The sequence below is a fragment of the Vibrio anguillarum genome (assembly GCF_003390515.1).
Classification (GTDB): domain Bacteria; phylum Pseudomonadota; class Gammaproteobacteria; order Enterobacterales; family Vibrionaceae; genus Vibrio; species Vibrio anguillarum.
Genome location: NZ_CP031479.1, coordinates 1,623,668 through 1,706,768 on the forward strand (window position 1 = coordinate 1,623,668; position 83,101 = coordinate 1,706,768).

Annotated in this window: 69 protein-coding genes (1 of these 69 only partly in view); 23 read left to right on the plus strand and 46 right to left on the minus strand. The window is 42.9% G+C overall.

Annotated elements, in window-relative coordinates; genetic code table 11:
• From fbpC to DD616_RS11495, 6 genes are all read right to left on the minus strand, one after another.
• Positions 1–696, minus strand: the 5' portion of a protein-coding gene (gene fbpC, locus DD616_RS11470; RefSeq protein WP_017044718.1) for a ferric ABC transporter ATP-binding protein. 360 nt of this gene lie to the left of the window's left edge; only the first 696 of its 1,056 coding nucleotides appear in the window; the start codon lies at positions 694–696; the stop codon falls past the left edge of the window.
• 17 nt (positions 697–713) lie between these two features.
• Positions 714–2,810, minus strand: coding sequence for an ABC transporter permease (locus tag DD616_RS11475; RefSeq protein WP_026027999.1), 2,097 nt, complete (start codon positions 2,808–2,810; stop codon positions 714–716).
• Positions 2,811–2,919: 109 nt separating this feature from the next.
• Entirely contained in the window at positions 2,920–3,954 is a 1,035-nt protein-coding gene (locus tag DD616_RS11480; RefSeq protein ID WP_013856874.1) for an ABC transporter substrate-binding protein, read from the minus strand.
• 126 nt (positions 3,955–4,080) lie between these two features.
• Complete coding sequence (uhpC, locus tag DD616_RS11485; RefSeq protein ID WP_208871700.1) at positions 4,081–5,412, minus strand: MFS transporter family glucose-6-phosphate receptor UhpC; 1,332 nt, start codon at positions 5,410–5,412, stop codon at positions 4,081–4,083.
• Positions 5,413–5,499: 87 nt separating this feature from the next.
• Positions 5,500–7,119 (minus strand): MASE1 domain-containing sensor histidine kinase, encoded by a 1,620-nt coding sequence (locus tag DD616_RS11490; RefSeq protein WP_017050507.1) that lies wholly within the window; start codon positions 7,117–7,119, stop codon positions 5,500–5,502.
• A gap of 8 nt (positions 7,120–7,127) precedes the next feature.
• On the minus strand, positions 7,128–7,763 hold the full coding sequence (locus DD616_RS11495; protein WP_013856877.1) for a response regulator: 636 nt from the start codon (positions 7,761–7,763) through the stop codon (positions 7,128–7,130).
• A 236-nt stretch (positions 7,764–7,999) separates the two neighbouring features.
• On the opposite strand from DD616_RS11495, the gene DD616_RS11500 reads away from it, so the two are divergent.
• The 3 genes from DD616_RS11500 (at position 8,000) to cobB (ending at position 12,063) form a co-directional block, all read left to right on the plus strand.
• Positions 8,000–9,589 (plus strand): ABC-F family ATPase, encoded by a 1,590-nt coding sequence (locus DD616_RS11500; RefSeq protein ID WP_017042874.1) that lies wholly within the window; start codon positions 8,000–8,002, stop codon positions 9,587–9,589.
• A gap of 346 nt (positions 9,590–9,935) precedes the next feature.
• A complete protein-coding gene (locus DD616_RS11505) occupies positions 9,936–11,156 on the plus strand; it encodes an ammonium transporter (protein WP_019281009.1) in 1,221 nt (406 codons plus the stop codon).
• 169 nt (positions 11,157–11,325) lie between these two features.
• On the plus strand, positions 11,326–12,063 hold the full coding sequence (cobB, locus tag DD616_RS11510; protein WP_013856880.1) for a Sir2 family NAD+-dependent deacetylase: 738 nt from the start codon (positions 11,326–11,328) through the stop codon (positions 12,061–12,063).
• 31 nt (positions 12,064–12,094) lie between these two features.
• On the opposite strand, the gene DD616_RS11515 is transcribed toward cobB, so the two are convergent.
• From DD616_RS11515 to potA, 5 genes are all read right to left on the minus strand, one after another.
• Positions 12,095–13,132 carry an extracellular solute-binding protein gene (locus DD616_RS11515; RefSeq protein ID WP_013856881.1) on the minus strand — a complete coding sequence of 346 codons (1,038 nt, stop codon included), beginning with the start codon at positions 13,130–13,132 and terminating at the stop codon, positions 12,095–12,097.
• A 125-nt stretch (positions 13,133–13,257) separates the two neighbouring features.
• Positions 13,258–14,292, minus strand: a complete 1,035-nt coding sequence (locus DD616_RS11520; RefSeq protein WP_029388221.1) for an extracellular solute-binding protein — start codon at positions 14,290–14,292, stop codon at positions 13,258–13,260.
• 106 nt (positions 14,293–14,398) lie between these two features.
• Positions 14,399–15,169 carry a spermidine/putrescine ABC transporter permease PotC gene (gene potC, locus DD616_RS11525; protein WP_013856883.1) on the minus strand — a complete coding sequence of 257 codons (771 nt, stop codon included), beginning with the start codon at positions 15,167–15,169 and terminating at the stop codon, positions 14,399–14,401.
• On the minus strand, positions 15,169–16,026 hold the full coding sequence (gene potB / locus DD616_RS11530; protein WP_026027331.1) for a spermidine/putrescine ABC transporter permease PotB: 858 nt from the start codon (positions 16,024–16,026) through the stop codon (positions 15,169–15,171). Before potB ends, potC begins: the two co-directional genes overlap by 1 nt.
• Entirely contained in the window at positions 16,010–17,146 is a 1,137-nt protein-coding gene (gene potA / locus DD616_RS11535) for a spermidine/putrescine ABC transporter ATP-binding protein PotA (protein ID WP_010320264.1), read from the minus strand. The genes potB and potA overlap by 17 nt, the downstream gene beginning before the upstream one ends.
• A gap of 319 nt (positions 17,147–17,465) precedes the next feature.
• On the opposite strand from potA, the gene DD616_RS11540 reads away from it, so the two are divergent.
• From DD616_RS11540 to DD616_RS11550, 3 genes are read left to right on the plus strand one after another with little or no spacing between them, the layout of a single operon-like run.
• Complete coding sequence (locus DD616_RS11540; RefSeq protein ID WP_026028002.1) at positions 17,466–18,257, plus strand: DUF2189 domain-containing protein; 792 nt, start codon at positions 17,466–17,468, stop codon at positions 18,255–18,257.
• Entirely contained in the window at positions 18,250–19,056 is an 807-nt protein-coding gene (locus DD616_RS11545) for a glucosaminidase domain-containing protein (protein ID WP_208871701.1), read from the plus strand. Before DD616_RS11540 ends, DD616_RS11545 begins: the two co-directional genes overlap by 8 nt.
• Before the next feature lie 2 nt (positions 19,057–19,058).
• The gene (locus DD616_RS11550) at positions 19,059–19,721 is read left to right on the plus strand and encodes a DUF2987 domain-containing protein (protein WP_208871702.1); all 663 of its coding nucleotides are present in this window, start codon (positions 19,059–19,061) and stop codon (positions 19,719–19,721) included.
• A 66-nt stretch (positions 19,722–19,787) separates the two neighbouring features.
• On the opposite strand, the gene ttcA is transcribed toward DD616_RS11550, so the two are convergent.
• The 11 genes from ttcA to ccoN all read right to left on the minus strand — a co-directional run bounded on the left by ttcA (position 19,788) and on the right by ccoN (position 29,783).
• Positions 19,788–20,720 (minus strand): tRNA 2-thiocytidine(32) synthetase TtcA, encoded by a 933-nt coding sequence (gene ttcA, locus DD616_RS11555; protein WP_013856889.1) that lies wholly within the window; start codon positions 20,718–20,720, stop codon positions 19,788–19,790.
• Positions 20,721–20,862: 142 nt separating this feature from the next.
• Positions 20,863–21,810 carry a universal stress protein UspE gene (gene uspE / locus DD616_RS11560; protein WP_094164298.1) on the minus strand — a complete coding sequence of 316 codons (948 nt, stop codon included), beginning with the start codon at positions 21,808–21,810 and terminating at the stop codon, positions 20,863–20,865.
• Between the two features lie 127 nt (positions 21,811–21,937).
• Positions 21,938–22,690, minus strand: a complete 753-nt coding sequence (fnr, locus tag DD616_RS11565; protein WP_010320258.1) for a fumarate/nitrate reduction transcriptional regulator Fnr — start codon at positions 22,688–22,690, stop codon at positions 21,938–21,940.
• 88 nt (positions 22,691–22,778) lie between these two features.
• Entirely contained in the window at positions 22,779–23,459 is a 681-nt protein-coding gene (locus tag DD616_RS11570) for a sulfite exporter TauE/SafE family protein (protein WP_208871703.1), read from the minus strand.
• Positions 23,456–23,626, minus strand: a complete 171-nt coding sequence (ccoS, locus tag DD616_RS11575) for a cbb3-type cytochrome oxidase assembly protein CcoS (protein WP_013856892.1) — start codon at positions 23,624–23,626, stop codon at positions 23,456–23,458. Before ccoS ends, DD616_RS11570 begins: the two co-directional genes overlap by 4 nt.
• Positions 23,627–25,999 carry a heavy metal translocating P-type ATPase gene (locus tag DD616_RS11580; protein WP_064625187.1) on the minus strand — a complete coding sequence of 791 codons (2,373 nt, stop codon included), beginning with the start codon at positions 25,997–25,999 and terminating at the stop codon, positions 23,627–23,629.
• Positions 26,000–26,002: 3 nt separating this feature from the next.
• Positions 26,003–26,482, minus strand: coding sequence for a FixH family protein (locus DD616_RS11585; protein WP_017042885.1), 480 nt, complete (start codon positions 26,480–26,482; stop codon positions 26,003–26,005).
• A gap of 86 nt (positions 26,483–26,568) precedes the next feature.
• A complete protein-coding gene (gene ccoP / locus DD616_RS11590; RefSeq protein ID WP_013856895.1) occupies positions 26,569–27,546 on the minus strand; it encodes a cytochrome-c oxidase, cbb3-type subunit III in 978 nt (325 codons plus the stop codon).
• A complete protein-coding gene (locus tag DD616_RS11595; protein WP_010320252.1) occupies positions 27,543–27,719 on the minus strand; it encodes a CcoQ/FixQ family Cbb3-type cytochrome c oxidase assembly chaperone in 177 nt (58 codons plus the stop codon). Before DD616_RS11595 ends, ccoP begins: the two co-directional genes overlap by 4 nt.
• A gap of 9 nt (positions 27,720–27,728) precedes the next feature.
• Positions 27,729–28,343 (minus strand): cytochrome-c oxidase, cbb3-type subunit II, encoded by a 615-nt coding sequence (gene ccoO / locus DD616_RS11600; protein WP_013856896.1) that lies wholly within the window; start codon positions 28,341–28,343, stop codon positions 27,729–27,731.
• A 12-nt stretch (positions 28,344–28,355) separates the two neighbouring features.
• Positions 28,356–29,783, minus strand: coding sequence for a cytochrome-c oxidase, cbb3-type subunit I (gene ccoN, locus DD616_RS11605; protein ID WP_026027333.1), 1,428 nt, complete (start codon positions 29,781–29,783; stop codon positions 28,356–28,358).
• A gap of 258 nt (positions 29,784–30,041) precedes the next feature.
• Between ccoN and DD616_RS11610 the strand changes: the two genes are divergently transcribed.
• Positions 30,042–30,404 (plus strand): hypothetical protein, encoded by a 363-nt coding sequence (locus DD616_RS11610; protein WP_208871704.1) that lies wholly within the window; start codon positions 30,042–30,044, stop codon positions 30,402–30,404.
• Positions 30,405–30,632: 228 nt separating this feature from the next.
• Here DD616_RS11610 and DD616_RS11615 read toward each other — a convergent pair whose 3' ends face one another.
• From DD616_RS11615 to matP, 3 genes are all read right to left on the minus strand, one after another.
• Positions 30,633–30,968 carry a hypothetical protein gene (locus DD616_RS11615; RefSeq protein WP_013856900.1) on the minus strand — a complete coding sequence of 112 codons (336 nt, stop codon included), beginning with the start codon at positions 30,966–30,968 and terminating at the stop codon, positions 30,633–30,635.
• A 128-nt stretch (positions 30,969–31,096) separates the two neighbouring features.
• Positions 31,097–31,411 (minus strand): DUF3634 family protein, encoded by a 315-nt coding sequence (locus tag DD616_RS11620; protein ID WP_208871705.1) that lies wholly within the window; start codon positions 31,409–31,411, stop codon positions 31,097–31,099.
• Positions 31,412–31,425: 14 nt separating this feature from the next.
• Complete coding sequence (gene matP / locus DD616_RS11625) at positions 31,426–31,875, minus strand: macrodomain Ter protein MatP (protein ID WP_026027109.1); 450 nt, start codon at positions 31,873–31,875, stop codon at positions 31,426–31,428.
• 164 nt (positions 31,876–32,039) lie between these two features.
• Here matP and DD616_RS11630 point away from each other — a divergent pair, with 164 nt between their 5' ends.
• Positions 32,040–33,683 carry a S16 family serine protease gene (locus DD616_RS11630; RefSeq protein WP_017044702.1) on the plus strand — a complete coding sequence of 548 codons (1,644 nt, stop codon included), beginning with the start codon at positions 32,040–32,042 and terminating at the stop codon, positions 33,681–33,683.
• Positions 33,684–33,754: 71 nt separating this feature from the next.
• Positions 33,755–34,273: a bifunctional 3-hydroxydecanoyl-ACP dehydratase/trans-2-decenoyl-ACP isomerase gene (gene fabA / locus DD616_RS11635; protein WP_013856904.1), complete on the plus strand. Its 519-nt coding sequence runs from the start codon at positions 33,755–33,757 to the stop codon at positions 34,271–34,273.
• A gap of 136 nt (positions 34,274–34,409) precedes the next feature.
• On the opposite strand, the gene rmf is transcribed toward fabA, so the two are convergent.
• The 14 genes from rmf to msrC all read right to left on the minus strand — a co-directional run bounded on the left by rmf (position 34,410) and on the right by msrC (position 55,356).
• Positions 34,410–34,583, minus strand: a complete 174-nt coding sequence (gene rmf / locus DD616_RS11640; protein WP_010320553.1) for a ribosome modulation factor — start codon at positions 34,581–34,583, stop codon at positions 34,410–34,412.
• Positions 34,584–34,752: 169 nt separating this feature from the next.
• Positions 34,753–36,642: a DUF3466 family protein gene (locus tag DD616_RS11645; RefSeq protein WP_208871706.1), complete on the minus strand. Its 1,890-nt coding sequence runs from the start codon at positions 36,640–36,642 to the stop codon at positions 34,753–34,755.
• Between the two features lie 9 nt (positions 36,643–36,651).
• Positions 36,652–38,568: an ABC transporter ATP-binding protein gene (locus tag DD616_RS11650; protein WP_208871707.1), complete on the minus strand. Its 1,917-nt coding sequence runs from the start codon at positions 38,566–38,568 to the stop codon at positions 36,652–36,654.
• Positions 38,546–38,794 (minus strand): glutaredoxin family protein, encoded by a 249-nt coding sequence (locus DD616_RS11655; protein WP_013856908.1) that lies wholly within the window; start codon positions 38,792–38,794, stop codon positions 38,546–38,548. Before DD616_RS11655 ends, DD616_RS11650 begins: the two co-directional genes overlap by 23 nt.
• 3 nt (positions 38,795–38,797) lie before the next feature.
• The gene (gene rlmKL / locus DD616_RS11660; protein ID WP_208871708.1) at positions 38,798–40,927 is read right to left on the minus strand and encodes a bifunctional 23S rRNA (guanine(2069)-N(7))-methyltransferase RlmK/23S rRNA (guanine(2445)-N(2))-methyltransferase RlmL; all 2,130 of its coding nucleotides are present in this window, start codon (positions 40,925–40,927) and stop codon (positions 38,798–38,800) included.
• Between the two features lie 476 nt (positions 40,928–41,403).
• Positions 41,404–41,946, minus strand: a complete 543-nt coding sequence (locus DD616_RS11665) for a cell division protein ZapC (RefSeq protein WP_010320557.1) — start codon at positions 41,944–41,946, stop codon at positions 41,404–41,406.
• 189 nt (positions 41,947–42,135) lie between these two features.
• Positions 42,136–43,146 (minus strand): quinone-dependent dihydroorotate dehydrogenase, encoded by a 1,011-nt coding sequence (gene pyrD / locus DD616_RS11670; RefSeq protein WP_013856910.1) that lies wholly within the window; start codon positions 43,144–43,146, stop codon positions 42,136–42,138.
• 45 nt (positions 43,147–43,191) lie between these two features.
• Positions 43,192–48,033 (minus strand): NAD-glutamate dehydrogenase, encoded by a 4,842-nt coding sequence (locus DD616_RS11675; RefSeq protein ID WP_208871709.1) that lies wholly within the window; start codon positions 48,031–48,033, stop codon positions 43,192–43,194.
• A 182-nt stretch (positions 48,034–48,215) separates the two neighbouring features.
• A complete protein-coding gene (locus DD616_RS11680) occupies positions 48,216–48,434 on the minus strand; it encodes a DUF2835 domain-containing protein (RefSeq protein ID WP_208871710.1) in 219 nt (72 codons plus the stop codon).
• A 65-nt stretch (positions 48,435–48,499) separates the two neighbouring features.
• Positions 48,500–51,106: an aminopeptidase N gene (gene pepN / locus DD616_RS11685; protein WP_208871711.1), complete on the minus strand. Its 2,607-nt coding sequence runs from the start codon at positions 51,104–51,106 to the stop codon at positions 48,500–48,502.
• A gap of 210 nt (positions 51,107–51,316) precedes the next feature.
• Complete coding sequence (locus tag DD616_RS11690) at positions 51,317–52,000, minus strand: hypothetical protein (RefSeq protein ID WP_208871712.1); 684 nt, start codon at positions 51,998–52,000, stop codon at positions 51,317–51,319.
• A 141-nt stretch (positions 52,001–52,141) separates the two neighbouring features.
• On the minus strand, positions 52,142–54,136 hold the full coding sequence (gene prc / locus DD616_RS11695) for a carboxy terminal-processing peptidase (RefSeq protein ID WP_017044693.1): 1,995 nt from the start codon (positions 54,134–54,136) through the stop codon (positions 52,142–52,144).
• A gap of 17 nt (positions 54,137–54,153) precedes the next feature.
• The gene (proQ, locus tag DD616_RS11700) at positions 54,154–54,783 is read right to left on the minus strand and encodes an RNA chaperone ProQ (RefSeq protein WP_017047653.1); all 630 of its coding nucleotides are present in this window, start codon (positions 54,781–54,783) and stop codon (positions 54,154–54,156) included.
• Between the two features lie 99 nt (positions 54,784–54,882).
• Entirely contained in the window at positions 54,883–55,356 is a 474-nt protein-coding gene (gene msrC / locus DD616_RS11705) for a free L-methionine (R)-S-oxide reductase MsrC (RefSeq protein WP_013856917.1), read from the minus strand.
• A gap of 91 nt (positions 55,357–55,447) precedes the next feature.
• Between msrC and DD616_RS11710 the strand changes: the two genes are divergently transcribed.
• The 4 genes from DD616_RS11710 (at position 55,448) to rsmF (ending at position 62,701) form a co-directional block, all read left to right on the plus strand.
• Positions 55,448–57,244, plus strand: a complete 1,797-nt coding sequence (locus tag DD616_RS11710; RefSeq protein WP_013856918.1) for an ABC transporter ATP-binding protein — start codon at positions 55,448–55,450, stop codon at positions 57,242–57,244.
• 31 nt (positions 57,245–57,275) lie between these two features.
• Positions 57,276–58,535: a paraquat-inducible protein A gene (locus tag DD616_RS11715; RefSeq protein ID WP_013856919.1), complete on the plus strand. Its 1,260-nt coding sequence runs from the start codon at positions 57,276–57,278 to the stop codon at positions 58,533–58,535.
• Positions 58,528–61,167 carry an MlaD family protein gene (locus DD616_RS11720; RefSeq protein ID WP_094164289.1) on the plus strand — a complete coding sequence of 880 codons (2,640 nt, stop codon included), beginning with the start codon at positions 58,528–58,530 and terminating at the stop codon, positions 61,165–61,167. The genes DD616_RS11715 and DD616_RS11720 overlap by 8 nt, the downstream gene beginning before the upstream one ends.
• A 112-nt stretch (positions 61,168–61,279) precedes the next feature.
• Positions 61,280–62,701 carry a 16S rRNA (cytosine(1407)-C(5))-methyltransferase RsmF gene (gene rsmF, locus DD616_RS11725; protein ID WP_208871713.1) on the plus strand — a complete coding sequence of 474 codons (1,422 nt, stop codon included), beginning with the start codon at positions 61,280–61,282 and terminating at the stop codon, positions 62,699–62,701.
• Between the two features lie 204 nt (positions 62,702–62,905).
• Here the strand turns inward: rsmF and DD616_RS11730 are convergent, their stop codons facing one another.
• Positions 62,906–63,739 (minus strand): CvfB family protein, encoded by an 834-nt coding sequence (locus tag DD616_RS11730; RefSeq protein ID WP_013856923.1) that lies wholly within the window; start codon positions 63,737–63,739, stop codon positions 62,906–62,908.
• 98 nt (positions 63,740–63,837) lie between these two features.
• On the opposite strand from DD616_RS11730, the gene DD616_RS11735 reads away from it, so the two are divergent.
• Positions 63,838–65,190, plus strand: a complete 1,353-nt coding sequence (locus tag DD616_RS11735; RefSeq protein ID WP_017044687.1) for a hypothetical protein — start codon at positions 63,838–63,840, stop codon at positions 65,188–65,190.
• A gap of 14 nt (positions 65,191–65,204) precedes the next feature.
• On the opposite strand, the gene DD616_RS11740 is transcribed toward DD616_RS11735, so the two are convergent.
• Together DD616_RS11740 and DD616_RS11745 are read right to left on the minus strand one after the other, a co-directional pair.
• Positions 65,205–65,684: a PaaI family thioesterase gene (locus DD616_RS11740; protein ID WP_017047658.1), complete on the minus strand. Its 480-nt coding sequence runs from the start codon at positions 65,682–65,684 to the stop codon at positions 65,205–65,207.
• Positions 65,685–65,803: 119 nt separating this feature from the next.
• Positions 65,804–66,694 (minus strand): putative PEP-binding protein, encoded by an 891-nt coding sequence (locus DD616_RS11745; RefSeq protein WP_208871714.1) that lies wholly within the window; start codon positions 66,692–66,694, stop codon positions 65,804–65,806.
• Between the two features lie 206 nt (positions 66,695–66,900).
• On the opposite strand from DD616_RS11745, the gene DD616_RS11750 reads away from it, so the two are divergent.
• Positions 66,901–67,962, plus strand: coding sequence for a 3-deoxy-7-phosphoheptulonate synthase (locus DD616_RS11750; protein WP_199871223.1), 1,062 nt, complete (start codon positions 66,901–66,903; stop codon positions 67,960–67,962).
• Positions 67,963–67,989: 27 nt separating this feature from the next.
• The gene (locus DD616_RS11755) at positions 67,990–68,472 is read left to right on the plus strand and encodes a YajQ family cyclic di-GMP-binding protein (RefSeq protein WP_010319065.1); all 483 of its coding nucleotides are present in this window, start codon (positions 67,990–67,992) and stop codon (positions 68,470–68,472) included.
• A gap of 56 nt (positions 68,473–68,528) precedes the next feature.
• Here DD616_RS11755 and DD616_RS11760 read toward each other — a convergent pair whose 3' ends face one another.
• Both DD616_RS11760 and DD616_RS11765 read right to left on the minus strand, forming a co-directional pair.
• Positions 68,529–70,484 carry a tetratricopeptide repeat-containing diguanylate cyclase gene (locus DD616_RS11760; protein ID WP_208871715.1) on the minus strand — a complete coding sequence of 652 codons (1,956 nt, stop codon included), beginning with the start codon at positions 70,482–70,484 and terminating at the stop codon, positions 68,529–68,531.
• 92 nt (positions 70,485–70,576) lie between these two features.
• Positions 70,577–71,497, minus strand: coding sequence for a precorrin-2 dehydrogenase/sirohydrochlorin ferrochelatase family protein (locus DD616_RS11765; RefSeq protein ID WP_208871716.1), 921 nt, complete (start codon positions 71,495–71,497; stop codon positions 70,577–70,579).
• A gap of 457 nt (positions 71,498–71,954) precedes the next feature.
• Here DD616_RS11765 and DD616_RS11770 point away from each other — a divergent pair, with 457 nt between their 5' ends.
• The 6 genes from DD616_RS11770 (at position 71,955) to DD616_RS11795 (ending at position 77,474) form a co-directional block, all read left to right on the plus strand.
• Positions 71,955–72,983, plus strand: coding sequence for an amino acid ABC transporter substrate-binding protein (locus tag DD616_RS11770; protein WP_026027113.1), 1,029 nt, complete (start codon positions 71,955–71,957; stop codon positions 72,981–72,983).
• A 69-nt stretch (positions 72,984–73,052) separates the two neighbouring features.
• Positions 73,053–74,258, plus strand: coding sequence for an amino acid ABC transporter permease (locus tag DD616_RS11775; RefSeq protein WP_017044681.1), 1,206 nt, complete (start codon positions 73,053–73,055; stop codon positions 74,256–74,258).
• Between the two features lies 1 nt (position 74,259).
• Positions 74,260–75,357 (plus strand): amino acid ABC transporter permease, encoded by a 1,098-nt coding sequence (locus DD616_RS11780; RefSeq protein WP_026028006.1) that lies wholly within the window; start codon positions 74,260–74,262, stop codon positions 75,355–75,357.
• 20 nt (positions 75,358–75,377) lie between these two features.
• Positions 75,378–76,145: an amino acid ABC transporter ATP-binding protein gene (locus DD616_RS11785; RefSeq protein ID WP_013856933.1), complete on the plus strand. Its 768-nt coding sequence runs from the start codon at positions 75,378–75,380 to the stop codon at positions 76,143–76,145.
• Positions 76,146–76,349: 204 nt separating this feature from the next.
• Positions 76,350–77,018 (plus strand): Bax inhibitor-1 family protein, encoded by a 669-nt coding sequence (locus DD616_RS11790; RefSeq protein WP_010318447.1) that lies wholly within the window; start codon positions 76,350–76,352, stop codon positions 77,016–77,018.
• Positions 77,019–77,144: 126 nt separating this feature from the next.
• Positions 77,145–77,474 (plus strand): TusE/DsrC/DsvC family sulfur relay protein, encoded by a 330-nt coding sequence (locus DD616_RS11795; protein WP_013856934.1) that lies wholly within the window; start codon positions 77,145–77,147, stop codon positions 77,472–77,474.
• A gap of 56 nt (positions 77,475–77,530) precedes the next feature.
• Here DD616_RS11795 and yccX read toward each other — a convergent pair whose 3' ends face one another.
• Positions 77,531–77,809 carry an acylphosphatase gene (yccX, locus tag DD616_RS11800; protein WP_026028007.1) on the minus strand — a complete coding sequence of 93 codons (279 nt, stop codon included), beginning with the start codon at positions 77,807–77,809 and terminating at the stop codon, positions 77,531–77,533.
• Between the two features lie 221 nt (positions 77,810–78,030).
• Between yccX and DD616_RS11805 the strand changes: the two genes are divergently transcribed.
• On the plus strand, positions 78,031–79,224 hold the full coding sequence (locus tag DD616_RS11805) for a class I SAM-dependent methyltransferase (protein ID WP_094150313.1): 1,194 nt from the start codon (positions 78,031–78,033) through the stop codon (positions 79,222–79,224).
• Positions 79,225–79,285: 61 nt separating this feature from the next.
• Here the strand turns inward: DD616_RS11805 and DD616_RS11810 are convergent.
• Positions 79,286–83,101: choice-of-anchor K domain-containing protein (locus DD616_RS11810; protein WP_234827700.1), on the minus strand; the 3,816-nt coding region annotated here is incomplete at its 5' end.

The following is an 83,101-nucleotide window of genomic DNA, read 5'->3' on the forward strand; positions in this document are numbered from 1 at the left end:
GAACATCGAGGTTGGGTGCTTATACAGTTGAGTTGGTGACCCTTGCTGCATGATGTCGCCATCTTTCATCACAATCACAGTATCAGAAACGGCAAAGGCCTCCGCCTGATCGTGCGTCACATACAAAGAGGTGATATTAAAACGCTGTTGCAGCTCTCGAATAGTTTCACGCATGCTGCGTCTTAAATTGGCGTCCAAGTTACTGAGCGGCTCATCGAATAGCAATACCTTAGGCTTAAGCACCAACGCGCGAGCGAGCGCTACTCGCTGTTGCTGACCTCCTGAAATTTGGTCAACGTAACGTTCTCCAAAGCCTTCTAAATCTACTAATTTCAAGGCTTCATCCACTCGCTGTTTTACTTCATCTTTACTCAAGCCAATCATTCTTAGGCCGTAACCTACGTTGTCATGTAAGGAAAGGTGAGGAAACAGAGCGTAAGATTGAAACACCATGCAGATGTCACGTTGCTGGATGGAGGTACTCGTGACGTCTTCACCATCAATAAAAATTTGGCCGCTGGTTGGTTTTTCGAGCCCTGCGACCAAACGCAGCACGGTCGTTTTTCCACATCCTGAAGGGCCGAGCAGTGTTACAAGGCTGCCTTTTTTGATTTCTAAATCCAAATTACCAATGACGGTTTTATCGCCAAAACGCTTGCAGACATTCTTTAAAACAACAAAGTTTTCATTTTCCATGGTGATATCTCCAATGGTTATTCTTGGTTATTGGCTTTAGAACGAGAAACACGTGCCTCGCCAACGATAAAATCAAAAATTAAAATAATAGCCAACATCACAACAATCAAAATCGAGCCATATGCGATCGCAACGCCATACTCACCATCTTCTACACGATTCAGGATGTAAGACGTTGCCACCCGTGTTTCTGGTGTCACCAAGAAAATAATGGCGCTGACGGTCGTCATTGCTCGAACAAAGCTGTAAATCAGTGTTGAGAGAATTGCTGGTCGTAATAACGGCAACAGAATATGAGTAATGGTTTTAAAGGAGTTAGCCCGCAAACTAAGTGACGCTTCATCGAGCGATTTATCAAGTTGGCCTAGCCCTGCAATACCTGCGCGAATACCTACTGGCACGTTACGCATCACCATGGAAATCACAACAATGGCCGCGGTACCGGTGAGGTAAATAGGCGCATCATTAAATGCAAGAATGTAAGATACCCCCGCCACGGTACCCGGAACGGCGAAGCAAAGCATGGTTGCAAACTCAATCACTTTCTTACCGTAAAATTGCTGACGGACAACGATATACGCAATCAACAGACCAAAGAAGGCGGTTAATGGAGCTGCAACGCCGGCATAAATCATCGTCGTGATAAGTGATGGCCAAGCACCTTCACTCATTCCCATGCCAAACAGATGAATATAGTTTTTAAGCGTTAAACTGTAATCTACACCCCAGTTCACGGTGAAGCTGCCGAAGATGATGCTGCCATAAAGCAAGATGTTAAATGCCATCCAAAAATAGAGCAGTGCCGAAACCGTATGTTTAAGTAAGGTAGGCAGCGCTTGCACATCGCCACGATATGATTTGCCGGAAATGGTGACGTATGAACGCTTTCCTATCCACAGATATTGGACAACAAAGATCGCCAACGAAAATAGCAGCAAGACGGCCCCAAGTGTGCTGGCGGAAGCGTAATCTAATTGAGCTCCTGCGATGTAGAAGTAAATCTGAGTGGCTAACACATCGAAACTGCCCCCAAGTACAAGCGGGTTACTGAAGTCGGCCAGTGATTGGACAAAGATGATTAAGAAACTGTTGGCCAAAGCAGGTTTGAGCAATGGCATGACAATTTTAAAAAAAGTTTGATAACGATTGGCTCGAAGTGTGTAGGACGCCTCTTCCAGTGATGGATGTAGGGATTTCATCGCGCCATCTAAAATCATGAATGACATAGGAGCAAAGGCGAGCACTTGTGCCATCCAAATGCCTGTAAAACCATACAGCCAGTTTGTCTGTTGTAACCCAAACCAATCCACCATGAGTTCGGTGATATAACCGGAGCGCCCAAGCATTAAAGTCACCCCAAGCCCAACGACAAAAGGGGGAGTCACAATGGGAAGAATAGAAAAAATTCGCGCAATGAAAGCGGAGCGAGTGGCAATGCGTGTGGTATAGATAGCAAAGATCAAACCAAAGAAAGTGGCACCTATACCCACAGATACGCCAAGCAGTACGGAGTTCCAAACAATTTGTATGATCTGCGCTCGGCTCAAAATTTCAATGAATTGCCACGCAACAAAGTTCCCCATTTCATCTTGGAACATCGGTACAAAGATGGCGATACTCGGAAAGATAATAAAAATCGTGATCAAGAGAATAATCGAGATCAGAGCACCAATCACGAAGCTGTCACCGCCCAAAAACTCAAGACGAGCCAATGCCAATGTCATGACAGCACTTAAGGCAATAAATAGTGCAATGGTTGAATAACCTAAACCTTGCTGGGTATACCAAGAGCTGACCAACACGAAAAACATGCATGCCGCTGAATAACCGATATCAAAATAGTGACGGTGTTTGGCGTACTTATTACCTGCATAGCAAGGGCGAATGAGAAGTACACCCGGAAGCGCAAACCATAACCAAGAAATATTGGCACGGCTCCAACCCATAGCGGCATAAAACTCTTGCGATGTTGAATCAAACACTCCGTAATCAAGTGCAAAAGAGGGCAACAGCACAAACGCACACAATAACGTCAGGATCCAATAAAAAATTGGGTCCCTATGCGAGGTTTTTAGCGGCCGATGTGGTGCAGTGCCTGCTGTAAATTCATTCATTTTTCTGTACCAAAGTTGTTTGTAGCCACACGGTGATAAGCCTGGTATTGGCTTTATAAAAAGGGCAGTAGGCACTGCCCATCGAGGCTAAGATAAGGGAATGCGTTGGCTATTCACCCATTTTTACGACATTAACCCACTTATTAATCAATCGCTTACGTTCATCAGAGGATCCATAGGTATCCATGTCATAGTCGATCAAGGTTAACTTTTTAGGGTCGAGGGCGTTGGGGGATTGTTCCGCTTGAGTGTTAGTTAAAATTTGGAAAGATTGACCTTCTTTCCATGCCAGCTCTTGTCCTTCTTTTGACATGACCCAGTCAACAAACCGTTTCGCGTTATCAAGGTTACGCGACCCTTTGATAATGCTCACACCACCAATTTCATAACCTGTACCTTCACAAGGAGAAATCAGCTCCAGCGGTGCTCCTTTCGATTGTTCGAGTGAGTAGTCATGCAAAAAACCAATACCAATCGCAATTTCACCACGCGCTGAGTTACGTGAAGGGGTAACACCTGATTTGGTGTATTGAGAGACGTTTTTGTCGAGTGCTTTGAAATAATCAAAGGCTTTATCTTCATCCCAAAGTTGAATGAAGGTGGCTAATGCGGTGTAGGCAGTCCCCGAACTTTGTGGGTCAGAGATTTGAATCTCTCCTTTGTATTCAGGTTTGGTTAAATCATTCCAGCAGCGCGGGATCGGTAATCCTTTTTCAGCCAAACGTTGAGTGTTCACCCCAAAACCTAAAATACCCATATAAACGGCCGAAGAGTAGTTCCCTTTGCGTTTCGCTGGATCTTTAAATCCATCCATAATGAATTCAAGCTGCGGAGATTGGTAAGCGTGTAAGAGATCCATTTCACCCGCCTGTGATTGAGGATCCAACGTGCCGCCATACCAAACATCCGCGCGTGGGTTCTTCTTCTCTGCTTCGATTTTGGCCAGCGTGCTGCCAGAGCCATTGCGAACAAAAGAGGTTTTTACGTCATATTTATCAGAAAAGGCTTTAGTCGCTGTCTCGCACATGGCGTTAGTGGCACTGCAATAAACCACGAGTCGGCCTTCAGCAAATGCTTGAGGCGCGGCAAGCGAAGCACCGAGAATGCAGGTAGCAAGTACACTGCGAGGTAATCTATCTTTCATGTCTGTTTCCTCTTGTTATTTTCATTACTTAACGTAGACGTAGGGCAGCGTTAAGTTTCATCACATTCCTGTGATTTCGTTTTTGCTGCATGACACAGCGAAATCAGAAAACAACGTGAGGAAAGGTTATGACATAGTGACGGCATTCCCTGCACGCTGCTGCGCTTTTAAAAAGGGCAAAATCAGTAATCCAATCAGTGCGGCTGAGAGGGTAATGACACTGAAAAATCCTTCCCAACTAAATTGTTCAATAATGACAGCCAATGGGTAACTGGCTAACGCTGCACCAAGATAGCCAAATAAGCCGACAAAACCGGTCGCGGTTCCAGCCGCATCCTTGTGCGAACATTCAGCGGCGGCCATTCCTATCATCATTTGCGGACCAAAAATAAAAAATCCGATGGAAAAGAAGCAGCCCGACAACACCACAAAGTTGTCAATCGGTGTTAGCCATAACGCGGCCACTGAAATGAAAATGCCTAGCGCAAAAATCAAGTTCATCGGCGCTCGATTGCCTTTAAAAAATTTGTCCGAGCCCCAACCACCAAATAGCGATCCTAAAAATCCTCCGACTTCAAACATCGATACGGCAGCGTTGGCCGAAAAAAGCTCATAACCATGCCGTTCAGTGAGGTATAAATTACCCCAATCATTTAGCGCGATACGCACCACATACACCAGTAGATAGGAGCTACATAACAGCCAAATGTACTTATTCCCTAGCACGTAACGACTTAAAATTTGGCGAAATGGCAGCCCTTTACCTTCAGACTCATGGCGCTTTTCTAATTCATCGTTACGCCACTCACCCACTGGGGGCAACCCTAACGTTGTGGGCTTATCTTGCATGCGAAAGCAGAGCACTAAACCAACGATGATCGCCAAGCAACCCGGTGCAATAAATCCGTACCGCCAACCAAAAGTCACAGCGATAAAACCAATGCTGATCGGAATGAGTGCGCCACTTAAATTGTGGCAAGTGTTCCAGATAGACCACCAAAACCCACGTTCAGATCGGGAATACCAAGTGGTGAGCAATTTAGCGCACGGCGGCCATCCCCAACCTTGGAAAAAAGCGTTCAATGTCCAAAGCACGGTAAATGCGGCTAGGGAAGAGCTCAAACCAAACAGCACATTGATCACGCCCGTTACAACCAGCCCCAAACCCATGAAGTAACTCGGTTTTGATTGGTCGCTGACCATGCCAGAAACAAACTTTGACAAACCGTAGGTCATGTAAAAGAGCGTACCAAGCAGACCAACATCGGAGTGTTCAAGCCCGAGATCAGTGAGCATCGCAGGCATGGCAAAATTGAGACTTTTGCGTGTGAAATAAAACACCCCATAGCCGACGTACATCGATAACATTAAATGCAAGCGCCAGTAACGATAGGTTGCATCAATGTCCTGTGGTTCTATAGGTGCTGATGTCGGTTTTGAAATCAGAAAACCCAGCATGCTTTGTTTCTCCCTAGTGCTAAGAGATGGTATCGGAGTGATTCACCAAATGAATGAGACAAAGTTATAAGTGCCTAGGAAATTTTCCTAGTTTGTTGATATTGTGAGCGGTTTTGTGGGCAAGTTAACAGTTATGCGCGTCCCAAGCGGTATTTGGCTACGCTGCGATTCAATTAAAAATGTGCCACCCAGTGCGCTGACGCGTTCTTCGATGCCGAGTAAGCCTTGGCCTTTGCTGCGCCAATCGGAAGCTAAACCAATGCCATTATCACGTAGCTCGACACTGAACATGTCACCGGGAACAAGGCTTAATTGCACGGCTGATGCTTGTGCATGTTTGCACACGTTATTAAGCAGCTCTTGAATAATTCGATACAGTGTAACGGCCGTAATGTCATCTAAACGCTCTGCAAAAATTCCGAAATTCAGACGAAAATCGACGTGTCGTTCCGCAAATTTCATTTCACTTGCAAGCTGCCGAATTGCACTCTCGAGCCCCAATTCATCAAGCGCATGAGGGCGAAGCTCGGTTAATAATTGACGTGTCGATGAGTGAATTCGTAGCGCGAGCGTGTTGATCGTCTCAGCGATGTTGGTTTGTTTTTCATTTTGTGCCAAGCGACTAGCGAGCATGGATTGGATCTGTATCGCGGTGATATTTTGGCCAATTTCATCATGCAGTTCGCGTGCAACTGATTTTCGGATTTGCTCTTCAACCTTGACTAATTGCCGAGCCAGTTGCTGTTTGTTCGCGAGTTCGATTGCCAGCTTTTGGTTAATTTTAGCTAAGCGTTGCGCCAAGAAATATTGACGGCTAATCGCAATACCAAGCCCTAAACCAACAAAAGCCTGCGTCGCTATAAAACTTTGTAGTTCAATATCGGATTCAAATGAACCTGTCATTTGCCGTGCCGTAGCAAGTAAAATACTGTTCATTAGACTAGCCAATACGCCGCCTTGCCAACCGTATTTATAAGCCATAAAAATATTGGGAAGCAGGAAAATGAGCAGGGCGATCGGTTTGAGCTGCTCTAGCAAGGTTAACTCCGCGATCAATCCGCCACTAAAAAAAAGCAAACACCACAGCAACGCAGAGGGGCGAAGTGTTACGTCCTGATGGATGAGATCGGGTGACAGTGGTCTCCAGATCTGCTGATGTAGATAATCGTACAGGAGAAATAAGAACGGAGTGAGCAGTATACCGCCGGTCAGAGCTGAAACGGTCGCTTGTGCCACGTAATGCAGTTCGAGGTTGAGCGGTTTGACCAACAGCAAAACCGAGCTTCCACATAAGATGCCGTAAACGACCGTCAACCCGGTAAGCGCCAACAGTTTTTTCCAATAAACGTGCAGTGATGTCCAGAGAGATTGAAAGGCAATCGCCAGCCAATAAGCGATCAATGCAAACAGCAGTAATAGATATTCATGAGCAGCGATAGCCAACACATGCCCGAGCAACGCCACTATAGCCATTTCGCATAAAGTGATCCCAAGCCAAAAACGACGCGGTGCAAGAGCGAGTGTGGCCAGCTTTAAGCCTGTGGGCAAAAACAGACCAGCCAGCAATAAATCAGGAGTTAAGTAGCGGCTGATGTTCCATAAACAAAACCAACCAATTGAATACAAAACGCATGCAAATGCATAGCTAAAGCCAGAGGAAAGAGACAACCGAGGTAAAGCTTCAGAAAATCGATGATGAAAATGCATAGTCGCTTCTATAACGTCTCGTTAACCAACAGTTGGTGAGTAATAGCAAAGCGGATGAGATCCACATTGTTGGTAAGCCCCAGTTTGCTTAAAATATTTGCCCGATGCACGTGAATCGTTTTGTGGCTAATTGATAAATCGTAACCAATCTCTTTGACGTCTTTGCCTAAAATCAGGTGATCAAACACCTCTCTTTCGCGTTTAGTTAACCCTTCAAGGACAGATGGCGTACCTGAAGCATTGCTTAGGTTAATTAAGGCATCGGCACACAAATAGCGATCACCATTAGCCACGGTACGAATGGCGCTCACTAACTCTCCAGGCCCACAACGTTTTGATAAATAACCACAAGCGCCAGCTTCTAACGCTTTACTGACAAAGGACGCTGAATCATAAATAGAGAGAATGATGGCTTTAAAGTCCGGCTGAGCGCGGCGCAGTTTCTCTAACAACACAAGCCCACTTTCGTCGGGCATTGAAATGTCGATAACTGCCACATCGATAGAAGCGTTCACCAGCGCACGAAATGCTTCGCGCGCGCTACCATACTCACTGTGGACATGAATGTCTGGTTCAACCGATAACAGTTGTGCAAAACCAGAGCGAACCATGAGGTGGTCATCCACCAAAGCAACTGAAATCATACGAGTATCCTATAGGTTTGCAGTGATAGTCGCAGATGTATCAATAAGTATCAAAAACCAGCGCAGGGGATGTGATTGCTCTCTCGAAACTTATGATCAGTGGCAGGTAGGCATTAAATGAGCGAGTTACTCGCACTACGAGGGCAGTGAAACAAAAACATCGCTTGCAGTTCGAGCCTTGAACAAGTAACGTTGCGCAGTTTTTTATACAATTCACATTTATTAAGGTACTGGTTTTGATCTCCACCGCGAATATCACTCAACAATTTGGCGCAAAGCCTCTGTTTGAAAACATTTCCGTTAAGTTTGGCGAAGGTAATCGCTATGGCCTGATTGGCGCTAACGGTTGTGGTAAGTCAACATTTATGAAGATTCTAAGCGGAGAGCTTGAACCTTCGAGTGGTAACGTTAGCTATGATCCTAACGAACGCGTGGCGAAACTGAATCAGGATCAATTCGCTTACGAAGAGTTCACGGTTATCGACACGGTAATCATGGGCCACAAAGAGTTGTGGAAAGTTAAACAAGAACGTGACCGTATCTATTCTCTGCCTGAAATGACCGAAGAAGATGGCATGAAGGTTGCGGATCTCGAAACTGAATTCGCGGAAATGGACGGCTACATGGCCGAGTCTAAAGCCGGTGAATTGTTGCTTGCAGTGGGCATTCCTCTTGAACAGCACTTTGGTTTGATGAGCGAAGTGGCACCAGGTTGGAAACTGCGTGTGCTATTGGCGCAAGTTTTGTTTGCTGAACCACACATCATGCTGCTTGACGAACCAACCAACAACTTGGATATGGATACCATTCGCTGGCTAGAAGATACGCTAAACCAACGTAACTGCACCATGATCATCATCTCGCACGACCGTCACTTCTTAAACAGCGTATGTACACATATGGCTGACTTGGATTATGGTGAACTACGTCTTTACGCGGGTAACTATGACGAGTACATGACAGCGGCATCGCAAGCGCGTGCTCGTCTGCTCTCTGATAATGCCAAGAAGAAAGCACAGATTGCTGAACTGCAAACTTTCGTTGCACGCTTTTCTGCGAACGCATCTAAAGCGAAGCAAGCGACGTCACGAGCTAAGCAGATTGACAAGATCCAATTGGACGAAGTTAAAGCGTCTAGCCGCCAAAACCCTTTCATTCGTTTTGAACAATCGAAAGAGTTGTTCCGTAACGCGTTAGAAGTTGAAAACCTTAGCCAAGGTTTTGAAAACGATCTGTTCAGTAACTTCAACGCCATTTTTGAAGTGGGCGAACGCGTAGCGATCATTGGTGAAAACGGCGTCGGTAAAACGACACTGCTTAACACCTTAGCGGGTGTACTTGAGCCTCGTAGCGGCAGCTATAAATGGTCTGAAAACGCGAACATTGGTTACTACGCTCAAGATCACGCGCACGATTTTGCCGAAGATATGAACCTGTTTGACTGGATGAGCCAATGGCGTCAAGAAGGGGATGACGAGCAAGTGATCCGCAGCTTCTTAGGGCGCATGTTGTTTGGCCAAGATGACATCAAGAAATCCGTTAAGGTCATCTCTGGTGGTGAACAAGGTCGTATGTTGCTTGGTAAGCTAATGATGCATAAGCCAAACATGCTGCTGATGGATGAGCCAACTAACCACATGGACATGGAATCGATCGAATCACTCAACACGGCGTTGGAGAACTACAAAGGGACTCTGTTCTTCGTATCTCACGACCGCGTATTTGTGGACTCACTGGCAACGCGCATCATTGAAATCCGTGATAACAAACTGACCGATTTCAAAGGCACTTATGCTGAATTCTTGAAATCTCGTGGCGTAAACTAATCCACGGTTTACTCTTAAGAAAAGGCTTCCTGCGGGAGGCCTTTTTAATGCCTGCAATCTGGAACGAGCCAAAAAATAGAGTGCATTAAAATGGAGCGCACGTTCCAATTTGGTGCGCTTCTTATGAATGCGTTTATTCTTCCATCATGCAACAACTCCCTTGATATTTATATAATTCACTCTATTTCAATAAGTTATTTGATATTGAAAAGTTATTGATTCATTTGTTTATTTTGGAATGTATTTTGCTTTAAGGCTGTTCAATACCAATAACTCACTATATTGGTGAGAAAATAATCAAGTAGCACAGGATTGGTGCACAACATTTCAATGGAGAATCACTAAGATGACTCAAACCGTAAGTCAGGTTCAAGGTGCCGTACAAGCCCTGACTCAAAGTTCTGATACGCTATTTTTGCTGCTCGGTGCAATCATGGTGTTTTTAATGCACGCCGGATTTGCCTTTCTTGAGGTGGGGACTGTGCGTAAAAAGAACCAAGTGAACGCGCTGGTAAAAATTCTCGCCGATTTCGGTATTTCTACAATCGCCTATTTTTTTATCGGTTACTGGATAGCCTACGGCGCTCATTTCTTTGCTGATGCACAAACCCTTGCCCAAGGGAACGGCTATCATCTAGTTAAGTTCTTTTTTCTATTGACGTTTGCCGCCGCTATTCCTGCTATCGTTTCTGGAGGCATTGCCGAGCGCGCTCGGTTTTACCCCATTCTCATTGCTACTTTTTTCACCGTTGGGTTTGTTTATCCGCTGTTTGAGGGAATGATTTGGAATGGCAATTATGGCGTGCAAAGCTGGTTTGAAGCTCAATTCGGTGCTGCTTTTCACGATTTCGCTGGTTCGGTGGTCGTGCATGCGGTCGGCGGATGGATTGCACTCATCGCTGTCATGTTTCTAGGAATGCGTAAGGGAAGAGTACGTGCAGGAAAGCACACCAACTTTGCTCCATCCAACATTCCGTTCCTAGCATTGGGCGCGTGGATTCTTTGTGTGGGCTGGTTTGGTTTTAACGTCATGTCAGCGCAAACATTAAATGGAATTAGTGGATTAGTCGCGATGAACTCTTTAATGGCCATGACTGGTGGTATTTTAGCAGCGTTAATTGTCGGAAAAAATGACCCTGGCTTTATCCACAATGGTCCTCTAGCGGGATTAGTCGCGGTGTGTGCAGGATCGGACTTGATGCACCCACTGGGTGCCTTAGTGACGGGAGTGGTAGCGGGTGCTTTATTTGTTTGGTTGTTCACTCAACTACAAAACCGAACGAGAATAGACGATGTATTAGGTGTATGGCCATTACATGGTGTTTGTGGTGCATGGGGTGGGATTGCCGCTGGTATTTTTGGCCAATCATCACTCGGCGGCCTAGGTGGTGTCAGCCTCGCCGTTCAACTACTAGGAACCTTATTGGGTATTTCAGTGGCAGTATTAGGTGCTGCAATCGTTTATGGCTCTCTCAATGTATTGACTGGATTGCGTTTATCTGAAGAAGACGAATTTAACGGCGCAGATTTGGCTATCCATAAAATCTCCGCCATTAACGAAGATTGATTACATATAGACCGAAGTCGCGGGGTATTTCGGTCTATTTCATAGCTCGGTTTATGTCACAGAAAATAAGCAATCAATGGCCATTTTATACTATGGTCTAACCCTCAAAACTACTGTTGTTATTGCATCGGTGCTAAGCTAGCAAAAAAGCGTGCAATAAGGACATAGTATGAATTTCCCTTACAAGAATATCGTGATCCTCACGGGGGCAGGCATTTCAGCGGAATCAGGCATCAAAACATTTCGTGCTCAAGATGGGTTATGGGAAAACCATAAAATAGAGGATGTCGCGACCCCTGAAGGTTTCGCACGTGATCCCGATCTCGTACAGGATTTCTATAATCAGCGTCGTCGAAAACTCCAATCTGAATCAATACAACCTAATGCCGCCCACATCGCGCTTGGTAAATTAGAGCAAGAGCTAGAGGGAAACGTAACGATTATTACGCAGAATATTGATAACCTTCATGAGCGGGGTGGTAGCAAACAGGTGATTCATATGCACGGTGAGCTGCTTAAAGCACGCTGCAGCGTTTCTAACCAAGTAATAGAGCATAAAGACGACATTCTGAGCGGAGAGCTTTGTCATTGCTGTCAAATACCAGCTCAAATGCGACCTCATATTGTTTGGTTTGGCGAAATGCCACTGCGCATGGGCGATATTTATTCAGCACTCGAGACGGCTGATCTTTTTATCTCTATCGGTACATCGGGCGTTGTTTATCCTGCTGCAGGCTTTGTTCATGATGCCAGAATGCATGGCGCACACACCATTGAGATCAACTTAGAACCGAGTGCCGTTGAAAGTGAGTTTGAGGAAAAACGTTACGGTAAAGCCAGTATTGAAGTTCCGCGGTTAGTGGAAGAGATATTAGGGTTAGAAATGCCAAAAAAGAAACACGCCTAGAGTAGGCGTGTTATCTAAACATTGAATATGATCAATTATTTACTTTGAGCTTCTGGAAGTATTCGTCGTACAACACATTCGCTTCTCCCACCTCATCTTGCCAAAACCCGCTGTCCATCACAGATTGTGGAGGGAAGATATTAGGATCATTGGCGAAAGATTTGGGTAACAGTGAATAGGCTGTTTTAACGGGAGTTGGGTAACCAATTTCTAATGCGATTTTTGCTGCATTCTCAGGACGCAATAAGAAATCAATCATCTTATGAGCCGCATCAACGTTTTTGGCCCCAGCCGGAATGGATATGCTATCCATCCAGAAAATCGCGCCTTTTTCTGGCCAAATAATGTCAATTGAAGCGCCTTCTTGGCGGGCCATATACGCCGAGCCATTCCATAACATACCTAAAGAAACTTCACCCGCTAAAAAAGGGTTTGCCGGAAAGTCGGAGTTGAACACTAACACGTTTGGAATCAGTTTTTTAAGCTCTTCATAGGCCGCTTTAATTTCGTCAGGATCCGTCGTATTAGGTGAGTAACCAAGCTTACTCAGTGCAATATGGAACACCTCACGAGCATCGTCCATCATCATCAACTGACCTTCCCATTTGGCATCCCATAAGTCGCCCCAGTTTTTGATCAGTGATTTATCAAGCATATCGGTATTAATACCAATCCCCGTTGCGCCCCAGATATAAGGGATAGAAAATTTGTTGTTTGGGTCGAACGATTTATTGAGATAGTTAGAATCAAGATCAGCAAAATGAGAAAGCTTAGCGTGGTCAATCTCCTGCAACATGCCTTCTTTACGCATTTTAGAAACAAAGTAGGTGGATGGCACGACAAGATCGTAGCCGGAACCTTGAGTTTTTAACTTGGCATACATGCTTTCATTAGACTCATAGGTTGAGTAAATGACTTTAATTCCTGTCTCTTTGGTGAAATCTTCGAGAACGTCGTGGGGGATATATTCAGACCAGTTGTAAAAATAAAGCTCTTGATCTGCAGCCATTGCAGGCGTAGTGAATAGAGTTGCTGCGCAAATAGCGCCAGCATACAGTGTGCTTTTCATTACGTTTCCATTTTAGTCGGTGCCAAAGCTTAACTAGGCAAGGGTGCGTGATACGAAAGTGCAAAGTATACCAGTTTTAACGAAAATAGGCAGCTAGTGCTGCCTATTTCATACTTTTTGCGGAATTATTGACCCGCTTTTAACTTCATAAAGTAATCTTCATACTGCACAGTTTTTTCACCAACGGCAGATTGCCATTCAACACGATCTAAATCATCTTGAGATGGGAAAAGAGCAGGGCTGTCTTTAAATTTCTCATTAGACGCTTTCACGCCGGTTAAATAACCCGTGTCGCGAGAAATTTGTTCTGCAATTTCTGGACGTAGCAAGAAGTCGATCATCTTATGTGCGGCTTCTACGTTTTTGGCACCAGAACTGATAGCAAAGTTGTCAACCCAACCGATACCGCCTTCTTTAGGGAAAACAAGCTTAATTGGCAAGCCTTCTTTTTGCGCCGCTGCAGCAGAGCCATTCCACAGCATACCTAAGCCAACTTCACCAGAGAGGTAAGGAGCGGCAGGGTTATCTGAGTTAAATACCAATACATTAGGCATTAGTTTTTGCAGCTCAGCGTAGGCCTCATCAATTTGCTTTTCATCCGTAGTGTTACCTGAGTAACCTAACTTACGAAGGGCAATGTGGAATACCTCACGAGTATCATCCATCAACATTAGTTGGCCTTTCAACTCTGGGTTCCATAGGTCACCCCAGCTTTGGAAATCATTGGGATCATACATATCGGTATTAACCGCAAGCCCAGTGATAGCAACCACGTGTGGAATTGAATAATCATTATTTGGATCGTAAGGTTTATTCAAATAGTTGTTATCAAGGTTTTTAAAGTTGCTTAATTTAGACTTATCAATCTTTTGTAACATACCTTCATCGCGCATTTTAGAAACGAAGTAGGTGGATGGAACAACAAGATCATAACCTTGGTTGTGAGTTTTTAGCTTTGCATACAGGGTTTCATTCGATTCATAAGTTGAATAAATGACCTTGATGCCGGTCTCTTTCGTAAACTGCTCTAGAAGACCACTGTTAATGTACGGCCCCCAGTTCATGAATACTAGTTCCTTGTTTTCATCCGCTGTTACTGCTCCAGAGAACAAAGAAAGCGCACATGCACTACCAGCTAATAGAGTAGCCCATTTTTTCATTGACGTTAGCTCCAAACCAAACGTTGCCTATTTTTAGGCGTTAGATAGAAAAACAGAATGACGATTTGTCATTCTGTTTCGCGTAATGTATTACAAGATGTCGATTCTACTTCACTTTTTCCCTTGCTAACAACTGTGATGTGATTACTAGAGCCAATGAGACAACTAACATCACGGTCGCCAGAGCGTTAACTTCTGGGGAAATCCCAACTTTAACCATAGAATAAATCTTCAATGGTAAAATTTCGTAAGTAGGGCCGGTTACAAACGAGCTAATGATCACATCATCTAATGACAGTGTGAAACTCAGCAACCAACCAGCCGCAACTGCCGGTTTCGCTAATGGCAAAATGATTTTGGTCAAAATCACCCATTCGCCAGCACCGAGATCTTTGGCAGCTTCGAGCATCTTTACATCAAATCCGTTGAGGCGACTGTAAACAGTCACAACAACGAAAGGTAAGCAGAATGTAATGTGTGCAATCAACAAAGTAAGAAAACCTAGCTGAGCACCTAACACTAAGAATAGCGCAAGTAGCGAAATTGCCATGACAATATCTGGGGACATCATCACAACAAACAACATACCATTAACTGCACGTTTACCTTTAAATTGATAACGAAAAAGGGCTACAGCAGTTAAACTGCCAATCAGCGTCGCTGCTGTGGCTGAAAAAACCGCTACATTCAGCGAGTGCCATGCGGCCTGAACTAAGCTGTCGTTTGCAACTAAAGCGTGGTACCACTTGGTAGTGAAACCGCCCCATTTAATACCAAATTTGTTGTCATTAAATGAGTTTACAATCAGCACTATGATCGGTAGGTATAGAAATACATACACTAAACTCATAAAGCTAAATCTAACTGTTTTGCCCATTAGTCTAGCTCCACTTTCTTATTCAATAACTTACCAGCACGATAGTATGCATAAAGCATTACAGCCATCGCCAGAGTCAAGGCAATGCTGGTCGCGGCGCCAAATGGCCAATCACGAGCATTCAATACTTGGCTCTTAATCACGTTACCAATCAGTAGGTTTTTCGCGCCACCGAGTAAGTCAGCAATATAGAACATACCTAATGCTGGCAGTAACACCAATAAGCAGCCCCCGATGATACCCGGCATGGTCAATGGCAACACTACCTTCAGCAAAGTTTGAAGCTTATTTGCCCCTAGATCTCTCGCGGCTTCAATGTAAGTATCGTCCAATTTTTCAATAGCAGAATAGAGCGGAAGAATCATAAAAGGCAGCAAGATGTAAACCAAGCCAATCATTACCGCTGTCTCGGTGTACATAATACGCAGTGGTTTGTCTATGATGTCTAAAGCCATTAAAGCTTGGTTTAGGATGCCTTGCGTACCCAGCACTATTTTTAATCCGTAGGTACGGATAAGAGAGTTCGTCCAAAAAGGAACAATCACCAAAAACAGCATAATTGGACGCCATTTTTGTGGCATTTTTGCGACAATGTAGGCAAATGGATAACCAATAACCAAGCAGAGAAGGGTAGCCACAATTGCCATATAGAAAGAGTGCATGAGCACTTTGGCGTAAAGTGGATCCAATAAGCGTGTATAGTTATCAAGCGTGAAGGTCATTTCAATTAAGTTGGCTTCATCGCGAGTCAAAAAGCTAGTACCAATGATCATAACGTTAGGGATTAGCACAAACAGCACTAACCACCCAACAATCAATGTGATAATAGCATTTTGAAGATTAAGCTTCTTGCTCATCATCGAGTACTACCTCCCAGCTTTCAACCCAAGTGATAGCGACTTTCTGGCCGAGAGAATGGTCCACATCAGGATCATCTTCGTTAAAGAATTCGCTAACCGTCACGCGCATGCCTGATTCTTCCAATTCGACTACAGATTCTAGAGTCATGCCTTTGTAGGTACGTTCTGTCACGTGCCCAACAATGCCTTTTTCTTCTGACTCTTTAATCTCTTCGATGCGAAGATCTTCAGGACGCAGCAAAACTTGTAGTTTGTGTCCGGGTTGTACATTTTGATCGTGGTAAACCACCGCTTCAACACCTTCGATATGTGCACGAATACGCTTATCATCAATTCGTTCAATCGTTTCAGCATTAAATACGTTGATCTCACCGATGAAGCGAGCAACAAATAGGTTTTTAGGGTCTTCGTAAATTTCACGTGGAGAGCCATCTTGCTCAATTTTCCCTTCACGCATAACAATAATGCGATCCGACATTGATAAGGCTTCTTCTTGATCGTGCGTAACGAAGATAAAGGTGATCCCAAGCTGACGTTGAAGCTGCTTAAGCTCCATTTGCATCTGCTTACGCAGTTTATAGTCAAGCGCGGATAAAGATTCGTCAAGCAACAGAACCTTAGGTTTATTAACAACGGCACGCGCGATAGCGATACGTTGTTGTTGACCACCAGAAAGTTGACTTGGTTTACGCTGGGCCATCGCGTCGAGGCGTACCATCCGCAGTGCTTCCATCACACGGGGTTCAATGTCCGCCGTTGGCACTTTTTGCATACGCAAACCAAACGCGACATTTTCAAATACGGTCATATGTGGGAAAAGTGCATAGCTTTGAAAGACGGTGTTAACGTGTCTCTGTTCAGCAGGAACTTTTGTAACATCTTGATTATCAAGAGTAATTGAACCTTGATCTGCGGTTTCAAAACCTGCAATCATTCTTAGTACTGTTGTTTTACCACAGCCAGAAGGACCAAGTATCGTTAAGAATTCGCCATGATTAACATCAAGGTTTAGGTTGCCAATGATTTCCTTACCATCGAAACTTTTACTGATACCAGAAAGACGAACTACTGGTTTTCCTACTGATTTTTTTACGTTCAACGTCTGTTTTTCTCCCACCTTGGTCTATAGGGATGCCTATCTTACGACCTGTCGCTATACACAATTGAGGCGCGCATCATAATCACCAAAAGAGTGAATTCAAAGCGTTTTCTTATATTGATACAGAAAAAGTTTTGTAGGTAGCAGTAAAGATTGATTACCATACAGAACTAACTAACTGTTCAATGCTTTCAAGTGGTTAATTATCAACCAAACACATAATAATGCAAGATCAGTTTAGGCTTCTGATTTTGGACTAGAGTGTATTGCAGTATAATGACAATAACTTTGTGACCCAAATACAGGCAACTTGCTTTTCCGTTGCCTAGGACATTTTATGAATAATGATATTGAAAAAGATTTCAATTTAGGCGGTAGTGTAGAGCATGCGCTCAAGGGAGATTACGAGCTAAAAGTCAACGCCGTGCTCAAAGAGGCATGGGATTGTACGATCAAGCAATTTATCTCCTTTTCTCCTTCCATCGTGATTCTTTTATTTGTGCAGCTTGCGATCTTCTATATTGCTTTAAAATTGCAACTGGGTGATCCATCACTAATCTTGGATGCGTTAGAAACACCAGAAGCTTTCACAGGCAATATTGTACAAGCTATTTTTGTGGCTAATTTTAGCTATGAGGTCGTTAGTGCACCTATTTATGCTGGCGTGAGCTTAATGGCGATGAGTCATGTCGCTGGGTTAAGAACACAGCCAAGACATATAGGTAAGGGATTACAGTTCACCATCCCAGTGATTTTAGCAACGCTATTCAGCTTATTACTGCAAGGTGTAGCAGGAATGATTTTCCCATTGCTATCAATGTATTTGAGTATTGCGTTTAGCCAATCCATCTTATTGATCTGCGAAAAACGGGTTCCACCTATGCAATCACTGCTATTATCCTTACGCGCAGTCAATAAAAAAATCGTTCCTATTGCCGTGATTTATTCCGTGATCATGCTGATGTTCGTTGCCGCCGCGCTCTTTTATGGGATAGGTTTCATTTTTGTATTACCTTTCTTCTTCCATGCTAAAGGGATTATTTATCGCAATATGTTCGGCATCAAACTAAAGATCATAGCGACTAATCAATCCGACAATAATCCAAATTCTCAGGTGTTCAATGCGTAAAATAATCTTACTTACCGCCATCTCGCTCGTGGTTGTGAGCTGCAGCGTTTATTACGTCAAGCAAACCTCAACCGAGACGACTTACAAAAGCGACATTCCATCTTTGCAAGGTGCAAGAGCTATTGGCAAAGCGCCTGACTTCTCAACCATAGATGATGTGAATGAGAAAAAGCATGCTTTTTTTTCTTTCTTAAAACCAGGGATAGCTTGGGAAAATTTACGTGTTTTGCGAGAGCGTGAAATATTAGAGAGGATTGCACAACATCATCTAAGCAATCAGATAGCCAAAAGTGACTATAGTGAGGCGCAAAAACTCTCTAAGCGATATGAAGTACCGATTCCTGCGGAAGGCATCACTAGCGCCTGGTTAGAAAACATGCTGCATCGAGTTGACGTTTTACCCGAAGCGTTAGTCTTGACCCAGGCAGCGAATGAATCGGCTTGGGGAACCTCTCGCTTTGCAACTGAAGGAAACAACTATTTCGGTCAATGGTGTTACAGTGTAGGGTGTGGGTTGGTACCTTTGCAACGAGTGGAAGGTATGACTCACGAAGTGGCGAGTTTTGGTTCTGTTCAAGAGTCAATCCACGGTTACTTCATGAATGTTAACCGCAACTCCGCTTATCATGATTTACGAGAGATTCGTTTTCGATTAAGAAAAAATAATGCCGATTTATTGAGTGCTGACAGTGCCATGGAGATGACCAATGGCTTACTGAAATACTCAGAGCGCGGAGAAGCTTATGTGCAAGATCTTCAATCTATGATGCGTCACAATCAGCCTTTCTGGACAGAATAATAATGAAAAAAAGAACGCTTACCTTATTACTGACAACGTTATGCTTTGCTAACGCATTTCCCGTTAACGCTCAAGAGTATATGTTTACATACTCCAAGTTGTTTTCAGCAATGAAAAATAACGTGAAAGAAGAGTACCCCAATGTCAAAGTCGCTTATTATTTCCTTAATGCCAATACCAAGCAGCTCTGCTCAATAGAGAAGGCTTGGATGGAAAAAGAAAAGCACTATGAAGCGTTGAAAGTCAGTAGCAACCACGAACTACTACTTCCTTTAGACGATCATTTACGGCAAGCGAATCCGTTAGTGTTTGTCGATACTCCTCAAGATATGCGTTGTGACTTTTCGACTGTTGTTATGGCAAAAGAACAGTTCAAAGGAGAAATATCTTACCAACAGGTCGCCATCTTATTACCTCAGATGCAAAAATTACTGGAAGAGCTCGGCGGGATGTTTGCGAGTTGGTTCACACCCGATGTTTCTGGTGTCACACTCGAATTTGCCAATAATTTGAATTCGGCCATTCAGTTGAGTAACGGCGAAACCATTAACATAGAAAATGGCAAAGCCCAAGTGGATCTCAGTCAACTGGGTGAAGGTGGATCGATGCAGTTACCACAAGAAACGGTTCGCGTGTTACCTTATCTTCCCAAAGCGAAACATTAGACATGTTGGGCTAATATCAATAGGGCTGCATTCGCAGCCCTTACTCGTTTTATCTTTGTAGGAATATCAAAGATTGGTGACATCCAACTTCAAACTAGGATCAAACTCCATCACGCTATCCTCATCTTCGAGCGCTAGGATTGGCATCTCTTCTTTATCAAAACCAATGTCGCCGCCATTAATAACGCCTGAATCACGGTTAATCGACTTAAAGTCAAACAACTTGAAATCAGCCAAATGGCTAGGCACTACATTTTGCATTGCACTAAACATGGTCTCGATGCGCCCAGGGAACTGTTTATCCCAGCCATTTAGCATTTGCTTAATGTTTTGACGTTGCATGTTTGGCTGAGAGCCACATAGATTACATGGAATAATCGGATACTCTCGCATGTTCGCATATTTGATAATGTCTTTTTCACGACAGTAGGCTAGAGGGCGAATTACCACATGTTCACCATTATCAGACACAAGTTTAGGTGGCATTCCTTTGATCTTTCCACCATAAAACATGTTCAAAAATAGCGTTTCTAGAATGTCGTCACGGTGATGGCCTAACGCAATTTTCGTCGCACCGAGTTCTTTGGCTGTACGGTACAAAATACCGCGGCGTAAGCGTGAACAAAGTGAGCAGGTGGTTTTCCCTTCAGGGATCTTATCTTGAACAATAGAATACGTGTCTTCTTCGACAATTTTATATTCAACGCCTAGCTGCTCTAAGTACTGCGGCAGAATGTGTTCAGGAAATCCGGGCTGTTTTTGATCAAGATTCACGGCAATAAGCTCAAAGCTAACAGGGGCACTTTTCTGAAGGCTCATTAGAATATCCAGCATGGTAAAGCTATCTTTACCGCCAGAAAGACATACCATAATACGGTCGCCATCTTCAATCATATTAAAGTCAGCAATGGCTTGACCCGTATTACGACGGATACGCTTCTGAAGTTTATTGAAATTATATTGTTGAGCTTTGGTGCGCTCTTGAATTTGCTCAGTCATCAGTGTCTGGTCTTTAATCTTTAAAACAAAATAGAGTGCGTATGATACGGATAAATAGCGCAGATGCCAGATCTAACAAGTAAGGAAGATAAAAAATCCCCCTCGTCTATGACAAGGAGGATCGATGATAGATCGGGCCATTTTAAATAGAGGTTTTAGGATCTAAAGGGCTCACGTAGCCATGCGGCTTTAATGCTAAAACATCACAGTTAATTTTATCAATGACTTGTTCTGCCGTGTTGCCAATAAATACCGCAGATAACCCTGTACGCCCCGTCGTACCAAGAATAACCATCGCCGCATTGAGCTTTTCAGCTGCTTGAGGAATGACGTCTTCAGGCAAGCCTTGCTCTACAAGTGTTTGCGATTCATCTATACCATGCTTTTGTCGCAATGCTTTCATTGCCATCAAGTGGTGACCACGAACAGCATCAGTGTAGGTCATTGGATCAAACTCGGGCAACTCAATGGTAATATTCGCAGGCGTAATAGGGTATGAATTGACCAGATAAGGCGTCGCACCTAAACGAGTGGTGAGGCTTTTTAGTTGTTCAACTATGCAATCATTTAAATCAATATGAGCCGGATTTTCTGACCCCACATGTACCGAAGCGATTATATTCGCATTCTGTGGCCAATCTGAATTTTTAACCAATAGCACTGGAGTTGGGCATTTACGCAATAAGTGCCAATCTGTCGGTGTAAAAATAACGGATTCAAGGACATCATGCTTGCGCGTCCCTTTGATCAGAATGTCATGTTCTCCGTAAAATATCTCAGCAATAATCGCTTCATAAGGGCGGTTATGCCACACCACTTTTACTTCAAATTGGATCGAACTATCAATATACGGTTCAGCTACTTTCCTCATCCATTGCTCGCGCTGATGGATAACACCACGTCGCATAGCATCACGTTCATCAACAGAGAGCATCGACGTCATGTCATAAGAGAAATCATAAATAGATAGGAAAAATGTAATGTGGCTAGAAGACGTGCTTTGCTGTGCTAACTGTATGGCTCTGGCAAGGGCGGGTTGTTCATCGTGGTTGATGTCAGCAACCACCAGAATCTTGCTATAAATACTCATATCGACTCCTTAATTATGGAGGAGGGCGTTAGAGTTACTTTAGCTCATAACCAGCGAGAATTTTAGAAAAAAAGAGAGTTTTTAACAGAAGTATGACGTAGCTCATTTAAGAGCTACCTCATTGAAGTTACTTAGTTTCTTTAGATACGCCTGCCAGTTCCATCAGTTGGTCATGGTCAAGGATTGTGATGTATTTGCCTTTAACGCTAAGGATTTCGGACTTCTGAAAACGGCCGAGTAGACGACTGATCGTTTCAACAGTAAGACCAAGGTAGTTACCGATATCACCACGAGTCATTGTCAGACGAAACTCTCTAGGGCTAAAGCCGCGCTGAGAGAAACGAGTCGACAAGTTATAAAGAAAAGCCGCCAATCTTTCTTCTGCATTCTTTTTAGATAGCAGAAGAATCATCTCTTGGTCGCCCTTAATTTCATTACTCATCAAGCGCATAATTTGCTGACGTAACTTAGGCATTTTACCCGAAAGATCATCAAGAATTTCGTAGGGTATTTCGCATACCATTGATGTTTCTAGAGCCTGAGCAAAGCTAGGATGAGAATCATCAGTGATCGCGTCAAAACCAACTAAATCACCCGCTAAATGAAACGCAGTGATTTGTTCATCACCTTGCTCAGTAATGGTATAACTTTTAATTGTACCTGAGCGAATAGCGTAGAGAGACTTAAGGTCGTCACCAGCTTTAAATAGCTCTTGGCCCTTTTGGATAGGTTTTTTACGCTCAATAATTTGATCAAGTTGATCAAGTTCAGATTCATTGAGAGTAAAAGGAATACAAAGCTGGCTAATGCTGCAATCTTGACAGTGAATTGCACAACCACCAGATTGAATGCGCTTTGCCGCTGGCTTATCAGAAATCATAACAACCTTTCACTTTTTGATGTACATCAATATTTTAGCACCCATTACCCCTAAAGGATAGCGAAAAAAGATGCCATAAATCAGACAGCTACCACGTAGATGATAAAATACTCACTGCTCCATAACCCGTGTATAGACCATAGAGTATGATAAAAATCGCAGCAAAATGACGAAATATGAATGATTGTTGAATGTTCTTCAAACGGGTCGCGCCATAACCAACAAGAAGCATCGCAGGTAAGGTTCCCAAACCAAAAGAGGCCATAACCAATGCCCCTGACAGCGCACTACCGGACACCACAGACCAAGTCAGTACCGAGTAAACTAGCCCACAAGGTAACCACCCCCAGATAAACCCAAAAGGGAGAGCGAACCACGTTTTCCTCAGCGGGAGCAATGATTGCCCAAAAGGCGAAATAAAACTCCAGATTTTTTGCCCAACCTTCTCCAGCTTCAACAGCCCAAACCACCAACGCCCAACATACAATCCAAGTACAATCATTAGGCCTGCCGCAATGAGCCGCAACCAAATCAACGCATGATTAAGTGTAGAAAATTCGGATAGCGAGGCGGCGAGGCCTCCTAATAAACCGCCAAACAGCATATAGCTGGCAATACGCCCAAGGTTGTAAAAAACAAGCAGTATTGGGAGTCGATCACTGCGTTTTTCACCGAAGGTCAAAAGAGAAGCAATTCCGCCACACATTCCCATACAGTGGCCAGCTCCAAGTAAACCGATAAAGAAAGCACCAATCCAATCTGCGGTCATTTTTTCTCTTCTTTTGATGAGGTAAGTTCATCTTCATCAAACAAAATATTGTGTCCTTGGCGTTCTAAATCTTCAAACTGTTCGCTCTTTACTGCCCATAAAAAGATGATGACGGCGATCGTAACCAAAACGATCGCTATGGGGATCAATATATAAAGACTTTCCATCTACTTATCCCTCTTTTTGAGTAGTCGAAGAGAATTAGATACCACAATAATCGAACTCGCCGACATGCCCACAACGGCAATGTAAGGAGCAACCAGCCCCGCAACGGCGAGTGGCAAAACAATAATATTGTATCCAAGTGACCACGCTAAATTTTCCCGAATGATTTTGCGAGCTTTTAACGCTAAGCTTCTGGCTTCCAATAATCTGTCGAGTTTATCACCAAGTAAAACCATATCAGCGGATGCTTTTGCGACATCGGTTCCACCACCCATAGCGACTGATAAGTGCGCACCAGCAAGCGTTGGCGCATCATTAATGCCATCGCCAATCATCATGGTGATATCATCATCTGGTAACGACTTTAAGTAACTCAGTTTATCTTCTGGTTTGGCATTCGATACGACAATATCGATGTCCATTTCGGCGGCCACACTTTGGGCATTAAGTTGAGAGTCACCCGTTAATAGCGTGATCTTAATTCCTTCCTGATGGAAACGATCGATAAATTGTTTCGCTTCACTACGGATAGGATCGCGGTACGTGAAGGTCGCAATGTGTTGCCCGTTGAGCGACAGATAAATACGATTTGCTCGATCATCACTGATGTCGTTCAAAACAAATTCGGCGCTGCCGATACGAACATCGCCGCCTAAATATTTACCTTGAATACCAGACCCAATCATATTCTGCACATGCTCAACACGAAACTCGTCATTACGATATTGCGCAAACGCTCTGGCAATGGGGTGATTGGCATGATGCTCCAAAGCAGCGGCTAGCGCCAAACAATGGTTTTCGTCTATATCACCATGCAACTCAACGTCACTAATTTCGATATCACCACGGGTCAACGTTCCCGTTTTATCAATAATCAAATGGTTAACTTTACAAAGTGTTTCAAAGACATGGTTTTTTCTCAATAAAATACCAAAGTCACCCATTCGTGATGTAGCGCAAGTGATAGCTGTAGGGGTGGCAAGAGAAAGCGCGCACGGGCAGGTTGCCACTAAGACCGCTAACATGATCCAAAATGCATCTTCAGGTTTTGTCTGGTGCCAATAAAACCAAGTGGCTGCTGCAATAATCAAAATTACAGCCACAAAATATCTCGCGACAATATCAGCAATTTCTGCAATCTTAGGCTTAGACATTTGAGCTTCATCTTGCAGTCTAACAATATTGGAAATAACGGAATCCGCTTTAGATGCAGTGACTTCCAACTCGAAAGACTCATCGCCATTTAATGTACCAGCAAAAACAGCATCACCGACTGTTTTGACAACGGGTACTGATTCACCGGTCAACATTGATTCATTAATATGAATACGCCCATTCAACACTCGACCATCAGCAGGGACGTGTTCTCCAGGCAACACGCGAATTCGATCACCAAGAGCTAGAGTTTTTACAGGCACTTGACGGCCATCCAACGTAGTTGCAACCGCAGGGATCAATTTCAGTAAATTGCCGCTAGCCGCCGCGGCTTTTCTACGCGCACGCATCTCTAAAAATCGTCCAACCAGTAAGAAAAAGGTAAACATTGAAATGGATTCAAAAAAGACTTCGCCTTGTTCAGTCACTGTCGCTATCAGACTAGCAACATACGCAAAAATAAGAGCGATAGAAACAGGGACATCCATACCTAATGTTCTGCCTCTAATGCTTCGCCAAGCATTGAGGTAAAAGGGAAGGGCAGAGTATAAAAGTACGGGGGTTGCAAAGATCAAGCTAACCCAACGAAAATAATTGCGAAACTCAGAATCTAGATCACCGAAGACCTCAAGATAGAGCGCCACAGCAAGCATCATCACTTGCATGGTGGCTAGACCTGCAATACCCAAGCGATAAAGATATTGCTTCATTGATTGATGGTAGGCTGCCTCATGTGCGTCTGCTTCAAAAGGGGCAGCCTTATAACCTAATTTATGAATAGTGGAGAGTAATTCACTGAGTCGTGTTTGTGTCTTATCCCAACTGAGTAAAGCACGGTTGGTAGTGGTATTGACCCTTATCGAAATTACCCCATTTTTATGAGAGAGTTGTTTTTCAATTAACCAAGCACAAGCCGCACAGGAAACACCTTCTAACGATAACGTTACTTCGGACGTTTCGTTGTCGTTACGAACGAACTCTGCTTGTACATCGTCATTATCATAATGAATGAGTGCTTTGAGCTGCTCTGGCACAAGCTCCACTTTATCTGCAGTGGTCGTTCGGTATTGGTAATAAGATACTAGGCCACTCTCTACAATGGTTTTAGCCACGGTTTCACAACCGGGACAACACATATCTCTGCTTTCACCTAGAATATCAACTTTATAGTCCGTGTTGGCTGGTACATCTTCACCACAGTGGTAACACGCTTTGCACATAGTTTAATTCATTAATTGAGTAGAAGTTGGCATTGGAAACGTTACTCGACCTTGGATTAACCACTCCTCATTGTGAGGAGTGAGTTCGATGAACCAAGGGCCTTGTAACGGGGCAGGCAGGGTAATGCGATATATACCTTGTGCATCCGATGCGACAAGTTGTGTGAAATCACGGTCTGGCAGTGTCCGATGAGCAAACATCATTTTAATCGCGGGGTAGTGTTCAAGCTCACCTTTATTAAATTTGAAGATAATATCATTACCCTCAGAGTAGACTTCCGAGCTGAGCTTTAATGCTTTCGCTTCGTTAATTTTTGATAGGTCAATATTAATGCCTTTGCCTTTTTTGTAGTAATCCTCTGTCACCAATGACACTGAATTCTGAGAAAAGACGATAACCGTTGCAATCGTCCATATCACCACAGTTAACGGTAAGATGATCAGAAACCACGGCCAGAATTGTTTATACCAAGGAGTTACCATAAAAAAGTTCTCAACAACAAAATAAAGAAGGCTTATTAAAAAGAGAAGAAAGACAGCCCTAATAAAGAGCTGCCTTTGTTGTGCAATTAGTTCTCTGTATTGCTTAAACTCCACACGTAAGCAGCAACCAGTTGAACTTTATCTTCACCGAGAATGTCATTCCAAGCAGGCATAACACCTGATCGGCCATGCATGACCGTTTGAGTAACATCGGCTCTTGAGTCACCAAATAACCAATCGTTATCAGTAAGATCAGGTGCTCCAAACGCAGGGTTACCTTTACCATCCGTACCATGACAAGCGGCGCAAACGACGAAGCGAGCTTTACCTGCTTCCGCTTCTCGAACGTTCACAGAACGCCCAGAAAGGCTTAGGGTATAACTCACCACTTCCTTCACACCTTGCTCACCGAGGACATCTTTCCAAGCTGGCATTTGTCCAATACGACCATGGCGGATAGTGGTCACAATCGCTTCTGGTTCACCACCATATAACCAAGCATTATCAGTTAGATTCGGAAAGCCTTTTTGACCACGAGCGTCAGAACCATGACACTGAGAGCAGTTTTGTAAGAATAAACGCTGACCAACCTTCAATGCATCAGAATCTGCTGCAATTTCAGGAATAGGGCGTAAATCCGAACCGCCGCCAGTATAAGCTAAGCGTTTAAATGCTTCACCAAAGTAGGTATTTGCGTCATCTAACTCTTTTGCATACTGTACTAACACTTTATTGTTTTGCGCATTTGCAATCGAGGCTTTGGACTCATCAAGAGAGCGAATGGTTTGATCTGAACTTTGCCAACCAAGTACACCTTTAAAACTACCTAACCCGGGATAAAGGGTCAGATAGATAGCGGCAAAAATAAACGTACTAATAAAAAGATAGGTCCACCATTTAGGCAGAGGGTTGTTGAGCTCACGAATACCATCGTATTCATGGCCCATATCCGAGCCTTCTTCCACTCCCATTTTGTCTTTTAAACACCAAACGAGCAGAATCGCACAGCCCAGCAAAGTTCCCACCGTAATGATGATGACCCATAGACTCCAAAATGTCGTCATTGTTTAGTCACTCCTTGTTCCTTAGAGGATTTGGGCTGTTCATCGGCAAAAATGAGGTTAGCCGCTTCATCGAAACGAGCTTTACGGTTTTTGCCATAGGCCCACCACACTACGCCTATAAAACAGACGAACAGCACTATGGTCCAAATACTGTGAATAGTACCGATATCCATAACTACCCCTTACTTCATTGCGTGACCAAGAGATTGAAGATAAGAAATGATTGCATCCATTTCTGATTTCCCTTCGACATCTTTTGCTGCATTCGCGATTTGTTCATCGGTATACGGCACACCAAACTGATTACGGAATAATTCAAGTTTGCTTTGCGTAAGCTTGCCGTCCAACACATTTTTTGCTAGCCAAGGAAAACCGGGCATGTTTGATTCAGGAACCAGTTCGCGAGGATTAGTCAAGTGAACTCGATGCCATTCATCAGAATAACGACCACCAACACGAGCCAAATCAGGCCCAGTCCGCTTCGAACCCCACACAAATGGATGCTCCCAAACACTTTCACCAGCCACCGAATAATGACCATAACGCTCCGTTTCGGAACGGAATGGGCGAATCATTTGGCTATGGCAAACGTTACAACCTTCGCGAATATAGATATCACGGCCTTCAAGTTGCAGCGCAGTGTAGGGCTTAAGATTTTCAACAGGCTCAGTAGTTTGCTTTTGGAAAATCAATGGCGTGATTTCAACCAAGGCTCCCCAACTGATGGCAAAAATAATGAAAATAGCCAGTAAACCGACATTACGTTCGATGATTTCATGGCGATTATTAGAACTCATTCTTTCATCTCCTTATGCCGGTTGAGGAATAGCTTTTAAGCTATTATCTGGTGCAAAAACCGTTTTATACGTGTTGTAAGCCATCAGGAACATACCTGCTAAGAAGATAAATCCACCAATGAATCGAACGGTATAGAATGGGTAAGAGGCTTGGACAGACTCAACAAAACTGTACGTTAACGTACCGTCAGAGTTAACAGCACGCCACATCAGGCCCTGCATAACACCTGAAATCCACATCGCAACGATGTAGAGCACCGTACCAATAGTCGCTAACCAGAAGTGAGCATTGATTAGACCAACAGAGTACATACGCTCTTGGTTAAATAGGCGAGGGATTAAATGGTATACCGAACCAATCGACACCATTGCAACCCAGCCTAGAGCTCCAGAATGCACGTGACCAATGGTCCAGTCGGTGTAGTGTGACAATGCGTTAACTGTCTTAATCGACATCATTGGTCCTTCAAACGTAGACATTCCGTAGAATGACAATGAAACGATGAGGAATCGTAAGATTGGGTCATAGCGCAGTTTATGCCAAGCACCAGATAACGTCATAATCCCGTTAATCATCCCGCCCCATGAAGGAGCAAACAACACCAACGACATCACCATGCCAAGTGACTGAGTCCAGTCAGGCAGAGCAGTGTAGTGTAAATGGTGCGGACCAGCCCAAATGTAAAGAGAGATCAAAGCCCAAAAGTGAACAATCGATAAACGGTATGAATAAACAGGGCGTTCAGCTTGTTTTGGTACAAAGTAATACATCATACCAAGGAAGCCGGCAGTAAGCAGGAAACCCACCGCATTATGACCGTACCACCACTGAACCATAGCATCCACCGCCCCAGCGTAAACTGAATACGATTTACCCATAGAAACAGGGATTGCCATGCTATTTACAATATGTAATACAGCAACAGTAAGGATAAAAGCTCCGAAGAACCAGTTTGCCACATAGATATGTGCCGTCTTACGTTTGACGAGTGTTCCAAAAAACACTATCGCATAAGATACCCATACAAGAGCAATGGCGATATCAATTGGCCATTCTAATTCCGCATATTCTTTACCGGAGGTATAACCCAAAGGTAAAGTTATTGCTGCAGATAAAATAATGGCTTGCCATCCCCAAAAGGTGAAGGGCACAAGAGGACCACCAAATAGACGAGTTTGACAAGTACGCTGAACAACATAATAAGATGTTGCAAAGAGGGCACTTGTACCAAACGCAAAAATAACCGCATTAGTATGCAGAGGACGTAAGCGACTGTACGTCAACCACGGCGTATCAAAGTTTAGCTGTGGCCAAACTAATTGAGCGGCAATCAAAACACCTACAGCCATACCAACAATACCCCAGAGAATAGTCACTAAGGTAAATTGCCGAACAACTGTATAGTTGTAGTTTTGTTCAAGCTGCTTTTCTTGGCTCATTTGCATGCTTCCAATTTCTAATTAACTACACTTTACTTCCAACACGACACATGTCGTAATGCCCCCCAAATCCACAATAGAAATACTGCTTTATCATAACGTTACTATCTATTGCTGACTTTAAAAAAAAGTGGCATTTTCAACCGTCAACTATACTGCAATTAACAATTCAATGACAGAGTAGTAACCTTACAGTTGTTCAGGATTTGGCCTTTTATTTCAAAACTTTGAAGTTTGTTACACGAGGAAGGAAGCATCATGGCTTCAGAAAAGCTTACAAAACACAGGGTTGCTCAAATACTAATCACATTACTCATTCTTTTGGTCGCTTTTTTCTGGAGGACTTTTTCTTATCAAAACGTCGACATGACGAGCTGCACTCCAACGCCAAATTGTTCTGTATTTGTAAATGAACAGGAAATTATAGTGATTAAAGATGATAAAAACCCAAATCAATACATAATTGGGCCACGAATTCCTGAACTAGAAATACATACAAATGGAACACTTATTCAACATTCCGACCACTGGATAATCCAACCAAACTCACCCAATAAACCTATAACTTTCAAGATAATTGGAAAAGATCCTCGATATAAACTCTTACTAAATAATAACTAGAATGAAATCTTCGATTATCAGACTAGTTATTAGGTATTTTATGGTAAATACTGATTATGTTTAATGTCATGAGGATAGATAGAAAAGAGGAAGGAAATATTCGTACACTAAAATATGATCATTTGCAATTTAACATAATATACATAATGCGCACTCTGATTTATTAACCCTCATAGCAATTGAAACCATACATCCAAATTTTCATTTCACAGTGAAATCACACCTTACTCATAACTCTGCTGCATTGATTTGTATCCGTATGTATTTCTCTGGAACTTTATATTTAAATTTTTTGCCTATCTTAATTTTAGATTTTGCTTTCGCGCAGATTTGGTAATCACCGTTTGTCCCAACGCCTACAATTTCTGCATAACTTTGAACATGCTTCATTTCGATCATCACGTCACAATATCCATCAAGCTTAGATCTATATTTTTTAAGAGCTTTCAGCGTTTGCTGTTTTATTGATTTCGCGACAGGATTACTTTCTGAATCGTCGGCATAACCCTTTGAACAGAAAACTACTATCACTAACGAAATGATAACTACACAGATTTTTTTCATCGTCGAGAACCTTTACAGAGACTTCCATCATGATATCAGCGAGTTATAAATGGACGATGTGTAAAGTTAATCGTTTCGACGATGTTCGTTTTTTAATGAAAACAATCTGTAACTTAAGAATGGCAGACTCAATGTGACTTCTTGGTTCGTTGCTCTTTTGTATGAAATCCCTGATGAGGAAAAACATTGCGAATACGCTGTTGAATTTTTTTAGGTACGTCTTTAGAAAAAACCAACTTAACACCCGTTCTCTGCTGGTAAACTTTCAGTTCGCCGCTCAAATCTGTCTTTTCAGCAATCTCAGTCACATTATGTTTAAAACTTGGAGGGAAATGACCTTTAACTTGTGCTACGACACCATCTTTGAATTTAACTCTCAATATAGGCCGATCAACAGCGACTAACCAAAAGATAACTGCAGCAGCCAGAATGACATACAACATTTTTATCTCCTTTCTTATTCAGACAGTAATTTACTTAAATCTTCTTTTAAACTTGAGACGGTTCTACTCGCTTTTTCGCTACGAGATGCTTCACTTAACAGGTATTCAATCGCGTCAGACAAAGTGCAACCAAGCTCATTGGCTCGATATGATAGTTTTTCCCACACTCGATAATCGAGATCGATAGATTTCTTTCTGGTGTGTAGTTGCTCGGCATTAAAGTGGCGTTTGCGTTTGGCTCTAATTGCTTGCTTGAGTTTATTACTCAGTTCAAGTGACATGTGCTGATCAATCCACCCAAGAACCAGATTGGGTTCATGCTCTATTTTTTTTAACTGTTCAATTGCAGCTAGAGCTTCACTTTTGTCTACATAACGAGTGATTGTTTCGCCATCCTTCCACTTATTAATTAAGTATTGCCACTTCCAACCCGATTCCAAATTTTCAAGCTGTTGATATTTCATAACGTAAAATCCATGCCAAGTTAGGGTGACAGCGTAACCCACCATCGTTCAGAGTTCAATTTTTGGATTCAAAAAAGCGAACAAGATCAAGCATAATAATGGAGCTGTTAGACATTGCTATTTTTCTATATAATCTGGCTTCTTTTAATAAACACTAGATTTCAATGACTCAAAATATTTGGCGTTCAGTCACACCTCAGTATGATCAATTCCACTCGCAACTAGCTCAGTACCCTAGTCTATCTCCGGTAACATTACTCGACACACAGCCCAGACTAGCAACCGCTATTCAGCAGTTTGTTCAATTGAAAGGTTTTACACGAGTGATGTTGATCAACGCGCCAGATAACTCAATCTATCGTCAATTAGTCAGTCAAAAACTTCAAGTAATAAAGCCAAACTCGCACGTTATTTGTACGGAGTCCCTCGATATGGGGACTATCTTTGGCCAATACCGCGCTGAAAATGGGCTTATCACCAGCGAAATTCCTGGTTTATTGGATAAAGCCAATGGTGGTTATCTTCTGATCTCCGCTAATATGCTGTTGGCTAATCCTAAAATGTGGCCATTATTAAAAGCGGCAGTATTAGGCGAAGATGTAAGCCCCATTAATTGTGATGCTAAATCACCACACCCCTCACCAATCTCTAAAAGATATGAGGTCAAACTGATCATTTTAGGTGATAGGAACCAGTTAGCCGATGTCGACTATTTGGATGCAGACGTCCGCTCAAGCTTTTGTTTCTACACCGAATTAGAGTTGGACCTGAAAATTGATGAACAGTCGATATTGACCTATCTCGCTTATTTACGTTGGATATCTGAAGAATACCAACTCCCTACACTGACTGAAGATGCCATTCCTGCTCTTATGACCGCAGGTGCCCGTTTCACGGAAGATCAACATTACACACCGTTATGTGTAATATGGCACAGAACACTCATAGAAGAAGCGGCCTTAGAGTCAAATCAGTATCCGATTACTAAATCTCATATCGAAAGTGCCTTAGACAAACGCTATTATCGAGAGTCTTATCTGCAGCAACGAGCACTCGACGACATACTTGATGGACAAGTCATTATTGAAACTCAAGGCGAACAAGTCGGCCAAGTCAATGGATTAACGGTGATCGATGTTGCTGGCCATCCTCTTTCCTATGGTGAACCAGCTCGTATCTCATGCGTTGTGCACTTTGGTGATGGTGATATTACCGATGTCGAACGCAAAGCCGAGCTCGGTGGTAATTTGCATGCAAAAGGCATGATGATAATGCAAGCCTTTGTAAGCAGTTCAATGAACCTTGACGCACCGCTTCCCTATTCTGCTTCGGTTGTCTTCGAACAATCATACAGCGAAGTGGATGGCGACAGTGCATCACTAGCCGAGTTATGTTCTTTAGTAAGCGCTTTATCTGAACATCCCATTAACCAACAAATCGCTGTGACAGGTGCGGTTGATCAATTCGGGCGAGTCCAAGCTGTTGGCGGGCTAAACGAAAAAATTGAAGGCTTCTACCATGTGTGTAAGCATCAGGGATTCACGGGTGGACAAGGCGTCATTCTACCAAGAACAAATCTAAAACATCTTGCGCTTCATAAAGATGTAGTCAATAGCATTAAAAATGATGAATTTCATATTTGGCCAGTCGCTACAGTTGATGAAGCCGTACCGATCCTTATGGGTGCGTCATTCAGAGGCGATGACGAAGAAAGCATCATTAATAAAATTGCTCAACGTATTGAAAACTTTGAAAGGCATGACCAATCACACAGTATTGCAGAGCGCATTAAAAACTGGTTTGTGTAGCACTGATCGGAGTTGTTTAGCGTACACGTGTTCCCTAATATGCACCCTATCAAAAATTGGAGTAACTGATAATGCAGAATAAACGAGATTCATATAATCGTGAAGACTTACTAGCCTCTAGCCAAGGTGAGCTTTTTGGGCCTGGCTACCCTCAATTGCCAGCGCCAAATATGTTGATGATGGACCGCATCACCAAAATGTCAGAAACCGAGGGCGAGTATGGTAAAGGCCTTATTCTTGCTGAGTTAGATATTACTCCTGATCTATGGTTCTTCGATTGCCATTTCCCTGGCGATCCTGTAATGCCTGGCTGTTTAGGTTTAGATGCGATGTGGCAATTGGTTGGTTTCTTCCTTGGCTGGGTTGGTGGCAAAGGAAAAGGCCGGGCATTAGGTGTTGGTGAAGTTAAGTTCACAGGTCAGATCCTACCAACAGCAAAAAAAGTAACTTACGAAATCACGATGAAACGGGTTGTTAACCGTAAACTTGTAATGGGCCTAGCTGATGGTCGCGTTCTTGTCGATGGCAAAGAGATTTACGTTGCAAAGGATTTAAAAGTAGGTCTTTTCCAAGATACTTCTGCTTTTTAATGACGTTAAACTATTCATAAGCGACTCATAGAGTCGCTTTTTTCTCATCAAAATACTTAGTTATAGTGCTTTAGTGTGGCTTGAATACTAAAAAGCCCCTTCCGGGGCTTAAATCCTTTTGCATGTATGTGGGAGTTTATTTGTAGAGACCAGCTTGTTTGTCATCTCTGGCATCACGCCAACCACCTAGCCAATATGAACGAGCGTCCGTTTGTTGATAAGGGCAAGCCTCTACGGAACGTCCGTTTAAGCCAGCTTTATACCCATGAGACTGTGCTCTTTCAAGGCGATCACGCTTTTGTCTCTTCATCATAGTGTAGTCCTCATACAGTAACTTGTGTCTTACATACAACTATTAAATCTACATGGCATATCTGTTACACCACAATTAAGAATTGCTCAAAAATTCGACTTTCTCAAGTTACAAAAAAGGCGCAGATTCTAAATTGTGAACTTGCGCCATTCTTTACACTATTTAATTATTTTCTGCGGAACCTAAAGAGAGCAAGTAGTGTCAGAGTAATCCACCCCATACTACCGCCTTTACGTTCAACGGGTGGAAGTGCCGTGCTACGGATTTCAATATCGCTAGCCGCCGCGGCAGCAATCGGGATCAGTTTAATCGCGACAACGCTTTCACCTCCAGAAGTACAGTATGAGTTATGGGAGAAATCGTCATAGCCACCAGTACATTTAAATGCACTTGCTGCAATCACACCATCATCGTTGATATCTGAGGCTTCAAAAATACGGAACTGGTTATTATGTTGTGAGTAAGCCCCACCGTTGGTTAGATCATCTAGCCACCAACCTTGGTTCTGGAATAATGCCATTCTTGCTGCATTACTCCCTGTACCGTTGAAAGGATAGATAAAGCCACGATGACGACGTTGTTTGCCTCCATCTTCACGACCTTTTTCTGCATCGATTTGACCGACAATTTCATTGAAATTGTTGATCGCTTTCGCTTCACCGCCAGCACCAGTAAAGAAAATTCCACCTGATAGATAGTTAGCTACAGGTGTTCCGCTATTAGCATCTGCCACGAAAATACGGTTTGCTGCTGCGCCGCTTTCAGGTTTATCGCCTTTGCGTTTTGTTTCACCGATCACGATTAAATGGTTATTAATATCTGTCGCTAATGAGTTGGAGTAAATCACATCTCCATCCACTTTCAGTTCTGTGCCAGTAATAACCTTACTACTCCACATATCATGCTTAGGGGTTGTTACGTCGTAACTTGCATTAGGATAGAATACTGTTGCTTGCATTCTAAACACATTATCATCGCGATAGGTATTAAAACCAGCCATAACCGGCTTGTTAGCGTAACTGCCAGATGTAGGAACAGCAGCGCCTCTTACACTTGCTTGTGCAGAGTATCCGCTACGGTTTGCTTCAACATCACCGACCCACCCTGTTACGCGGTAACCCGTCGATGTAGATGCTGTATCCCACATATAAGCTTGCGTTGCAAATGCAAAATTTTGACACTGACGAGTTAACTGTGGATCGAGACCATCACTCACACAAGTGTTAACATCGCCATTGTAGTCTTTGTTATCATCATCACCGTTACCTGTTAAATAAGGGCTAACTGATGCACTACCAACCACGAAATTATGGGTACCATCATTGAATACATCATAAGCGAACGTCCGACCCATTTTTTCAACAATTTTATTATTTGTGTCTTTGACAATTGTGGTGTCTGTTGGTGGATTTAAAATATTGCCATTATAAAAACCACGTTGACGGTAGCCTAGAGCGTAATTACTCCCAGACTGTGTGTAACCGCTGCTCGTAATACCAAAAGCATAAGTACCGTCTAACCCAGTTAAAACGGTATTCTGAGTATTTGCAATAGAGCCAAAAGTCAAAACAACTTGCGATGAATTAACAAAGGCCGCTGCATTTTGTAGATAACTACCATTATCCCAAGCATCACGCTCACGTTTCAAACCGCCAGTTTCAACATTGTTGTACTCAAAACCATGCCATTGCTTATCAGCCCATGCCTCACAAGTAGAATAACCGAGTTCGTTAGAGCAATAGTTTTTGAGATCATCAATATCCTGATAAACAAAACGATTATCCATTTTGAATGGCACTTCATTATGATAGGAAATGCCATCAGAGCCATTGAGCGTATCGCCACCAAACGCAAAAGTATTACAGCTATTTCCGGCCGTAAAACATCCAAGAGGATTTGCTGAAAGGTTATCTTTTTGTATTGCCCTTCCATAATATTCATTAGCGACTAAGTTACCGGGTGTCACTTCTACAATTTGGTAAAGTGCAGCATGAGCTTGAGTGGCAGCCAAAATACTGGCTGCTATTACGGTGATTTTAAATGTTTTACTACTCATTAATAATCTCTAACTTTCCTGTTGCATTGCTTCGAGCTCTTCCCAGCGCTCGAAAGCAATTTCAAGCTCCTGCTCTTTCGCAGTTAACTTATCTAAAACGGGCTGTGTTTTGTCTGCTGATTGCATGAAAAACTCAGGATCGTTCACTTGCTGTTGAAGCATTTCAATATCATTCTCAAGTTGCTCTAACATTGCGGGCAACTCATCCATTTCTCGCTGCAGTTTATAAGATAACTTTTTAGGTTTTGTCTTAATTGGCGCTGTTTTGAGAGTTTCCTCAACCACTTTTTCTTTATTGCTGACATTTTCAGCAACTCGTGACTGCAAAACTTGAGCTCTTTGTTGCTGAGCATCGTGATAGCCTCCAACAAATTCTTCAATTTTGCCATCACCTTCAAAAATCCAACTCGTTGTTACAGTATTATCAACAAATTGACGATCGTGGCTGACAAGCAGCAACGTGCCTTGGTAGTTGGCAAGCAAATCTTCTAAAAGTTCCAAAGTTTCGATATCTAAATCGTTGGTTGGTTCATCTAAAATCAATAAATTATTCGGTTTGAGGAAAATACGAGCAAGCAACAGTCTGTTTTTCTCACCACCAGATAGCGCTTTTACTGGCGTTCTCGCACGTTTAGGGGCAAACAAAAAATCTTGTAAGTAGCTTAATGCGTGCCGTGGGCGCCCAGCCACCATCACTTCTTGTTTTCCGTCAGCTAAGTTGTCAATTACCGACTTCTCAGGATCGAGGATCTCACGGTACTGATCAAAATAAGCAACTTCAAGTTTGGTACCGCAATGTAATTTGCCACTCTGAGGTTGTAAATCACCCAACAGCAGTTTCAGCAGCGTACTTTTACCGCATCCGTTAGGGCCAATAAGTGCAATGCGATCACCACGCATGATATTGAAACTGAAGTTCGAGACAATGTTTTTGCCATCAATGCTATAGCTAATATCCTTCGCTTCGAAGACAATTTTTCCTGAACGCGCAGCGTCATCGATTTGCAAGTTTGCTTTGCCCTGTACCTCACGGCGATCATTACGCTCTTCTCTTAGCTTCTTGAGTGCTCTTACACGCCCTTCGTTACGAGTACGACGCGCTTTGATGCCTTGGCGAATCCAAACTTCTTCTTGGGCCAATTTCTTATCAAACTCGGCATTTTGCATCTCTTCTACGCGCAAGGCTTCTTCCTTGGCGACAAGGTACTGATCATAATCACCAGGAAACGAGCTGAGTTTACCGCGGTCAAGATCAACAATGCGCGTCGCCATTGAGTGGATGAACGTCCGGTCATGCGATACAAAGATGATCGAGCCTGTAAAATCTTTCAAAAAGCCTTCGAGCCATTCGATGGTGGTTACATCAAGGTGGTTAGTCGGTTCATCAAGCAGAAGGACATCAGGATCACACACTAGTGCTCTTGCAAGAGCCGCTTTACGCTGCCATCCACCGGATAAATCCGTTAGTTTGGTGTGGCCATCCAGTTTCAACGCCGCCAGAACATTTTGGATACGTTCTTCAAAACGCCATGCCCCTGTATGCTCTAGCTGCTCTTGAATACGAGATAACTTATTGATATTACTTTCACTTGGATCGATAACGATGAGATCTAAAAGATCTTGATAGATCTTTAGATACTCACCAACTTCCGCTAATCCACCAGCAACATAATCAAAAACGGTGCCAGCTTCATCTCTAGGCGGATCTTGTTCTAATCGAGAAACAACAACATCTTGTTCTATCTGCATTTTTCCGTCGTCCATGATGATTTCTCTCGCAAGAACTTTCATCATAGTCGACTTGCCTGCACCGTTTCGGCCGACGAGACAAACTCGTTCATTTTCTTGTAATGCGAAATCTGCATGATCGAGTAATGGGTGGTCACCAAATGCTAATTGACCGTTATGGATGGTAATTAATGCCATTATTTTCTAACCAATGAAGTAATGTTTGTTGGTCAAAGGGCCAGCTCAGTTCGGATTCTTGGTATTTAAGAACCGGAATAGTGACCCCGTAACGAGAGAAGAGCGCATCATCAAATGCAATATCAACAAGTTGTACTTGTTCAGCAATGTTTGCCTGCTGAACAAGCTGAAATGCCATCTCACAGAGATGGCATCCTTCAGTACTGTAAAGCGTGAACAACTTCATTCCCTATTCACTGCATGCATGGGAAATCGTCCAGCAGTTATGGATCTGCTTATTGCGTTCAAAATCCAGTGGTAATGTTTGTGCTGAAATGTTTTGAGCAGCTAAACCAAGCTCAGCTAGCGCTTCTAAATCCATTTTAAAATGTCGTTTATTGTTTGAAAACACAATCGTACCTTCTGGACGTAGGATACGTTTTAAATTTTCCATCAACTTAATATGATCGCGTTGCACATCAAATGTGTGTTCCATACGTTTGGAATTTGAGAATGTCGGCGGATCGATAAATATCAAATCAAATTGTTCTTTTGCAGTCTCTAGCCATTGCACACAGTCGGCTTGTTCAAAGCGATGCTGGTGTCCAACTTGACCGTTGAGCTTTAAGTTGTCTTTAGCCCATTCTAAATAGGTTTTAGACATATCAACCGTCATGGTTGATTTTGCTCCACCGCAAGCGGCATGAACGGTTGCAGAGCCGGTGTAAGCAAATAGATTGAGGAAATCTTTACCCTTTGCCATTTGCCCTAAGCGACGACGCGTCAATTTATGATCAAGGAATAAACCCGTATCGAGATAATCATGTAAATTGACAATCAGTTTAACGCCATACTCGTTCACTTCCATTGTCTCAGAAATTTGCCCTAATTTTTGATATTGAGAGCGCCCTTTCTGTTTTTCACGAACTTTGAGTACCACTTTATTTGCTTCTGTTCCGGTGACTTGAATCGCGGCACGAATGATATCTGTTAAACGGCGTTTCGCCTTTTCTTCTGGGATATCTTTAGGTGCGGCGTATTCTTGGATCACTAGGTGGTCGAGATAAACATCGATCGCAACATTGTATTCAGGCAAATCAGCATCATAAATACGATAGCAATCGAGTGATTCACGTTTCGCCCACTTACCAATTTTCGCAATATTTTTCTTTAAACGATTCGAAAAATCAGGAGCGATCACCGATTCTTGAGAAATAGACGCTCCCGGTTCTACCGTGCGCAATGAAATTGAGTAGTTCTTTTGGTGACAAGGTAACGCACCGTTATTTAACTTAAACTGCTTTTCAGCGCGCATACGCAAACAACTGAGTAATTCGTCAGAGCTTGAGAAAATCGACGCTTGGCAACCGCCAAATTCCGCCTTTAATTGCCCACCAAATGCCGTGTATAAAGCAATCAAACCAGGATGTGTACCTAAACGTTCACCATAGGGTGGGTTACAGATAACCACACCATCCTCAAACCCTTCAGGACGTTTGATCAGTGCCGCATCACCTAGTTGGAAGGTAATCAGTTCTTCAACCCCTGCGCGGCGAGCGTTATCTTTCGCGGTCTGCAGCACTCGTGCATCGTTATCAAAACCAAAGAACTTACAGTCAACTTTCTTGACACCACGTCTTGCTTGAACATTGGCCTCTGATTTTATTTGCGCCCACAGTTCTGCATCAAAATCCTCTAAAGCTTCGAAACTCCACTTTGGACGCTTGAGACTAGGGGCCATACCAGCAGCCATCATGGCCGCCTCAATGAGCAAAGTACCAGAACCACACATTGGGTCGAGCAATGGCTTTGCTTCACTCCATCCACTACGCAAAATAATAGCCGCTGCTAATGTTTCACGAAGTGGTGCTCGCCCCGCTTCGGTACGGTAACCGCGCTGATGTAAACCACCGCCCACCATATCAATCCCTAAAATGGCTTTATCTTTATGCAAGCGTACATGGACACGAAGATCTGCATGATCTTTATCGATCGAAGGGCGCGGTAAGTTCTTTTTGGTGAAACAGTCGACAACCGCATCCTTTACTTTCATCGCGCCGTACTGACTGTTGCGGATTTCGTTATTTGTACCGTTGAAGTCGACAACAAACTTTTTCGAACTATGAAAATGATTAACCCAGTTCACTGAACTTGCTGACAAGTAAAGATCCATATCATTTTGGCAGGTAAATTCAGAGAGGACGCGAACAAATCTTGATGCTAGACGGCTCCACAAACAACAGCGATAAATCTGCTCTTTCGACGCTTTAAATTTTACCCCGGCCTGCACGGGTTTTGCGTCCGTAATCCCTAATTTGGTTAGTTCTTCAACTAATAGGTTCTCAAGACCGTTTGAGGTAACCGCTAGATATTGATTCATACTGCTCTTTTACTGATAAAAATGACCACGCATTATACCTGACAATCCCACGCTTGAGTAAAACAAAGTGTCTCTTTCACCTTCTCAACCATTCAATTGCTTAACTACTCGCCAATTTTACAAATAGACAAGCTTCGAGCATTGCAAAAACATCTTACTAGATATAGCAAGGCCTACGGGATAAGTGAGTATTTATTCACTATTAAATTGGACTATACCAGATTGCTTTTTGCAGTGTAAATAAATTACAAACGAGCCAAAAATGGGAATATGTCGGCCATTTCTAGTGATGTAGACACTGTTTATAACGTCACTTTTGAAGAAAAAAACATCAGAATCCTGAACAAATCTCACATTTAAGATCGAATTCAGACGGATAGGATTGAGTTGGGGAAAAGCTCTAGGCAAAAAAAATCGGCTATTAAGCCGATGGGAAATGAAACAAAGGAACGAAACGTTGTGCTATTAGGGAAAAGTTAACTCACAAGAGCAACGTGCTCTTCGAGCAAAATATGATTGGCGCAAGCCATACGGTCATGCATAACCTTAATGACCTGTCCGAATTCCAACTGTTTGGAACCATTCAGTATGAACGCATCCAAATCGACTAAGGCGCAAAGACTAGCGCAGTCCCCTACCTCAAGTACGATGAAATAACCTTGGCTGTAGCCGTTGACCAACCGAACAATGTCACCTTCACTCGGTTCAAAACCGTAGCCTTGATGATCAAAAAACCAACTTTTAGGTTGGACAGGTTTATGAAAACGCTTAGCGGCAACACAATAGAGTGCTAATTCGGCTTGTCTTGGCTCACTTAAACCTAAATAGGCAATTTGCTCTTTGTAGGTTTGGAAAGCACTCGCATCATCGACTGAAAAATGATTCTCAGCAAAAGCACAATCGACGAGCAGATTACGGTAAAGATTGGTCTTAAAAACCATCTCATCACCAAGGTATAACATCAGGCAGCTTTCGCTATCTGAATAATACCAACTCCATTTGTCACTTGGTTTAAGCATCGTTCCACTCTCTAATTTTAATGAATTATCAAACTATTAGGTAAAACGCTTAATTACCTTTGCCAGCTAGTGAATGTAATTTTAAGAACAGAAATATAAAAAAAAAGAGGAAATGAATAACTCATTCCCTCTTACTTTGACCCAGTCACTTTTTATTTTTCTGAGTAAATACCTTCAAATCGCACTTAATTACAGGTTCTTGACAATATCTCTCACTAAACCTGGGCCGTGGTAAATGAATCCTGAATAGACTTGTACTAGTTTCGCGCCCGCCAACATTTTTTCTTTTGCAGCGATACAAGAATCAATACCACCCACTCCAATAATGGGCAGCTTATCACCCAACTCTTGGTACAAGCACTTAATCACTTCAGTACTTCTTGATTGAACAGGACGGCCACTTAACCCACCCGCTTCATTCGCGAATTTCATACCTTCCACCAGCGACCGATCCAATGTGGTATTAGTCGCGATAACGCCATCAATATTATGCTTGAGTAACGATTGGCAAATTTGTTTAAGTTCGTCATCAGAAAGATCGGGAGCGATCTTTAATGTTAACGGAACGTATTTATTATGCAGCTTAGCCAATTCAGATTGCTTCGCTTTCAGTACGGCAAGCAAATCATCCAATGCCTCACCATATTGTAACGTTCGTAACCCAGGAGTGTTGGGGGATGAAATGTTCACTGCTATGTAACCAGCATATGGGTAGACTTTCTCCATACAAATAAGATAGTCATCTGCCCCATTTTCAATCGGTGTATCTTTATTCTTTCCAATGTTGATACCGATAATGCCGTCATATTTAGCTTTCTTAACGTTCTCAACTAGGTTGTCGACACCTAAGTTGTTAAAGCCCATTCGATTGATAATACCTTCCGCTTGGATCAAACGAAATAAACGCGGTTTATCGTTACCAGATTGAGGACGTGGAGTCACGGTACCAACTTCGACAAAACCAAACCCCATTGCACCAAAAGCTTCTATGCATTCCCCATTTTTATCTAGGCCAGCGGCCAAACCTACAGGGTTTTTAAAAGTTAAACCCATGCATTCGACTGGGCGATTGGGTAAGTGTTGACGATAGAAGAGATCAAGAGGAGTGCCTGTGAAACGTTTAAAGTTTTCAATGGCGAGATCATGTGCCTTTTCGGCATCAAGTTGAAAAAAGCCAGTCCTGGCTAAGCGGTAGAGCATTGTGCCTCCGAAATAAAAAGCCCCGTATAAACGGGGCGTTATTATTTACTCATTTGCCGCACAATTCAAATTTAAAAGTACTAATTCTCTTAATGCTACTGAGAATTTTGCAAATTCATGTACTGCACCAACTTTAAATTCGTTGAGGATACTCTCCCAGCGCATTAAGGACACTTCATTACTAGCAATCCATTCATCCAGTGCTTTCATTACATCGAGTTCTTCTGGCGCACAAGTACAATTCAATACTTGCGCAGTGAGTTGACGCTGCTGCCAGTCTAAATCTTCACGGAATGCAGCGCGAGCTAGTGCTTGCCAGTTGTTATCCACCGCTTGACCGTTAATCTGTTTTAAGAACCAGTGCAGTGATAAACGATCACCTAAGTTAAAGTAAAGCTTAGCTGTCTGAGCAACGGTCTTACCTTTATCACGTGCCACTGTGGATATATCCAGTGCTGAGTACAGGCTTGATAAACGAGCAACGTAATTCGCCAGTTCTGAGTTAATGCCTTTATCAATCCAGACTTGAGCCATGGCATTATGCTCTGCAACCTCTTCAGCAACGAGCATATTGTCTAGTTCAGCGGAAACGGCATTGACGTCAGTTTGATAAAGCGCAATCAAATCTTTGACCGATTGTTTGCCTGAACGATTACGCAGCAACCAACGAGATAAGCGGCGTAAGGTTCGGCGTACTAAGAAAATCACATCGTACTGTGCATCGGCTTCTGCTTTATTGTCGAGTAAACGAACCTGCTCAAGAACACGGCCTAAACCATAGATTTCTCTTGCCGCAGTGTAAGCATTGGCAATATCGACAACATTCGCACCAGTCTCTTCTTGCAGACGGGTCACGAAATTACATCCCATTTCGTTCACCATCTGGTTGGCCAGAGCCGTAGCAATGATCTCTGCACGAAGTGGATGCTGTTGCATGTGCTGAGAATAGTTACGACGTAACTCAGTAGGGAAATAGTTGATCAACTGCTGTGAATGGAATTCATCGTGAGAAATCTCTTCACAAGCCAATTCCTCTTTCAACACCATTTTGCCGTATGCCACTAATACCGATAGCTCCGGACGGGTTAATGCAAATCCCTGCTTCTCACGCTCAAGCAAAGTTTCATCATCTGGAATGTATTCCAATGCTCGGTCAAGGTGCCCTGCTTTTTCCATAGCATGGATGAAACGAATCTGCTCTTTAACTAACGATACACCCTGTTGCTCAGTGACAGAAATAGCTTCAGATTGAGCGTAAGCATCTTCAATAACGATGCCTCCTACTTCGTCTTCCATCGACTCTAAGATCTGATTACGTTGTTTGACGGTAAGATCACCATTCGCCACCAAGCCATTCAAGAAGATCTTAATATTAACTTCATTATCCGAGCAATCGACGCCGCCAACGTTATCAACAAAGTCGGTATTAACACGACCACCAGTTAATGCATACTCAACACGTCCAAGTTGAGTCATACCTAAGTTACCACCTTCACCGATCACTTTTGTACGAAGATCGCGTCCATCAATTCTTAGAGCATCGTTAGCACGGTCACCTACATCAGAATGGCTCTCTTTCGATGATTTAACATAGGTGCCGATGCCGCCGTTCCACAAAAGATCCACTTCCATTTTCAAGATCATTTTAATCAGCTCATTAGGCGCAACAGAAGCCTTCTTAGTGCCGATCATTTTTTGAATTTCAGGCGTTAAGGTGATCGATTTCGCTTTGCGAGAGAAGATGCCACCACCTTTTGAGATCAACTTTGCGTTGTAATCTTCCCAGCTAGATCGTGGCGTGTTGAATAAGCGATTGCGCTCTTCCCAACTTTTTGCTGAATTTGGTGTTGGATCGATGAAAATATGCAAATGGTTAAACGCTGCTTGCAAACAGATGTGTTTAGACAGCAGCATACCATTACCGAACACATCTCCAGCCATATCGCCGATGCCAATCGCTGTGAAATCTGTGGTTTGGCAGTTAATGCCCATCTCACGGAAGTGGCGCTTGACTGACTCCCATCCCCCTTTTGCTGTAATCCCCATGGCTTTATGGTCGTAACCATTTGAACCACCAGAAGCAAAAGCGTCACCTAGCCAGAAATTGTATTCTGCTGACACTGAGTTAGCCAAATCGGAAAATGTTGCTGTCCCTTTATCCGCGGCTACAACTAAGTAAGGGTCATCTTCATCATGACGAACGACATTCTTAGGTGGAACGACTTCACCTTCAATAATATTGTCGGAAACATCGAGTAATGCACGAATAAAACGTTTATAGCAGCGTTGTCCCTCGGCAAAGATCTCATCACGCGTGGTAAACATGTGCTGTTTCTTACACACAAAACCACCTTTTGCTCCCACAGGAACAATAACGGTATTTTTTACCTGTTGCGCTTTCACTAACCCTAGAATCTCGGTACGGAAATCTTCTTGGCGATCAGACCAACGTAATCCGCCACGTGCTACTTTACCACCACGTAAATGAACACCTTCAATATCAGGCGCATAAACGAAGATTTCGAAAGCCGGCACAGGAGCTGGAATTTCAGAAATCTCTTTCGGTTTCATTTTTAAAGAAAGCCAGGGTTTGATCTGATTGTTTTCATCCAGCTGGAAGTAGTTAGTACGGATCGTTGCACTGATCATCTCCATATAACGACGAATAATACGATCATCATCCAAGCTATCAACACGATCTAACTCTTCAGTAATAGCGTTAATAAGATCCGTTTGCCCTTTTTGAGCCCCTTTGTGTTTAGGATCAAACCGCTTTAAGAATAGTTCCACCAGCCCTTTTGCTACATCTGGATAATGGCTGAGTGTATCTTCAATATATTGTTGACTGAATGGGAAACCCACTTGGCGCATGTAACGCGCATAAGCACGAAGAATCGAGACTTCGCGCCCAGTTAATGAAGCACCGAGTACTAGTCGGTTGAAGCCATCACTCTCTAATTCACCAGCCCAAATAGCCGCAAATGCTTGTTGAAAACGATCTCTCGCTTCTCGAAGATCGACACTCTTATCGCTCTTATGCAGCATTGAGAAATCTAAGATCCAATACGTTTGTCCATTTAACTTGCGTACTTCATAAGGTGACTCTCCGATCACCCTCAGCCCTAAGTTTTCCAACATCGGCATCACATCAGAAAGATGGATTGGCTCGTCACGGTGATAGAGTTTTAACCGCACCGCTTTTGAATCGGCCGCTTCTTCTTGTGGGCGATAGAACAACATGCCGAGTTTGTGCTCTTCATCTAAGGCTTCCAATCGCTGGATATCATCCACCGCTGAACCCGGCATCATGTCTTCTTTGTAAGAGCGAGGGAATGCACGCATGTATTCTTTCGATAATGGCAGCCCTTTACTCTCTCCAAAGTTTGCTACGATCGCATCTGATAAACGATCATCCCAAGTTGATGATGCTTCCATTAAATTTTGCTCTACCGTTTTTACATCGACATCCATGTTGTTATTATCAACACGTACGATGTAGTGTGTTCTTGCCAATGGGCTTTCTGAAAAATAAGTGGTGAACTCAACATCTTGCTCACAACCAAAGTACTGTTTGAAAATTCGTTGCGTTTGGCGGCGAAGCTCGGTGTTATAGCGCTCTTTGGTCACATAGACCATGCAGCTGAAGAAACGACCAAACGGGTCTTTACGAACAAACAGACGCAGCAAATCCCTATCTTGCATTTGCACTACGCCCATCCCAACTTCTAACATCTCTTCTTCACGTGCTTGCAGTAACTCATCACGAGGATAGTTTTCTAGAATATTGTGCAGCGCTTTATAGGAATACGAGCCTGCACGATAACCGCTGGCTTTTAGGATACGTTCTACTTTTTCGCGGATCAGCGGAATAGTTTCGACACTTTGGTTATACACCGCCGAGGTATATAGACCAGTGAAACGATGTTCACCGATCACTTTACCTGCCTTGTCGAACTTTTTAACGCCGATATAATCGGTATAAGCTGGGCGGTGGATACGTGATTGGGTATTGCCTTTAGTGACAATCAATAAAAAAGGCTTTTTGGCTTCAAGGCGCGCAGAATCAGGAAAGTCAGATAATTTTACGCTGCGCACACGTTTTGAATCAGAAAATAAACCTAACCCTTTTTCTGCTGTTGGTCTCAGTTCAGTATCGCCTTCGACCGTCACGAGGTCGTATTCTTTGTACCCCATGAAAGTGAAATTATGATTTCCCATCCACTTTAAGAATTTGATGGTTTCTTCGTAACGATCACTTTCTACAGGAATGAACTCTTTTTGTGTCTCCAATTGCGCAATCACTTGCACCAGTTTTTCTGACATTGGTTGCCAGTCTTGCACCACTAAAGCTGTATCGCTCAGAATACTAAGCAACTCATTTTTCAACTGTGTCATCGCTTCTTTGCTGCTAAGGCGGTCGACTTCAATATGAAAAAGAGATTGCAGAACACCCTCACCTTGGTTTACCGAAGTAATAACACCGTTATCGGTGCGCGAGATTTGCGTTGGACCATTGAGCATGAGGTGTGACGATAAATCCAAACGGCTGAGTGCCATTTTAATGGAGTCCACAAGAAACGGACTATCAGGGATTACTATTTCAACAATCGTGTGCGTTGACTGCCAACCTTGGCGGCTTACTGTAGGGTTAAATACCCGTACTGAACGCTCCTCTGGGTTTTTCTCGTTAATATGGTGCCATAGGCTAACTATCGCACCATATAAGTCAGATTCATTACGTTCAGTCAGATCATCTTTCGAAATGTTACTAAATAGATGTTGAGCAAGTTGGGTCACGAGCGGTTGATGAGTAAGATCGAGTTTGTCTTGAATCAGTTTGTACACTTTTTCAAGCAGAACTGGCACTAAAGTTTCACGCGCAGTCATAGTAGACTCCAAGATTATTATTTTTGTAGGGTATGCGGTAAGCATAGCGCTTACCATTGGTAATGCTTGCTTTATTGTAAAAGCTTTATTGACAAATAGTTAACAGTTTTAGGGCAGGTCTGAGGTGAAATGTTTGAGAATGTGATTAAGATTCCTATTTAAATATCTAGAAAATCAGCGGCTCACAGAGTTTCTAACTTTACAAACTTGTTATTTTGGTCAGTTGTCAGCCGAAATCGACCTTTTATTCCAATTTGGCTAAGAAATGGACGAAATCGAGACGCGGGTAGCTGAAGGCGTAGACCTTGATCTGTGTAGACTTGTACAGAGCTTGCTACGCCAGAATAGTGCGCTAAGTAAACTTGATAAGAAATATTAAGAGTAAAATAGTATTGCTTCATAGCCGTTAACCAAAATAGAGCGAGGAGACGTATCTATCACCTCGCTCTTAGTAGAGTTAAGCTCCTTAAGATTCGAGCGCTTTTGTTACTTTTTCAAAGAGATCCCGAGCTAAATTATCCATTGACTTCAAAGTCTCCAACTCCAATTTCATCATTGCTTGACGAGTTTCATCGTAGAGCCTGAATTTAAGTAAAGGATCAATTAAACGCGACGCAACTTGGGGGTTACTATCATTGAGTTCACGCAGTATCTGCCCTACAAAACGGTATCCCTCACCCGATTTTGCATGGAAATTAACTGGGTTTGCGCTGAGGAATGAACCAATTAAACTGCGAGTACGATTTGGATTTTTTAAGCTAAATGCTTCATGTTTCATGGTTTGTTGAATGGTATCCAAAACACTTGGCGCGGGGTTAGTCCCTTGCAGTGCAAACCATTTATCCATCACCAATCCATCGTGTTTCCATTTATTGCTGTAATCATCCATCAGTGCTTGACGGCACATAAGCTGCGCACTATTCGCAGCGCTCATAGCGGCGATGGTGTCAGTCATGTTGTTGGCACTGTGATACTGAGCCAGCACCAAGTCATTGCCTTGGTCGGTATAAGCTAAATAAGCAAGGCAAGTATTGCGCAATGCTCGTTCACCAATTGCACTGTGTTCAATGCTGTATTCTGTCTGTTTTAAACTGTGGTAAACCGCATTGAGCTCGTCTTGCAATGCGTTAGCAAGCTGTACTTTCATCGCTTTAAGTACGGTCGCTATTGCATCAACATCCACACGTTTATACCAACCTGAAACCTCATTATGGCTAGGTAATGAGAGCATTTCCGCAATAAAAGCAGGCTCTAGAGCCTCACTCAGTAACACACCACGGAATGCATCAACTACCGATTCAGGCAAATCCGCCGCCTTACCCGACTGCACTCCAAACACATTGCTACGGATATATTTGGCTAACAACATTTGGCCTGCATCCCAGCGAGCAAATTCGTTACGAGCATTGACCATCAAGAAGATCAGCTCATCATCACTGTAGTCATACTCCAGTTTCACTGGTGCTGAAAATTCGCGCAACAAGGAAGGGATCGGTTTCTCTGGCACATTTTCAAACACGAAGGTCTGCTTAGCCTGTGTTACGTTCAGTACATTAGAGATTCGCTTTCCGTTACATTGTAACTCAATTACATCGCCATGAGCGGTGTATAACTCAACATCAAAAGGAATATGCAGCGCTGCTTTCTCTTTTTGCTCGTGCGTTGGTTCGGTTGTTTGCTCTACGGTTAAGGCATAGGTTTTCTGTTGTGCGTCATATTCAGTGCTCACTGAAACAATCGGTGTACCAGATTGGCTATACCATAAACGGAATTGGGTAAGATCGACGCCAGAAGCATCTTCCATCGCTGCTACGAAATCTTCGCAGGTAGCGGCAGTGCCGTCATGACGCTCAAAATAGAGCTTCATCCCTTTTTGGAAATTCGTTTCACCCAATAACGTATGTATCATACGAATCACTTCACTGCCTTTTTCATAGACAGTTAATGTATAGAAGTTATTCATTTCTATCACTTTATCGGGACGAATTGGGTGTGACATTGGGCTGGCATCTTCCGCAAATTGTGGCCCGCGAATAATGCGCACATTATTAATGCGATTCACGGCTCTCGACCCTAAATCAGACGAAAATTCTTGGTCACGGAATACCGTTAGGCCTTCTTTTAAGCTTAATTGGAACCAATCACGACAAGTGACGCGGTTACCAGTCCAGTTATGGAAATATTCGTGGCCAATCACCGCTTCAATACCTAAATAATCAGTATCGGTAGCGGTTTTTTCATTGGCTAGCACAAACTTAGAGTTAAAAATGTTGAGCCCTTTATTCTCCATCGCACCCATGTTGAAAAAGTCAACGGCAACGATCATGTAGATGTCGAGATCATACTCTAAGCCGAAGCGTTCTTCGTCCCACTTCATTGCGTTGATAAGTGATGTCATCGCATGAGAAGCTCGGTCGAGGTTACCTTTATCAACAAAAATCTCGAGGGCAACATCACGGCCGGACTTGGTTTTATATTGATCACGTAATACGTCAAAATCACCCGCAACGAGAGCAAATAAGTAAGCAGGTTTCGGATGTGGATCTTGCCACTTCACCCAATGACGCCCTTCTGTAAGATCGCCATGTTCGATACGGTTACCGTTACTTAATAAAAATGGGTAATCTTTTTTGTCAGCAATCACGGTCGTTGTGTATTTTGCAAGAACGTCTGGACGATCGAGGAAATAAGTGATGCGACGGAAACCTTCTGCTTCACACTGAGTACAGAACGCACCACCCGATTTGTATAACCCTTCTAGTGCGGTATTCGCTTCAGGGTTAATCAGTGTCACGATCTCCAATTCAAACTCTTGAGGTAATGATGAGATCGAGAGCCCGCTTTCAAGCAGCTGAAAATCTTGCCATTCGGTGCCATTCACTTTGAGCGATTTCAGCTCAAGGTTTTCACCATCCAGCACCAATTGGTTATTCTCTTTTTGCTGCTTAACGTGAGAAACGGCAGTCACTGTGGTGTTGGTATCAAAGAGATCGAATGTTAATTCTAGATCCGTAATGGTATGTGATGGAGATTGATAATCTTTGCGATACTTGGCTTGGGGTGTATGAGCCATGTCGTAATCCTTGTTGACGGAGTGAAATGTGACGTTTTTGATAAACATTCAGTAAGATGGCTATAGATCTAAGGCTTGTTATCATTAATAACAACCCCTCAAACCGAAAAACGAGGCATTTAAGACAAATACCCCGTTATTTCGCTGACAATTTACCCATATATCAACAGATTTCACTCATTGCCTTTCTTATGATAGAAGATTGCAAGACTACGGATTTACTCGCGCTAAAACAGCCGACATGGAACCATTCTCCACTTCTAAAGTTAACATATCACTAACAAGCGTATAGCGGGTATCATGTTCTCCGTCTTCATAAAGGAGCACCAAATGATCACCTTCTGTGTAGTACACCCCCTTATGGATCGATTCGTTACCATTGGCACCACTCACTCTGAACATAAAGACAAAATCCGGCTGTAAAACGAGATCAAGTTGGCTAATGTCGGTTGCTATCGCATCTTCACCAAATATTCGTTTGCTAGACCACACCCCTGCCAACGCATTTGGTAAAGCTTTAGTGAACATAATGCCGTTTAAGTTGAGCATGTTGTGGTTCACTTGGTATTGATAAACTTGAGGTTGCGATGAATTAAGCCCCAAAATCAAGCTGTTATCGCTAGCGTCAAATTCACCTTCCCAGTGATCCACATTGTAATTTTTCTTTTGAATATCGATCTTAAAACGATAATTCGATTCTAAGGTCAGTTTAATAGAACGAAAATCATCGGAAGAAGTGTCAGGATTGGGGTTAAGTAGGTACCAATCACCAAGTAAAAAAGGGAGATCAAACTGAGTTAAGTCTTGATGAGTCTGCGTACCACTACTTTGACTTTGTGCCGCACTGGTGCTGATAAGAACAATGCAGGTAAAAATGATGCTTATCCATTTCATAACACGCTCCTCGCTTTTTTCTTAAGCTTAGAACCGGTTGTACGATAAAGCGAAATGTTTGATCTGTATCACGTTATTTATTTGGTTTAAATAAGATCAAAAAAGCGAGCACTAAGGCTCGCTTTTCATTGATACTGGTTGCTAATTTAGCATATCAACAGTGATCGCCACTGCTTCTTCTAAATAAACATCTGGAGCTTCATAATCTTTAGGCACATCTTGCAAGGTTTTATAGGGCTTCAAACCATTGGCGGCTTGTCGCATGTTAATCCGCGCCAAACGCAATTCATCTGCCTTGTCACTTTCTTGCTTACGCACAGATTCATTGAGAGAAATTGTGTTGTCATCTTTCTCCGCTTTATACTTTGCAATATCCTCGTTAATGAAGCCGAACTCCATATCGTTGGCAATACGAGCTTGATGCTGCGCAGATAACTTAGCAATCAGTTTTTCATTAGCTTGTAACTTGTCGTATTTAGCTCGCTCAATTTGATCCCAAGGAAGCGCATTAGGTTCAACGCTCTCACCGGTATCTTTTGCTTCAATCGCAGTGGGTAACGCAATATCAGGCACCACACCTTTATTCTGCGTACTACCACCATCAATACGATAAAATTTCTGAATCGTATATTGAACGTAGCCTAATTCTTTATCAAACAAGTCGTAGATATGATTCAACGAGCGATGCTGTTGAACCGTTCCCTTACCGAATGAGTTTTCGCCAACAATGATCGCTCGTCCATAATCTTGCATTGCCGCTGCAAAAATTTCTGAGGCTGATGCGCTGTAGCGATTCACCAATACCGTCATAGGACCCTGATAACTGATTTTTCCATCCGTGTCACTATTAACGTTTACTCGTCCATAGCTATCGCGAACTTGCACAACCGGACCGCTTTCAATAAATAAGCCGGATAATGCCGTCGCTTCCGTTAATGCACCCCCACCGTTATTACGCAAATCGACGATCACGCCATCCACTTTTTTCTGCTTCAGTTCAGTCAGCAATTTGTCCGTGTCTTGCGCTAAACCGACATAGAAGCTAGGGACTTCAAGCACGCCGATTTTCTTGCCATTTTTCTCGATGATTTTTGATTTAACCGCTCGATCTTCTAAACGAATTTTGTCTCGAACAATAGTGACAACGTGACTTTTAGCGTCTTTACCTTCCGGCAAAACTTGCAACTTCACCTTAGTGCCTTTCGGGCCTTTGATCAGTTGTACGACATCATCTAAACGCCAGCCGATAACATCAACCATCTCTTTGCCATCTTGGCCCACACCAATAATACGATCGCCTTCACCCAACTGCTTGCTATTTGAGGCAGGACCACCCGCAACTAACGAACGAATGATGGTGTAGTCGTCGGTCATTTGCAGTACAGCACCAATCCCTTCCAATGAAAGATTCATTTCTGATTGGAACTGCTCGGCATTACGTGGAGAGAGATAACTAGTATGCGGATCAACTTCACGCGCAAAAGCATTCATATAAAGCTGAAATACATCTTCGCTGTGGGTCTGAGACAGACGTTTGATCGCGTTATTATAACGCTTGCCTAGCGTTTCTTTAATTTCCGGCCACTCTTTACCCGTAAGCTTTAAGTTCAGTGCATCATATTTGACACGTTGCTGCCATAACTTATCGAGCTCGGTTTTATCTTTCGGCCAAGCTGCTTTTGAGCGATCAAGTTCCATCGATTCATCGGCTTCAAATGTAATTTCTTTGTCGAGCAGAGAAAGCGCATATTGAAAACGCTCAAAGCGCTTTTGCATTGATAAGTTATAAACATCAAATGCAATTTGGTTATTGCCAGCCTTGAGTTGATCATCAAGTTGTGTCGACCACGTATGAAAGGAATCAATATCGCTCTGAGTAAAGATATTGCGGTTGTAATCGAGCAGTTCGAGATAACGATTGAAGATAGCTTGCGAGAAATCGTCATTCAAGTTGAAGTGTTTGTAATGAGAACGAGTAAAACGGGAAGTCACACGCTTACTCGCCGTTTCATGCTGCATTTCTGGGGCAAGAAGAGGTAAATCTTCTTTGCTAAGAGTGGCTTCTAAGGCCTGAACGGATGACGCTGCTAGCCATAGGCCAGCAGCGATCAACGTTAATTTTGAACGGCATTTCATGCGTAGGAATTTCTCCTTTATGCGCGCAAGTGCTCCGCTTTCACAACCATTTGTAGGCCGTTGACAAGTTGAACGCGCACATCTTCCTTATTAACTTCAACAATGGTCGCAGCCATGTTTCCTTTACCCATGTTTACGTTCACTTGTTTGCCAGTGATCATTTCATCAGCATTTAAAGCGCGCGTCTCGACAGGTTTTTCAGATTTTGGCGCTTTCGCTTGAGGACGACGAGCTTGTGCTTGAGGCTTTTTCGCTTTTGGCTGCTTCGCTTTTGCCTCTTCGCGTGCTTTTTGTCCTTGCTCTTTACGACGAGCCTGTACTCGAGCTTTACTTTCTGCCAATGCGGCTTGTGCGTGCTCTACATGTTCTTCTTCTAACTCTCCACATGGGTTGCCATCAAGGTCAACACGAGTTGCACCTAGTTTAACACCATGTAGATAACGCCATGACGACGTGTATTGTCTTAACGCAGCACGCAGCTGTGTTTTACTTACTTTTGAGTCTTCGTTTAGGCGTTCAGCAAGATCTTGAAAAATACCAATTTTCAAAGGCTTTGCTTCACCTTCTAAAGTAAAGCACTTAGGGAAACATTCAGCAATGTACGCAATAACTTCTTTGCTGTTTTTTAACTTTTCAGTGTTTTCCATGAGGATTCCTGGTTTATGCGGTCTTTCCGCGAGGCATTAAGATAAATATGTTCGGTATTATAGTGACCTAAATGCGAAAAACCACAGGCAATGACCAATTTATGCCTTGTTAGCGTGTGAATTGAGCAGCTTTTCTATCTCAATCATTAATTCTGCCATCCCTTTCTCATCAATTTCAGAAAAACGGCCAATTGTTGGGCTATCGATATCCAATACTCCCACCACTTGACCATTGATAGAAAATGGCACCACCAACTCAGAATTGCTCGCAGCATCGCAAGCAATGTGACCAGCAAACTCATGGACATCATAAACACGTTGTATACGGTTAGTCGCCGCCGCAGTACCACACACACCTTTTCCTAAGGGGATGCGTACACAAGCTGGTTTTCCTTGAAAGGGACCGAGAACCAGTTGCTCTTCTTTTATTAGGTAAAAACCCACCCAGTTAAGATTTTCAAGCTCCATGTTAAATAAGGCGCTCAAATTGGCAAGATTAGCGATTAAATCCGTTTCAGATTCAACCAGTGCCACCGCCTGCTTGGTAAGACGGCGGTATTCTTCTATGTTCATATAAACTCAACGACCTTTTGAAAACGGAAGACATCTATTTTTGAACAGCGTACAATTTCTCACACGATAAATAGGATGCATTCTCATCATAATGACTAATTCCAATGACACTATTAGCCGCTCTTGGGTAATAAAACAAGTAAAAAAACATCGACCTACACTTCTATTTGCCAATGCGATCGCGGTTATTGCAACGCTGGTTAGTGTCCCTATTCCACTATTAATGCCATTAATGGTCGACGAAGTTCTGCTGAATAAACCCGCTTCTGGTTTGGCGATGATGAATACTATTCTACCGACGTCGATGCAAAACCCAACAGGCTATATTGCGCTCACGTTATTGCTAGTGGTCTTGATGCGTAGCGTCAGCCAAGCGCTCAACATACTTCAAAGCCGTCAATTTACTTTGGTGTCCAAAACCATCACCTACCAAATGCGCTGCAAAATGATTGATAAATTAGGACGGATAAGCATCAGGCAGTACGAAACCAAAGGCAGTGGTGGTATTAATGCTCACTTAATCACCGACATCGAAACCATTGATCAATTCATAGGTAGCACACTCAGTAAATTTATCATCAGCCTACTGACCGTGTTAGGCACAGCGGGTGTTCTACTCTGGCTTGAGTGGCGTTTAGGGCTGTTTATTTTATTGGTCAACCCGATTGTGATTTACTTTTCACGTAAACTCGGAAGCAAAGTCAAACATCTGAAAAAGCGAGAAAACCAAGCGTATGAACGCTTTCAAAATCGGCTAGTCGAAACATTAGATGGCATTTATCAATTGCGTGCCGCTAATAAAGAGCGAGAGTTTCTCAATGAACTCAAACAGCAAGCCAACCAAGTCCGAGAGAATGCAGACAAATATGCATGGCAATCAGAGGCTGCAGGGCGCGTCTCATTTCTCCTGTTTTTACTTGGTTTTGAGCTATTTAGAGCGGTCGCGATGCTGATGGTGGTCTTTAGCGACTTGACCATAGGGCAAATTTTCGCCGTTTTCGGTTATTTGTGGTTTATGTTAGGCCCAGTGCAAGAACTGCTGAGTATTCAATTTTCTTGGTACAGTGCAAAGGCGGCCTTCCATCGCATTAATGATCTGCTTGCACTGGAGGAAGAGCCTCGCCCTATTTGCAAAATTAACCCATTCACAGATAACCGCCAGGTCGATGTTGAGGTTTCTCACGTTAATTTTGCCTACGATAGTGAAAAGAGTGTGCTCAACGATCTCTCGCTCACGATTCCGGCGGGTAAAAAAGTTGCGTTGGTTGGCGCAAGTGGTGGTGGGAAATCCACGTTGATCCAACTGTTAATTGGTGTGTATCAACCCAATTCCGGGCAGATCCGTTTTAATGGTGCGACCACTGAAGAGATAAGTTTTGATATTATTCGCGATAACATTGCCGTGGTATTACAACAACCTATACTATTCAACGACACCTTAAGGCATAATTTGACCCTCGGCGGTCAATATGCAGAAGAGGAATTATGGCAAGCGCTGCATATTGCACAACTGGATGATGTGACTGCGAATCTCAGTGACGGTTTAGAAACGCTAGTTGGCCGAAATGGTATTCGCTTGTCGGGCGGACAACGTCAACGTTTAGCCATCGCTCGGATGGTACTGAGCAATCCTAAATTTGTTATTTTGGATGAAGCAACATCCGCGTTAGATACGGTAACTGAAGCGGCATTGCACAATGCTCTGACTGGATTTTTGAAAGGTCGAACTACTTTAATTGTTGCGCACCGCCTTTCGGCAGTGAAACAAGCCGATATAATTTACGTGCTGGAAGATGGTCAAGTTAGCCAAATGGGTACGCATCGAGAATTAGTCGAGCAAGATGGGTTATATCAGACCCTTTATGGAAATCTCCAATCGTACGTTTAGTGATTGGGTAACAATAAATTAGGATGATTGTTTGTCTCAACATTCAGCGCTTATTCAACATCCACAATCACCTAACGGCGTGAGGTTGTGTCACGGCTGTGAATTGGCCGTTGATCTCGTCGAGGTTGAGCATGGAAAAAGTGCCTATTGTCCACGCTGCGGTACCCAACTGTACCGCGGTGGATCTCCCTCTTTATCTGGGGATTTAGCCGTCGCCATCACTTGCTTGTTACTGTTTATCCCCTCTCATTTTTTTGAATTCATCAGTATTCGCTTGGTTGGGGTGATGATCCCCGCCACCTTGCCATCCGGTGTCTTTGCGCTGGCTGAAGAGGGCTTTGGAGCGCTCGCTTTATTGGTGCTATTTTGCAGCTCTATTGCGCCACTTTTAGTGTGTGGTTCCGTAGTGACCGCTCATATCGCCTTGCGTTATCGATGGTTTCATCTACTGCGTGGCTCACTGATCATTATTCAGCGATTAAAAGCGTGGGTAATGCTCGATGTTTTTTTAGTCAGCGTGGCGGTATCTTGTTTTAAACTTCAAGATTATTCGGACATTTTTATCGGTGTGGGGTTGTATGGTTTAGTCTTGCTGCAACTGGCAACCGTATTGTTAGCGACTCGAGTTAGCGTAAGGCGCTATTGGCAAGCGTGGCAGCCAGAGAATCAATATGCCTTCGAGCGTAAAGAGGTGCATTGCCACCATTGCCATCTTTCACAACCAGAAAATACGCACTGCGTGCGTTGCGCGCAAAAATTATATCACCGGAAACCCAACTCGATACAACGAACTTGGGCCTATTTAATTGCAGCAAGTGTCGCTATTTTCCCCGCGAACCTGATTCCAATATCGATTTTAATTACCAACGGACAGCGATTAGAAGACACCATCTTCTCTGGTGTTGCGTCACTGATTAATAGTGGTATGGTCGGAATTGCAATCATCATTTTTGTGGCCAGTATAATCGTGCCTATTGTAAAAATATTCGGCCTGACCTATCTATTACTGGCGATTAAATTTAAGCGAACGGTTTACCACCGTCAGAGAATGAACATTTATTTCGCGATTAAATGGATCGGCAAATGGTCGGTAATGGATCTGTTTGTCATCTCAATTATGTTGACACTGGTTGATCGCGGTCAAATTCTCGACTTCACTCCCGGTTATGGAGCCGTTGCCTTTGGCTTGGTGGTTGTACTCACCATGCTCGCCACGGAAAGTATGGACCCAAGACTCATCTGGGATAATTACCCAGAAATCGCAGACCAAAACGAGCCTTCACATGAGTAAACAAATTTCAAGCCAGCCCTCATACACTCCCGATGTTAAGCGAAACAGGGGCATCTCACCTTTGTGGATACTGCCCATACTCACCATGGCGCTCGCAGGTTGGTTAGTCGTTAAAGCCATTCACGATGCTGGCGAACGAATCCAGATCTATTTTTCGGACGCACAAGGCTTAGTCGCAGGGCGAACAACAATTCGCTACCAAGGGCTCGAAGTCGGCATGGTAAGAGATATTAAACTGTCCGAAGGATTAGAAAACATCTATGTGGAAGCCGATATTTATCCAGAAGCTACTCAGTTACTCAATGACAATACCCGCTTTTGGTTAGTGAAGCCAACGGCCAGTTTATCTGGCGTTTCAGGTTTAGATGCGTTGGTTTCAGGAAACTATATTGCGATTCAACCGGGTAACGAAAATAGTTCAGCTGAACACGATAAAGTGTTTAGTGCTTTAGATGGTGCACCTTCTGATCTACTGCCTAATCAAGGGCTTATCATTTCGCTAAAGGCTCGCGATCTCGGAGGTATTTCTGTTGGCTCACAAATCGTCTATAAAAAAATTCCGATTGGTGAAGTGTTTAACTACAAACTCGATGACGATGCAAAGTCGGTACTCATTCAAGCCTCGATAAAAGACGAGTATCGCCACATTATTACCAATGAAAGCCGTTTTTGGAATGTCAGCGGTGTTGGTGCAAGCATTGGCTTTGAAGGTGTTGACGTCCGCTTAGAAAGTTTAAGTGCATTAATCGGTGGTTCAATTGCCGTCGATTCACCGGACGGTGGGGAGCCTGTTGAACAAAATACTCAATTTAGTCTCTATCGCGATTTAAAAACCGCAGGGCGTGGTATCCCTGTGAAAATCACCCTACCCGATCAGCATAATATTAACCAAACCGGTGCCCCCATCATTTACCGAGGAATAGAAGTCGGCCAAATCACGGAATTGCAGCTCAGTAAAAGTCACCAACAGATCATCGCCTCTGCCGCTATCCAACCGGCTTTTAGTGATATGCTCAATTCGGGAAGCCGTTTTGTGTTGGAAGAAGCCAAAGTCTCACTCTCTGGAGTTGAGAACATCGGTAATTTGATCAAAGGGAATTACTTGACACTCATTCCTGGCAAGGGCGAAAAGGCCAGAAGTTTCACTGCAATTCGCCAATTTGAATTTAATCAGTCACAAGCAAAATCGATTGCTATCAAACTTACAGCTGAAAGCTCATATGGCTTAGATGTGGGCAGCCAGATTTTGTATCGAGGTATCGCGGTAGGTTCAGTAATTGACGTAAAGTTGCAGCAAGACAGTGTTGTGCTCAATACGCTGATTGATGAAGAGTACTCATCACTCATACGCTCACAGAATCGTTTTTACATTACAGGCTCTGCCACCGCAGAGCTCACCGAATCAGGCCTTAATGTTTCGATCCCTCCTGCCAAACAACTGCTCGCCGGCTCAATCAGTTTCATCAGCGAAGGCGCTGAAAATGCGAGTAATGAGTACCCGCTATATCAAAGTAAATCCTTAGCTGAGCTTGCAAAATATAATCAAAGCGGCTCACAGACACTGACTCTTTTTGCCGACGAGCTTCCTCCCATCAATCCGGGCAGCCCGCTCCTATACCGTAATCTTCAAGTAGGCAGTGTTTTTGGCTTTAAGCTCACGAAAGAAGGTGTGAAAATCGAGGTCAAAATAGAGAATCAATATCGCCATCTGATTACGAATCAAACTGTTTTTTGGAACCGTTCTGGCGTCGAAATTAATGCAACACTTGCAGGCGTAAAAGTCAAAGCCGCTCCTTTAAAAACTTTAATTCAAGGAGGCATTGCATTTGATTCGTTGCAAGGCATTGATAACAAAGATCAGAATTTGTGGAAGCTCTATGACAGCTACGATCAAGCACGTAAGGCGGGCCAAGAAATCATCTTAACGGCCGATTCATCCTTTGGCATTACGCTAGGAACATCCATCAAATATAACAATATCACTGTGGGAGAGGTTGTTTCTGTAACACCCGATTTCAAGACAAACCAAGTTACACTCCAAGCGAGAATTGAGCCTAGCTACGCATTAGGCATTGCCAGAAATGGCTCTCACTTTTGGGTAGCGAAAACTAAGATTGGCTTCAATGGTGTTGAAAATCTGCAAAACTTACTCAGTTCCAGCATTGAGGTCCAACCTGGGTTTGGCGATGTGCAGTATCAATTTGAACTAGAAAAACAGCCACAACAAGCACTCGGTATTGAATTCACCTTACAAAGTGAAACACGAGGATCAGTGACTGAAGATAGCCCGGTTCTCTACCGTGAAATGGAAGTGGGCAAAGTAACCCATGTTGCTCTAGGAGACTTTGCAGACCGCGTCATGTTTACCATTGAAATCCAAAAAGAGTTCGCTTATCTGGTTCGCAGCAATAGCGTATTTTGGAACACTTCTGGCGTCGATGTATCCATCGGTTTATCTGGTGCAAATATAAAAGCAGGCACGTTAGATAGCATCATGAAAGGCGGAATTACATTTGCCACTCCAGAGCAAAAACAGCTACAGCCTATCGCTAAACAAGGCCAAGCATTTTACTTATATCCTGAAGCCAAACCAGAATGGCACCAATGGCGAACAGCCATACCAAAACCTTAAAGGGTTAACCTTGATTCTTATAAAATGCAGCTGATCGGCTGCATTTTTTATTATTTTGATCTCATCACGATTCTTATATAATCCGGCCTCAACTCCCAGACGAGATACTGCTTTGCACGCCAATATAACCCTACCTGAACCTTTTCTTGCGACAATTGAAGCGATACTGCCCACACATCTAACGATGAGTGATTTTATTGCAGCTTGCCAGCGTCCTTTGCGTAAAAGTATCCGAGTCAACACGCTAAAAATCTCTGTCGATAGTTTTTGTCAACGCGCCGTAGAAAAAGGGTGGGCTTTATCACCAGTGCCTTGGTGTAATACGGGTTTTTGGATTGAAGCCGATGAGTCTGTCGTACCTTTGGGTAACACAGCCGAACATATGGCAGGGCTTTTTTACATTCAAGAAGCCAGTTCTATGATGCCGGTGTCCGCTCTTTTCACTGGCGATGAATCGTTCAATTCAGTACTCGACATGGCGGCGGCTCCGGGTTCAAAAACAACGCAAATTGCGGCGTGTATGGAAAATGAAGGCGTATTAGTCGCCAACGAATTTTCAGCCAGCCGTGTTAAAGTGCTGCATGCTAATATCGAACGCTGCGGTGTACGTAACAGTGCACTGAGCAATTTTGATGGTCGAGTCTTTGGCGGTTGGTTACCGGAACAATTTGATGCTGTGTTAATAGATGCGCCATGCTCAGGAGAAGGTACCATCCGTAAAGATCCTGATGCGATGAAAAACTGGAGCAAAGAATCTGTATTGTCGATTTCCACAACACAAAAAGATTTGATTGAAAGTGCGTTTCAAGCTTTAAAGCCCGGCGGTGTGATGGTCTACTCAACCTGTACATTGAGTACAGAAGAGAACCAACAAGTGTGCTTGCATCTACAAGAAAAATATCCACAATCAGTTGAATTTGTTTCCCTTATTTCATTGTTTGAGGATGCAAAAGCAGCTATTACAGACGAAGGGTTCTTGCATATATTCCCTCAAGCTTATGATTGTGAAGGTTTTTTTGTTGCAAAAATCCGTAAACTTAGCTCTGTACCCCACCCTGAAGTCAACAAACGCTTAGGTCAATTTCCTTTTGCGAAAGCCAACCTTAAACTCACACAAGAGATCACGGATCAACTCATGAAAACGTTTGAAGTTGCGATCCCCGATGATACCAGTGTCTGGCTACGTGATAATGATGTATGGTTATTTCCAAACGCACTGGAACCTATGCTCGGCAAATTCCGCTTCTCTCGCATGGGGATAAAAATCGCTGAAACACATAAAAAAGGTTATCGCTGGCAACATCAAGTTGCTACATCATTAGCGACTGGTAACGAATCAAACTGCATCACACTATCGATTGAAGAAGCGCGAGATTGGTACATGGGCAGAGATGTCAGACCAGCACTACAAACTGGCACTGGCGAAGTGCTGGTTAAACTCGGTAACGATGTGATTGGCCTAGGGAAATGGGTCGGAAACCGCATAAAAAATGGTTTACCAAGAGAACTCGTTAAAGATAAAAATTTGTTTTAACACGCCCCAAAATAGGACAAAAATCTAGAAAACACGCGCACTTCTAGCGATAACAACTATACTTACAGGGAAGCATAAGTACGACTATTTTAATGATTAGCGTAGGCTCAAATGAGCCATTCCCCTAGGCCCAAAAACGGAAAAATTTTGGGCCTTTTTTTATCGTCAAGGAAAATAAATTGCAACAGGAGGTGGACGCCTCAGCTATACAAGATGAATTCCATCTTCCCCAATGGTAATTTTTCCCTGCTTGTACAAACCACCAATGCTCTTCTTAAAGGTTCCCTTACTGGTACGGAACATCGAAAAAATAGCTTCTGGTGTCGATTTATCACTTAATGGAAGAAAACCACCCTTTTTCTCAAGTAACTCTATGATCTTAGTGCTTAGCTCATCCATTTTTGCTACGCCAATTTTTTGCAGAGCTAGGTCAATTTTTCCATCTTCACGGATATTTTTGATGTAGCCTTTTAAGGTCTTACCAATAAACAACTTACCAAACACATCTGATGGGAAAATCATCCCCCAGTGCTCGCCATTGATGATAGCCTTGTATCCAAGTTCTGAGTGTTCTGCAATTAATAGATCAACTTGCTGATTCTGCGTATAGTTTGCAGGGGTTTTGTCCAGCCACTTGTTGAATTTAGTTGTGCCTACGATGCGGCCGGAAGCCTTATCAGTGTAGACATACACTAAAATCATTTGTCCTTCTTTAAAACGAGCACGCTGTTCGCTGTAAGGCACCAATAAATCTTTACCCTTCAGACCCCAATCAACAAAAACACCAGTGCTATTCACACCCTGAACTTTCATCAATCCCCACTCGCCTACTTTTGCAATCGGTTTTTCAGTCGTCGCGGCAAGTTGATTGTCTGAATCGAAATACAAAAATACGTCTATTTTCTGCCCCAATTCAACCCCATCTGGGGTAAATCGTTTAGGCAGTAAAGTGGTTCCAAAATCTTCAGCATCCAAAAATACGCCGAAATCAGCAATCTTTACGACTTCTAAACTGTTTATTTGACCAACGTTAATCATTTACTATGTCTCACCTCAATTTTGCAGAGATTATACGTGATCTCTGTTATCCTTTCCTGCATTCAAGGGAAAAATAAGCATTTTTTCAGGAGCTTTCTTTGGTTAATGTCGATAAGCAAGATACCATCACGCTTAAAATTTCACATGCCATGTCTCAGAGCAAAGAACTTGATCTAGACATTTACCTATTCATTCCCGGTGATTTAGGTCTAACACCCGAAATACTTCCTGAATCTGACTTTTACTATAGCTTCATCCACCAAGAGCGTGCGTATTACAGTGATAAAACGTTACTGCCCTTAGTGCACAGCCGGCTTGCACAACGAGGCCATCTCTCTTCTACTCAGTATCGAGTCAGTTTGAGTTTATTTGCTTATCAGTATGTTATCGCTCTAGATAAAGCTGTAGTACAACTCAATACAACGAGTGACACCGTCACATCAGATGAAGTTGATAGTGTCATTGAACTCTCTTTAGATATTTTGAAAAGATTGCGCCGCAGCATTCCTTATGAAGAGAGCTTAAAACGCTATTACGCCAATATTGATAACTATTTATCTTGGTATACTGAGCAAAAGTTTCTTTCCCTAGTCGCACACATGAACCGCGATGGTGAATATAAAACCATCAAAGAGCGTCTAATTACACTGGTTGAAAAAGAACAGGCACATCGTAAACTTAACAATTACAACTCGGCAAAGGCAGGGGAAGACATCACTCGGCTGAGTAACAAGATGCGCCTACTACGCCGTTTAATCGAGCATCCCATTGTGCTTAATGAACACGTCACCTCTTTAGGTAATAACATGAAGCGTGCCGTAAAAGGTATCGCGACTGGGCTTGTGATGCTGTTTGTCACCGTCATCGCCATTACAGCTCGCGACTATTGGGGGGAAATCACCGCCTCTTTTATCATCGCTATGTCGTTTGTTTATGCATTACGCGAGATCTTTAAAGATGACTTACGCGATATGCTGTGGCGCTGGATCCGTAAAGGAAAACCTAAATGGAAGCGTCGTTACATAGACCCAACGACCGGAAAATCTGTGGGTTACAAAATTGAATGGCTTGATTATACCAACCTGAGTAAATTACCAGACCGAATCAAAACAATTCGAAAGAAACGCATTGTTCAAAGGGAGGAACAGGTACTTCACTATCGCTCAGAAACGGCCATGTCAACTTCACGCTTCATGAGTGGCTATGAGGAAACACGCGAAACTTTACACATTGATCTACGCCCTATTACCCGTTTGATGGACAAAGGCTCTAATCGCATTTATCAGTTAAGTGGCGGTCAAGTGAGTCGAGAAACCGTAGAAAAACGGCACTTGCTCAACTTGATTATCAAAGAAGATAACCATAAAGAAGAGCCCCGCTACTACCGTTGGAAAATTGTTTTAAATAGAAATAAGATTGTCGACATTGAACCGATAGAATTAAGCGAGTAGTCTCTAATTCGGCCTTATTTACCAATACGCTTTAACGATAAAGTAAGATGAAACTCCGCCATAGGCTCGTCACCATGCAGCGAAGGACAGGTTGCAATGATCTTTACTGTCTGATTGACTCGCTCTCCGGTCGCGATAGTTTCATCAAGCATACTGTCTATTAGCTGGCCATCATGGCAATGAAAATGGACATCCGCCTCCGGCCTTTTTAAAAACTCCGCACTAACCGCTTTAAACGCCAACGATACTTTGGAGCCACGCTGTTGTGCTTTATGCATTGCCATAAAACCGCCCGCTACGTCTGCACCAACGGCTAACACACCAAAATACATACTATTTAAATGATTTTTATTGCGACGTTTCAGTGGAATTCGAATTTCTACAGAGCGTTCGTTTAGCACTAAAATCTTTGGCCTGCAGGACCAAATCAATGGTACTTTTAAAAAACCAAATAGATTTAAGTAAAGATTCGCTTTTGTTAATGGGGAGAGCATGAGGCTTGACCTTTTCAATATGGTTGTCGGACCAGTTCAAGGTATACGCCGCGAAATGTCAATAAGTTGTTACAAAAAGTTAGGGTTGAGCGCAGCTATTCTGCGCCCAAATCAGATCATTACATTTTTACCACAACATCAGCCTGAACACTTTCAGCTAAGTGCTCCTGCAGCTTTGGATAACTTGCGAGTGCTTGGGTGACGACCAAAATCGGCTTATTCGCATAACGTGCCGCTTTTGATGCTAAATCGAGCAGCGTGATGACCGCCTCACTCTCTGGATTAAACAAATGGGAAAGTTCAGGATTCTCTTTATCAATGCCTAAGGTGTATTGTGTTAAGTTATCGATGTTGATGACCACACCATCAAAATAGTGCATCAAACGCTCTGCCAACAATGCCGCTGATGGAACATCGCAAGAATAAAGCACTTTCAAACCATCTAAACTCCGAGGTAAAGACTGCTCTGCCAGTCGGTCAATGATCGTAGCCGCATCACTTAATGTTCGAACAAATGGCACCACAATTTCGATGTTCAATCCTTGCTTGCGCAATGCCTTGATCACAGCGCATTCATAACTAAACGCTTTTGCATACTGGTTGGAAGAAAAACGCGATACGCCGCGCACTCCCATCGCTGGGTTAATTTCATCCGTTTCAACACTTCCACCGATCAACGCCTTATAAGTGTAACTATCTGCATCACTCAAACAGACACGAATCGTAGTGTGATTTTTTTGAACCGCTGCCACGACTCTATCAACAATGGTTGACGTAAAATGCTCCGCCACCGCTTTGTCATCAAGAATGGATTGCAAAGAGCCTTGCTCAAGTTCAGTTAGATTCGCAAAATGTTGCTCAATCGAAGGATGATAAAACAACGAATCTAAAATAATGTCGGACAGCGATACATACAAATGCTGGGCATTTCCACTTGATTCAATTGCCGCTGGAAGGGCATCACCTAAGATCAACTGAGGGTGGATCGTATCATGTTGTGCCAAACTCATTCATTACTCCCTACATTTTTAATTATCTTGCTCAGGAAAATACCCATAGCCGAGTATTAATTCAAGTAAAAGTAAATATTTATGATAAATTTATGAATAAAATTTCATCTTACAGATGATAAGCAATAAGTTTTCCGTTTTGGAGTTTATTCCTATTGCCAATTCCGTTATCTTTACCGCTTCGCAATAAGAGTACAGGCTTTACCATGCCATTAAAAACAGATGAATTAAGAACTCAAGCCTTGGGCCCAATGCCGACTCCGGCAGAGCTTGGAAATGCGCATCCGATCACAGACGACGTAGCAGAGCGCATCGCAAACTCACGCCGTCAAATTGAAAATATTCTGACTGGTCAAGATGATCGCCTGTTAGTCATTGTCGGTCCGTGTTCAGTACACGACACTGAAGCCGCAATGGATTACGCTCAACGTTTGAGTGCGATCCAAGACCAATATAAAAATGAACTGTTTATCGTCATGCGTACCTATTTCGAGAAACCACGCACCGTTGTGGGCTGGAAAGGTTTGATTACGGATCCCAATCTGGATGGTTCATATGCACTGGAAACAGGGCTCAATAAAGCACGGAAATTATTATTAGATATCAACAAGCTAGGCCTTGCTACTGCGACTGAATTTTTAGACATGATTACCGGGCAATACATCGCAGATCTCATCACGTGGGGAGCTATTGGTGCGCGTACTACGGAATCTCAGATACACCGAGAAATGGCGTCTGCGCTGTCATGCCCTGTCGGTTTTAAAAATGGCACGAATGGCAACATCAAAATTGCTATTGATGCCATTCGAGCGGCCCAAGCATCGCATTACTTTTACTCACCGGATAAAAATGGCCGTATGACCGTTTATCGTACCAGTGGTAACCCCTTTGGCCATGTTATTTTACGCGGTGGTGATACAGGGACAAACTATGACGCTGACTCCGTATCTGCAGCCTGCGAGCAACTGATCGAATTCGGCTTAGCCCCGCGCCTCATCGTAGATTTTAGCCACGCGAATTGCCAAAAGCAGCATAGAAAACAGATAGATGTAACGGCCGACATCTGCACACAAATACGTACAGGTAAGGATTTCGTTGCTGGTATTATGGCTGAAAGCTTCATTATCGAAGGTAATCAGCCAATGCATGACTTAAATAACCTCACCTATGGCCAATCGATTACCGATCCATGCTTAGGATGGGATGACACAGCAACTATGCTGGATATGCTGGCACAAGCGATCACTGACCGCCGTAACTTAAAGTAAATACTAAGCAATAGATAAGGAAACACCATGCCTTCTTTTGATATCGTTTCAGAAGTCGATACTGTTGAACTTCGTAATGCTGTCGATAATGCAAACCGAGAGCTTTCTACTCGTTTTGATTTTCGTAATGTAGAAGCTGGATTTGAACTCAAAGATGAAGTTGTAAAACTGTCTGCAGAAGATGATTTTCAATTGGGTCAAATGATGGATATTTTACGTGGCAACCTCGCGAAACGAGGTGTTGATGCCAAAGCGATGGAAGCGAAAGATTCCGTACATTCCGGCAAGCGCTGGTTTAAAGATGTCCAATTTAAACAAGGACTGGACCCGTTAACCTCCAAGAAAGTGGTAAAGGCCATTAAGGATGCCAAGCTCAAAGTCCAAGCATCCATTCAAGGTGAAAAAGTAAGAGTAACGGGTAAAAAGAGAGATGATTTACAATCAGTGATCGCTCTAATGCGTGAATCGGATATGGGCCAGCCATTCCAGTATGACAATTTCCGAGACTAACAACTAACAGCACCACGAATAAAATATCAAAGCCACCTCACTAGGTGGCTTTTCAATCACTGATAACTATCATTTACAATGAATCGATTCCTTCCTTCTGACTTCGCTTGGTATAACGCTTGGTCTGCACTCTCCATTGCACTCTGCCACGACAACGCCAACTTAGACACCGACTTCTCAGCAATTGCTCCAATGGAAACAGTTACAGGAACCCGCTGCCCTGCCCAGTAAAATGATGTTTGTTCGACTTGAGCACGAATTCTCTCCAAGACTTCTTTAATATGAGCTTCTGGTGTACTAATGATCATCACAAACTCTTCACCTCCCCACCTCATAAGTAGATCTTCAGGTCGAAGCTGCTGTTTCAGAATGGTAGATAATGCCCTTAACACTTCATCCCCCGCTTCATGACCATACTGATCATTTATTTTTTTGAAATAGTCGACATCAATTATGGCTAATAAATGTGGTTTATTATTAGTTGTTTCTTCCTGATAAGAAAACCAAGTATCAAGATATCTTCGGTTATACAAATCCGTGAGTGGGTCATGTGTAGATTCAACTTCTAACTTTGCATGATCCTGCTGTAAAGTTGAGTGTTTGATTTTAAATTTTTTATACTTCCGATAACTAATTAAAGATACAAAGCTAATAATAATAAATAACAAAAAATACAACCATTCCCTAAATTCCTGAGCTTGTATCTGTAGCTTCTGTATATCGTTCTTAGCACTTAATAGCAATAATTCTTGTTCGTCGAGTTTTCTGTCAAATTGATTTTTTAGACTCAATGCCTCTTTTTCTCTAGACTGAAGTATAAGTTTCTTTTCTAATGTTGCCATTTTCTTATATTCAAATAATGCTTCATCATACCGACCTTTTTGCTCATAAATTCTTGAAATAATATCAGTAGCATATATTATTCTTGGCACATTATTGTGATCTGTATAAATTCCTACCGCTTCTTTGGCGCTCAAGATGGCCAATTCTAACTGAGTTTTTGCAAGGTAGACTTCCGCTAAACTCTCTTGACAGTATGCGGTAAATAAGGGATTAGACTCTTCCCTAGCAAGAGATAAACATCGAATCATAATATCTAAGGCATCTTCTGTCTCACCTTGATTTAATAAATTATCGGCTAAGTTAACCATAGTCTTAAACTGCAACTGTTTAGAACCTGTTTTCATCGCTCTATCAAAAGCAAGTTCAACATTGCGCTGCTGAGATTCTTCACGTCCTAACGCTGTATCTATCACACTGGCATTAGTATATAAAATAGCTTCGGTGAGTGAGTTAGAGAAATTATGATTCTGGTATACTTTCAAAGATCTCTTACTATATATATCAGCGTTTTTCCAATCCTCCGTATGAATATACACAGTCGATATATTGTTTAGAATTATGCACATTTGTATAGCATGCTTATTCCCATCAAATAATTGATAAGCAATTTGATAATATTTTAAGGCTTTCTTTAAATTGGTTTGATCAAATGAAATATTACCCAATAAATTATAAACTCGACCTTTCAACCCATTATATCCAATACGCTCAACCATCTCTAGAACATCATTGAGTAAGGATTCGGATTGAATTAATTGTTGTGATGAATATAATTCCTGTGCTTCATAAAAATAAGCCTCCGCAATAATCCAGTCTATATTGTATTGACGACCAATAGCCAATGCTTCCTCAGTAACTAGAGGAGTAATTCCCGCAAATTGTATTAAATTATTTTGTGAAAATATATAGAGAGCTTTTGCCTGAGGTGACCACCACTGTCGCCAATCCGTAAAAGAGCTTTTGATAACTTCAGGACGCTCAAAAGAATCATAATATAAATTGAGAAATGAGGCATCGCTTTTATTAATATTACAGCTCAAATAATCATCTGCACAGAACTCAGCTTCTTGCAACTTTGAGTGACATTGTAACGACATAAAAATAGAAACCAAACTCACAATGCTAACCACAAGGAGGGATTTGAACGAACGTGGCATCGATTTATACATAGTACATAAGCTCTTCAGTTTTGAGTCATCTTCGTTTTATCAGGCTCGGTCTGCAACATAATCCGATAAAACAATAACCTATGGCACTATTTTTACAACATTAAGTCTTTCCCCACAAGCAAAGCGTACTCTGCTCTGTTTCTAGGTAACAAAATACATATTCTTTTGCGATCAGACTTTGCTTGCTCAAGCTTTTCTGCAAGTTGCGCGGCATTCTTAAAACTTTCCCTTTCAGCATCACGGCGAACAAGATCAATCAATTCAAAAGGAGAATGTTGTTCATAAAAAACCACCTCTGCCCTTTGCATGTAACGTAGCGCTTTGATCGGCAGCATTTCAACATCATCGCCACAGCTTATCCATGTACATTGTACTGATTCTTCTATAGGCACTAAGAGAGCTTGTTGGTATAAACGCTCTAATTCTTCACGGCTTACTGCATTTTCTGTTTTGGAATCACTTAAAAAGGCTTCCCAAAACTTTCTTCTAGCACTGACAGAATTGAGTGATTGTTTAATTGAATTTCTCTTGGAGGCAGCGAAATCAGCAAGCAACGAGAGATTTTGCGGAAGAACTGCTTCCAATGTTTCTCGGATATTTCTCACCAACACTGGTGATGCACCACCACTGGATATTGCGATCTGAATTCGCCCACGGTTGACCATCGATGGCGTGATAAAATCACAGTATGGTTGATCATCGACAACATTGACCAAAACACCTGTCTTTCTTGCATCTTTATGCACTTGGTGGTTAAGCGACGGATTATCCGTTGTGGCCCATACCTGCCAGTATTCTTTCGTTAATAGTTCTGATGAATAAAAGTTTTGAACCCATTGGCAACGATTCTGCTCTACCAGTTCTAAAAGATAACGTTCAATCTTAGGTGACACGACGGTGACTTGAGCCCCCGCTCGAATCAATGCTTCTACTTTTCGACAGGCGACTTCGCCCCCACCCACAACCAGCACTGGTTTGCCCAATAAATTCAAAAACAGAGGAAAATACTGCATTTCATTCCATGAATAATCTAGATAACTATTCGCTTGATGCTACCAAAAATAGGGCATCTGCGACACTAATTAAATGCAGCCAAATAATTATCAACCAAATTTTCGCCATTAGACAGTTGAAAATCCTGACAACATACTAATGACACAATTGTTAATTTTACGTTAAAAGAGAAATATACTGCTTCTATTCTGTTGCCCCACTATTGAACACGGTTGCACTATTTACAATCGTGCAACATTTGTTCATTCTAGCTGCAGCCTAGGTTTGTGAATCTAATCAAAAATCTTTCAAATTACTAATTTGAGAAAATACAAATCATTACCTACGCTTATAAACGGTTGATTTGTAAATGTGCGATTGCATGCAAATACAACTTGGAAAGCTACACAACAACATTTTTAGTACGTTGTATCAGGTGTCACCTGGTTTAACATGGATCATACAGGAAGGATACAAATGGCGAATAAACTCACTGTTCTTGCTTCTGTTGTAGCAGCTTCTACTGCCATGATGGCGACGACAGCTTCAGCAGCAGATAGCACTTTAGATAAAGTACTTTCGCAAGGTTTTATTACTTGTGGTGTGAGCACTGGTCTACCAGGCTTTTCCAACCCGAACTCAAAAGGGGAATGGGAAGGCATTGATGTTGAATATTGCCAGGCACTTGCCGCAGCAGTTCTTGGTGACAAATCGAAAGTAAAATATGTTCCACTCACAGCAAAAGAACGGTTTACCGCCCTACAATCAGGTGAAATCGATGTTCTTTCGCGCAATACAACCTGGACGCTCCAACGCGACGCAGCACTCGGCCTTAATTTTGTCGGCGTAAACTATTATGACGGTCAAGGGTTCATGGTGAAAAAAGACCTAGGAGTGAAAAGTGCAAAAGAGCTTGATGGGGCATCGGTTTGTGTCCAATCCGGTACAACTACTGAGTTGAACTTGGCGGACTACTTCCGCAACACAGGCATGAAATACAAACCTGTGGTATTCGATACAGCAGCGCAAACCTCAAAAGGTTTTGACGCGGGCCGTTGCGATGCTCTAACAACCGACCAATCTGGTTTGTATGCGTTACGTTTGAACTTAACTGATCCTAACGTCGCGGTTGTATTACCTGAAATCATTTCTAAAGAACCACTTGGGCCCGTTGTTCGTCAAGATGATGACAAGTGGTTTAACGTGGCGAAATGGACTCTCAATGCGATGGTTAACGCAGAAGAGTACGGTATTACCTCAAAAAATGCAGATGAAATGCTTAAATCTAGCGATCCTAATATCAAACGCATACTTGGCCTGGACGGCCCTAAAGGTAAAGGTTTGGGCATTCGCGATGATTGGGGATACCAAATTGTAAAACAAGTCGGTAACTATGGTGAAAGTTTTGAACGCACTGTAGGTAAAGGTTCTCCACTACAAATCGCACGAGGTGCAAATGCGTTGTGGAATGCTGGCGGCTTTATGTACGCTCCACCACTTCGTTAATAGTCACACAATCCCAAATAGGCGGTTTTAACCGCCTTTTTGGAAAAATGGATTTGAGGTTATAGTTGTATGAAACCTACTAAAACTATTGCGGCTAGCTCAGGAGCTCCCTCGGCTAAAAGCGCAAATTTGTTCTACAATCCTACTTTTCGTTCAGTCGCCTTTCAAATTATTGCTGTTCTCGTTCTGGTTTTTTTCTTTTACACCATTGTGACCAATGCACTTTCTAACTTAAGTTCTCGAGGCATTGCCACGGGGTTTGACTTCCTAGATCAAGAAGCTGGCTTTGGGATTGGCCTTACTTTGATCGAATACAATGAAACCTTTAGTTATGGGCGAACTTTTATCATAGGTTTACTCAATACCGCGCTAGTTTCTTTTTTAGGCGTTGTATTTGCCACCCTTTTAGGTTTCTTTATCGGTATTGCTCGTCTCTCTTCCAACTGGTTAGTCAGTCGACTTGCTGCTGTGTATATAGAAATCTTCCGTAATATTCCTTTATTACTGCAAATTTTCTTTTGGTATTTTGCCGTGTTACAGGCTCTACCATCGCCTAGGCAAAGCATGCAGTTAGGGGATTCTATTTTTCTCAATGTACGTGGTCTGTTCTTCCCCGCTCCCATTTTCGAAAGTGGCAGCACATTTATCTTTATTGCCTTTCTTGCTGGCTTACTAACCACCTTAATTATTGGCATTTGGGCTCGAAACAAACAGCGTTTAACAGGTCAGCAGACGCCTATGGGTAGAATTGCGGCTATCTTGTGCATCCTACTTCCTGTCATTGTGTACTTTGCTATGGGCCGTCCAGTGTCAGCAGAGTATCCACAACTGCAAGGGTTCAACTTCCAAGGTGGCATCAGTATTATCCCTGAGTTAGCCGCACTGCTGATTGCACTGAGTATTTATACGGCCGCATTTATTGCCGAAATTGTCCGTTCTGGCATTAATGCGGTGAGCCATGGTCAATCCGAAGCAGCAATGTCATTAGGATTATCTCGTTCAAAAACATTAAAACTCGTGGTCATTCCTCAAGCGCTACGCATCATCATTCCACCACTCACCAGCCAATATCTGAACTTGACCAAAAACTCATCATTAGCGATGGCGATTGGCTACCCTGATTTGGTTTCTGTTTTTGCCGGCACAACGCTCAATCAAACGGGTCAAGCGATTGAAATTATTGCGATGACCATGGGTGTTTACCTCACTCTCAGTTTGACGACATCGGCATTAATGAATATCTATAACCGTAAAGTTGCTTTGGTGGAGAGATAAGATGAAAGTACATCAGTTTCAACCTAACTTGCCACCGCCAGCCAATACCGTTGGCTTCATTGGGTGGCTGCGCAAAAATCTTTTTAATAACGCACTCAATTCCATCGTTACACTGATCTTAGGGTATTTCGCCTTCTGGCTTGTTTGGCATACTGTCGATTGGGCGATTATTAATGCCGATTGGGTAGGCACACAACGTAGTGATTGCACTCGTGAGGGGGCGTGTTGGGTGTTTATTAGCGTACGCTGGGATCAATTTATGTATGGATTTTATCCAGAAGCTGAGCTCTGGCGACCTCGCCTCTTCTATTTCACTCTTGCTATTTTTAGTGCGTTGCTCGCCTATGAAAATACACCGAAAAAAACGTGGATTTGGTTGTTTTTTGTCAACATCTACCCATTTCTTATCGCGGCGTTACTCTATGGAGGCTTTTTCGGCCTAGAAGTGGTTGAAACGCATAAGTGGGGAGGCTTATTAGTTACGCTGATTATTGCCTTAGTTGGGATTGTTGTTTCGTTACCGATTGGCGTTGTACTGGCGTTGGGCCGACGTTCCGAGATGCCCATTATTCGCAGCCTATGTACCGTTTACATCGAGGTTTGGAGAGGTGTGCCACTGATTACAGTTTTGTTTATGGCATCCGTTATGCTGCCTCTGTTCCTCTCGCAAGGCTCGGAAACGGATAAATTGGTTAGAGCATTGATTGGGGTGGTCATGTTCAGTTCGGCTTATATGGCAGAAGTGGTTCGTGGTGGTTTACAAGCGATACCTAAAGGTCAATACGAAGCCGCCGATGCGTTAGGTTTAAGTTACTGGAAAAAAGTCGGTTTGATTATTTTGCCGCAAGCACTGAAGATCACGATCCCATCTATCGTTAATACCTTCATTGGCCTATTTAAAGATACCAGCTTAGTACTCATTATCGGGATGTTTGACGTGCTCGGTATTGGACAAGCTGCCAATACCGATCCGGATTGGTTAGGCTTTTCTACTGAAAGTTATATATTTGTCGCGTTAGTGTTCTGGGTGTTCTGCTTTTCTATGTCTAGATATTCGATATGGCTTGAAAACAAACTCCATACTGGTCACAAACGATAACTACAAATCAAGGACGTATTATGACGCAGCAACGCAACCTCGCACCTTCTGAAGAAATCATGATTCAGATTAATGATATGAATAAATGGTACGGTGAATTTCATGTACTAAAGAATATCAATCTTACCGTTAAAAAAGGCGAAAAGATCGTTATTTGTGGCCCTTCAGGCTCAGGAAAATCGACCATGATTCGCTGTATTAACCGCTTGGAAGAGCACCAAAAAGGACAAATCGTCGTCGCGGGAAACGAACTGACGGAAGATCTTAAAAATATCGAAGCCGTGCGACGCGAGGTCGGTATGTGCTTCCAACATTTCAATCTTTTTCCACATTTAACCGTGTTAGAAAACTGTACACTCGCTCCAATTTGGGTAAAAAAGATGCCTAAAGGAGAAGCTGAAGCGGTTGCGATGAAGTACTTGGAACGCGTAAAGATTCCTGATCAAGCAGACAAATATCCCGGTCAACTTTCTGGCGGTCAGCAGCAACGAGTTGCGATTGCACGCTCATTGTGCATGAACCCACAGATTATGTTATTTGATGAACCAACATCTGCACTTGACCCGGAAATGGTACGGGAAGTATTAGATGTTATGGTTGAACTCGCAGGAGAAGGCATGACGATGCTTTGTGTTACCCATGAGATGGGCTTTGCTAAAGAAGTGGCCGATCGCGTTATTTTCATGGATGCTGGTGAGATCATTGAAGAAAATAACCCTGTTGAATTTTTTGAAAATCCTCAATCCGATAGAACGCGCAATTTTCTCTCTCAAATTCTCCATCATTAATGGATTAACGACCAACAAAGAGAGAGGTGAACATCACCTCTCTCTTTGTTTATGAGCATAGACACATGGTGTTACACATTCTTTAACATCTAAGTGACTATTTTTATTAAAATTTACACAAAACAAATACGATACAGGGCTTGCTTTTTAGCTCATTCAGCCCCATAAATGTACAAACAAACATAAACCCTTACGAGGAAGATTATGAACAGCCCAATGTTTACTCGCTCAGCTAGCTTAGAGAGCACACTACAAACCAATAAAGTGTTGAAGAATACTTACTTCTTGCTTTCAATGACTCTTATCACTAGTGCTATTGCTGCGATGGCAACAATGGCAATGCAGATTTCACCATTCATGGCACTCGCTATGCAGTTGGGAGCAATCGGTATTCTATTCTTCGTGATGCCTAAAGCCATTAATTCTTCTTCTGGTATAGTGTGGACATTTGTGTTCACCACATTAATGGGCGGTGCTCTGGGCCCAATGCTTAATCACTATGCGGCAATCCCGAATGGCTCTAGCATTATTGCTCAGGCACTCGGTCTTACTGGCCTTGTTTTTATGGGCTTATCAGCTTATACCATTACGACTAAAAAAGACTTTTCGTTCATGAGAAGTTTTTTAATGGCAGGCCTCATTATTGTCATCGTTGCGGCGATTATTAATATTTTTGTTGGTTCTACCGTTGGCCAACTTGCGATCAGCAGCATCGCGGCGCTCGTGTTTTCTGGTTTTATCCTATTTGACACAAGCCGCATCGTACGAGGTGAGGAGACAAACTACATTAGTGCTACCATCTCAATGTATCTAAATATCCTGAACTTGTTCACAAGCTTATTGGCTATTCTAGGCATTATGAACGACGACTAATTTACGTCGACATTTTGTCCAAACGAGCCCGCAAGCCACAGCTTGCGGGCTTTTTGCTTTCTAAACAGTTGAGATCACACATTCACTACGCTACCCTAAACGCGGATTTTTAATCGAGTAATAAAGATGTTTGAATACAATGGTAAAACCGTCGAAACTGATGCTCAGGGTTACCTCCTAGACCATACCCAATGGGAAGAAGGAATGATCCAGACACTGGCCAGTCAGGAAGGTATCGAGTTAACAGACGCTCATCTAGAAGTCATTTTGTTCGTACGCCACTTTTATGAAGAGTTTAATACTTCACCCGCAGTGCGTATGTTAGTCAAAGCGATGGAAAAAGCGCATGGTCCGGAAAAAGGCAATAGCAAATATCTGTTCAAACTCTTTAAAAAAGGCCCGGCCAAACAAGCAACTAAACTTGCTGGGTTACCAAAACCTGCCAAATGCTTGTAGTGTGAAACTAAGCCCCCAAGCAACTTAACCATACAAAGCACAAAGCGGTGCTACTTTTAAAGTATTTCGAATCCGCTATATTTTTCAGTATAAGAAAGAAGTGATTCACGCAACACAGACATTACTTTCGCCGTTTTGGGGCCTTGTTGAAGCCACTGATAAAACTGCTCCAAATTTTCACTATTCCCAATGGCGATGACTTCAACCTCGCCGTTATGTAAATTTTTAGCATAGCCTGTTAAGCCTAGCTTTAGTCCTTGATGAGCGGTGTGATAACGAAAACCAACCCCTTGGACCCTGCCTGTCACGATAAACTTGTCGCACTGTTGAGCCATTTGGATCCCTCTATCTATGTTTAAATACTCAATCATTTATCTACTAAAATGCGTCGTTCACTATAATGAAAGAAATGACAATGGGTTAATTTGATGTACATCCCATAGACACTCTCTCCAAACAATTTCCTTTATTTACGTATGACGCTCGCTCTTTGTTTGCTTTCCATTACCTTTTCTATGAAAATACGCCCCCATTTTGAATATTCATCGAGTAATGTATGACAGCTGCAATCTATCTAGTCAAAGGCCGTGAAAAATCTTTGCGCCGTAAACATCCATGGGTTTTTTCCCGAGGGATCAGCAAGGTAGAAGGTGAGCCTAGCCTTGGAGAGACCGTCGACGTTTATACTCATGATAATCAGTGGTTAGCAAAAGCAGCCTATTCCCCTACTTCTCAAATTCGAGCTCGCGTTTGGAGCTTTGAGAAGCAGGAGATCAATGTCGATTTTTTTGTGAAACGGCTCGAAGATGCACTGTTAGTTCGCCAGGAGATTATTGAACGAGATGGTCTTACAGGCTTTAGGCTGATTGCAGCAGAATCAGATGGGTTGCCCGGTATTACTATCGATAAGTATCAAGATTATCTAGTATGCCAACTGCTTAGCGCAGGGGCTGAATATCATAAAACGAATATTGTTAAAGCGCTGACAATCGTTTTCCCAGAGTGCCATGTTTACGAACGTTCAGATGTTGCCGTTCGTAAAAAAGAAGGTTTGGAAGAGCACATGGGCGTGCTGCATGGCGATGAGCCGCCAAAATCAGTCATTATCGAAGAAAATGGCGTAAAAATTAGCGTCGATATTGTTGGTGGACACAAAACAGGCTTTTACCTAGACCAACGTGACAGCCGCCAGAAATCAATAAAATATGTGAAGGATAAAGATGTCCTTAACTGTTTTTGTTATACCGGAGGCTTCGGTTTGTATGCTCTTAAAGGCGGTGCCAAACGTGTAATTAATGCCGACGTCTCACAACCTGCATTAGATACCGCCAAATACAATGCAGAGATCAATCAATTCGATATTTCCAAAAAACGCGCTGTATTTTTGAATGCCGATGTTTTCAAATTATTGCGAGAATACCGTGATCAAGGAACGCTGTTTGATGTGGTGATTATGGATCCACCTAAGTTCGTATCGAGTAAAAACAACCTGACCTCCGGTGCAAACGGTTATAAAGACATCAATATGTTGGCAATGCAAATTTTAAAACCGGGTGGCACTTTACTCACCTATTCATGCTCTGGCCTTATGGGCACCGATCTCTTCCAAAAAATCATTGCCGATGCGGCGCTCGATGCAGGTCGTAGCGTTAAATTTGTTGAAAGGTTCGAGCAAGCCGCTGACCACTTAACAGATTCAGCCTACCCTGAAGGGTTTTATCTAAAAGGGTTCGCCTGTAAGGTGTTGTAAGCCGTATTTTATAGGCAGCAAGAAAAACCGGAGCTCTTATCAAGCTCCGGTTTTCGTTATTTTAGTCCTTTAAATGGTTTAGGTTATCCATCAAGCTACTGGTGATATCCGCAGCTGACGCACCATCAAAGTCCACGGTCAATGTTTGACCCGACTTAACAATCGTTAGGTGCGATTCATGTTCATTTCCTGTAACACGGATAGATACATCGTCCGCAACACCTTGATGATCTACACCACCCAGTCCATCAAGCAATGCTGTGATCTCATCTTTGGTCATGTCTTCAAACAAATCGGAAAAATCTAACGAATCCCCTTCCGAACGATGGAAGTCAGTAACGCGGTCAGTCGCGGTTTCCATCTCAACCCATTTGAATATGTCTGCACCACTATCACCCGTTAAGATATCACTACCAAGGCCGCCAATAAGGGTGTCGTTACCTTCACCACCTCTCAAACCATCGTTGTGAGAACCACCATCAATATAATCATCACCAGTATGACCAAAAAGGATATCAGAGCCAGATTGACCAAATATTCGATCATTGCCACTACCGCTATTAACAACGTCAGCATTACGGCTTGATACATCGTTCGATAATAACAAACCATCATTATCTAACATTGAATCAGTGCCAGAAAGATTGCCTGTCATTACGTGATGATTGGCAATCTCAGACGCAGAAAGTTCCAAATCATCATCACTACTGTAACCATGAGATCCCGTCATTCCTGCATAAATGACGTCATTTCCAGAGCCCGTCTCAATATGATCGTTCCCCGATCCACCACTAACAGTTTGGTTTTGAGAGCCATTATTATAACCTTGCCCTACGTGAATATGGTTTTCATTGCCATGAACATCACGTACTGTCCCTAACAAATTACCCCCAAAAGCAACATCGAATCTATCTGGGTGCTGTGAGTTTTCACCATTTCTAATAACTATCATGTCATTTAAATCATTGCCTTCAACCGTCAATGGTAAACCTACGGGTACACCATTTTTATCTACAGCGTTGACCGAAATCGTTAAAGTACTATTGGCAGCATCACCATCATTATCTCTCACGGTATAACTAAAAACTTCCTGTGCGTTGAGGGGGATCTTAGAGGCATCCTCAGTCACTTGATAAGTATAGCTACCATCAGCCATCAGAATCAGCTCGCCATACAAACCAATAACCTTAGTGCCAACACCGGTATTAATACTGCTTGATGTTTCTCCATTCACACACCCTATGACCGTCAATGATCCATCGGCACCGTGCAAATCGTTATGCATTACATTACCTAAAGCACTTGGCAAATGGTAACCACTTCCTTCAACAATCTTTGCCACCAAGTCAAACTGGTTGGATGCATTTTCGTCTGTCTTTATCGAGTTGATAACATTACCGTTTTTATCAACAAAACCTAAGACTTCAACTGTATACATCTTACCTTCAAATTCAAAAGTCACAGATTGACTTTCAATAGTAATGATATCCCTTGGATCAGACTGATTATTTGGTGTTTCGTTATGGGCAAAATTCACCGTAATCGTCACAGGCGTTACTCGACCATAAGCATCGGTTACTGAAAACGTTACATCTAGTGTTGCCCCCGTAATCGAGTCATAGATAGGGTAATTATAGTGAGTAAAGGTTCCTAGTTGGACTAGCTCATTGAGAGCTATATTTCCAGCTAGTCCACTATCGTTATCAATAAAACCATACCCTGATTGCCCATACCCTGCACTCGTTCCCCAGCGTACTTGGTCTAAATCAGGGTCAGCATCGCGCGAATCATAAATTGTAATATTTGAACCACCTGCGATATTGCTCCACTTAGCCGAAACACCGTTAAAATTAAATGAATCGGCTAATACATTGATTGAAGCAACATCCGCATTAGCGATAGGAGCATCATCTTCGATAACAATGGTGATTGTACTTGTGCTCGAAATACCACTTGAATTTTGTGCTTCAATGGGAATATCAATCACAAGGTCATCTTCTCCACCATTATTCGTGTGGTCGAATACAGCATGCAACTGACTAGTCACCTTGCCTTGGTTATCTACGGTAATTTCGACCACTTTATTGTCAGCAACCGTTCCAATCAGTCTCTGTTTATCCGAAGATAAGTTCCAGGTAATAGCTACACCATTAGAAGTGTAAGTACCAACCGGGATCCCCATAGAAAGCTCAGAGGTGTTCGCAATATTAAGCTGCCCTTCCGCTGAGGTCTGGTTAGTCGTGTCTTGTGAACCAGTGATAGATGCGTCATCCGCAATCCCGCCTTGTAATCCTTCTTCAGAAACATTGAGCGTCAATTCACCAATAACCGGTGGAGACACTGGCTTGACCGCAAAACCAAGTACAGCACTGTCACCATCTGCATCAGTAACTTTCACTTGGAAATCAATATCTCCATCACCTAACGGCGATTGTATATTTTGATACTGGTAAAACTCCCATTTTCCCGTTGTCGGTGTAAACTCGAGTTTGAAGACTAAATGCCCTTCTGCATCTTTACCAGTAAGAGTATTTGCTCCTACTAATCCAACAGTAATGTCAGAGCCAGTAACCGTTTTGAGTGTCGCAGATTCATCCAGGCCAACTAATTGCAGTGCACCTCGGCCATCGGCCCCCCATTGCGGTTCAACGACACCAGAACCATAAGCAATTGGCTGCGGCGCATCCGAACCAAGAAACTCGATATTTTTAACGGTAAAGTCACTATTATCTTTATGATTGAACGAGTTACCATTATCAGTAGCTTTGATAACCATCGTATCAAAGCCACCCTGCTGCACAGAAAAGTCTTTAGCGTAATCTCCACGATTTTCATCAGAGGTAAAACTTTGAGTTGCAATCAGCTTTCCATCTCGCCAAAACTCAACAATCCCGCTTTCGCCCTCACCGCCAAACATTTTGCTGAACTCAATTTTCGCACCATAAGCTACCGTGTTAGGATCGAGTTTAATAACCAACTCTTCGGATGCAGAACTGCCATCTGAAAACTTACGAAAATCGACTTCATTTTCAATATTATGGTAGGGCGAGCCAACACTACTTACACCAATGCCTGACGAGCTACCGTTAATTTGGGCATCAACCAAATCAGCAGACGATGAAGATTCAAAGCCTTTCGCTGTAATCGTAAACTGACCACCATCAATAGACCACTGGTCATCATCGTAGCCGGTTAAGTTAAATTTACCCACCAATACATCGGGAATACCCGTTGCAGTCAACGACACTGGCTCCATATCAGCCGCAATTGGCGCATCGTCTTCGATCGTGATACCCAGATTGCCAGTCGTAGTCGCAACGCCGTCAGAGACCTTGACGTCCAACTCGAACGAGAGACTATCTTCCTCATCTGCAAGCGGATGATCGAGTGGCCCCTTGAGGGTCAGGTCATACTGCCAATCCCCCTTGCCACTCGCATCCGGAGCAGTAAGCTTGACCTCGACCACCGCCTTGTAACCTTCACCGCCTGGAGTCCCGGTATAACCAACCAGCGTCTGGCTGCTGGCATCCCAACTCCACTCGACCTTAACACCACCAGAATAAACTGGTTGAACGTCAGCACCGGTTGGCCATCCCAGTGAAACGGTCAGCTGGTCGCTGTCCACGTCACCAACAGAGATCTTGCCACTGGCAGCAACCTCATTGGTGGTATCACTGCTACCTGTCGTATCGGTAATGCCGTTAGCCAGACCTTCTTCGGAAACCACCGCACTCTTGTCGATACTCAAACTTGGCGCATCGTTGGTGCCGGTGATGGTGATGGTCACCACTTGATCAACCCAAGCCCCCTTGTCGTCGCTGACGCGCACGGTGAAGCTGAGCTTTTCGCTGTGACCTTCCGCTAAGGCTTGCGTTGC

Coding starts and splice junctions, on each gene's coding strand:
- DD616_RS11475 (WP_026027999.1), bottom strand. CDS start 2,810: ATGAATGAATTTACAGCAGGCACTGCACCACATCGGCCGCTAAAAACC.
- DD616_RS11480 (WP_013856874.1), bottom strand. CDS start 3,954: ATGAAAGATAGATTACCTCGCAGTGTACTTGCTACCTGCATTCTCGGT.
- uhpC (WP_208871700.1), bottom strand. CDS start 5,412: ATGCTGGGTTTTCTGATTTCAAAACCGACATCAGCACCTATAGAACCA.
- DD616_RS11490 (WP_017050507.1), bottom strand. CDS start 7,119: ATGCATTTTCATCATCGATTTTCTGAAGCTTTACCTCGGTTGTCTCTT.
- DD616_RS11495 (WP_013856877.1), bottom strand. CDS start 7,763: ATGATTTCAGTTGCTTTGGTGGATGACCACCTCATGGTTCGCTCTGGT.
- DD616_RS11505 (WP_019281009.1), top strand. CDS start 9,936: ATGACTCAAACCGTAAGTCAGGTTCAAGGTGCCGTACAAGCCCTGACT.
- cobB (WP_013856880.1), top strand. CDS start 11,326: ATGAATTTCCCTTACAAGAATATCGTGATCCTCACGGGGGCAGGCATT.
- DD616_RS11515 (WP_013856881.1), bottom strand. CDS start 13,132: ATGAAAAGCACACTGTATGCTGGCGCTATTTGCGCAGCAACTCTATTC.
- DD616_RS11520 (WP_029388221.1), bottom strand. CDS start 14,292: ATGAAAAAATGGGCTACTCTATTAGCTGGTAGTGCATGTGCGCTTTCT.
- potC (WP_013856883.1), bottom strand. CDS start 15,169: ATGGGCAAAACAGTTAGATTTAGCTTTATGAGTTTAGTGTATGTATTT.
- potB (WP_026027331.1), bottom strand. CDS start 16,026: ATGAGCAAGAAGCTTAATCTTCAAAATGCTATTATCACATTGATTGTT.
- DD616_RS11540 (WP_026028002.1), top strand. CDS start 17,466: ATGAATAATGATATTGAAAAAGATTTCAATTTAGGCGGTAGTGTAGAG.
- DD616_RS11545 (WP_208871701.1), top strand. CDS start 18,250: ATGCGTAAAATAATCTTACTTACCGCCATCTCGCTCGTGGTTGTGAGC.
- DD616_RS11550 (WP_208871702.1), top strand. CDS start 19,059: ATGAAAAAAAGAACGCTTACCTTATTACTGACAACGTTATGCTTTGCT.
- ttcA (WP_013856889.1), bottom strand. CDS start 20,720: ATGACTGAGCAAATTCAAGAGCGCACCAAAGCTCAACAATATAATTTC.
- uspE (WP_094164298.1), bottom strand. CDS start 21,810: ATGAGTATTTATAGCAAGATTCTGGTGGTTGCTGACATCAACCACGAT.
- fnr (WP_010320258.1), bottom strand. CDS start 22,690: ATGATTTCTGATAAGCCAGCGGCAAAGCGCATTCAATCTGGTGGTTGT.
- DD616_RS11570 (WP_208871703.1), bottom strand. CDS start 23,459: ATGACCGCAGATTGGATTGGTGCTTTCTTTATCGGTTTACTTGGAGCT.
- ccoS (WP_013856892.1), bottom strand. CDS start 23,626: ATGGAAAGTCTTTATATATTGATCCCCATAGCGATCGTTTTGGTTACG.
- DD616_RS11580 (WP_064625187.1), bottom strand. CDS start 25,999: ATGTGCAAAGCGTGTTACCACTGTGGTGAAGATGTACCAGCCAACACG.
- DD616_RS11585 (WP_017042885.1), bottom strand. CDS start 26,482: ATGGTAACTCCTTGGTATAAACAATTCTGGCCGTGGTTTCTGATCATC.
- ccoP (WP_013856895.1), bottom strand. CDS start 27,546: ATGACGACATTTTGGAGTCTATGGGTCATCATCATTACGGTGGGAACT.
- DD616_RS11595 (WP_010320252.1), bottom strand. CDS start 27,719: ATGGATATCGGTACTATTCACAGTATTTGGACCATAGTGCTGTTCGTC.
- ccoO (WP_013856896.1), bottom strand. CDS start 28,343: ATGAGTTCTAATAATCGCCATGAAATCATCGAACGTAATGTCGGTTTA.
- ccoN (WP_026027333.1), bottom strand. CDS start 29,783: ATGAGCCAAGAAAAGCAGCTTGAACAAAACTACAACTATACAGTTGTT.
- DD616_RS11610 (WP_208871704.1), top strand. CDS start 30,042: ATGGCTTCAGAAAAGCTTACAAAACACAGGGTTGCTCAAATACTAATC.
- DD616_RS11615 (WP_013856900.1), bottom strand. CDS start 30,968: ATGAAAAAAATCTGTGTAGTTATCATTTCGTTAGTGATAGTAGTTTTC.
- DD616_RS11620 (WP_208871705.1), bottom strand. CDS start 31,411: ATGTTGTATGTCATTCTGGCTGCTGCAGTTATCTTTTGGTTAGTCGCT.
- matP (WP_026027109.1), bottom strand. CDS start 31,875: ATGAAATATCAACAGCTTGAAAATTTGGAATCGGGTTGGAAGTGGCAA.
- DD616_RS11630 (WP_017044702.1), top strand. CDS start 32,040: ATGACTCAAAATATTTGGCGTTCAGTCACACCTCAGTATGATCAATTC.
- fabA (WP_013856904.1), top strand. CDS start 33,755: ATGCAGAATAAACGAGATTCATATAATCGTGAAGACTTACTAGCCTCT.
- rmf (WP_010320553.1), bottom strand. CDS start 34,583: ATGAAGAGACAAAAGCGTGATCGCCTTGAAAGAGCACAGTCTCATGGG.
- DD616_RS11645 (WP_208871706.1), bottom strand. CDS start 36,642: ATGAGTAGTAAAACATTTAAAATCACCGTAATAGCAGCCAGTATTTTG.
- DD616_RS11650 (WP_208871707.1), bottom strand. CDS start 38,568: ATGGCATTAATTACCATCCATAACGGTCAATTAGCATTTGGTGACCAC.
- DD616_RS11655 (WP_013856908.1), bottom strand. CDS start 38,794: ATGAAGTTGTTCACGCTTTACAGTACTGAAGGATGCCATCTCTGTGAG.
- rlmKL (WP_208871708.1), bottom strand. CDS start 40,927: ATGAATCAATATCTAGCGGTTACCTCAAACGGTCTTGAGAACCTATTA.
- DD616_RS11665 (WP_010320557.1), bottom strand. CDS start 41,946: ATGCTTAAACCAAGTGACAAATGGAGTTGGTATTATTCAGATAGCGAA.
- pyrD (WP_013856910.1), bottom strand. CDS start 43,146: ATGCTCTACCGCTTAGCCAGGACTGGCTTTTTTCAACTTGATGCCGAA.
- DD616_RS11675 (WP_208871709.1), bottom strand. CDS start 48,033: ATGACTGCGCGTGAAACTTTAGTGCCAGTTCTGCTTGAAAAAGTGTAC.
- DD616_RS11680 (WP_208871710.1), bottom strand. CDS start 48,434: ATGAAGCAATACTATTTTACTCTTAATATTTCTTATCAAGTTTACTTA.
- pepN (WP_208871711.1), bottom strand. CDS start 51,106: ATGGCTCATACACCCCAAGCCAAGTATCGCAAAGATTATCAATCTCCA.
- DD616_RS11690 (WP_208871712.1), bottom strand. CDS start 52,000: ATGAAATGGATAAGCATCATTTTTACCTGCATTGTTCTTATCAGCACC.
- prc (WP_017044693.1), bottom strand. CDS start 54,136: ATGAAATGCCGTTCAAAATTAACGTTGATCGCTGCTGGCCTATGGCTA.
- proQ (WP_017047653.1), bottom strand. CDS start 54,783: ATGGAAAACACTGAAAAGTTAAAAAACAGCAAAGAAGTTATTGCGTAC.
- msrC (WP_013856917.1), bottom strand. CDS start 55,356: ATGAACATAGAAGAATACCGCCGTCTTACCAAGCAGGCGGTGGCACTG.
- DD616_RS11710 (WP_013856918.1), top strand. CDS start 55,448: ATGACTAATTCCAATGACACTATTAGCCGCTCTTGGGTAATAAAACAA.
- DD616_RS11720 (WP_094164289.1), top strand. CDS start 58,528: ATGAGTAAACAAATTTCAAGCCAGCCCTCATACACTCCCGATGTTAAG.
- DD616_RS11730 (WP_013856923.1), bottom strand. CDS start 63,739: ATGATTAACGTTGGTCAAATAAACAGTTTAGAAGTCGTAAAGATTGCT.
- DD616_RS11740 (WP_017047658.1), bottom strand. CDS start 65,684: ATGCTCTCCCCATTAACAAAAGCGAATCTTTACTTAAATCTATTTGGT.
- DD616_RS11745 (WP_208871714.1), bottom strand. CDS start 66,694: ATGAGTTTGGCACAACATGATACGATCCACCCTCAGTTGATCTTAGGT.
- DD616_RS11750 (WP_199871223.1), top strand. CDS start 66,901: ATGCCATTAAAAACAGATGAATTAAGAACTCAAGCCTTGGGCCCAATG.
- DD616_RS11755 (WP_010319065.1), top strand. CDS start 67,990: ATGCCTTCTTTTGATATCGTTTCAGAAGTCGATACTGTTGAACTTCGT.
- DD616_RS11760 (WP_208871715.1), bottom strand. CDS start 70,484: ATGTATAAATCGATGCCACGTTCGTTCAAATCCCTCCTTGTGGTTAGC.
- DD616_RS11765 (WP_208871716.1), bottom strand. CDS start 71,497: ATGCAGTATTTTCCTCTGTTTTTGAATTTATTGGGCAAACCAGTGCTG.
- DD616_RS11770 (WP_026027113.1), top strand. CDS start 71,955: ATGGCGAATAAACTCACTGTTCTTGCTTCTGTTGTAGCAGCTTCTACT.
- DD616_RS11775 (WP_017044681.1), top strand. CDS start 73,053: ATGAAACCTACTAAAACTATTGCGGCTAGCTCAGGAGCTCCCTCGGCT.
- DD616_RS11780 (WP_026028006.1), top strand. CDS start 74,260: ATGAAAGTACATCAGTTTCAACCTAACTTGCCACCGCCAGCCAATACC.
- DD616_RS11785 (WP_013856933.1), top strand. CDS start 75,378: ATGACGCAGCAACGCAACCTCGCACCTTCTGAAGAAATCATGATTCAG.
- DD616_RS11790 (WP_010318447.1), top strand. CDS start 76,350: ATGAACAGCCCAATGTTTACTCGCTCAGCTAGCTTAGAGAGCACACTA.
- DD616_RS11795 (WP_013856934.1), top strand. CDS start 77,145: ATGTTTGAATACAATGGTAAAACCGTCGAAACTGATGCTCAGGGTTAC.
- yccX (WP_026028007.1), bottom strand. CDS start 77,809: ATGGCTCAACAGTGCGACAAGTTTATCGTGACAGGCAGGGTCCAAGGG.
- DD616_RS11805 (WP_094150313.1), top strand. CDS start 78,031: ATGACAGCTGCAATCTATCTAGTCAAAGGCCGTGAAAAATCTTTGCGC.